The organism is Anaerotardibacter muris (genome assembly GCF_943192915.1).
In the GTDB taxonomy this organism is placed as follows: Bacteria; Actinomycetota; Coriobacteriia; order Coriobacteriales; family Eggerthellaceae; genus Anaerotardibacter; species Anaerotardibacter muris.
The window spans coordinates 1-114,028 of record NZ_CALPCD010000001.1; the positions used below are offsets into that span (position 1 = coordinate 1).

The 114,028-nt window shown below is 55.7% G+C and carries 116 protein-coding genes, 4 tRNA genes, 1 pseudogene, 1 riboswitch and 1 other annotated feature (1 of these 123 cut by a window edge); of the genes and pseudogenes, 41 read left to right on the top strand and 80 right to left on the bottom strand.

All coding sequences use genetic code 11. The annotated features are described in order from the left end of the window. Positions 1-420 precede the first annotated feature (420 nt). The 4 genes from NFR25_RS00005 to NFR25_RS00020 all read left to right on the top strand — a co-directional run bounded on the left by NFR25_RS00005 (position 421) and on the right by NFR25_RS00020 (position 4,560). Positions 421-1,359: a nitronate monooxygenase gene (locus NFR25_RS00005; protein ID WP_251197203.1), complete on the top strand. Its 939-nt coding sequence runs from the start codon at positions 421-423 to the stop codon at positions 1,357-1,359. A gap of 120 nt (positions 1,360-1,479) precedes the next feature. Next, positions 1,480-2,040 (top strand): beta-class carbonic anhydrase, encoded by a 561-nt coding sequence (locus NFR25_RS00010; protein ID WP_251197204.1) that lies wholly within the window; start codon positions 1,480-1,482, stop codon positions 2,038-2,040. Between the two features lie 390 nt (positions 2,041-2,430). Next, positions 2,431-3,711 carry an ArsB/NhaD family transporter gene (locus tag NFR25_RS00015; RefSeq protein WP_251197554.1) on the top strand — a complete coding sequence of 427 codons (1,281 nt, stop codon included), beginning with the start codon at positions 2,431-2,433 and terminating at the stop codon, positions 3,709-3,711. Positions 3,712-3,747: 36 nt separating this feature from the next. Beyond that, positions 3,748-4,560 carry a Rossmann-like and DUF2520 domain-containing protein gene (locus NFR25_RS00020; protein ID WP_251197205.1) on the top strand — a complete coding sequence of 271 codons (813 nt, stop codon included), beginning with the start codon at positions 3,748-3,750 and terminating at the stop codon, positions 4,558-4,560. A 343-nt stretch (positions 4,561-4,903) separates the two neighbouring features. Here NFR25_RS00020 and rplL read toward each other — a convergent pair whose 3' ends face one another. From rplL to putP, 19 genes are all read right to left on the bottom strand, one after another. Continuing rightward, positions 4,904-5,287: a 50S ribosomal protein L7/L12 gene (rplL, locus tag NFR25_RS00025; protein WP_251197206.1), complete on the bottom strand. Its 384-nt coding sequence runs from the start codon at positions 5,285-5,287 to the stop codon at positions 4,904-4,906. A 98-nt stretch (positions 5,288-5,385) separates the two neighbouring features. Further along, positions 5,386-5,907: a 50S ribosomal protein L10 gene (gene rplJ / locus NFR25_RS00030; protein WP_251197207.1), complete on the bottom strand. Its 522-nt coding sequence runs from the start codon at positions 5,905-5,907 to the stop codon at positions 5,386-5,388. Between the two features lie 57 nt (positions 5,908-5,964). Next, positions 5,965-6,107: a sequence feature (ribosomal protein L10 leader region), on the bottom strand. A 269-nt stretch (positions 6,108-6,376) separates the two neighbouring features. Continuing rightward, positions 6,377-8,140 carry a Tat pathway signal sequence gene (locus NFR25_RS00035; protein WP_251197208.1) on the bottom strand — a complete coding sequence of 588 codons (1,764 nt, stop codon included), beginning with the start codon at positions 8,138-8,140 and terminating at the stop codon, positions 6,377-6,379. Between the two features lie 9 nt (positions 8,141-8,149). Continuing rightward, on the bottom strand, positions 8,150-9,808 hold the full coding sequence (locus NFR25_RS00040) for an acyl-CoA dehydratase activase (protein WP_251197209.1): 1,659 nt from the start codon (positions 9,806-9,808) through the stop codon (positions 8,150-8,152). Continuing rightward, positions 9,805-11,088, bottom strand: a complete 1,284-nt coding sequence (locus NFR25_RS00045) for a 2-hydroxyacyl-CoA dehydratase subunit D (protein ID WP_251197210.1) — start codon at positions 11,086-11,088, stop codon at positions 9,805-9,807. Before NFR25_RS00045 ends, NFR25_RS00040 begins: the two co-directional genes overlap by 4 nt. A 107-nt stretch (positions 11,089-11,195) precedes the next feature. Next, positions 11,196-13,841 carry an aconitate hydratase AcnA gene (gene acnA / locus NFR25_RS00050; protein ID WP_251197211.1) on the bottom strand — a complete coding sequence of 882 codons (2,646 nt, stop codon included), beginning with the start codon at positions 13,839-13,841 and terminating at the stop codon, positions 11,196-11,198. A gap of 51 nt (positions 13,842-13,892) precedes the next feature. Continuing rightward, positions 13,893-14,975: an isocitrate/isopropylmalate dehydrogenase family protein gene (locus NFR25_RS00055; RefSeq protein ID WP_251197212.1), complete on the bottom strand. Its 1,083-nt coding sequence runs from the start codon at positions 14,973-14,975 to the stop codon at positions 13,893-13,895. 85 nt (positions 14,976-15,060) lie between these two features. Then, positions 15,061-15,669 carry a HEAT repeat domain-containing protein gene (locus NFR25_RS00060; RefSeq protein ID WP_338024364.1) on the bottom strand — a complete coding sequence of 203 codons (609 nt, stop codon included), beginning with the start codon at positions 15,667-15,669 and terminating at the stop codon, positions 15,061-15,063. A gap of 138 nt (positions 15,670-15,807) precedes the next feature. Then, the gene (gene rplA / locus NFR25_RS00065) at positions 15,808-16,512 is read right to left on the bottom strand and encodes a 50S ribosomal protein L1 (protein WP_251197214.1); all 705 of its coding nucleotides are present in this window, start codon (positions 16,510-16,512) and stop codon (positions 15,808-15,810) included. An 88-nt stretch (positions 16,513-16,600) separates the two neighbouring features. Continuing rightward, positions 16,601-17,107: a 50S ribosomal protein L11 gene (rplK, locus tag NFR25_RS00070; protein ID WP_251197215.1), complete on the bottom strand. Its 507-nt coding sequence runs from the start codon at positions 17,105-17,107 to the stop codon at positions 16,601-16,603. Positions 17,108-17,223: 116 nt separating this feature from the next. Further along, entirely contained in the window at positions 17,224-17,754 is a 531-nt protein-coding gene (gene nusG / locus NFR25_RS00075; RefSeq protein WP_251197216.1) for a transcription termination/antitermination protein NusG, read from the bottom strand. Positions 17,755-17,759: 5 nt separating this feature from the next. Continuing rightward, positions 17,760-18,167, bottom strand: a complete 408-nt coding sequence (gene secE / locus NFR25_RS00080; protein WP_251197217.1) for a preprotein translocase subunit SecE — start codon at positions 18,165-18,167, stop codon at positions 17,760-17,762. A 76-nt stretch (positions 18,168-18,243) separates the two neighbouring features. Continuing rightward, positions 18,244-18,320, bottom strand: a tRNA-Trp gene (locus NFR25_RS00085). 28 nt (positions 18,321-18,348) lie between these two features. Then, positions 18,349-18,498 (bottom strand): 50S ribosomal protein L33, encoded by a 150-nt coding sequence (gene rpmG / locus NFR25_RS00090; protein ID WP_022363057.1) that lies wholly within the window; start codon positions 18,496-18,498, stop codon positions 18,349-18,351. Positions 18,499-18,600: 102 nt separating this feature from the next. After that, positions 18,601-19,803: an elongation factor Tu gene (gene tuf / locus NFR25_RS00095; protein WP_251197218.1), complete on the bottom strand. Its 1,203-nt coding sequence runs from the start codon at positions 19,801-19,803 to the stop codon at positions 18,601-18,603. A 65-nt stretch (positions 19,804-19,868) separates the two neighbouring features. Next, positions 19,869-19,945, bottom strand: a tRNA-Met gene (locus NFR25_RS00100). A gap of 5 nt (positions 19,946-19,950) precedes the next feature. Continuing rightward, positions 19,951-20,026 (bottom strand) — tRNA-Thr (locus NFR25_RS00105). Between the two features lie 4 nt (positions 20,027-20,030). Next, a tRNA-Tyr gene (locus NFR25_RS00110) sits at positions 20,031-20,115 on the bottom strand. 417 nt (positions 20,116-20,532) lie between these two features. Next, entirely contained in the window at positions 20,533-22,095 is a 1,563-nt protein-coding gene (putP, locus tag NFR25_RS00115; RefSeq protein WP_251197219.1) for a sodium/proline symporter PutP, read from the bottom strand. A gap of 128 nt (positions 22,096-22,223) precedes the next feature. Between putP and NFR25_RS00120 the strand changes: the two genes are divergently transcribed. After that, the gene (locus NFR25_RS00120) at positions 22,224-23,513 is read left to right on the top strand and encodes an aspartate aminotransferase type Ic (RefSeq protein ID WP_251197220.1); all 1,290 of its coding nucleotides are present in this window, start codon (positions 22,224-22,226) and stop codon (positions 23,511-23,513) included. Positions 23,514-23,578: 65 nt separating this feature from the next. Next, on the top strand, positions 23,579-24,157 hold the full coding sequence (locus tag NFR25_RS00125; RefSeq protein WP_251197221.1) for a gamma carbonic anhydrase family protein: 579 nt from the start codon (positions 23,579-23,581) through the stop codon (positions 24,155-24,157). 78 nt (positions 24,158-24,235) lie between these two features. Here NFR25_RS00125 and NFR25_RS00130 read toward each other — a convergent pair whose 3' ends face one another. The 6 genes from NFR25_RS00130 to ribD form a co-directional block, all read right to left on the bottom strand. After that, on the bottom strand, positions 24,236-25,435 hold the full coding sequence (locus tag NFR25_RS00130) for an aldo/keto reductase (RefSeq protein WP_251197222.1): 1,200 nt from the start codon (positions 25,433-25,435) through the stop codon (positions 24,236-24,238). Positions 25,436-25,449: 14 nt separating this feature from the next. After that, a complete protein-coding gene (locus NFR25_RS00135) occupies positions 25,450-26,127 on the bottom strand; it encodes an HAD family hydrolase (RefSeq protein WP_251197223.1) in 678 nt (225 codons plus the stop codon). A 24-nt stretch (positions 26,128-26,151) separates the two neighbouring features. Then, complete coding sequence (ribH, locus tag NFR25_RS00140; RefSeq protein WP_251197224.1) at positions 26,152-26,613, bottom strand: 6,7-dimethyl-8-ribityllumazine synthase; 462 nt, start codon at positions 26,611-26,613, stop codon at positions 26,152-26,154. Positions 26,614-26,700: 87 nt separating this feature from the next. Then, positions 26,701-27,900 carry a bifunctional 3,4-dihydroxy-2-butanone-4-phosphate synthase/GTP cyclohydrolase II gene (locus tag NFR25_RS00145; RefSeq protein WP_251197225.1) on the bottom strand — a complete coding sequence of 400 codons (1,200 nt, stop codon included), beginning with the start codon at positions 27,898-27,900 and terminating at the stop codon, positions 26,701-26,703. A gap of 68 nt (positions 27,901-27,968) precedes the next feature. Next, on the bottom strand, positions 27,969-28,631 hold the full coding sequence (locus tag NFR25_RS00150) for a riboflavin synthase (protein ID WP_251197226.1): 663 nt from the start codon (positions 28,629-28,631) through the stop codon (positions 27,969-27,971). Then, complete coding sequence (ribD, locus tag NFR25_RS00155) at positions 28,616-29,752, bottom strand: bifunctional diaminohydroxyphosphoribosylaminopyrimidine deaminase/5-amino-6-(5-phosphoribosylamino)uracil reductase RibD (protein ID WP_251197227.1); 1,137 nt, start codon at positions 29,750-29,752, stop codon at positions 28,616-28,618. The genes NFR25_RS00150 and ribD overlap by 16 nt, the downstream gene beginning before the upstream one ends. Before the next feature lie 174 nt (positions 29,753-29,926). Further along, positions 29,927-30,058: riboswitch (FMN riboswitch) on the bottom strand. Between the two features lie 168 nt (positions 30,059-30,226). On the opposite strand from ribD, the gene NFR25_RS00160 reads away from it, so the two are divergent. Next, entirely contained in the window at positions 30,227-30,643 is a 417-nt protein-coding gene (locus NFR25_RS00160) for a pyridoxamine 5'-phosphate oxidase family protein (RefSeq protein ID WP_251197228.1), read from the top strand. A gap of 263 nt (positions 30,644-30,906) precedes the next feature. Here NFR25_RS00160 and NFR25_RS00165 read toward each other — a convergent pair whose 3' ends face one another. The 26 genes and pseudogenes from NFR25_RS00165 to NFR25_RS00290 all read right to left on the bottom strand — a co-directional run bounded on the left by NFR25_RS00165 (position 30,907) and on the right by NFR25_RS00290 (position 47,770). After that, positions 30,907-31,866, bottom strand: a complete 960-nt coding sequence (locus tag NFR25_RS00165; RefSeq protein WP_251197229.1) for a thiamine pyrophosphate-dependent enzyme — start codon at positions 31,864-31,866, stop codon at positions 30,907-30,909. Positions 31,867-31,878: 12 nt separating this feature from the next. After that, the gene (gene porA / locus NFR25_RS00170) at positions 31,879-33,048 is read right to left on the bottom strand and encodes a pyruvate ferredoxin oxidoreductase (RefSeq protein WP_251197230.1); all 1,170 of its coding nucleotides are present in this window, start codon (positions 33,046-33,048) and stop codon (positions 31,879-31,881) included. A 3-nt stretch (positions 33,049-33,051) separates the two neighbouring features. Continuing rightward, positions 33,052-33,411 (bottom strand): 4Fe-4S binding protein, encoded by a 360-nt coding sequence (locus tag NFR25_RS00175; protein ID WP_251197231.1) that lies wholly within the window; start codon positions 33,409-33,411, stop codon positions 33,052-33,054. Further along, positions 33,411-33,983, bottom strand: a complete 573-nt coding sequence (locus NFR25_RS00180; RefSeq protein ID WP_251197232.1) for a 2-oxoacid:acceptor oxidoreductase family protein — start codon at positions 33,981-33,983, stop codon at positions 33,411-33,413. Before NFR25_RS00180 ends, NFR25_RS00175 begins: the two co-directional genes overlap by 1 nt. 232 nt (positions 33,984-34,215) lie before the next feature. Next, entirely contained in the window at positions 34,216-36,375 is a 2,160-nt protein-coding gene (locus NFR25_RS00185) for a glycosyltransferase family protein (RefSeq protein ID WP_251197233.1), read from the bottom strand. Between the two features lie 350 nt (positions 36,376-36,725). Beyond that, entirely contained in the window at positions 36,726-37,352 is a 627-nt protein-coding gene (locus NFR25_RS00190; protein ID WP_251197234.1) for an adenylate kinase, read from the bottom strand. Positions 37,353-37,486: 134 nt separating this feature from the next. Then, a complete protein-coding gene (secY, locus tag NFR25_RS00195; RefSeq protein WP_251197235.1) occupies positions 37,487-38,767 on the bottom strand; it encodes a preprotein translocase subunit SecY in 1,281 nt (426 codons plus the stop codon). Further along, positions 38,761-39,210: a 50S ribosomal protein L15 gene (gene rplO, locus NFR25_RS00200; RefSeq protein ID WP_251197236.1), complete on the bottom strand. Its 450-nt coding sequence runs from the start codon at positions 39,208-39,210 to the stop codon at positions 38,761-38,763. Before rplO ends, secY begins: the two co-directional genes overlap by 7 nt. A 276-nt stretch (positions 39,211-39,486) precedes the next feature. Then, positions 39,487-39,675 (bottom strand): annotated as a pseudogene (gene rpmD / locus NFR25_RS00205) (50S ribosomal protein L30); the annotation flags it as partial. Continuing rightward, positions 39,675-40,202 (bottom strand): 30S ribosomal protein S5, encoded by a 528-nt coding sequence (rpsE, locus tag NFR25_RS00210; protein WP_251197237.1) that lies wholly within the window; start codon positions 40,200-40,202, stop codon positions 39,675-39,677. The gene rpsE and the pseudogene rpmD, both read right to left, overlap by 1 nt. A gap of 15 nt (positions 40,203-40,217) precedes the next feature. Continuing rightward, positions 40,218-40,586, bottom strand: coding sequence for a 50S ribosomal protein L18 (gene rplR, locus NFR25_RS00215; RefSeq protein WP_251197238.1), 369 nt, complete (start codon positions 40,584-40,586; stop codon positions 40,218-40,220). A 30-nt stretch (positions 40,587-40,616) separates the two neighbouring features. Beyond that, a complete protein-coding gene (gene rplF / locus NFR25_RS00220; protein WP_251197239.1) occupies positions 40,617-41,159 on the bottom strand; it encodes a 50S ribosomal protein L6 in 543 nt (180 codons plus the stop codon). Between the two features lie 15 nt (positions 41,160-41,174). Next, on the bottom strand, positions 41,175-41,573 hold the full coding sequence (gene rpsH, locus NFR25_RS00225; protein ID WP_251197240.1) for a 30S ribosomal protein S8: 399 nt from the start codon (positions 41,571-41,573) through the stop codon (positions 41,175-41,177). Positions 41,574-41,685: 112 nt separating this feature from the next. Next, a complete protein-coding gene (locus tag NFR25_RS00230; protein ID WP_251197241.1) occupies positions 41,686-41,871 on the bottom strand; it encodes a type Z 30S ribosomal protein S14 in 186 nt (61 codons plus the stop codon). Positions 41,872-41,908: 37 nt separating this feature from the next. Continuing rightward, complete coding sequence (gene rplE, locus NFR25_RS00235) at positions 41,909-42,460, bottom strand: 50S ribosomal protein L5 (RefSeq protein ID WP_251197242.1); 552 nt, start codon at positions 42,458-42,460, stop codon at positions 41,909-41,911. A gap of 258 nt (positions 42,461-42,718) precedes the next feature. After that, entirely contained in the window at positions 42,719-43,036 is a 318-nt protein-coding gene (gene rplX / locus NFR25_RS00240) for a 50S ribosomal protein L24 (protein ID WP_476726946.1), read from the bottom strand. A gap of 13 nt (positions 43,037-43,049) precedes the next feature. Further along, the gene (rplN, locus tag NFR25_RS00245; protein ID WP_251197243.1) at positions 43,050-43,418 is read right to left on the bottom strand and encodes a 50S ribosomal protein L14; all 369 of its coding nucleotides are present in this window, start codon (positions 43,416-43,418) and stop codon (positions 43,050-43,052) included. 44 nt (positions 43,419-43,462) lie between these two features. Beyond that, positions 43,463-43,723: a 30S ribosomal protein S17 gene (rpsQ, locus tag NFR25_RS00250; RefSeq protein WP_251197244.1), complete on the bottom strand. Its 261-nt coding sequence runs from the start codon at positions 43,721-43,723 to the stop codon at positions 43,463-43,465. Between the two features lie 32 nt (positions 43,724-43,755). After that, positions 43,756-43,950, bottom strand: coding sequence for a 50S ribosomal protein L29 (gene rpmC / locus NFR25_RS00255; protein WP_251197245.1), 195 nt, complete (start codon positions 43,948-43,950; stop codon positions 43,756-43,758). Beyond that, a complete protein-coding gene (gene rplP / locus NFR25_RS00260; RefSeq protein WP_251197246.1) occupies positions 43,950-44,369 on the bottom strand; it encodes a 50S ribosomal protein L16 in 420 nt (139 codons plus the stop codon). Before rplP ends, rpmC begins: the two co-directional genes overlap by 1 nt. Beyond that, positions 44,369-45,079 carry a 30S ribosomal protein S3 gene (rpsC, locus tag NFR25_RS00265; RefSeq protein WP_251197247.1) on the bottom strand — a complete coding sequence of 237 codons (711 nt, stop codon included), beginning with the start codon at positions 45,077-45,079 and terminating at the stop codon, positions 44,369-44,371. Before rpsC ends, rplP begins: the two co-directional genes overlap by 1 nt. Before the next feature lies 1 nt (position 45,080). Then, positions 45,081-45,422 carry a 50S ribosomal protein L22 gene (gene rplV, locus NFR25_RS00270; RefSeq protein ID WP_251197248.1) on the bottom strand — a complete coding sequence of 114 codons (342 nt, stop codon included), beginning with the start codon at positions 45,420-45,422 and terminating at the stop codon, positions 45,081-45,083. 13 nt (positions 45,423-45,435) lie between these two features. Next, a complete protein-coding gene (rpsS, locus tag NFR25_RS00275; RefSeq protein WP_251197249.1) occupies positions 45,436-45,693 on the bottom strand; it encodes a 30S ribosomal protein S19 in 258 nt (85 codons plus the stop codon). Positions 45,694-45,715: 22 nt separating this feature from the next. Beyond that, a complete protein-coding gene (gene rplB / locus NFR25_RS00280) occupies positions 45,716-46,546 on the bottom strand; it encodes a 50S ribosomal protein L2 (RefSeq protein ID WP_251197250.1) in 831 nt (276 codons plus the stop codon). A 291-nt stretch (positions 46,547-46,837) separates the two neighbouring features. Beyond that, the gene (locus tag NFR25_RS00285; protein ID WP_251197251.1) at positions 46,838-47,008 is read right to left on the bottom strand and encodes a hypothetical protein; all 171 of its coding nucleotides are present in this window, start codon (positions 47,006-47,008) and stop codon (positions 46,838-46,840) included. Positions 47,009-47,011: 3 nt separating this feature from the next. Then, entirely contained in the window at positions 47,012-47,770 is a 759-nt protein-coding gene (locus NFR25_RS00290; protein WP_251197252.1) for a class I SAM-dependent methyltransferase, read from the bottom strand. A 70-nt stretch (positions 47,771-47,840) separates the two neighbouring features. Here NFR25_RS00290 and atpG point away from each other — a divergent pair, with 70 nt between their 5' ends. Further along, complete coding sequence (gene atpG / locus NFR25_RS00295; RefSeq protein ID WP_251197253.1) at positions 47,841-48,830, top strand: ATP synthase F1 subunit gamma; 990 nt, start codon at positions 47,841-47,843, stop codon at positions 48,828-48,830. Positions 48,831-48,915: 85 nt separating this feature from the next. Here atpG and nudC read toward each other — a convergent pair whose 3' ends face one another. The 8 genes from nudC to rpsL form a co-directional block, all read right to left on the bottom strand. Then, positions 48,916-49,902: an NAD(+) diphosphatase gene (gene nudC / locus NFR25_RS00300; protein WP_251197254.1), complete on the bottom strand. Its 987-nt coding sequence runs from the start codon at positions 49,900-49,902 to the stop codon at positions 48,916-48,918. A 247-nt stretch (positions 49,903-50,149) separates the two neighbouring features. Next, positions 50,150-50,434, bottom strand: coding sequence for a 50S ribosomal protein L23 (gene rplW / locus NFR25_RS00305; protein WP_251197255.1), 285 nt, complete (start codon positions 50,432-50,434; stop codon positions 50,150-50,152). After that, a complete protein-coding gene (gene rplD, locus NFR25_RS00310; RefSeq protein ID WP_251197256.1) occupies positions 50,434-51,060 on the bottom strand; it encodes a 50S ribosomal protein L4 in 627 nt (208 codons plus the stop codon). Before rplD ends, rplW begins: the two co-directional genes overlap by 1 nt. 26 nt (positions 51,061-51,086) lie before the next feature. Further along, the gene (rplC, locus tag NFR25_RS00315) at positions 51,087-51,707 is read right to left on the bottom strand and encodes a 50S ribosomal protein L3 (RefSeq protein ID WP_251197257.1); all 621 of its coding nucleotides are present in this window, start codon (positions 51,705-51,707) and stop codon (positions 51,087-51,089) included. 13 nt (positions 51,708-51,720) lie between these two features. Further along, entirely contained in the window at positions 51,721-52,029 is a 309-nt protein-coding gene (rpsJ, locus tag NFR25_RS00320; RefSeq protein WP_251197258.1) for a 30S ribosomal protein S10, read from the bottom strand. A gap of 44 nt (positions 52,030-52,073) precedes the next feature. After that, on the bottom strand, positions 52,074-54,191 hold the full coding sequence (gene fusA, locus NFR25_RS00325) for an elongation factor G (protein WP_251197259.1): 2,118 nt from the start codon (positions 54,189-54,191) through the stop codon (positions 52,074-52,076). Between the two features lie 15 nt (positions 54,192-54,206). Further along, entirely contained in the window at positions 54,207-54,677 is a 471-nt protein-coding gene (gene rpsG / locus NFR25_RS00330) for a 30S ribosomal protein S7 (protein ID WP_251197260.1), read from the bottom strand. Positions 54,678-54,745: 68 nt separating this feature from the next. Next, positions 54,746-55,120 (bottom strand): 30S ribosomal protein S12, encoded by a 375-nt coding sequence (gene rpsL, locus NFR25_RS00335; protein WP_178207577.1) that lies wholly within the window; start codon positions 55,118-55,120, stop codon positions 54,746-54,748. A gap of 478 nt (positions 55,121-55,598) precedes the next feature. Here rpsL and panB point away from each other — a divergent pair, with 478 nt between their 5' ends. From panB to panD, 3 genes are all read left to right on the top strand, one after another. After that, complete coding sequence (gene panB / locus NFR25_RS00340) at positions 55,599-56,429, top strand: 3-methyl-2-oxobutanoate hydroxymethyltransferase (RefSeq protein WP_251197261.1); 831 nt, start codon at positions 55,599-55,601, stop codon at positions 56,427-56,429. Positions 56,430-56,527: 98 nt separating this feature from the next. Then, entirely contained in the window at positions 56,528-57,376 is an 849-nt protein-coding gene (gene panC / locus NFR25_RS00345) for a pantoate--beta-alanine ligase (RefSeq protein WP_251197262.1), read from the top strand. Between the two features lie 26 nt (positions 57,377-57,402). Further along, positions 57,403-57,801, top strand: a complete 399-nt coding sequence (gene panD, locus NFR25_RS00350) for an aspartate 1-decarboxylase (RefSeq protein ID WP_251197263.1) — start codon at positions 57,403-57,405, stop codon at positions 57,799-57,801. A 590-nt stretch (positions 57,802-58,391) separates the two neighbouring features. Here panD and NFR25_RS00355 read toward each other — a convergent pair. The 7 genes from NFR25_RS00355 to NFR25_RS00385 form a co-directional block, all read right to left on the bottom strand. After that, positions 58,392-59,762, bottom strand: a complete 1,371-nt coding sequence (locus NFR25_RS00355; protein ID WP_251197264.1) for a putative manganese-dependent inorganic diphosphatase — start codon at positions 59,760-59,762, stop codon at positions 58,392-58,394. Positions 59,763-60,077: 315 nt separating this feature from the next. After that, positions 60,078-62,399 (bottom strand): ATP-dependent helicase, encoded by a 2,322-nt coding sequence (locus tag NFR25_RS00360; protein ID WP_251197265.1) that lies wholly within the window; start codon positions 62,397-62,399, stop codon positions 60,078-60,080. A gap of 7 nt (positions 62,400-62,406) precedes the next feature. Then, on the bottom strand, positions 62,407-63,204 hold the full coding sequence (gene aroF, locus NFR25_RS00365; RefSeq protein WP_251197266.1) for a 3-deoxy-7-phosphoheptulonate synthase: 798 nt from the start codon (positions 63,202-63,204) through the stop codon (positions 62,407-62,409). Continuing rightward, the gene (locus NFR25_RS00370; RefSeq protein ID WP_251197267.1) at positions 63,197-63,478 is read right to left on the bottom strand and encodes a chorismate mutase; all 282 of its coding nucleotides are present in this window, start codon (positions 63,476-63,478) and stop codon (positions 63,197-63,199) included. The genes aroF and NFR25_RS00370 overlap by 8 nt, the downstream gene beginning before the upstream one ends. Before the next feature lie 162 nt (positions 63,479-63,640). Beyond that, positions 63,641-63,883: a PACE efflux transporter gene (locus NFR25_RS00375; RefSeq protein ID WP_251197268.1), complete on the bottom strand. Its 243-nt coding sequence runs from the start codon at positions 63,881-63,883 to the stop codon at positions 63,641-63,643. Between the two features lie 142 nt (positions 63,884-64,025). Continuing rightward, a complete protein-coding gene (locus tag NFR25_RS00380; protein ID WP_251197269.1) occupies positions 64,026-65,159 on the bottom strand; it encodes a hypothetical protein in 1,134 nt (377 codons plus the stop codon). A 138-nt stretch (positions 65,160-65,297) separates the two neighbouring features. Beyond that, a complete protein-coding gene (locus NFR25_RS00385) occupies positions 65,298-66,266 on the bottom strand; it encodes an undecaprenyl-diphosphate phosphatase (RefSeq protein WP_251197270.1) in 969 nt (322 codons plus the stop codon). Positions 66,267-66,449: 183 nt separating this feature from the next. Here NFR25_RS00385 and NFR25_RS00390 point away from each other — a divergent pair, with 183 nt between their 5' ends. The 6 genes from NFR25_RS00390 (at position 66,450) to NFR25_RS00415 (ending at position 73,309) form a co-directional block, all read left to right on the top strand. Next, positions 66,450-67,460 (top strand): AEC family transporter, encoded by a 1,011-nt coding sequence (locus tag NFR25_RS00390; protein ID WP_251197271.1) that lies wholly within the window; start codon positions 66,450-66,452, stop codon positions 67,458-67,460. Positions 67,461-67,671: 211 nt separating this feature from the next. Next, positions 67,672-69,336 carry a glutamine-hydrolyzing GMP synthase gene (guaA, locus tag NFR25_RS00395; protein WP_251197272.1) on the top strand — a complete coding sequence of 555 codons (1,665 nt, stop codon included), beginning with the start codon at positions 67,672-67,674 and terminating at the stop codon, positions 69,334-69,336. Positions 69,337-69,771: 435 nt separating this feature from the next. Then, positions 69,772-70,620 carry an aldo/keto reductase gene (locus NFR25_RS00400; protein ID WP_251197273.1) on the top strand — a complete coding sequence of 283 codons (849 nt, stop codon included), beginning with the start codon at positions 69,772-69,774 and terminating at the stop codon, positions 70,618-70,620. Positions 70,621-70,646: 26 nt separating this feature from the next. Beyond that, on the top strand, positions 70,647-71,282 hold the full coding sequence (locus NFR25_RS00405) for a flavodoxin (protein WP_251197556.1): 636 nt from the start codon (positions 70,647-70,649) through the stop codon (positions 71,280-71,282). 12 nt (positions 71,283-71,294) lie between these two features. After that, positions 71,295-72,164 (top strand): alpha/beta hydrolase, encoded by an 870-nt coding sequence (locus tag NFR25_RS00410; RefSeq protein ID WP_251197274.1) that lies wholly within the window; start codon positions 71,295-71,297, stop codon positions 72,162-72,164. A gap of 2 nt (positions 72,165-72,166) precedes the next feature. Then, positions 72,167-73,309, top strand: coding sequence for an iron-containing alcohol dehydrogenase (locus NFR25_RS00415; RefSeq protein WP_251197275.1), 1,143 nt, complete (start codon positions 72,167-72,169; stop codon positions 73,307-73,309). A gap of 85 nt (positions 73,310-73,394) precedes the next feature. Here NFR25_RS00415 and NFR25_RS00420 read toward each other — a convergent pair whose 3' ends face one another. Next, a complete protein-coding gene (locus tag NFR25_RS00420) occupies positions 73,395-74,294 on the bottom strand; it encodes a LysR family transcriptional regulator (RefSeq protein WP_251197276.1) in 900 nt (299 codons plus the stop codon). Positions 74,295-74,442: 148 nt separating this feature from the next. Between NFR25_RS00420 and NFR25_RS00425 the strand changes: the two genes are divergently transcribed. The 3 genes from NFR25_RS00425 (at position 74,443) to NFR25_RS00435 (ending at position 76,879) form a co-directional block, all read left to right on the top strand. Then, positions 74,443-75,294, top strand: a complete 852-nt coding sequence (locus tag NFR25_RS00425; RefSeq protein WP_251197277.1) for an aldo/keto reductase — start codon at positions 74,443-74,445, stop codon at positions 75,292-75,294. Positions 75,295-75,399: 105 nt separating this feature from the next. Then, complete coding sequence (locus NFR25_RS00430; protein WP_251197278.1) at positions 75,400-76,422, top strand: alpha/beta hydrolase; 1,023 nt, start codon at positions 75,400-75,402, stop codon at positions 76,420-76,422. 10 nt (positions 76,423-76,432) lie between these two features. Then, complete coding sequence (locus NFR25_RS00435) at positions 76,433-76,879, top strand: flavodoxin family protein (RefSeq protein ID WP_251197279.1); 447 nt, start codon at positions 76,433-76,435, stop codon at positions 76,877-76,879. A 217-nt stretch (positions 76,880-77,096) separates the two neighbouring features. Here the strand turns inward: NFR25_RS00435 and NFR25_RS00440 are convergent, their stop codons facing one another. After that, positions 77,097-77,834: an HXXEE domain-containing protein gene (locus NFR25_RS00440; protein ID WP_251197280.1), complete on the bottom strand. Its 738-nt coding sequence runs from the start codon at positions 77,832-77,834 to the stop codon at positions 77,097-77,099. 67 nt (positions 77,835-77,901) lie between these two features. Between NFR25_RS00440 and NFR25_RS00445 the strand changes: the two genes are divergently transcribed. Then, on the top strand, positions 77,902-78,492 hold the full coding sequence (locus NFR25_RS00445) for a TetR/AcrR family transcriptional regulator (RefSeq protein ID WP_251197281.1): 591 nt from the start codon (positions 77,902-77,904) through the stop codon (positions 78,490-78,492). Between the two features lie 269 nt (positions 78,493-78,761). After that, positions 78,762-79,352: an NAD(P)H-dependent oxidoreductase gene (locus NFR25_RS00450; protein WP_251197282.1), complete on the top strand. Its 591-nt coding sequence runs from the start codon at positions 78,762-78,764 to the stop codon at positions 79,350-79,352. 87 nt (positions 79,353-79,439) lie between these two features. On the opposite strand, the gene NFR25_RS00455 is transcribed toward NFR25_RS00450, so the two are convergent. Continuing rightward, the gene (locus tag NFR25_RS00455; RefSeq protein WP_251197283.1) at positions 79,440-80,336 is read right to left on the bottom strand and encodes a LysR family transcriptional regulator; all 897 of its coding nucleotides are present in this window, start codon (positions 80,334-80,336) and stop codon (positions 79,440-79,442) included. A 125-nt stretch (positions 80,337-80,461) separates the two neighbouring features. Between NFR25_RS00455 and NFR25_RS00460 the strand changes: the two genes are divergently transcribed. The 7 genes from NFR25_RS00460 to NFR25_RS00490 all read left to right on the top strand — a co-directional run bounded on the left by NFR25_RS00460 (position 80,462) and on the right by NFR25_RS00490 (position 86,663). Further along, positions 80,462-81,301, top strand: a complete 840-nt coding sequence (locus NFR25_RS00460; RefSeq protein ID WP_251197284.1) for an SDR family oxidoreductase — start codon at positions 80,462-80,464, stop codon at positions 81,299-81,301. Positions 81,302-81,303: 2 nt separating this feature from the next. Next, positions 81,304-82,074: a carboxymuconolactone decarboxylase family protein gene (locus NFR25_RS00465; protein WP_251197285.1), complete on the top strand. Its 771-nt coding sequence runs from the start codon at positions 81,304-81,306 to the stop codon at positions 82,072-82,074. A gap of 38 nt (positions 82,075-82,112) precedes the next feature. Then, positions 82,113-82,721, top strand: coding sequence for an NAD(P)H-binding protein (locus NFR25_RS00470; protein ID WP_251197286.1), 609 nt, complete (start codon positions 82,113-82,115; stop codon positions 82,719-82,721). An 8-nt stretch (positions 82,722-82,729) separates the two neighbouring features. Continuing rightward, positions 82,730-83,140 (top strand): nuclear transport factor 2 family protein, encoded by a 411-nt coding sequence (locus NFR25_RS00475; RefSeq protein WP_251197287.1) that lies wholly within the window; start codon positions 82,730-82,732, stop codon positions 83,138-83,140. 24 nt (positions 83,141-83,164) lie between these two features. Next, the gene (locus NFR25_RS00480) at positions 83,165-84,163 is read left to right on the top strand and encodes an aldo/keto reductase (protein WP_251197288.1); all 999 of its coding nucleotides are present in this window, start codon (positions 83,165-83,167) and stop codon (positions 84,161-84,163) included. Positions 84,164-84,476: 313 nt separating this feature from the next. Further along, on the top strand, positions 84,477-85,439 hold the full coding sequence (locus NFR25_RS00485; RefSeq protein ID WP_251197289.1) for a magnesium transporter CorA family protein: 963 nt from the start codon (positions 84,477-84,479) through the stop codon (positions 85,437-85,439). 66 nt (positions 85,440-85,505) lie between these two features. Continuing rightward, complete coding sequence (locus tag NFR25_RS00490; protein WP_251197290.1) at positions 85,506-86,663, top strand: hypothetical protein; 1,158 nt, start codon at positions 85,506-85,508, stop codon at positions 86,661-86,663. A gap of 49 nt (positions 86,664-86,712) precedes the next feature. On the opposite strand, the gene NFR25_RS00495 is transcribed toward NFR25_RS00490, so the two are convergent. The 4 genes from NFR25_RS00495 to NFR25_RS00510 all read right to left on the bottom strand — a co-directional run bounded on the left by NFR25_RS00495 (position 86,713) and on the right by NFR25_RS00510 (position 93,127). After that, entirely contained in the window at positions 86,713-88,005 is a 1,293-nt protein-coding gene (locus tag NFR25_RS00495) for a glycoside hydrolase family 3 protein (RefSeq protein WP_251197291.1), read from the bottom strand. A 5-nt stretch (positions 88,006-88,010) separates the two neighbouring features. Further along, complete coding sequence (locus NFR25_RS00500; RefSeq protein ID WP_420840593.1) at positions 88,011-88,448, bottom strand: MGMT family protein; 438 nt, start codon at positions 88,446-88,448, stop codon at positions 88,011-88,013. Positions 88,449-88,497: 49 nt separating this feature from the next. Beyond that, on the bottom strand, positions 88,498-90,957 hold the full coding sequence (locus NFR25_RS00505; protein ID WP_251197293.1) for an MBL fold metallo-hydrolase: 2,460 nt from the start codon (positions 90,955-90,957) through the stop codon (positions 88,498-88,500). Between the two features lie 274 nt (positions 90,958-91,231). Then, entirely contained in the window at positions 91,232-93,127 is a 1,896-nt protein-coding gene (locus NFR25_RS00510) for an InlB B-repeat-containing protein (RefSeq protein ID WP_251197294.1), read from the bottom strand. A gap of 238 nt (positions 93,128-93,365) precedes the next feature. Here NFR25_RS00510 and NFR25_RS00515 point away from each other — a divergent pair, with 238 nt between their 5' ends. The 3 genes from NFR25_RS00515 to NFR25_RS00525 all read left to right on the top strand — a co-directional run bounded on the left by NFR25_RS00515 (position 93,366) and on the right by NFR25_RS00525 (position 95,937). Next, on the top strand, positions 93,366-93,629 hold the full coding sequence (locus NFR25_RS00515) for a hypothetical protein (protein ID WP_251197295.1): 264 nt from the start codon (positions 93,366-93,368) through the stop codon (positions 93,627-93,629). A gap of 219 nt (positions 93,630-93,848) precedes the next feature. After that, positions 93,849-94,868 carry a DNA (cytosine-5-)-methyltransferase gene (gene dcm / locus NFR25_RS00520; protein ID WP_251197296.1) on the top strand — a complete coding sequence of 340 codons (1,020 nt, stop codon included), beginning with the start codon at positions 93,849-93,851 and terminating at the stop codon, positions 94,866-94,868. Further along, complete coding sequence (locus NFR25_RS00525; protein WP_251197297.1) at positions 94,858-95,937, top strand: HpaII family restriction endonuclease; 1,080 nt, start codon at positions 94,858-94,860, stop codon at positions 95,935-95,937. The genes dcm and NFR25_RS00525 overlap by 11 nt, the downstream gene beginning before the upstream one ends. 31 nt (positions 95,938-95,968) lie before the next feature. Here the strand turns inward: NFR25_RS00525 and NFR25_RS00530 are convergent, their stop codons facing one another. Next, positions 95,969-96,682: an NAD(P)H-hydrate epimerase gene (locus NFR25_RS00530; protein ID WP_251197298.1), complete on the bottom strand. Its 714-nt coding sequence runs from the start codon at positions 96,680-96,682 to the stop codon at positions 95,969-95,971. Further along, positions 96,679-97,665: a helix-turn-helix transcriptional regulator gene (locus NFR25_RS00535; protein WP_251197299.1), complete on the bottom strand. Its 987-nt coding sequence runs from the start codon at positions 97,663-97,665 to the stop codon at positions 96,679-96,681. Before NFR25_RS00535 ends, NFR25_RS00530 begins: the two co-directional genes overlap by 4 nt. 250 nt (positions 97,666-97,915) lie before the next feature. Here NFR25_RS00535 and NFR25_RS00540 point away from each other — a divergent pair, with 250 nt between their 5' ends. Continuing rightward, entirely contained in the window at positions 97,916-98,458 is a 543-nt protein-coding gene (locus NFR25_RS00540) for a hypothetical protein (protein ID WP_251197300.1), read from the top strand. Positions 98,459-98,671: 213 nt separating this feature from the next. Next, on the top strand, positions 98,672-99,649 hold the full coding sequence (locus NFR25_RS00545) for a Fic family protein (RefSeq protein ID WP_251197301.1): 978 nt from the start codon (positions 98,672-98,674) through the stop codon (positions 99,647-99,649). Positions 99,650-99,725: 76 nt separating this feature from the next. Here the strand turns inward: NFR25_RS00545 and NFR25_RS00550 are convergent, their stop codons facing one another. Continuing rightward, the gene (locus NFR25_RS00550) at positions 99,726-101,081 is read right to left on the bottom strand and encodes an FtsX-like permease family protein (RefSeq protein WP_251197302.1); all 1,356 of its coding nucleotides are present in this window, start codon (positions 101,079-101,081) and stop codon (positions 99,726-99,728) included. 390 nt (positions 101,082-101,471) lie between these two features. Between NFR25_RS00550 and NFR25_RS00555 the strand changes: the two genes are divergently transcribed. Further along, complete coding sequence (locus NFR25_RS00555) at positions 101,472-102,665, top strand: MFS transporter (protein ID WP_251197303.1); 1,194 nt, start codon at positions 101,472-101,474, stop codon at positions 102,663-102,665. Positions 102,666-102,921: 256 nt separating this feature from the next. Then, positions 102,922-104,133 carry an acetate/propionate family kinase gene (locus NFR25_RS00560; RefSeq protein WP_251197304.1) on the top strand — a complete coding sequence of 404 codons (1,212 nt, stop codon included), beginning with the start codon at positions 102,922-102,924 and terminating at the stop codon, positions 104,131-104,133. Between the two features lie 102 nt (positions 104,134-104,235). Here NFR25_RS00560 and NFR25_RS00565 read toward each other — a convergent pair whose 3' ends face one another. Further along, positions 104,236-105,345 carry a beta-ketoacyl-ACP synthase 3 gene (locus NFR25_RS00565; RefSeq protein ID WP_251197305.1) on the bottom strand — a complete coding sequence of 370 codons (1,110 nt, stop codon included), beginning with the start codon at positions 105,343-105,345 and terminating at the stop codon, positions 104,236-104,238. 298 nt (positions 105,346-105,643) lie between these two features. Here NFR25_RS00565 and NFR25_RS00570 point away from each other — a divergent pair, with 298 nt between their 5' ends. The 4 genes from NFR25_RS00570 to NFR25_RS00585 are packed head-to-tail and all read left to right on the top strand — an operon-like array spanning position 105,644 to position 109,471. Next, a complete protein-coding gene (locus tag NFR25_RS00570) occupies positions 105,644-106,516 on the top strand; it encodes a shikimate dehydrogenase family protein (protein WP_251197306.1) in 873 nt (290 codons plus the stop codon). Beyond that, a complete protein-coding gene (locus tag NFR25_RS00575; RefSeq protein WP_251197307.1) occupies positions 106,513-107,523 on the top strand; it encodes an alpha/beta hydrolase in 1,011 nt (336 codons plus the stop codon). The genes NFR25_RS00570 and NFR25_RS00575 overlap by 4 nt, the downstream gene beginning before the upstream one ends. After that, positions 107,496-108,818 carry a phthiocerol/phthiodiolone dimycocerosyl transferase family protein gene (locus NFR25_RS00580; protein ID WP_251197308.1) on the top strand — a complete coding sequence of 441 codons (1,323 nt, stop codon included), beginning with the start codon at positions 107,496-107,498 and terminating at the stop codon, positions 108,816-108,818. Before NFR25_RS00575 ends, NFR25_RS00580 begins: the two co-directional genes overlap by 28 nt. Continuing rightward, a complete protein-coding gene (locus NFR25_RS00585) occupies positions 108,815-109,471 on the top strand; it encodes a DUF6320 domain-containing protein (protein ID WP_251197309.1) in 657 nt (218 codons plus the stop codon). The genes NFR25_RS00580 and NFR25_RS00585 overlap by 4 nt, the downstream gene beginning before the upstream one ends. Before the next feature lie 140 nt (positions 109,472-109,611). Here the strand turns inward: NFR25_RS00585 and NFR25_RS00590 are convergent, their stop codons facing one another. Beyond that, positions 109,612-110,679, bottom strand: a complete 1,068-nt coding sequence (locus NFR25_RS00590) for a glycoside hydrolase family 5 protein (RefSeq protein ID WP_251197310.1) — start codon at positions 110,677-110,679, stop codon at positions 109,612-109,614. Between the two features lie 183 nt (positions 110,680-110,862). Here NFR25_RS00590 and NFR25_RS00595 point away from each other — a divergent pair, with 183 nt between their 5' ends. After that, a complete protein-coding gene (locus tag NFR25_RS00595) occupies positions 110,863-111,123 on the top strand; it encodes a hypothetical protein (protein ID WP_251197311.1) in 261 nt (86 codons plus the stop codon). Between the two features lie 289 nt (positions 111,124-111,412). Here NFR25_RS00595 and trpA read toward each other — a convergent pair whose 3' ends face one another. Together trpA and trpB are read right to left on the bottom strand one after the other, a co-directional pair. Further along, positions 111,413-112,210 carry a tryptophan synthase subunit alpha gene (gene trpA, locus NFR25_RS00600; RefSeq protein WP_251197312.1) on the bottom strand — a complete coding sequence of 266 codons (798 nt, stop codon included), beginning with the start codon at positions 112,208-112,210 and terminating at the stop codon, positions 111,413-111,415. Next, positions 112,203-114,028: the 3' portion of a tryptophan synthase subunit beta gene (gene trpB, locus NFR25_RS07485; protein WP_251197313.1), read on the bottom strand. The gene runs 979 nt beyond the window's last position; only the last 1,826 of its 2,805 coding nucleotides appear in the window; its start codon lies beyond the right edge, outside the window; the stop codon is at positions 112,203-112,205. The genes trpA and trpB overlap by 8 nt, the downstream gene beginning before the upstream one ends.

Sequence of the window (114,028 nt, forward strand, 5' to 3'; positions counted from 1 at the left end):
CGATGACGCCACGCGTCTCGTGAGTCGCGCAAGGCAGTATTATCCTCGCCCACGATAGCGGCGTCAAGGATTATTTTTTACCATTCACATTTCGTCCACAAGCGGTCAGGTTCGTACAAGATTCGCTATGCAGGAATCCGACCAGTGAACGCTGCCGAAGGGCAGCCCTCGCGAAAAGACGCGACGTTCATTCTGCCACGAGAGGCCACGCGAGTCGAGCAAAGATCCGCCCAACGGACCGAACGAGCTCCTTCTGTCGGCGGTCGGTATGAATAGGTGAAAACGAATCAGTATCGCGTGCATTACCTATGAGTTTGAAGACGTTTGCGTGTCCAAGTACCTCTATAATTAGTTGCATGATCAGTTGAGAATATCGACCGACGGACCAGCAGACCCCACAAGACCTATTAAGGAGCTTCCATGAGAACAGAACTTTGCGATGTACTAGGCATCGAATACCCCGTCATCCAAGGTGCGATGGCGCATATTTCAGATGGCAAATTCGCCGCGACCGTGAGCGAGGCTGGCGGACTGGGCGTTATCGCCTCGACCCTGCACGATGGCCAGTGGGTGAAAGAACAGGTCGAGATCGCACGTTCGATCACCGACAAGCCCTTTGCGGTGAATCTGATCATGGAAAGCGACATCGTCGAGGAATGCGCACGCATGTGCGTAGAGCTTAAGGTACCGATCTGCACGATCAGTGCAGGCAACCCTGAAAAGATCGTTCCGATCCTGGTCGAGGGTGGCATCAAGGTGATCTGCTTGATCCCGCATGCGCGAGCTGCGAAGAAGATGCAAGATCTGGGTGCTACCGCAGTGGTAGCTGAAGGCATGGAAGGCGGCGGTCACATTGGCAAGATGTGCACCTTCCCCATGGTTCGCCAGGTTGCTGAAGCAGTTGACATCCCTGTGATCGCAGCGGGTGGCATTGCTGATGGCAAAGGTTTCATGGCAGCGCTGATGTTGGGCGCGGTGGGCGTTCAGATGGGCACCGCATTCCTTGTTGCGGAAGAATGCCCGATCAGCGACGTTTACAAGCAGATGGTCATCGATGCTGCTGATGCGGACACCGTATTGACTGGCGAATATGGCAAGAAGCAGGTTCGCTGCATCAAGAGCCCGTTCACGCAGGAATATTGGGAGAAGTTCGATGCAGGCGCTTCGAGCGAGGAGCTGGATCAGTTCTGCCGCGGTACCGTTGCGGCAGCACGTGACGGCATCATCGAACGTGGTGCATTCTCTGCGGGTATGATCTCGGGGCTTATCAAGAAGATGAAGCCGACCAAAAAGATCATCACCGACCTGATGGCTGAAGCTGACCAGGCCTATGCTGATTTCAAGAAGATCTATGGGTAGGGCTTGTTCGACACGAACCGATAGTTGCGAAAAGGCTGGCGCGTGCTAGCCTTTTCTTATAGGAACATCATGCTGCACGTTCCCCACCACGCACATGCGCAGGAAAAGAAGGAGGCTTCCATGAATACGATCGATGAGGTGTTGGCTTATAACGACGAATTCGTCGAGGAGAAACGCTACGAACAATTCCAGACCGACAAGTATCCCGAGAAGAAGCTTGCGGTGCTGAGCTGCATGGACACGCGCTTGACGGAGCTCTTGCCTGCTGCGCTGGGCCTGAAGAATGGCGATGCGAAGATCATCAAGAATGCTGGTGGCGTTATCTCGCACCCCTTTGGCAGCGTGATCCGTTCATTGCTGGTAGCCATCTTCGAGCTGGGCGTGGAGAACGTGATGGTGGTAGGACACAGCAATTGCGGTGCGCAGCACATGAACGCACCTGAGATGATCAAGCATATGCTAGCAGCAGGCGTTCCTCAGGACCACATCGAGCTGATGCATTATTGCGGCATCGATTTCGAAAGCTGGCTGGCGGGATTCGGAGATGGTGAAGAGAGCGTGCGCGAGACCGTGAGTCTGATCCGCCATCATCCGCTGATCCCTGAGTCGATCGTTGTACGTGGGTTCATCATCGATTCCGTTACGGGCAAGCTGACTGAAGTTGATTGCGATACGGAGTAACACTCGGCGTTCTCTGCGGCTGCAAGGTAATGTCACCGAAGTTACCCGTTCCGCTAGCAGCGAAGTTGCAGGGTGGGATCTCGGATTCACCCGTTGCGCTGTTCGCCCTTCGGACTCATGCGCTGCACTGCCTCATGCATTTTACGGAACCCAGCATAGCTGGGTTCTTTTATTAGATGGCGTTCAGAGTGAGTTCGGTGCCCTCACCTTACATCCGCAGAGAACGACAACTTTTGGGGGGGCGCGGTGCCGTTTGCGGCTTAAGGGGGTCTGTGTACGAGTTGCGTGCACTCAATTGGGGTAAAGTACTACTGATATATCCTTGAACAATCGCGCATATGAGCCTTATGGATATTACTGTGCGCTCGGACAGAGGGAACCTTCCTCATGATGACAACTGCTCAGATCATTTCAGTCGTTATCTTCGTTGTGGTAATGACGTTGATCGTATCGGAGAAGATCCACCGTACGACCGCTGCACTGTGCGGTGCAGTAGCGCTGATCCTTTTCGGTATCCTCGATTTCGATACGGGCGTTGAGCATATCGACTTCAACACGCTGGGTGTTCTAGTGGGTATGATGCTCTTCGTTGGCGTGGTGAAAGGCTCGGGTATCTTCGAATACCTAGCTATCAAGTCGGCGAAGTTGGTGCGTGGCAATCCGTGGCTCATCATGCTGTCCTTCACGCTCATCACAGCAGTGCTCTCGGCGCTGCTCGATAATGTGACCACGATCCTGCTGATCGGCCCGGTCACCTATACGGTGTGCAAGCTGTTGCTGGACATCAACCCTATCCCCTTCTTCGTCACCGAGATCCTGGCTTCCAACATCGGTGGCACAGCAACGCTCATCGGCGACCCACCCAACATCATGATCGGTTCGGCAGCAGATCTTTCGTTCTTCGACTTCATCATCTACGATGCGCCTGCGGTGGTCATCATCATGGCTGCAGTGTGCGTGCTGTTCTATTTCATGTACGGACGCAAGCTGGGCGTGAGCGATGACAAGCGTGAAGCTGTCATGCATCTGGTCGAAGCTGATGCGATCCATGACAAGAGCCTGTTCCGCAAGAGCGTGGTCATGATCATCATCGTGGCCGCTGCGTTCGTAACACACGGATTCTTCCACATCGAGCCGAGCGTTATCGCACTGGCTGCAGCGGGCATCATGCTGGTTATCAGCGGTGCCGACATGGAGAAGACCATCCGTGAGGTCGAATGGACCACCATCGGGTTCTTCGCGGGCTTGTTCGTTGTTGTAGGCGGCATGGCTGAAACGGGCGTCATCCAGATGATGGCCGAAGGCATGATGGACCTGACGGGCGGCGACCTGCTACTTTCGCTCATCATCCTGGTGTGGGCCAGCGCGATCATCTCGTCCATCCTGGACAACATCCCGCTGGTAGCAACGCTCATTCCCATCATCACCACCATGGGCGCTTCGGGCGTTGATATCGCTCCTTTGTGGTGGGCGATCTCGCTGGGCGCATGCCTGGGTGGTTGCGGTACGCTCATCGGTGCTTCGGCCAACGTTGTCATGGCCTCGATCTCTGAACGACATGGCTTCCCGCTTTCCTTCATGGAGTATACGAAGGTGGGCTTCCCTATCATGATCTTCTGTACCGCGATCGCGTGCGTATACCTGGTCGTGCGCTTCGTGGTCCTGGCTTAGCGCATTTGCATTACGCGACCAAAGCGAGGTTGTCTTATGAGGATCGGGTTCATCGGCGCTGGTAAGGTTGGTTGCTCGCTGGGCAAGTATCTTTCTGATCACAACGAAATCGTTGGGTATGTGAGCCGCTCGATGGCTTCGGCTGAAGCAGCGGCAAGATTCACTGGTTCTCGAGCGTTCGATTCAATGGGTGAATTGATAGACGCCTGTGAAACCATCTTCCTTACCGTTCCTGACGGGCAAATTGCCGCAACGTGGCAAGAGGTGCTCTTCTGCGGAGCAGACCTTTCGGGCAAGAACGTGGCTCATTGTAGCGGTGCGCTCTCTTCTGAGGTGTTCGCTGGTCGTGAAGCAGTAGGTGCGCTTGGCTATTCTGTTCATCCGCTCTTTGCAGTAGCTTCGAAGTTCGATACCTATCAAGAGCTTGCCAAAGCGTTCTTCGCGATCGAAGGCGATGATGCTCATTTGACCGAGATGGTCGCGCTCATTCGCGATGAAGGCAATCTGGTCCAGGTGATCGACCCTGCTGAGAAGGTGCGCTACCACGCTGCTGCCGTGCTGGCTTCGAACCAGGTGGTGGCACTCTATCAGTTGGCTTGCAATGAATTGGAGCGCTGTGGTTTTTCATCAGAGAATGCTGAACAAGCGCTCGCTCCCCTTTTTCTTGGCAACGCCGAACATATCGCGCACGATGGTGTGATCGCTTCTCTTACGGGTCCTGCAGAGCGTGGTGATATGCAGACCATCGAGAAGCACCTTTCTTGCCTTGACGGGCAAACACGTGAAGTTTACGAGCTGCTGAACGAAACCCTTCTTGACATAGCTGGTCGCAAACACGGTCGTAAATAAGTGGGCACTACACTTTGTCTTTGCGCAAAGTACGCGTGCTGCGGATGCAGGGCAAGGGCGCAGAATTTACTTCGCATAGCCATCTTAAAAAGAAAGAACCCGCTAAAAGCGGGTTCGCGTAACAATACTGGAGAGCGACCGCATGAGCCCAAAGGGCGAACAGCGCAAGCGGGTAAGTTATGCATCCTTACCTTGCAGCCACAGCACCCCAACGGATCCCCAATCTGAACCTGTCCCCTTTTTGTCCGGGACAGAAATGAACCCGTCCCCAATCAAAAAGAGCTCGCGAGGCGAGCTCTTTTTGATGCTGTGAGTTGATCACAGGAAACGGTGTACCGTGAATTTACTTCAAGGTAACAGCTGCACCAGCCTCTTCGAGGGATGCCTTCATTTCCTCAGCCTTGTCCTTAGCAACACCTTCCTGGATGGTTGCAGGTGCGCCCTCGACGAGCTCCTTAGCTTCCTTCAGGCCCTGACCGGTGATCTCACGGACAGCCTTGATAACAGCGATCTTGTTGTCGCCGAAGCCTTCGAGAACAACGTCGAACTCGGACTTCTCTTCGCCGCCAGCTTCGCCGCCAGCAGCAGCGCCTGCAGCGCCAGCAACCATAACAGGTGCAGCAGCAGAAACGCCGAAGACCTCTTCGAGTTCCTTAACGAGTTCGGAAAGCTCCAGAGCAGGCATTTCCTTCAGTGCTTCTACGATTTCTTCGCGAGATACAGCCATTGTATGACTCCTTCTTAACTTTTGCGCCTTATCGGCAGTTCTAACAATTTCCAAGAGCAACTTGCGCTGCCCGATTCAGCCCGTAGGCTAGGCAGCAACTAGGCTGCATTCTTCTGATCGGCGATGGCACCGAGCGTGCGTGCAAACGACTCCATAGGGCCATTGAGCACACGGACGATCTGAGACATCGGATTCTGAAGCGAACCAAGAAGCTTCGCGATGAGCTCTTCGCGCGAGGGAAGAGAAGCGATCTTCTGGACTGCTGCAGCGTCCACGAACGAACCGTCCATGATACCGCCCTTGATAACGAGCTTTTCGTTATCCTTGGCGAAGTCGCGGATGGTCTTCGCAGAAGCCACGGGGTCACCATCAGCAAAGATGAATGCGGAAGGACCTGAGAGGATCTCACCCATTTCGGGCATGTCCATTTCCTTGAGCGCGATCTCCATGAGGGTGTTCTTGTAGACCTTCATGATCGCACCAGATTCACGGATGCTGCGACGCAGACCCTGAGACTCCTTAACAGTAAGGCCGCGATAGTCGACGACCCAGACTGCTTGAACATCAGTGAGATCGTTCTTGATCTCCTGCAGAGCTTCAGTGTTCTTTACGCTTGGCATTCAGTTGCACCTCCTTCTTTTCAAAACTCGGGTTCCGCTCCTCTTCAAAGTGGATCGAATTCTGAAAAGAAACGACCCCTGTGTCCATGACAGCAGGGGTCGACAAAGCCATAAAGAACTTTCATCATAACCACCTCGGCGGGCTGCTTACGCAATTAAACATACGTACCTGCTGTCTTGGGTAGCGGAACAGTTATTCCTATGCTTAAGAAAGCTTATCTATTATTTCAGTACGCACCATACCCGTCAAGGGAAGTTGTGAATGCGGAACGCGAACGGTATGGAAGCCTTCTGGGGTGCTGTGACTGCAAGGTGATCGTGCATAACTTATCCGCTCCGTTGTTCGTGTAGACAAAAAGGGCTACGCCCCCAATTTGTCTACACTCATGCGCTGCACTGCCTCAAAAGTACCCCGGACAAAACGGGACCTGTCCCCAAAGCGTCCCGGACAGATTTGAACCCGTCCCCGTTATTCGCCGATGGCATCTACCACTACGACGTTTCCTTCTAGGGCGCCGTGATGAAGGACTATTACGTCGCCTACTTTGTAGCGGACTACGTCAACCACACTGGCTACTGGGCAGTCGAAGATGGCTTGCTGACCATCAAGGATGAGGTAATAGTGCGAATTGCCATCGATGACCACTGGCGATATCGAGGCGATGGTGCCGCTGGTCGTACCCTCCCCTGGGTTCGCCGTGGCAGGAGTGCCACCCGTATTGATTCCTTGGTTCACCAGCAGTAACTCATATGATTTCTCGGTCGCTGCAAGCGTATCGCCTACTGCGACGTTCTGATACCGCTGGATGTCGACCATGGCATACATCTTCACCAGGCCAGCATCGTCCTTCAATGCCATGAAGTAGGTGGGTTGACCATCCACATTGAGCAACAACGGGAAGGTGGCATCATATTTCAGGTGCTGCACCTGACCTTCAGCCGAGTGCATCGCCGACTCTTCGGTAGCACCCGCCACTGCATAGAACTTCGATTCAGCCGTGCGCTGATTGATCATGACGCAGCCGATGATGGAGTTATCGGCCGTAGCCGAGGTAACGCCGCTATAGACCCACACGTCGTCATCCTGCGCGATGTAATTGAATCCATTCTTGCCATCAGTACCAGGTGTGGTCTGCTTCACGCCATTTTGACCGAGCCACGAATTGATCCAGCCACCAGAAAGAGCGCCTGACCAGTTGTATTGCTGGATGAGCAGCTCAGCAGGATAGACGCGATCGACCCACTGGGGCACTTCGTCAACTGCCAGATCCTGGCATTCGCCAGTAGAAGCATTGCAGAGCACCACACGCTGGATGGTAGTGCCGCCGAATAGACCGATGGTGCGCTTCTGCACGGGATAGACCCAATACGGCTCGCCATCTTCGTTGATCTCGAAGGACTTCTCGTCGAACATGTAGAACGGATAGCTAAGCTGCACGTAGCGATCTACGTTGTAGAAGAATGGGTCGGAATCGGAGTAACGAATAGGATTTTCCAGACGCACGATCTCGGTATCCTGCGTGGTCATATTCACGATCACATAGGCAGGAATACCACCGTCGCGATTGGCCCACCATTTGAAGAAGTCAGCATAGTTCAGCGGACTTACGCGCACAGGCTGGCCCTTGTAATTGATCTGCGAATAGAGCGGCGAGATCTCGAACTGAGAAACGTAGTCGGCCATGGTGCCCATGGTGCGGTTACCCAACAGTTCTGCTGATGCCTTGTCGATGAAGGGGATCTCGTTGTAATTCACTTCAGGAACATCCGTAGCGAAATCGCCATCAGTGGTTTCAAGGATGGTAGAGAATTTCTCGGCATTACCAGGGAAGAAAGACTGGGAAGCAACCCAACCACCTGCACCGATGATAACGATAGCGATAGGGATGATCATCAGGCGCGTGAAGAGCTTCTCCTTCTTAGGGCTGGCTTCTCGTTTACCCATGCCAGTCTTGTAGATCTGCCTAAAGACATACAAGACGAAGGTGATCACCACCAGCACCAGGATAAGGAAGCCCCACAGATCGATACTGTGGATGTTGATAGGAGGATGGAACCACCAATAAGCAAGTGCGATGATAGCGAGCAAGACCACGACACCGATGATGATCGTGCGCTTCTTCATATGCGAGAATCGAGCTTTCACGCGCTCGAAATCGGCGCTCGCGCCCGAGCCCTTCGCTTGTTTGATGAAATCGGACCAGTTGATCGGTCCTTGCTGCTGAGAATCCACGCAGGCTCCTTACTGTTGTTCTTCCCATGCATAACGTGCCGCACCCAAAGCGCCGCACAGATCAGGTGATTCGGTGATGAAGAGCGAATCACCCAAACGCGATTCAAGTTCCTGGACAACGCCCACATTGCGCGCGACGCCACCCGTCATCATGAAGGGAGCTTCGCCGCGAGCACGCTTGACCATCGAGGCGGTCTTCGACGCGATGGATTTGTTCAAGCCGTGCACGATATCATTATCGGAGTGATTGTCCGCGATGAGCGAAATTACCTCTGATTCTGCAAAAACAGAACACATGCTGGAAATGGTAAGATCCTTCTTCCAGTCAAGGCCACGGGTGGACATCTGATCCATATCCAGCTCGAGCGAACGCGCCATCATCTCCAAAAAGCGACCTGTACCAGCGGCACACTTATCGTTCATGATGAAATTCGACACTTCCCCATCAGCATCAAGGCAGATGACCTTACTGTCCTGACCACCAATATCCACGATGGTGCGGATGGCAGGATTTAGGTGATGGGCACCGTGAGCATGGCAGCTGATCTCGGTCTTGGTGTCGGTAGCGAACGGGATGTTGTCGCGGCCATAGCCCGTTGCCATGATGGCCACGAAGTCGTCCGGGGTGGCACCGAGCTGCTGGCATACCGCTTCGAGCGCTTCACGCGCTCCACGTTCAGCCTTAGGACCAGTGCGCACGATGGCACTGGCGACCACTTCTCCCGACCCATCGAGCACGACCATGTTCGTGGTGGTCGAGCCACTGTCGATCCCTGCGAAATACTTTCCTTGCATGTTGTGCACTTTCTCGCTTCGTTGCTTCGCGGGCAGGCCCAAGCTTTCCGAGAACGCTTCCAAACGGGTGGAGAGCTGGCCGGATGCCATGGGCATGTAATCAGATTCTATCTTGAGCATCGGCAAGGCGGTCATGTCTTTGAGTGCCGCATAGTCGAAGCTGTAGAAATCACAGAACTTCACGGTATTGTAGATGATGCCCTTCAGGCGTGGGTCCTCGAGCAGCACACGACGGCCAGTCACGTCGGTCATGCGCATACAAGGGACCATGCGAAGCAGCGCATAGGCATACCAAGCCATGAGCGAATCGAGGTCCATATCGGCGGCATCTTCAGGCAATGGCTCAAGCCCGCGGCTACCACAACACGTAAGATTCACCACCGCCAAGCTCATCTCGTTTTCGATGGAGCGCTGCAGTTCGGGGCTCACGCGGCCGCCAAGCAACGCGATGAAATCTTCTTGGGGGAATTCCCAAGACGCTTGCGCACAAGCTTCGAAGAATCGCTGCTTGTCGAAGGGCTTACCCGTTTGGGATTCCAGTTCACGCGCAAGCTTCACGAGCGAACCTGCGAACAATTCACGTGAACAGCCATTGTTCTCGTGGGGCAAGTCCAAGAAATAGAGGTGTTCCTGCCTTCCTTCGAAATCGAGCACATCATGGACGCGGCGAAGGGAATCGCAACAATCCATGATGATCACATCGCTCTTGTCCAAGCTTTGCTGGATGAGCGATTTGGCATGGCAACACAGATTCGCATGGGTCAGGCTCTCAGCGCGTTCGAAGTTCTCTTCTTCTTGATCGAGCAAACAGGCATCGATACCAAAAGCAGCGAAGAGCTCGATAGGAGCGTATTTGCAACTGTAGTGGATCATGCGCGTACCGCTTTCAGCTGTTCGATGAAGGCATTCATGCGGGTGACCATCTGCCCATCAGCCACATTGCGCGAATCGCATCCGTCGCCATCGAGCACGAGCGTAGGCAAACCTGCTTGCTCGAAGAAATGCTTGGCCATCTGGGAGATTCCCAGCGTTTGCTTGCATCCCCAGTGGCAGAACACCACTACCCCATCAGCATTGGCGTCTTTAGCCTGTTCAAGAGCGAGCTCAAGACGATGCTTCGCGGGACCATTCATGGAGCCATAGACCAGGCGACGAGCCATGGTCTCGAAAGGATGATCGGGGTCGGGCAGTGCGATGGATTCGGAGGCGATATCGGTACCTACCAGTTCGCACTGTGGCGCAGCGTCAAGGATAGCGCGCATGGAATCCTGCCAGTTCGGCAGCGTATGGATCCAGAAAAGGCGCACTTTATCTTCTTTGCCACGTGGCAGAGCCGCTTCTGATGCCTTGAGCAGGTCTTCCATGAAGCGCAAAGCTTCAGGACGGCCGAGCATGATATGGGTCGAGATCATGGCGCACAGTTCGCTTGTCATGGTGGTATCGAGGCTCACCTTGCCACGCAGAGCCAACGCGCGTTGGTACGTCTCGATGGTCTTGCGCGAGCGTACCATCACTTCACGAAGCGACTCAGGATCGAGACGACGCCCACTCAAGTCTTCGAGCATGGCTGCAAGCTCATAGAATTGATCAGCAACGTACCTGACCGAATCTTCGCTCTGTTCGCTTGGTACATCGATAACGTAATGAGGAACATCGTAATAGTTCGCTAGGCGTGGGAATGAAAGCTGATTCGCATCGCAGATGAGCGTGGTGTTGGCTATCATGAGCGGCCGCGGCATCACGCCCGTTTCTGCAACGCCCATCATGAGCTTGTGATACGAACAAAAGGTCTCAGCGATATCGTTGGCTTCGGATGCTTCGACGAACACTTCTTCGCACGCCGTATTAGCGATGTAGGCCGAAAGCCCCTCAGGGAACATCGGCACCAGACCCATAGCATGGATGAGCTCGCAGGGCATGAAGATGTTCACCATCACCGCATTCTGCGGACGGCGAAACGAATCGACGATAGTGCCAGCAATGCCACCGTTCACACGCTCGGTAGCCGCGCGCACATCACCTCTCATCTGGAACTTTCCCGCAAGATTCACCCAGGAATAGGCCGCCATCAAGAGCGCACGAGCCCTATCGGGCGATGTGACCGTTTGCCTTTGGATGACCTGCCCCAGTCTTTTGATGAAAGGAGATGGCATGACCCTTCTTTCTTGATAGGTCCAGAATGGCAACAAGGGCTTCTCTACCCACGTCTCACTGCAGGCTTGGGTGAGAAAGCCCCCGTAACCAAGGTTTCAGTGCTGATCTAAGCGAGCGAACGCAATACGTATTGCAGGATGCCGCCGTTGTAGTAATAATCGCCTTCGGTTGGCGTATCGATGCGCACAACAGCGTTGAAGTCGATGGTCTCGCCCGATGGCTTGACCGCCTTGACTCCTACCACAGCTGGATTCGACAGCCCTTGCGAGAAATCGATCGGCGCGATAGTGATGGTCTCCGAACCATCAAGGCCGAGCGTTTCAACGCTCTGACCTTCTTCGAATTGCAGCGGCAGGATGCCCATACCGATAAGGTTAGAACGATGAATGCGCTCGAAGCTTTCCGCGAATGCTGCACGTACGCCTTGGAGCATCGGTCCCTTAGCTGCCCAGTCACGCGATGAGCCGCTACCATACATCTTGCCTGCAAGCACCACGAGCGGGATATCGTTTTCCATGTAATCTTCCGCAGCGTCCCAAACAGCCTTGATCTGGTCGTCGAGGAAATCTTTGGTCCAACCGCCCTTCTTGCCTTCAGCGAGCTTGTTCATCAGCTTCACGTTGGCGAAGGTACCGCGCATCATGACCTCATGGTTACCGCGACGAGCGCCATAGGTGTTGAAGTCTTGAGGAAGCACGTCGTGGTCTTCAAGATAACGCGCCGCAGGTGAATCGAGCGCGATGGCACCAGCTGGCGAGATGTGGTCGGTGGTGATGAAATCGCCCACATTCAGCAACGCGCGCGCATCCTTGATCTGTTCGGGTGCCACAGGGGTCTTGGACATGCCGTTGAAATACGGTGCACGGCGCACATAGGTGGATTCAGGATCCCAGGCGAAAGTATCGCTGGCTTCCTTGCTGAGCGCCTGCCACTTCTCATCGCCAGTGAACAGGTCTGCCGCGGAAGCATCGAAGGTCTCTTTGGTGCAGCACTGCGCTAAGAGCTTGGCAACTTCTTCATCGTTTGGCCAGATATCACGCAAGAACACTTCCTTGCCTTCTGCATTGGTACCGATGGGCATGGTTTCGAAATCGAAGTCCATGGTGCCAACGAGCGAATAGGCGATGACCAGCGCAGGAGCACAAAGATAATTCTGGGACACATCAGGCGAGATGCGTCCATCGAAGTTGCGATTGCCTGAAAGGATGCTGGCAAGTTCGATGGTGTCGGCGATGCCGTGCATCTGCGGATAGACAGGGCCCGAGTTACCAATGCAACTCATGCAACCGAAACCGCAGGTGTAGAAACCAAGATCTTGCAGGCCAGGGATGAGCCCTGCCTTGTTCAAGATATCTTCGGTAGCACGGCTGCCAGGCGCAAGGATGCACTTGACCCAAGGTTTGGGCTTCAGACCATTAGCAGCTGCATTGCGTGCAAGGAGTCCTGCCGCCAGCATCATCGATGCGTCAGTTGCGGTGGTGCAGCTGGTAACAGCGGCAATGGCCAGAGCGCCATGGGTGAGGTCATATTTCTTACCAAGGAAGTCGACCTCGACCTTATCATTCAGATCCAAGCCGCGATCAGAGCAGATGGACTGGAAGTTGCTGTAAGCCTTGTCCAGATCGAAGCGGTCATGCGGACGCGAAGGACCAGCAAGGCTGCGCTTCACCGTAGAAAGATCGAGGGTGAGCACCTTCGCATACGTGCGCGGAGCCGCATCGGCATATCCCCAGAAACCTTGAGCCTTCGCATAAGCTTCCACGAGCGCTATCTGTTCGGGGCTGCGGCCCGTAAGAGCCAGATAGTCGAGCGTTTGCTGATCGACCGGGAACAAGGTGCACGTAGAGCCGTATTCGGGGGTCATGTTCGAAACGCACGCGCGCTGAGTAGCAGACAAGCTCTGAACACCTTCACCGAAGACTTCGACGAAGCAGCCGACCACACCTTCAGCACGGAGCATCTGCGCGAAGGTGAGCGAAAGGTCCATAGCGCTGACATGTTCAGGCAGCGAACCTACCAGGTTCACACCGATAACACGCGGGACGAGCGTGGTGATGGGTTGGCCGAGCGCAGCAGCCTCTGCCTCGATGCCGCCCACTCCCCAACCAAGCACGCCGATGCCGTTAGCAGTTGGCGTGTGGGAGTCGGTGCCAACGAGCGTATCGAAATAAGCGATGGTCTCTTGTGCTTCTTCGCGGGTCATGACCACGCTAGCGAAGCGTTCGATGTTCAACTGGTGGCAAATACCCGATCCAGGAGGCACGATACGCACGTTCTGGAAAGACTCCTGCGACCACTTCAGGAAGTCGTAGCGTTCTTTGTTGCGTTCGAATTCCAGCTCCATATTGGTCTCGAGCGCACTGGGGCATCCCGATTCATCAGCGATGACCGAGTGATCGATCACCAGGTCACACGGAACCTGCGGGTTGATGTTCTTCGGATCACCACCCAGTTCCTTGCATGCCTCACGCATGACCGCGAAGTCCACGAAGACGGGTACGCCCGTGAAATCCTGGAAGAGCACGCGGGCGGGGCTGAATTCGATCTCTTCACCTGTTACGCCCTTGGTGCCCGCTTCGACCAAGCGCTGCGAGAGCATCTTGGCCTCTTCGTCGCTGCGAGCGTTGCGCAAGATATTCTCGAGCAGGACCGTGAGCGAATAGGGCAAGGCTGCATGGCCTTCGACCTGGGAAACAGGATAATAGGTGTAGCTCTTATCGCCCACCTTGAGAACATCAGCTCGGTTGTTCATGCATGCTCCTTTTGAATAGATCGGATGATGGTCATTGCGAAAGACGATCGATCACAGCGCCTGGATGACAGCGTCCGTGAATTCGGTACAGCTTGCTGGCGCGGTGTTCGAACCCGTTGCCTTGCGAATATCAGCAGTGAGCACACTGCCATCGGCATAGACCTTGCGCACAGCAGCGCGGATCTTCGCGGCGATGTCCTGCTCACCCAGATGGTCGAGCATCATCGCAGCAGAGAGGATCTCTGCGGTGGGGTTGCAAACATCCTTGCCCGCAATGTCAGGGGCAGACCCATGGACCGCCTCGAAGATGGCGTACTCAGGACCGATGTTCGCACCTGGCGCAATACCAAGGCCACCCACCAGACCAGCGCACAGATCGCTGGCGATGTCGCCATAGAGGTTCGGGAATACGATGACGTCGAACTGCGAAGGATCCATGACGATATTCATGCAAAACGCATCGATGATGTTGTCATTGAACTCGATGGAGGGATGCTCTTCAGCCACTTCTCGCGCCGTGCGCAGGAACAGACCGTCAGAGTGCTTCATGATGTTCGCCTTGTGAGCAGCAGTGACCTTCTTATAACCCTGCCTCTCGGCATAGTCGAAAGCATATTCGACGATGTTGCGCGACGCGGTCTTGGAGATGGGCTTGATGGAGATGCCCGAATCCTTACGGATGGTACCCGCGCCCTTTTCTTCGATGAAGTCGATCAGATCGAGTGCGTCAGGGGTACCTTCTTCGAATTCGATCCCTGCATAGAGGTCTTCGGAATTCTCGCGAACGATGACTAGGTCAACGTCTTCATAGCGACCACCTGCACCAGGGATGGAGAGCACGGGACGCAAGCATACGTTCAGGTCGAGCGCTTGGCGAAGCGCCACGTTCACGCTTCGAAAGCCCGTGCCGACGGGCGTGGTAACAGGGCCCTTGATGGCCACCTTGTTCTTGCGGACCGCATCGATGGTGGCTGGTGGCAGTGGTGTGCCGAATTCCTCCATCAGATGAGCGCCTGCTTCGGCAACCTCCCACTCGATGTCTGCGCCTGCAGCCTCGACCACGCGCTGCATCGCTGCGGTAGTCTCAGGGCCGATGCCATCGCCAGGGATGAGCGTAACGGTATGCTTTGCCATATTCCTGTCTCCTTGGAAGTAGAAATGAACGGTTCAATACGCAACATGCTCACCATGAAGCGAGCATGCGCGAGCGCGAATGCGCTTAGCCAAGATTGTCGATGATCTGCTGACTACGACGCTTGAGCGCGCCCTTGGACTTTTCAGCGTCGAAGGCCATGCGATCCTTAAGACCTGCTTTCACGTCCTTCGAGATCTTGCCTTCAGAGAATCCGATGAGCGCGATGAGCATGTCCTGATATTCGTAGTCGCCGTGGTAGCACTGAATAGCCTCATCGAGCAGCGGCCATACCTTTTCGGAGCGCAGTTCCGTGGTGGAACCGAGCTTGCACAAGAAGCGCACAGCAGCCAAGCGTACGAAGCCGCTCTCTTCATCGAAGAGCGCTGTTTCCGCATCGGGCAAAGCCTTTTCGCAGCTCTTGGAAACAGAAGGTACGAGCGTGGTGAGCACTTCAAGACTTTCCCAGCGGGTCTGAGCTTCAGGACGCTTCAGGGCATCGATGAAATCATCGTGATAAGGGACGAGCACCTCTGGATCGATCTTCGCGATCTGAGCGAACACCGCAGCAGCATTCTGACGTGCTCTGCGCGAAGAGCCAGAGAGGTCTTCGATGAGCGCATCCATGGTCTCTTTGGATTCGATAGCCTTTTGGGCGGTCTCTTTGATGGTCTCTGATTTTTCGCTCACGCACATCTCCTACTCGATCGGTCCATTACACAGCTATCCCAAGGATAGCAAGATTGCTGAACTTCAATTATACCCCTGCTTGTCCCCATAATGAAAAAGCCTCCAGGCAATGGAGGCTTTTCAAAGTCATTGTGGTAATGATGCTTATTCAGCAGCAGGTGTGGTGTAAGCGCGATTCACAGAACCATCGACAGGAACACCCGGGCCCATGGAGGAAGTGACCGTAACGGACTTCACATACTTGCCCTTTGCTGCAGCAGGCTTCATGCGCAGGATCTCGTCGAAGACCACGCCGTAGTTCTCTGCAAGCTGTTCGGGGGTGAAGCTCTTCTTACCGATGATGACGTGGCAGATGCCATAGCGGTCTGCACGATATTCCACGCGGCCGCCCTTGAGTTCCTTGACAGCCTTGGCGACATCAGGAGTAACGGTGCCGAGCTTAGGATTCGGCATCAGGCCGCGCGTACCGAGGATACGACCAAGACGACCGACCTTGGCCATCATCTCGGGAGTTGCAACGGTAGCGTCGAAGTCGATCTTGCCCGCCTGGATATCAGCGATCAGATCGTCAGAGCCAACGATGTCCGCACCTGCTTCTTCTGCAGCACGAGCAGCATCGCCCTCTGCGAAGACTGCCACGCGAACTGTCTTGCCAGAGCCATTCGGCAGGCTTACGGTGCCGCGGAGCTGCTGGTCCGCCTGACGCGTATCGATGCCCAAACGAACGTGCATCTCAACGGTCTCGTCGAAGTCGGCGAAGGCGATATCCTTCACCAGTGCGAGTGCCTCGAGCGGAGCATAGAGCTCTTCAGTGACCTTCGCTTGAGCTTCATCAAATTTCTTACCCATGGATCAAATTCCTTTCGTGGTCATGACGAGAAGATTCTCTGCCACATATTCACGCACCTTAGCCTTAACCAGTGCGCTTGATCAACGATTATTCTGCGGCGCCAGCACCTTCGCCATCGAGGATAGCCTTGAGGCGACGAGTGATGACGTATTCCTTCTTAGGCTCACGGCCTTCGATGTTAACGCCCATAGAGCGAGCGGTACCAGCGATGATCTCCATTGCAGCCTCGATGGTGTTCGCATTGAGGTCGGGCATCTTGATCTCTGCGATCTCGCGGAGCTGATCAAGAGAAAGTTCGCCTACCTTGCGGATCTGAGGAATGCCAGAGCCGCTCTTCAGGCCAAGCTTCTCCTTGATGAGGAAGGCTGCGGGAGGGGTCTTCAGGACGAAGTCGAAGGTCTTGTCTTCATAGACCGTGATCTCGACCGGGATGATAGTGCCCGCCTTGTCCTGCGTAGCAGCGTTGAACGCCTGGCAGAACTGCATGATGTTAACACCCTGGGCACCCAATGCAGGACCTACAGGAGGAGCAGGATTTGCGCCACCGGCAGGAATCTGGAGCTTAACAAAGCCCGTTACATTCTTTTCAGCCACTTCAGTGTTCCTTTCAACTGAATAGTTTCATTACCTTATGACAAAGCGTTTCTACGAGAAGCCCTGTCCACACACAGGCATATCAACGCGTTGTTTACGAGATTACATTGTAGAGACTAGATTCGCGCCACCTGATCGAAGGACAGCTCAACGGGGGTTTCGCGTCCGAAGATGGTAACGAGAACTTTGATCTTGCCCGATTCGGGCGATACCTCTGCAACGACTCCATCGAATTCCGCAAGTGCGCCAGAGACGACCTTGACCGCTTGGCCCACTTCATAGGTGGTGGAGGTTTTCTTCGGTGCTTCACGGCTGGTGCGCTTCATGATCTTGTTGTATTCCTCGCGTGTGAGCGGTTCAGGGTTGCCTTGGCTTCCCACGAAACCAGTGACGCCAGGAGTATTGCGCACAGCTGCCCAGCTGCGATCATCCAAGTCCATGCGGACCAGAACGTATCCAGGGAGCACCTTCTTCTCAGTTTCGACCCTACGGCCACCTTCTTTGATCTCGGTGACGGATTCCGTAGGGATCTCGATCGCAAAGACGCGATCTTCAAGACCCATGGTCTCGATACGGGTCTCGAGGCTTTTCTTCACCTTGTTCTCATAGCCGGAATAGGTGTGTAAGACATACCATTTTTTGCTCATAGGACCTAGACTCCCAAACTAGAGATGGCGAACAGAAGCGGAGTGACGATCCAGTCGTCCAAAATGAGGGTGAACACACCGAAGAAGAGCAATGCAACGATGACAACGCCCGTCCACTGCATGACATCCTGACGGCTTGGCCAGGTAACGCGACGCATCTCAGCACGAACATCAGAGAAGAACTGGAAGCGGCGCTTCTTCGGCTTCGCTTCTTCAGCCTTGATCTGATAGTCTTGCAGGTTCTCCTGCTTCTGCTTCTCTTCTTTACGGGTCTCCTTCTTGCTGAAGACACCCTTCTTCTTAGGCTCTTCGACAGCGACAACCTCTTGGTTGTCGAGCTCCTGTGAGGCCGCCTTCTTAGCTGCCTTCTTTGCAGAAGCTTTAGCCTTTTGAGTTTTCGACTTCTTTGCCATACAACTTCCTGATCTGGAAATCCAACAGTCTATAACGCCAAACAAGCAGCTTATTAAGCTGCTTATTAGAACAAGCTGGCAGGCCAGGAGGGACTCGAACCCCCAACATGCGGTTTTGGAGACCGCCGCTCTACCAATTGGAGCTACTGGCCTATTTTGCGCCTACTTCAAAATACCCAATCTAGCGAGTTTCCTTATGCATCGTGTGATGACCACACCACTTGCAATACTTCTTGAACTCGATACGATCAGGATTATTCTGCTTGTTTTTCTTGGTCGTATAGTTACGGCGTTTGCATTCAGTGCACGCCAAAGTGACCAAAGTACGCATGAATTCTCCTTTAATTACTATTCGTGCGCTTGTTTACACATGAACTAACGGATAGCTAGACCCGCCGAAGCGGGTCTAGCCAAGCATTCCAAATGGTCGATGTTATTTGATGATCTTGGTAACACGACCGGAACCGACGGTGCGGCCACCTTCGCGGATAGCGAAGCGGAGGCCTTCCTCCATAGCGATCGGGTGGATGAGTTCGCCGCGGAGCTCAACGTTATCGCCAGGCATGACCATTTCGGTGCCCTCGGGGAGGTGTGCAACACCAGTAACGTCGGTGGTGCGGAAGTAGAACTGAGGACGATAGCCATCGAAGAATGGGGTGTGACGGCCGCCTTCTTCCTTGGTAAGGATGTAAACCTGACCCTCGAACTCGGTGTGAGGAGTAACAGAGCCGGGCTTGCAGAGGACCTGGCCACGAACGATGTCTTCGCGCTTAACGCCACGGAGCAGACAACCGATGTTGTCGCCAGCCTGAGCCTCGTCGAGGAGCTTGCGGAACATCTCGATACCAGTGCAGACGGTCTTCTCGGTGTCCTTGATACCAACGATCTCGAGTTCGTCGTTGACATGGAGAACGCCACGCTCAACACGACCAGTAGCAACGGTGCCACGACCAGTGATGGTCATGGTGTCTTCGACAGCCATCAAGAAGGGCTTGTCAACGTCACGCTCGGGGGTGGGGATGTAAGAGTCGACAGCTTCCATGAGCTCCCAGATCTTGTCCTGGTATGCTGCGTCGCCCTCAAGAGCCTTAAGAGCAGAACCGCGGATGATCGGGGTGTCGTCTCCAGGGAACTCGTAGGAGGAGAGAAGTTCGCGAACTTCCATCTCAACGAGCTCGAGGAGCTCTTCGTCGTCAACCATGTCGCACTTGTTCAGGAATACGACGATGTAAGGAACGCCAACCTGACGAGCGAGCAGGATGTGCTCACGAGTCTGAGCCATAGGACCGTCGGTAGCAGCGATAACGAGGATCGCGCCGTCCATCTGAGCTGCACCGGTGATCATGTTCTTGACGTAGTCAGCATGGCCAGGGCAGTCGACGTGTGCATAGTGACGGGTGTCGGTTTCGTACTCGATGTGAGCGATGGAGATGGTAATACCACGTTCACGCTCTTCAGGAGCCTTATCGATGTCCTCGAATGCGGTGAAGTCTGCGGTTGCAGAACCATGAGAACCGTCGTTCGAAGAAAGGGTCTTAGAAATTGCTGCAGTCAGCGTGGTCTTGCCGTGGTCAACGTGACCGATGGTACCGATGTTGACATGTGGCTTAGTACGCTCGAACTTTTCTTTAGCCATTCCGTCCTCCTTAATAGGTGTTAAAAGGAATTTACAAAAAGCTTACGTATGTAAGCGAATGAATTTGGTAGCGGTGACTGGATTCGAACCAGTGACGCCACGGGTATGAACCGTGTGCTCTGACCACCTGAGCTACACCGCCAAAACTGGTGCCCACAAGCAGACTCGAACTGCTGACCTCTTCGTTACCAACGAAGTGCTCTACCGGCTGAGCTATGTGGGCAAAATGGTGGAAGTGCAAGGATTCGAACCTTGGAAGGCTGAGCCAACGGGTTTACAGCCCGTCCCATTTGACCGCTTTGGTACACTTCCGTGATTTCGCTTGTCTCATGTGTAATTTTCAAGCTGCCTGCCCAAATGGACCTGGTCGGTTCATTCGAGCAAATGAATAATATGTTAGTCAGTTGGTTCTGTCAACACTCCACACGCCCCCGTGCGTGTCTATGGTTCTCTGTGCGCGAGCGCTTGCCTTTTAGCAGAGTTTTCGCAGGTCATTGAAGATAAGCCGGCCCGAACTGGAAGACACGGACTTTTTACAAGGGCGCCCTACTTCCCCATTTTGCACGCAATTCCCTCAAAAATAATGCACGATTTTTCGACAGACGGTTTCACCAGTAGAAATACGGCGAAATGACAACAAAAAGGCCCGCGGAAGAAGCGGGCCTGGAAGGATCGGACGTACGTCGGACGGACGGAGTCCGACCCCAAATGTCTGCAAGACCAAGACTGTTAGCAGTCGGCCTTCATATAGTTGTCGAATTCGTTCTCGATCTCTTGAGAAGGCTTCTTCGTCAAGAGCGAGACCACCACGATCACGATAAGGCTGATGAAGAAGCACGGGAGCAATTCATAGACACCGAAGATGCCGCCAAGGGGCTTGATGAGCTCGTGCCAGACCACAACGCCAATTGCACCTGAGAGCATGCCTGCCACTGCGCCAGGTAGGTTCGTGCGCTTCCAATAGAGCGAGAGCAGCATGAGCGGACCGAACGCCGCACCGAAACCAGCCCACGCGTAGGAAACGACCTGGAAGATGATGGAGTTCTCATCGATAGCGATGACGATACCGAACAGCAGGATGACCACCAGCGTGATGCGCGCCACGATCATGACCTGCGCATCGGTGGCATCCTTCTTGATAAGACCGCGGAAGATGTTCTCGGCAACCGCTGAACCTGAGATGAGCAAGTAGGACGAAGAGGACGACATCGCCGCTGCGAAGATGCCCGAGACAACTAAACCGCACATGAAGGAAGGCAGCAACATCTGCGAGAGCACGATGAAGATGTTCTCAGCAGCGGAATTCGTGAGGAACTCTGTAGGGATGACCGCGCGACCGATAAGGCCGATGGACACCGCACAGAACAGCGAGATGACGACCCACACCACCGCGATGACACGGGACTTCTTGATCTCATCGGAGTTCTTCACGGACATGAAGCGCACGAGCACCTGCGGCATACCGAAGTAACCCAGGCCCCAAGCCAAGCAGGAGATGATAGCGATGATGCCGTATTCACTCGGTGCGCCGAAAGCGGGCAGACCATCGACGATGAGCTGGTTGCCATTGGTGTCGACGATGGGCACAGTAAGCTGGGTACCATCCAAGAAGCCCGGCAGTGCTTGCAGGAATGCCACGGTATTCTCGATACCGCCCGCCTGAGCGACCGAGCCCACGAACACGATGACCAAGGCAGAGATCATGATGGTGCCCTGGATGAGGTCGGTGGTGGAGACTGCCAGATAGCCACCCACGAAGGTGTAGAGGAACACGACCAGCGCGCCCAAGACCATCATGGTGGCGTAGTCAAGCCCGAACAGCGTTGCGAAGAGCTTGCCGCAGGTAACGAAGCACGAGCCAACATAGATGCTGAAGAACAGCAGGATGATGACCGCCGCGATGGTCATGAGGATGTTCTTCTTGTCATGGAAGCGATTAGAGAAGAAATCAGGGATGGTGATAGCATTGCCTGCTACTTCGGAATACTTGCGCAGGCGCTTGGCCACGAACTTCCAATTCAGGTAGGTGCCGATAGCCAGACCGACAGCGGTCCACATTGCCTCAGAAGCGCCATAGAAATAGGCAAGGCCTGGAAGACCCATGAGCAGATAGCCTGACATGTCAGAAGCTTCAGCCGAAAGTGCCGTGAGCCAGGGGCCCAAGCTGCGGCCACCCAGGAAGTATTCTTCGGTCGAGCTGTTCGATTTCTTCGCGTAGACGAAACCGATGATCACAACCACCATGAAGTAGATGAGCATCGCGAGCAATACCCAAAAGTCACCACTAATCATGAAACTCCCTTTTCAATTCCTTGTTGTTCTTTAGAAAATTACCGCAGCGGATTATACTCTAAGCATCGTTTACAAAACGCGTTCGTGCGGCGAAATCCGTTCAGGGGCGCAATACGAAAGGAAAAGGTATGTCCACCTACGAAGAAATGACGCGAGACGAGCTCTTGACCTTGAAAGAGGCCCTGCAGAAAGAATACGACGAATACTGCGCACTGGACCTTTCATTGAACATGGCACGCGGCAAGCCCGGCGCCGATCAGCTCGACCTGAGCATGCCCATGCTCGATGTCATCTCTTCTGATTCCGTGGTGGAAGACGCTGATGGCACCGACCTGCGCAATTATGGCATCTTGGATGGCATCGAGAGTGCGAAGGTGCTGATGGCATCCATGCTCGACGATGAGCCCGAGAACGTTATCGTGTTCGGCAATTCCAGCCTGAACATCATGTACGACACCGTGATGCGCTGCTGGGTGTTCGGTCCTAATGGTGCTACCCCTTGGAGCCAGCTTGATGAAGTGAAGTTCCTCTGCCCGGTGCCAGGTTACGACCGTCACTTCGGCGTGACCGAGGCCTTCGGCATCAAGATGATCCCCGTTCCCATGACCGAAGATGGCCCAGACATGGATGTGGTGAAAGAACTGGTAGCCAACGATGCTTCCATCAAGGGCATCTGGTGCGTGCCGAAGTATTCCAATCCTGGTGGCGTTACCTATTCTGATGAAGTGGTGCGCGAACTGGCTTCGATGCCCACTGCAGCGGATGACTTCCGCATCTTCTGGGACAACGCCTATGCGGTCCACCATCTCTATGACGACGCGGCCGAGCAAGACCAGCTGCTCGACATTGCCAAGGCATGCGCTGAAGCGGGCAACCCCGATCGCTATTACAAGTTTGGTTCCACTTCGAAGGTGACCTTGCCTGGCTCCGGTGTTGCCGCCATGGCTGCCAGCCCCGCTAATGTGGCTGACGTGAAGAAGCACATGGGCGTGCAGACCATCGGTCATGACAAGATCAATCAACTGCGTCACGTGGAATTCCTGAAGGATGCCGATGGTATCGCGAAGCACATGTCAAAGCATGCAGCCATCATCCGTCCGAAGTTCGAACTGGTGCTCGAAACGCTGAACAATGGCCTTGAAAGCACAGGGTGTGGTGAATGGAGCACGCCGCGTGGTGGCTACTTCATCTCCTTCGATGCTCCTGAAGGCACGGCCAAACGCGTGGTGGAGCTGGCAAAGAATGCTGGTGTTACCATGACCGGCGCTGGTGCGACCTATCCCTATAAGGACGATCCGGCGGACTCCAACATCCGCATCGCCCCTACCCTTCCCCCGCTGGATGAGCTCGATCAAGCCATGAAGGTGTTCGTCACCTGCGTGAAGCTGGCTGCGGTCGAGAAGCTGCTGGAGGATTAATCTCGAACCTCACTAGCACTGAGGCCTTCTCCACTTTGCTGGGTGATTATGCGAAAGGACTCCTTATGAATCTGCATGGCGTGAAACTTGATCCAACCTGCTACCTAGCTCCAAACTGCACGCTATTGGGGGATGTGACGATCGGGGCGAAGTCGTCGGTGTTTCCAGGCGTAGTGATCCGTGCCGATCGTGCGCCAGTGACCATTGGCGTGAATAGCAACATCCAAGACAATGCCACTATCCATGTAGATTACGATGCGCCGTGCATCATCGGAGACAACGTGAGCATCGGACATAATGCTGTTATTCATGCGGCCACTATCGGAGACAACTGCATCATCGGCATGAATTCCGCGATCCTTGATGGCACAGTGGTAGGCCGTGAATGCACCGTTGGTGCAGGTGCGGTAGTGCCAAAGGGCATGATCATTCCTGATGGGTCTTTGGTGTTGGGCGTACCCGCAAAGATCAAAGGTCCTGCAAGCGAAGCTCAGCGTGCTCACGGGCAAGTTTCTGCTGATGGATATACGGAACATGCCCAGGACCTGGCGAAGCAGGGGTTCTTCTACACTGGTGCCACCGTGCCCGAAGACAGCCCGACCATCTTCATCGAGCCTCGCTACAACTATCAGTGCGTCCGCTAGAAAACGAGCGTCCGCAGCGTTCGCTACAGAATGTGGGACGCTTCTGCCTCCGTCCCTAAAGCGCCCCAAGGGGTTGCGCTAGAGACGGGTCTTGGAGACGATCTCCATGATCTTCTTGGTCGCAGGAGGCTGAAGACGGCGGCGGACCTTCTTCAGCTCGTCGGGGATCTGAATATGCTGAGGACATTTCTTCATGCACGCACCGCATTCGATGCAATCGCTCGCGTAATGAGGATCGGTCCCAAGCGACCCAACGGACATGAAGTAGTTCATCACACCGGTGAACCAGTTGACCGAATATGAGGTGTTGTATGCGCTGAATAGCGAAGGGATATTGATGCCAACAGGACACGGCAGGCAGTAGTTGCAACCCGTGCACGGCACGCGAAAGCTTTCGTTGAACAATCTGAGTACTTCATCAAGCGTCTTCTGCTCTTGCACAGTGAAACAGCCTGGTTTGGCGCTATCCGCTATCTGGATATTGTCCTTGAGCTGCTGTTCGGTACTCATACCTGAGAGGACCACGGTAACTTCGGGCTGATCCCAAAGCCAGCGAAGCGCAAGCTCGACCGCCGCTTGGGTCTCGCTGGTTCCTGCGGGCGCACTTTCCGCAATGACCTTCTTCGCCTTTTCGGGCAAGCGGTCCACCAGGCGGCCGCCCAGCAACGGCTCCATGATGATGATGGGCAAACCCTTGCTTGCTGCATAGTCCAAGCCCGCGCGCCCTGCCTGGTAGTGCTCGTTGGCGTAGTTGTACTGGATCTGGCAGAAATCCCACTGGTAAGCATCGATCAGCTTCACGAATTCGGGATTCGAGCCATGGAATGAGAAGCCGATCTGCTTGATAGCGCCCGACCGCTTCTTTTCAGCGATCCAGTCTTCGATACCGAATTCGAGCAAACGCTTCCACTGCTCGTGCGTGGCCACGTTATGGATAAGGAAATAGTCGATGTAGTCGGTCTTCAGGCGTTCGCACGACTTCTGGAAGCAGCGCTCCACGTCTTCGATCGAGCGACAGTTCGTATGCGGCAGCTTCGTGGCGATGAAGACATGCTCGCGCAAGCTGTTCTTCTGTAAGATAGTACCGAGCGCTTCTTCACTACCAGCGTATAGGTATGCGGTGTCGAAATAATTGATGCCCGAAGCAATGGCTTCAAGGATGAGCAATTCCGTGCGCAACATGTCGATCTTGCCCGGCCGCGAAGTGGGGAAACGCATGCAGCCAAAGCCCAGGATCGAAAGCTCATTGCCAGATTTAGGATCGATGCGATATTCCATTTCCTTCACTTCCTTTATCGGTCTTGATCCAAGCGGACCAACTCATTGACAAGCAGGGGTATATCGGACGGCGCCGCAGCAAGACGAGTAGCAACTTCGAGCTCGGCCGGTTCGCCATAGCCATAACTGCAGCCGATCGAAGGGATACCCGCTTGGGTCGCCACTTCCATGTCGTGGAAGCGATCCCCTACCATGATGTGTGGCTGCGGATGCTTGTCAGCCACCTGCTGATAGATCTGCCATTTCGGGATGAAATCGAATTCGGCCGCGCAATAGGTCGCGTGAAAAAGATGATCGATGCCGAATGCGGCAAGGTATTCGTCGCAGTATGGTCGTCCGCAATTCGAAAGGAACACGATGCTGAACCCTTCGGCTTTAAGCTGCGCCAGCACGTCTGGGATGCCTTCGAACAACGCGCCCTTCCCTGCTCGCAATAGATCGTTCATTTCGTCTGCAACGATCTTCGATGCCACGCGCCACATATCCTCTTGGATCCCTGGAACGAACGTGGTCCACATATCTTCGACCGCCCAGCCAAGCCAGCCGCAGATCTCTTCGTCAGCGAATTCACGTGGCTCGACCACGCCCTGCTCCACTAACCAGGCATAAGCCGAGCGCAGCGCAGGGGCATAGAGCTTCATGCTGTTGTGAAGCGTGCCGTCGAAGTCGAAGAATATCGTTCCCTTGCTCATAGACCTATTATAGGCTGAGGGCTGCTAAATAGCCTTCAGCAGATTCACCATTTCAATAGCGCCCGTTGCGCAGTCGAAGCCCTTGTTGCCCGCTTTGGTGCCAGCGCGCTCGATAGCTTGCTCGATGGTGTCGGTGGTAACGATGCCGAACATCACTGGCACACCCGTTTCCAGCGACACGTGCGCGATACCCTTAGCAGCTTCGTTGCAGACCAGGTCATAATGCGAGGTTGCACCGCGAATGACCGCACCCAGGCAGATGACGGCATCGTATTTGCCGCTGGTTGCCATCTTCTTGGCCACAAGTGGGATCTCGAATGCGCCTGGTACCCAGGCGACATCAACATCTTCTTCCTTCACGTTGTGGCGCACGAGCGCATCCATGGCACCCGAGATGAGCTTTGACGTGATGAATTCGTTGAAGCGAGCTCCAACGATGCCGATCTTCAAATCCTGTGAGATAAGGTTTCCTTCAAGCGTGTTCATGTTGTTTCCTTTCTTTGAGGTTTATCGTTCGTTCAAAAATCCGGTGGGACGGTTCGGGACGGGGTTGAAGTGTCTCAGATGGCCGTCTTACACGTTTAACAGGTGTCCCATCTTCTCCTGCTTGGTTTGCAGATAGAAGCGGTCATGATCGGTGGCTTCGATCTGAATGGGTACGCGGTCGATTATCTCAAGGCCGAAGTCTTTGAGCTGATAGACCTTGTCGGGATTATTCGTGAGCAAGCGCATGGTCTTCACACCCAGGTTGCGCAAGATCTGCGCGCCGATGTAGTATTCGCGCATGTCGCCTTCGAAGCCCAAGGCAAGGTTCGCTTCGAGCGTATCCATACCTTCGTCCTGAAGCTCGTAGGCACGCAGTTTGTTCACCAGACCGACGCCGCGCCCTTCTTGGCGCATGTACAGCACGATGCCACGGCCTTCGGCTTCCACCTGGCGCATGGCCTGGGCCAGCTGCTCGCCGCAGTCGCAACGCATTGAGCCGAACGCATCGCCAGTAAGGCATTCGGAATGCACGCGCACCAGCACGTCTTCCCCATCGCCGATATCGCCCTTCACCAGCGCCACGTGATGTTCGCCATTCAGCGTGTTCACGAACACGCGCGCACGGAAATCGCCATAGCGCGTGGGCATCTTGGTGTTGGCTATCTCTGTCACGTGATTCTCGTTCTTCTTGCGATATTCCTGCAGTGCTTTGATACTGATGAACTTCAGGCCATGCTCGCGCGCTAACTCGATAAGCTCGGGCGTGCGCATCATGGTGCCGTCATCGCGCATGATCTCGCAGCACAGGCCGCATTCCTTCAAGCCTGCCAGGCGCATGAGGTCGACCGTGGCTTCGGTGTGACCGTTGCGCTCCAGTACACCATTCGGCTTTGCCATGAGCGGGAACATGTGTCCTGGCCTGCGGAAATCAGTGGGCTTCGCATCATCGGCCACCACCATGCGCGCGGTGAAGCCGCGTTCAGCCGCCGAAATGCCCGTGGTGGTGTCCACGTGGTCGATAGAGACCGTGAAGGCGGTTTCGTGGTTGTCGGTGTTCTCGATGACCATCTGCGGGAACTGGAGCTTCTTACATAGATCGATGCTCATAGGCATGCAGATAAGGCCCTTGCCATGGACCGCCATGAAATTCACGTTTTCTGTGGTAGCGAATTCGGCGGCGCAGATGAAGTCGCCTTCGTTTTCGCGGTCGGGGTCGTCGGTCACCAGGATTATCTTTCCTTGGCGCAGGTCTTCGAGCGCTTCATCGATGGTATTGAATTCGAACATGTACTCTCCTTTTCTTGGTTCGAAGCGCAGCCTTGGTTTCGGGGCTGCTTGCTGGGGTTGCCTGTTTATCAAAAGCCGTTCATCAACAGGAATTCTTTGGTGATCTCGCCGCTTGGTTGCGGTGGTGAGGACCGATCTGCGCCTTCGAACGAAAGCAAGCGCTCCACGTATTTACCGATCACGTCAGTCTCAAGGTTCACTTCGTCCCCCACGTGTTTGGTTACCAGGTTCGTTTCGGCTCGCGTATGAGGAATGACCGAAACGCTGAAGGTGGAATCGGTCAGGCGCGCTACCGTAAGGCTGATGCCGTCGATGGCGATGGAGCCTTTCAAGATGATCTGGCGCAGGATGTGTTGCGGCGCGGCGATGGTGAACCACACCGCGTTGTCGTCAGTTTCGATGCGCGCGATCTTGCCCACGCCATCGATGTGTCCCGAAACGATATGGCCGCCGAATCGTCCGTTGACTGCCATGGCGCGCTCCACGTTCACTTTGCTTCCTGCGCGCAAGCTGCCCAGATCGGATCGGTCAAGCGTTTCATGCATGATGTCGGCATCGAAAGTCTTGTTCGTGAAAGAAGTGACCGTTAGGCACACGCCATTCACGGCGATACTGTCGCCCATGTGGGCATCGCCCAGGATCTGCGGTGCCTCGATGGTGATGATGGCGCTGTTCGCGCCGCGCTTGAGCATCTTCACCGTGCCAACCGCCTCGACTATTCCAGTGAACATGGCTTCACCTCGCATTCGATCAAGATATCTTCTCCTAGTTGGGTTACGTGCGGTGTTGAGCACTGGAAGGCATCGCTCGGTAGCGCTACCCCACTGCCCTGCACAGGGCTGGGTGCAGCTGAACCGCCGAAGATCTTGGGCGCGATATAAGCCTGGATGCGATTGGCAAGCCCCTGGGAAAGCACCGACCAAAGCAAGGTGGCACCGCCTTCCACCAGCACCGAGTCGATGTTTCGCTCGGCACCTAAATAGGTAAGGACCGCCTGAAGATCCACCGTGCTTCCTTGGGTAACGAAGACCTCGCAGCCAGCAGCTTCAAGAGAGGCGACCTTTTGGTCAGGGGCATCCTGGGTCACTGCGATAACAGTGGGCACATCCTTCGCGCTTGCCACGATCCTGGAATCGAGCGGGATGCGGGCTTTTGAGTCGATCACCGCGCGCAAGGGGTTCTTGGTCTTACGACCAGGAATGCGACAGGTAAGTTCGGGATCGTCAGCCAACACCGTGCCGATGCCTACCATGATGGCCGCAAAACGATGGCGGTCTTCATGCACCTTGGCGCGGGCTGCATCTGAAGTGATCCACCGCGACGCACCTGTTTTCGTGGCGATCTTACCATCAAGGGTCATAGCATATTTCACCACCATGAAGGGAAGCTTGGTGCGTATATAGTGGAAGAACACTTCATTGAGCGCGTAGCATTCATCAAGCAGCACGCCTTCAGTAACTTCGATACCCGCCTGGCGCAACAACTCGAAGCCTTGGCCCGCGACCAAAGGATTCGGGTCGGGCGCACCCACTACTACACGCGCGAGCTTCGCTTCGATGATCGCTTCCGTGCAAGGCGGGGTCTTGCCCCAGTGACAGCACGGCTCGAGCGTTACATAGATCGTGGCTCCAGTGGGGTCTTCCGTGCAAGCCGCCAGAGCCTCGCGTTCAGCATGGAGCCTGCCGAAAGCCGTATGCCAGCCTTCGCCGATGATGCGACCATCCTTCACCACCACGGCACCCACCATGGGGTTCGGATTCGTCCAACCCGCTCCGCGCTTGGCCAGCTCGAGCGCGCGAGCCATGAATCGCTCGTCAGTAAGCTGCGTATCTGTTATTGGTTCGCCTATCAAAAACACCTCCCTGTTCTACGATGACTCCCTAGAGCTTGGCTGTGCGCCATTCGCACCAGCCAAACACTCTTCAGAGCTCGCGAAACAAGAAGGTGTTGCCTTCTACGCAATATCAAAGCAAACAAAAAACCCTGAAACATAACGTTCCAGGGCATCGCTGCACAGTATTGCAGTACTGATCTTCTTCCATCCAGACTTTACTGTCGGTTTCGGAATTGCACCGAATCTGCGATGTGGGCTTCAAGCCGAACAACGCTCGCGGACTTTACCGCCGGTCGGGAATTTCACCCTGCCCTGAAGATTGTATTGAATTGTTATAGGTCAACTATAGCGCAACTCGCACGTGCGTCAATGCGCTCATCCATGACCGTATCGAACGCGGCTGCGTTCGTGGATGGGCTAATACAATACAGGCCTTGTATCTGATATATGCTACTATTCAAGTATCAATTAACTTCGATGATAGGAGAATCAATGGAACCCAAAGAGCAGCTTGCTGAAGTTATGAAGAACACCTCGCTCATTGCGCTGGCAACTTCGGTCGAAGACACCCCGAACGTGCGTATCATGGACATCTTCTTCGACGAGAAGCGCAACGTGGTGGTCTTCCCCACCTCTTCCCTTTCACGCAAGATCAAGGAATTCGAAGCCAACGACACTGTTGCCTTCACCACCATTCCGCAAGGCCCTGGCCCCGTTGTGCGTGTTGCGAATGCCACCGTTGCTAAGAGCGACTGGTCCATCGACGAGATCAAGGATACGCTCCTTGCTCATCGCCCGGGCTTTGAGATGATGCTCAAGGGCTTCGGCGAAAATGTTGCGGTTTATGAGATCGCCTTCAACATGGCAGTTATTGCCGAAAAAGGTCAGAAGACCATCGTCGAGCTCTAAGGGCCCTCTATCTGCGCTATCCCGATGAAAGCTAGCATGTCATTCAACTTCAAGCCCTGGCATTATTGCTGGGGCTTCTTTACGGGCACAAACATGAAGCTCGTCCTAGAGGCTCGAACTAACGCATAAAGCTGACCTGCCCCCAATCTGTCTCGGCACTTTGGGACCTGTCCCCAATCTGTCCCGGACAGAATTGAACCCGTCCCCAATAAAAAGACCCGCTGGGAAGGCGGGTCTTTTTATTGGTTGTTGTCGAGTGGAATTTACTCGATGGGGCTGGTGAGGTCCTTGGAACCTTCGACGCGGCCTTCGAGATACTTCCAGTAGTTGTCGACGTCTGCCTGGATCTCTTCCAGAATGTGCTCGTTGCCGGGCTTGAAGAGATGCTTGAAGCGACCCTGGGGCTTGAGGAATTCCGTGACCGGAATCTGGTTCTTCTCACGAACCGGGGTAAGCTTCCACACGCCATTCTCAACCTCGAACAGCGGCCAGAACTTGGAGTTCACGGCCAGGCGGCAGATCTCGGCGGTGTCGCCAGAATCGATACGCCAGCCACGCGGGCACGGAGCAAGGATGTTCAGGAATGCCGGACCGTCAACAGCGATAGCCTTTTCAGCCTTGTTGACCAGGTCGCGCCAGTTACCAACGGTAGCCTGCGCAACGTAAGGCACGCCATGAGCAGCGATGATGGAGGTGAGGTCCTTACGAACCTGGGCCTTGCCTTGTTCGACCTTACCAACTTCAGAGGTGGTTGCCCATGCACCCTTCGGGGTTGCAGAAGAACGCTGGATACCGGTGTTCATGTATGCGCCGTTGTCGTAGCAGACATAGACGATGTCGTGACCGCGCTCCATCGCGCCAGAGAGCGACTGAAGACCGATGTCATAGGTGCCACCGTCGCCGCCGAATGCGACGAACTTGATCTTGCGATCGGCAGGGATCTTGCCTGCGCGCTGAAGACCACGATATGCTGCTTCGACACCAGAGATGGTGGCGCCAGCATTAGCGAACGCATTGTGGATGAACGGAACATTCCATGCATTGTCAGGATAGATGGTGGTGGAAACTTCCAAGCAACCGGTAGCGCTTGCGCATACTACGTCGTAGTCGTTGGAGCCCATGAGCACCTGGCGAACTGCCATGGATGCACCGCAGCCGCCGCACAGACGATGGCCAGGAGCCAGTTCATCAGGGCGAGCAGAAAGTTCTTTAATATTAGCCATTTCGTGCCCCCTTTAACCTTCGATACCCATGTAGGTGATCTGGTCGGTGCCGCCATTTTCAAGGTCGGTGAAGACCTGCTTGATCTGCTCGAGCGTGATGTCTGCACCACCGAGACCAGCAACGTAGTCAGAAACCGGAGCGGTAACGCCATTACGCACGAGTGCGCTGCGCACTTCGAGTGCAAGCGGTGCGGAAGGCGAACCGAAGGAATCGCTGCGATCGATGACTGCAACAGCCTTGGCATTCTTGCATGCTTCGGCAACCTGCTTAGCCGGGAACGGACGGAAGACGCGCGGACGAACAACGCCCACCTTCTTGCCTTCTTCACGAAGCTTGCGAGCCTCGAAGCGAACGTTACCTGCGTTGGAACCCAGGCATACAACGATATAGTCAGCATCTTCGCAGCCCCAGGTATCGACGATGTCGAACGGACGACCCGTGATCTTCTCCCATTCCTTACCATGCTTCTCGATCGCTTCCATAGCGTTGTCGAGAGCACGACGCTCGATGAGCTTCTGCTTCATGTAGTCAGGACCGAGCGTTGCGAACATGCCCTGACCGACCGGATTGTCCGTGTCGAGCAGCGGATAGAGCGGCTTGTAGTCGCCCACGAACTTCTCGACCGTTTCGTCCTCTTCGAGCACGCACACGTCCATAGCGTGAGTGGTAACGAAGCCATCAAGGGTGGTGAGGACGGGCAGCAGCACGTTGGGATCTTCAGCAACGCGGAACGAAACAACAGTGTTGTCGTAAGCTTCCTGAGCGGTCTCTGCGAAGAACATGACCCAACCGCAGTCGCGAGCAGCCATGATGTCGGAATGATCGCCGTGGATGTTGATCGGAGAAGACAGAGCGCGGTTCGCGTTAGCCATGACGATGGGGCAACGCATGCCAGCTGCGATGTGGAGTTCTTCCCACATGTAGGCCAGACCCTGGGAGCTGGTTGCGGTTGCGACGCGAGCGCCTGCAGCAGAAGCACCGATGCACGCAGAAAGTGCGGAGTGCTCGGATTCTACGGGAACATATTCAGTGTGAACGCGGCCGTCAGCTACGAACTTGTCGTAGGTTTCGACGATCGTGGTCTGAGGAGTGATAGGATAGGCAGCCATGACGTCGGGCTTAGCCTGACGGATAGCCTCTGCAACCATCTGGTTGCCAGTAGCGGAAAACTTCTCTGCCATGGTTTACTCCCCTTCCTTTTCTTCGGCCAAAGCTTCAGCTTCGGAGATGAGCTTCAATGCATCGAACTTGCATTCTTGCACGCACACACCGCAGCCCTTGCAGTGGTACAGGTCGATACCGGTCATTTCGCCATCCTTGACTTCGATGGATGAGTCGGGGCAATAGACCCAGCAGAGCATGCAGTTGGTGCATGCTTCAGCGTCCCAGATGGGGCGCATGGAGCGCCAGCCGCCAGTGAAGCACTTCACGGACGTGCCGGGCTTGGGGCAAACGTAACCGGTAGGGAAATCGGAAAGATCCCAGTTATCGTAGCCATCATAGTCGAATCCAGCGGTGCCGCTGTAAGAGATCTGTTCTGCCATTACTCGTGCACCTCCTGATAAGCGCGATCGGCGGACTCGAGGTTCGCATCGATCATTTCCTGGCTGAACTTCTTGCCGAACGTGAGGATGAGGCGTTCCTTGACCAGGTCGATCGGGAACAGGCCTGCAACCTTAGCAAGCGCGCCAACGATAGGAGTGTTTGGCATATCTTTCTTGATGGTAGCCAAAGCGATGCCGGTAGCATCGACGGTCGCGACCTTCATGGAAGCAGGTGCGTTCACTGCTGCACGTGCCTCTTCGGGGGTCATGGTGGTGTTAAAGATGATGATGCCGTCTTCAGGCATACCTTCAGTAACATCAGTAGAATCGAGCAACGTGTCGTCCAAGACGATTACGATGTCGGGATTCAGAATGTTGTTGTGAACTTCGATGGGGTCGCTGGAAATACGGGTGTACGCTTTCAGGGGCGCACCAGTACGCTCGGGACCATATTCGGGCATAGCCTGAATGTAGTTACCCTGGAGCATTGCCGTATCTGCAACGAGCTTCGCTGCCGTAACCGCGCCCTGACCAGCGCGTGCATGCCAGCGAATTTCGGTCAGCTGTGACATACCTCTCCTCTCAACTTAGGCCGCGTTAGAATACGCCTGTCCATTGTACCAACCATCCCTGTGCAAACCGAGGTGGTTCTGGGCTTTAATGCACTAATTCGGTAAAAGGGGCGGGCGTTTCTTGGAGCCGCGGAGGGGATCGGAGACGTGCGAAAGAGAGCTTAGGGCGATGTGAATGGATACAGCGCTCTTCCATTGAAAATGAATGGAGAATGCCGAAAGAGGATTGCCGCTATTTCCAGAAGACGACCATCTCGACAAGATTCTGATAAGCCCAAGGATACGCTTCAGAGAGCCAACCTGTTTCGGGGACGAAGCAGATGAGCAGCGAATATAACAGGCTTATGGCGACCAAAGCCATCAGGCCATGCTGACAAACCTTGTACATGCGGGAGGGATGATCGATGGCTTCGTTAGCGATGAAGCACAAGAGCACCACTGCTGCCAAGAACAGGAAGCTGAAGTCTGCATAGTAGCGCTGAAGGATGCCGGCCATCTGCGCATCTAAGAGCGCTACCACGAAGCCAGCGATGATCATGATGAGGATCACTCCCGCGACCGTACGCGTAGAGCGCTGCTGGACACGGAAGCTGAGCAGGCGCTTGGCGAAGAAGAGCACCCACAGCACGGGCAGGCACAGGAAGATGCCGCCAAAGGTCACTTCTTTCACGGTCTGACCAATATAAGTGGTAGCGAATGGCGCAGGTAGCAGCCACGGGAATACGCCGTCAGTAGAGGGCGTTTGCAAGAAGTAAGCGAAGAGCGCTGGGAAGAAGCGGCCGAATACCGTACCGCGCTGGGTCATGTCGTTGAGCGTGAGGTTATAGTTCGCTCCGAAGTTCGTGAATGAACCGAATCGTGCGTAGTTGTAGAGCATGATGCCTGCAGCCACCACGATGTAAGGCACGATAAGGCAGGCGAATTCGCGAATGCCCTTGGGGGTGGTGATGTAGCGTGTAGTGATGAACTTGCGCCAGAACAGCGGGAAAGCCAAGAGCGAGAACACTAGGAACTGCGGACGGCAGGCTACCACCAACGCCATGCACAGCGAGCCTGCCAGGTACCACTTCCCCGCCCGTTCGCTGGTGCGACCGCGCATCCAGAAGTAGAGGCCCCAAACCACCAGCGCCAGCGCCATGATGATAGGCAACGAATAGAACGTAGGGAACTTCGCCAGATAGAGCATGCCCGAGCAGAAGACGAGCGGTATCTGGAGCAACAGGAATAAGCCAAGGCTGACCCGTTTGAAATGGTAGCGCGCGAACCGATGGAGCAATGCCGTACAGCCCATGATGAAGAGGATGCAACAGATGAGCACGCCGATAGCCGTGGGGAAGTTCGCCCCTGTGAGCAGATAGAACGGCAGATAGAACACTAACACGGGCAACACGCCGAAATAAACGTAATAGTGACCGTCGTAATAGGCAACATCGAAGAGCACCTCTTCGCCCGTTGCTTTCTGGAATTCATCTCGGGCAGATTTGTCGTAGGGGTTATCCATCTGCACGAGCCATTCAGGTGGCTCCTCTTCAAGATAGAGCTCGCCGCGGGTCATGGCTTTGGCAAGTTCAGCATATTGCTGAGCATTATCGCCACCAACCTCGAAGACCGTGACAGGCGACTTGCCATCCCATGAACCTGAGTTGTAGCTCGATGTGGCAACACCCACCAGATTGGAACCCATCAGCAAGAAGCTCGAGACCAGCATGATCTCGACCACCATGGCACCGATGATCCCCGCCTTGGCCTTGCGTTGGTCGTTCACGATGAAGATGCGATAGATGGCAGAGCGAGGCCTGAAGCAATACACCAGCAATAGCAGCCCTAGCACGATGGCGAAGCGGATCGGATTGAAGAAGAATGGTTCAGGCGCATTGATGGTGAGTGACTTCAATACCAGCGGATAGGTCGTTTCGTTGTCGCCAAAGTCGATCCGCAGATCATCGACATAGCCAGTGGTCTCCAGGTAGATATATTGGCTTTGCCAATTGTTGGTCGCCACATCCACAAGGGGGATACCGGCAGTGAATTCAGTGTCGTAGAAATAGGATTGATGGGCCGAGTCGGTGAAGTTGATCTGGATGGGCACCGTTTGCGCTGGTTGCGACTGGTCGAACTCAATATGGATGTTGCGCACTTCCTTATTCAGGTCATGCACTTCGAACACATGATTCGCCGCAGTGATGCGATAGGATTCGCCTTTGGTCTCAGTGAATTCCAGCTGATCATCGAGTGAGAAGGTCTCGTATCCGCTCGAACGGAAATGATTGATGTTGAACAGGAAGGTTTCCAGACAGAACGCAACGAGCACGATGATGAGGATGTTTCGCAAGAGCTTCAAACCCTTATCGAACGCATCGCGGTGCTTGTTTATGTGATAGTTCAGATCCATGTGACCCTATTTTAGAAGAACTCCCATACAAACAAAAGCAATGATGAGGATGTAGGAACTCTGCGGCTGCAAGGTAATCGTGCATAACTTACCCGTTTCGCTGTTCGCCTTCGGCTCATGCGCTCCACTGCCTCATGCACTGGTACGCGAATTCAGCTTTGCTGAATTCTAATTTGCAGTGCAGTGATCAGAGTAAGTTCTGCGCGCTCACCTTACACCCGCAGCGCCGCGCATCTTTTAAGAGTCGAAGATGCGAACCAAACCAGCAAAAAGCCCTCAGCGCTTCATGCTGAGGGCTTTCGGGATTCAAGTTCGACAGCCTTACCTTGTGTCCGCAGCACGCTAACCGCTTAAAGATTCAGTGCCTTCTGTACGTCTGCGAAGACCACTTCAGGATCTTGGTCGCCGTTGATCTCGACGAGCAGATCGCAACCACGATAATAGTCGATCAGCGGAGCAGTGGAGCTTTCATACACATCAAGGCGATTGCGCACCGTAGCTTCATTGTCGTCGTCACGCTGATACATCTCGCCACCGCACTTGGGGCATACTTTGTCCGCTTCAGTGCCGATGTAACCACAGTCGCGGCAAACACGACGAGAGGTAAGACGACCGATGATGACTTCCTTGTCCACATCAACGAGCAACGCTGCATCGAGCGGGCGATTCAGCTCAGTAAGCTCAGAGCTGAGCGCTACAGCCTGAGTGGAAGTACGGGGGAATCCGTCAAGGATGAAGCCCTCCTTGGTGTCGTCGTCCTGAAGACGCTCCTTCACCAGACCGATGACCAGTTCGTCAGGAACAAGGTCGCCAGCATCCATGTACTTCTTGGCTTCAATGCCCAATGGCGTCTGGTTCTTGACCGCCGCGCGAAGAATGTCGCCAGTGGAGATGTGAGCGAAACCATACTTGTCGACCAGCTTCGCGGCCTGAGTGCCTTTGCCTGCGCCAGGAGCACCCAACAATACGATATTCATTACGTAGTCCTTTCGATCGCTAATTCATATTCTAGCGAAAACCTTATACGAACAACCCTTCTCCACACATTCGTAAGGAAGTATGAAGAAGGGCTTGAAGTTCGATGGTCCCCTGCTTTGGGGATGAGCTGCTCTTACTTGAAGAAGCCGTCGTAGTTGTACATCTTCAGCTGAGATTCGATCTTGCTCATGGTGTCGAGCGCAACACCGATCATGATGAGGATCGACGTACCGCCGAATGCCTGGATCAGGGTGTTGTTCGTGAAATAGAAGAAGATCGAAGGAACGACCGCGATGATAGCGATGAAGATCGCACCTGGCAGCGTGACGCGACGGAGCACGTTCTTGATGTACTGCACGGTATTCGCACCAGGACGAATGCCAGGGATGAAGCCGCCTTGCTTCTGCAAGTTCTCTGCGGTGTCGTTCGGATTGAACACGATAGACGTGTAGAAATATGCGAAGAACACGATGAGCAGCGCGGTCATGATCCAGTTGACCGGGCCAGCAGAGATGGCATTCGCAACGGTGTTCAGCCAATCGATGTTGAACAGCGCAGCGATCTGAGCCGGGAAGTAGATCAAGCAGCTTGCGAAGATGATAGGGATAACACCAGCAGCGTTGATCTTCAGCGGCAGATAAGAGCTCTGGCCACCCATGATCTTGCGGCCCTGAACACGCTTAGCATAGCTGACCGGGATACGGCGCTGAGCACGTTCCACGAAGATGATCGCCGGGATACATGCCAGAACAATAAGGAGGATGATCGCGGTGGTTGCGATACCCATGCCCAGATCAGACTGGAGGTTGACCGACGAGAAGATCGCGGAAGGAACCGATACGACGATGGAGGTGAAGATGATCAGCGACATGCCGTTGCCCACACCGCGCTGGGTGATGAGCTCGCCCATCCACATGATGATGGCCGTGCCGACCACCAACGTGAAGACCACGAGGAAGTCGCTCAAGAAGCCAGGGACTTCAGGATTGAACACGATGCCATAGGAGGAGGACTTGAACAGCAGCAAGTAACCAATAGCATTGATAAGACCCAGGCCGAGCGTGAGATAACGCGTGACCTGCGTGATGCGCCTTTTGCCTGTTTCGCCTTCTCGTGCCCAACGACCAACAGCCGGGATGACACCCTGCATCAACTGCATGATGATCGATGCGGTGATGTAGGGCATGATGCCGAGTGCGAACACTGAGAAGTTCGACAGAGCACCACCCGTGAAGAGGTCGAGCATCGCCATACCAACGCCTTGTTCGGAGAACGCGTCAGCGAACGCATGGAACGGAATACCCGGAACAGGGATATATGCGCCTAATCGATAGAGCGCCAGGATGCCGAGCGTAAAGAAGATCTTGTTCCTAAGCTCGGGAACCTTGAACGCTTGAACCAGCGAGTTTAGCAAGCCGTCTCTACCTTTCCTCCAACTGCTTCGATCTTAGCGCGTGCAGAAGCAGAAACCTTATCGACACGGACGGTGAGCGCCTTGGTGATCTCGCCATCGCCGAGCACCTTGATAGGAGCATCGGGATCCTTGACGATGCCAGCTGCATAGAGCGTATCGCCATCGACCAGGTCGCCCGCCTTGAACTTCGCATCGAGACGAGAAACATTCACCGGAACATACTCAACACGGTTGAAGTTGCGGAAACCAGGGAGCTTCGGCAAACGACGTGCGAGCGGGGTCTGACCACCCTCGAAGCCTGCACCCTTGCCGCCACCAGCACGAGATTTCTGACCATTCATACCGCGACCAGCGGTCTTACCATTACCAGAGGCAGGGCCACGGCCAACACGCTTGCGGCTACGCTTGGAGCCTTCAGCAGGTTTGAGATCTTTGAGTTCCATTCTTTCTCCTTTTCGCTATCTCTGCCCCTTAGTGAAGCAGAGGCCGACAGCTCGCAGTCGGCAGACTAATAATAGAGGTTCGGCCCGCGGGATTGCGGGCCGGGATATGAGCTATTCAGCTTTTGCGTCAGCCTTGGGCTTCGCTGCCTTTGGCTTGGCAGCTGCCTTAGGCTTTGCGGGAGCCTTCTCCTTAGCTTCAGCCTTGGGCTTTGCTTCGGCTTTAGGCTTCGCTGCTGCTTTAGCCTTAGGCTTTGCAGCGGCCTTCTTCTCGCCCTTGATCTCTTCGACCTCGACGAGATGCTTGATCTTGAAGATCATGCCACGGACGCAGGGGTTGTCGACCTGGTCCACGCTGCGGCCAATCTTGCCCAGACCCAGAGCCTTCAGGGTGCGACCCTGATCGTACTTCTTGCCGATCGCGCTCTTGACCTGAGTGATACGGAGAGTCTTCTTAGCTTCTGCCATTAGTTCTTCTCCTTCCAGCCGTAGATGTCGGACACGGACATGCCACGACGCTTCGCAACTTCCTCGGGATCCTGCATTTCCTGAAGACCTGCAGCGACCGCCTTGACGATATTCATCGCATTATCGGTACCCAAGGACTTGGTGAGAACGTCGGAAACACCAGCGAGCTCGAGGACCGCACGAACGGGGCCACCAGCGATAACGCCAGTACCAGGAGCAGCGGGCTTAAGAAGGACCTTACCAGCACCATAGATGCCCAGGACCTCATGGGGAAGGGTCTTTTCCGGCGTCAGAGGAACAGTAAACATGTTCTTCTTAGCGTCTTCGATACCCTTGCGGATCGCGATGGGCACTTCCTGGGACTTGCCCATACCGATGCCAACACGACCGTTGCCGTCACCGACAACGACCAAAGCGGTAAGAGCGAAACGACGACCGCCCTTGACTACCTTGGAAACACGATTGATGTAGACAACACGTTCTTCGAGTTCAGGAACGTTTGCCTGGTTTTCTTGCTTACGAGCCATTTACGTTACCCTCTCTTAGAACTTCAGGCCTGCTTCACGGGCACCGTCGGCAACTGCCTGGATGCGGCCGTGATAGAGGTTACCGCCACGGTCGAAAACAACTTCCGTGACTCCCTTTTTCTGTGCCATCTTACCGATCAACTTACCAAGCTCAGAAGCGCCCTCAACGGTAGCGCCACCCTTGCCGGTCTTCTTGAAATCGGGACCCAGGGTCGAGATAGCACAGATGGTCTTACCTGCGACATCGTCGATGACCTGAGCGTACATGTTCGAATTCGAACGAGTAATGCAAAGACGTGGACGTTCAGCCGTGCCAGAGATCTTGCCGCGAACACGCGTGTGGCGGCGACGCAAGCCGGCTTGTTTCTTTTGAAGTTTCTTCATGCGTAATTCCTTCTATCCTAGCTTATGCGTCTACTCAGACTTAGCAGCCTTACCAAGCTTGCGGCGTACGTATTCGCCTTCATAGCGGATACCCTTGCCCTTATAAGGTTCGGGCTTGCGCCACTTGCGAATGTCAGCTGCAACCTGGCCAACCTGCTCTTTGCTGATGCCGTTGACGATGATCTCGGTCTGGCTGGGAACCTCGAAGGAGATGTTCTCAGGTGCGGCAACGATGACCGGGTGGGAGAAGCCAAGCTGGATCTCCAGGTCCTTGCCCTTGAGCGCAGCACGATAGCCAACGCCGACCAGTTCGAGTTTCTTGGAATAGCCTTCGGAAACACCCTGCACCATGTTAGCGATGAGGGTACGGGTAAGACCATGGAAGCTCTTCGCTTCACGGGTGTCGTCAGGACGCTCGACGATGACCTCGTTATCAACGACCTTGATGTCCATCATGTCGTTGAAGGTACGGGTGAGCTCGCCCTTGGGGCCCTTGACGGTGACGGTGTGACCATCGACCTTGACCTCGACACCGGAAGGAATAGCGATGGGCATTTTACCAATACGTGACATTGTATTCCTCCCTTCTTACCAGATATAAGCAATGACTTCGCCGCCAACGCCATTCTTGCGAGCGTCGCGGTCTGCCATTACGCCTTTACTTGTGGAAATGATCGCAGTGCCCAAGCCACCGAGAACACGAGGAAGCTCGTCCTTGCCTGCATAGATACGCAGACCAGGCTTGGAGATGCGCTTGATGCCACGGATGGTGCGCGCCTTCTTCTCGCCGTACTTGAGGGTGATCTCAAGGATGTCGCGAGGAGCAGCTTCGACCACGTCGTAGCCAGTGATGTAGCCCTCTTCTTGCATGATACGGGCAATTTCGACAAGCTTTTTGCTCGACGGCATGGAGACCGTCAGCTTGCCTGCAGAATTCGCATTACGCACACGCGTAAGCATATCTGCAATAGGATCATTCATGCTCATTGTTTTGTTTCTCCTTTGTTCGTGATGAGACGAAAAGCCGGTTCGTGGACACCCTTAGTGCTCACGCCTTGACTCTCGACACTCAGCACGTGACGTCGTCTTAACTGATTTCTTACCAGGAAGCCTTGGTCACGCCGGGAAGTTCGCCCCTGTTAGCGAGCTGACGAAGACAGATTCGGCACAGACCGAACTTGCGGTAGTAGCCGTGAGGACGGCCACAGCGGCTGCAGCGGTTGTGGTGCCTGGTCGAAAACTTCGGCTCACGCTTTGACTTGGCGATCATCGATTTTTTAGCCATTCAAACCCTTCTTTCTTATTTACCAACTCTTGTGAGTTTAGGCATTCTTCTTGAACGGGAAGCCCAGGGCATCGAGAAGTGCCTTGGCGCCTTCGTTATTGTCTGCGGTGGTAACGAACGTGATGTCCATACCGCGGGTGTGATCCACCTTATCGTACTCGATTTCGGGGAAGATCAGCTGCTCGTTGAGACCCATGGTGTAATTTCCACGGCCATCGAAGCTGTTGGGGTTCAGACCACGGAAGTCGCGCACGCGCGGCAGCGCGGTGGACATGAGTCGATCGAAGAACTCCCACATGCGGTCGCCACGAAGGGTGACCTTGCAACCGATCGCCTGACCTTCGCGCAGATGGAAGCCTGCGATAGACTTCTTAGCGCGCGTGATCATGGGTTCCTGACCCGTGATGACACGCATGTCTGCCAGCGCGCCGTCGAGCAACTTGGAGTCGCCAGCAGCACGACCGACGCCCATGTTCACGACGATCTTATCGAGACGAGGGATCTGGTTGACATTGGAGAGTTCGAGCTGCTTATAGAGCTGGTCACGAACCTCTTTGTTGTACTTTTCCTTCAAACGAGGAGTAGCCATTGTATGCTTACCTTTCTTCGATGAATTAAACGCAGGATTTCCGACCCTGCGTCCCTCGGGATCTTCCCAAGGGTCATAGCCCTTCCCTTCTCGGCAGGTCCAGGAAGAGCGTCGTTGTTGATAGGCTCAACAACGAAAACCACAAGATTTAAGAGTAAAAGTTCTGAGGTGCTTCTTATAGGCGCGTCATTGAACCGAGTTGGCTAAGGCCAACGAAGTGTTCGATGAAAGCGCCTAGAAGAAGTGCATCCAGCGCTTTTAGTCCAGATCTTTGCCGCATTTATTGCAGACTCGAACCTTCTTGCCATCCTCACGACGCACGTTGATGCGCGTAGGAGCCTTGCAAGAGGGGCAGATGACCGAGACATTGGAAACGTGAATGGGTGCTTCCATCTCGGAGATGCCACCTGAAGGGTTGGCCTGAGTTGGGCGAAGGTGCTTCTTGACGACGTTGACCTTCTCGACGGTGACGCGCTGCTTCTGAGGATAGGCTGCGAGAACCACACCTTCAGCGCCCTTGTCCTTACCAGCGAGAACCTTTACGCGGTCGCCCTTCTTGACGTTCATCTTAGTCATGTCTTTAACCCCCTTACAGCGTTTCCGGTGCCAAAGACACGATCTTCATGTACTTCTTATCGCGAAGCTCGCGGGCCACAGGGCCAAAGATACGAGTGCCGCGAGGAGCGCCATTAGCGTCGATGACCACAGCAGCGTTCTGATCGAACTTGATGTAGCTACCGTCTGCGCGACGAACTTCCTTCTTCACGCGAACAACAACGCAGCGTACGACCTCGCCCTTTTTGATGTTGCCGTTCGGCATTGCCTCTTTGACGCTGCAAACGATGACATCACCAAGACCAGCATAGCGGCGCTTCGAGCCACCAAGGACCTTGATGCACTGCACTTTGCGAGCGCCGGAGTTATCGGCAACGGCAAGCATGCTCTGCATTTGAATCATTGCTTATCCCTTTCGATGATCTAAGCGGTTTCCGCAGTACGGAACTACTTAGCCTTCTCTACGATCTCGAGGAGACGCCAGCGCTTCATCTTGGACAGAGGACGGGTCTCCATGACGGTTACGATGTCGCCCACGCCCGCTTCGTTGTTCTCGTCGTGTGCGTGGAGCTTCTTGCTGCTGTTCACCATCTTGCCGTAGACCGGATGAGGCTTACGCTCGGTGATCTCTACAACGCAAGTTTTGTCGCCAGATGCGCTTACAACGGTGCCCTGGCGAACTTTGCGAGAATTGCGTTCTTCAGCCATTATTCTCTACCTTTCTTACAGTTCGCGCAGGTCTATGCGCTCATCTCACGGGCGCGCATCTCGGTTTGGATGCGAGCAATGTCTTTCTTGACTTCCTTGACACGAGCCGTGTTGTCGAGCTGGCCCGTTGCCATCTGGAAACGCAGATTGAAAAGCTCTGCGCGTGCTTCTTGGAGCTTCGACTGCAGATCGTCAGCCGAGAGCGCGCGGATTTCTGCTGCTTTCATTATTCCTGCCCTTCTTCACGCTGGACGATCTTGCACTTGATGGGCAATTTGTTGATAGCGAGGCGCAGTGCTTCACGTGCGGTCTCTTCATCAACGCCGTCGATCTCGAACATGATACGGCCAGGCTTCACCACAGCTACCCAGCCTTCTGGGTTACCTTTACCCTTACCCATGCGGGTCTCAGCGGGTTTCTTGGTGATGGGCTTGTCGGGGAAGATGGTGATCCAAACATTACCAGTACGGTTCATGCGACGGGTCATAGCGATACGAGCAGCCTCGATCTGACGGTTGGTGATCCAATGACGATCGAGCGCCTGGATGCCCCACTTGCCAAAGTTCAGCTGGGTGCCGCCCTTGGCGTTACCCTTCATGGAACCGCGCTGTACCTTACGATGCTTGACGCGCTTTGGTACTAACATTATTTATCACCCCTGTCGTTGTTGCGACGACGGCCGCGATTAGGACGAGATGAACCTTCCAGTGCAGGCTGAGGAGCCTTCTGACCAGGAAGGACATCACCGTGGTAGACCCATACCTGGATGCCGATCGAACCCATGGTGGTTGCTGCGGTAGCGAAACCATAGTCGATCTTGGCACGCAGGGTGTGCAGCGGCACGCGACCTTCGCGGTACCACTCACGACGGCTCATCTCAGCGCCACCGAGACGACCGGAGCACTGGATACGGATACCCTTTGCGCCGCTCTTCATGGCGGACTGGACTGCCTTGCGCATAGCGCGACGGAATGCAACACGATTCTCGAGCTGCTCTGCGACGGACTGAGCGATGAGCACAGCGTCGAGTTCCGGACGCTTCACCTCGACGACCTCAACGGAAACGGTGCCATTAGCGATGGTGTTGAGCTTCTTGCGCAGTGCGTCGACCTCTGCACCCTTCTTACCGATGACAACGCCCGGACGGGACGTGGTGATGATGATCTTGATCTTGTCGCCAGCGCGCTCGATCTCTACACGAGACACGCCTGCGTGGGCGAGCTGCTTGTCCAGGAACTTGCGGATAGCCAAGTCGTTCTCAAGGTTCTTCGCATAGTCCTTGTCTGAATACCAGCGGCTGCGCCAATCTTCCGTGATACCGAGGCGGAAGCCGGTAGGGCTAACTTTCTGACCCATACTATGCCTCCTCTCCGTTAGATACGATGATGGTGATGTGGCTGGTGCGCTTGCGGATGCGGGATGCGGAGCCCTTTGCGCGCGGACGAATGCGCTTCATGGTGGGGCCTTCGTCTGCATAGCATGCGCTCACGACGAGCCTATCGGGATTGGTGAGACCCTTCTGAGCTGCATTAGCAACAGCAGAATTGAGGGTCTTCTCGATGATCTCTGCTACAGCACGATTGGTGAAGCGCAGGGTCTCCTGAGCCTTCACCACGTTCTTGCCGCGAATCTGATCGAGCACGATACGTGCCTTACGAGGTGAAACGCGTACGTAGCGAGTTACTGCTTTAGCTTCCATGTTTCACCCTTTCTTATTTGTCGTGTCCGCGGAAGGTGCGGGAAGGAGCGAATTCGCCCAACTTGTGACCAACCATAGACTCGGTTACATAAACTGGTACGTGCTTGCGACCATCATGAACAGCGATGGTGTGACCAACCATTTCAGGGAAGATGGTGGACGAACGAGACCAGGTCTTGATGACGTGCTTTTCGCCCGCTTCGTTCATCGCCACAATGCGATCAAGCAGACGCGGCTCAACATAAGGGCCCTTTTTCAAACTTCTACTCAATGTTTCTCCTAAAACCTAAGCGCTACTTCTTGCGACGACGGATGATGAGACGGCTCGAAGCCTTCTTGGGGTTACGCGTACGGTGACCCTTGGTAGGAACGCCCCAAGGAGTAACAGGATGACGACCTGAGGACTTGTTCTTACCTTCACCACCACCGTGGGGATGGTCGACCGGGTTCATAACAGTACCGCGAACGCTCGGGCGGATGCCCTTCCAGCGATTACGGCCAGCTTTACCGATCTTGATGTTGCCATGTTCAGCGTTGCCAACTTCGCCGATAGTAGCGCGGCAGGTAACGAGAACGCGACGCATCTCAGAAGAGGGCATGCGCAGGATGGCATAGTCGCCTTCCTTACCCATGAGCTGGATGCTGGTGCCAGCGGAACGAGCGAGCGCTGCACCGCGGCCAGGCTGAAGCTCGACTGCATGGACGAGCGTACCAACAGGGATAGCAGACAGCGGCAGAGCGTTGCCGGGCTTGATGTCTGCTTCAGTGCCGGAGATGATAGTGTCTCCGACCTTCAAGCCACGAGGATGAAGGATGTAGCGCTTCTCGCCGTCTGCATAGTGGAGCAGAGCGATGCGAGCAGAGCGATTCGGATCGTATTCGATCGTGGCGACCTTAGCAGGAATGTTGTCCTTGTTGCGCTTGAAGTCGATCACGCGATAACGGCGCTTGACGCCGCCACCCTGATGACGAGTGGTGATGCGGCCGTTGTTGTTGCGGCCAGCCTTCTTGGGCAGAGGACGCAGCAAAGACTTTTCCGGAGTGGTGCTGGTGATATCAGCAAAATCCGAAACAGTCTGGAAGCGCCTGCCGGGGCTCGTGGGCTTGTACTGTTTAACTCCCATTTTTTTCCTTTCTGCGGGGTAAGCCGAATTGCTCAACCCTTTTCCTGTGTGTGGACTCCATCACCGCCTGGGATCTTTTGGGAGAAAGAACCGACGATTCCGAGTTTCCACGCGTCCGGGTGTATCCATACAGAGTCAGACGCAAATGAAAAGTATAAAAGTGTTGCGGGTCGGTTTCAAGAATTAATTTCGCCTGTGCACCGTACGCGGTGAGCGGCATCATCCTGGGCTGCGGCTGCAGGGTAAGGGTGCATGATTTACCCGCTACCCTGCTCATGATTGGGGACGGGTTTATCGCCAGGGGTCTTCTTCGAAGATGGGGCGAGTGTCGGGGACATCAGCATAGGGATGATAGCCGTCATCATCCTCCGTGATGTCGCGAAAAGTGGAAGGTGTTTCGCTCTTCTTGGAATCGAGCGGCTTGGTGACTGGTTTTAGTTTGTAGGGTTTTTCTTCGGTCATGGGCTACTCGGGTTTGATAGCTTTCATGCGGAGGCGGACGTAGTCGGCGTGCCAGGTTCCGTCTACGTAGAGTTCGGATCGGATGGCTTCTACGGCTTCTTGGATGAGGGTGCCTTTTTCTTGCTCGTTCATTTCTTCGAACGAGTTGGACTGGAAGAGGGTGATCCAGTCGGCGAGGCCGTTCTCCCCTGCCAAGGGCGTGAAGCGGTCGAAGAGCGTTGCGAAGACCACCTTGAAACCGGCATCTTCGAGCATGGCAGCGTAATCACCGATGCTCGGGAAATATTTGTCAACGGTGTATGCCCTGTTGCGCTCTTTGAAGGCTTCTTCGAGAGCACTATGGATGAGCTGCGCGTTTCCGACACCGCCGCATTCGAAGACGAATTCGCCACCAGGCTTGAGCGCACGGAAGACCGAAGCAAGCAGGGCTGGCTGGTTCTTCTTATCGATCCAGTGGAGCACGGCGTTGGAGAAGATGGCATCGACAGGCGTATCGAGCGTGAAGTCGATGGCATTCGCGTGGATGAGATCAAGACCTGGATGTGCCTTACGTGCTGCAGCGAGCATCTCGGCAGAATCGTCAAGGCCGATAGCCTGATATCCCGCCTCTGCGAGCGCCTGGGTGAGCGCACCGTTGCCGCAGCCCAGATCGAGCACCGTTGAACCCTGAGGTACATCAAGGAGCCCTAGAACATCCTGACCGTACTGGTGCACGAAGGAGAAGTTCTTCTCGTATTCGTTCTCATCCCATGTGATATTCATCGCGATCCCTTCTTCACTATCTTTAGTATACGTGGACACTTCAGGGTCTCGCCTTCGAAGGAAGAATTTTTTGGTAGGCTTGTACTATCCTATCGAACGCTGGGAGCTCAAGATCGCCACGCTGCACGACATAGCTCGCCGTATCAACTCCGTCGATTCGACGCGGAAGATCACGGCCACCATGGAGATGGTCGCGAAGACGAAGATCTATCGGAGCGCGCGCAGGGTCGCTCGTGCGAAACCTTATGCGCGATTCATGCGCGAGATGCTCACCAATATGGCTGACCGTTACGACGAACCAGTGCCGCTCGCAACGCCTCATGACGAAACTAAGCGAGCGATGATCATCGTGATAACTTCCGACCGTGGACTATGCGGCCACTTCAACAATGACGCGATCCGTCTTGCTGAGATGCGTATTCGCCATTGCCAAGAAGCGAGCATCGAATGCGATCTGATCCTGTGCGGAAAAGTGGCGGTCAACTATTTCAAATATCGTGGGTTCGAGCCCATCCAATCATTCACGGACCTTTCGGCATCCCCTACTGTCGAACAGGCTGACGGCATTGCAGATTACCTGGTTAGAAGCTATCTTGCCAACACGATCGATGAAGTGTATGCGATCTACAATCATCATCGCGGAGCGCTTGTTCAGATCCCTGTGGAATGGAAGCTGATGCCCATCGATATGGCGGCGTTCGACCCACATCATGTCGATTTCGGCCTGGGCGGCATCAGTGACCGCGACCCGCGCCTTAAGCACATGATGGGTCGCATCAACTATGAACCGAGCAGAGAATATGTGCTCGAGCGATTGTTGCCTGAATACCTTGCGGGCTATATCTATTACATGCTCATCAATTCTGCAGCCGGCGAACAGGTCGCGCGCCAAGTAGCTATGCGTAGCGCCACCGACAACGCTGATGATATCCTTCGTGAACTGCGATTGGTCTACAACCATGTAAGACAGGATTCGATCACCACCGAACTGAATGAGATCGTAGGCGGTGAAGAGGCCCTGGCTGAAACGCTGTTGCAGAAAAAGGGCAAACAGAGGTAGGAGCGTTGCGCCCTTGGCCTGCCTGAACGTCTACTGGGACAAAGGAATATCGGTCTCGCGTCCTTCGCGCAAGACTCCCATCATCTCACATAGACAAATTGGGGGCGTAGCCCTTTTTGTCCACTCGCCTATTCGCATACTGGGTTATGGGGAAATCGGTTTCGCGGTGGTCGCGCAAGACTCCCATCATCTCGCGGGTGAGCGAATGGTCGTTGTCAGTGAGCAGCATGTCACGATCGATCCATTCAGCCATGGAGAGCTCGTGTTCATCAAGGATGATCTCGGGGGAGCCATCGAGTTCGCAGAAGAATCCGAAGAGCAGCGAATTCGAATCGGGCCAAGGCTGGCTCTTGTAGTAGCGCAGGTTCTTCACACGCAAGCCAACCTCTTCCATCACTTCGCGATGCACAGTCTGTTCGACCGTCTCGCCCATCTCGCAAAAGCCTGCTACCAGGGCATAATTCGCATAAGGTCGACCAGCGTAGCGGGTGGCCAGCACCTTGCCATCGGAGCGTGTGATGCCCACAATAACCGCTGGATAGAGCTTCGGGAAGGTCATGTTGTTGCATACAGGGCAACGCATCATGCGCTCGGTATGGTCGTGTTCGTTCTTGGTACCGCAGCGCCCGCAATACTGCGCCGTGCTGTACCAGACCCAGTACTCGAATCCCACCGTGAGCGCGAACCGCACCGGCTTCGGCTGATAGTCAACAAGCTTAGGAAGTACGATGAATTCCCAGCCTTCTTGGTCTGCAAGCTGGTCGATCACGGCTTCGGAAAGGCGCGCAAAGAAGTAGGCATCATCACCTACCGAGAACGCATAGAGATAGCGCGTCTTCTCTTCAGCGGCCGAATCCTTCGCGGTAGGTTCTTCAGTCGCAGGATCATCGAGCGTTGCGCCTTCGGTCGCTGGATCGATACCAAGATCAGCGAAGGTGGGTGCGAAGATGGCGTCGCCCTCGATGCGGGCAAGTACTTTGCGCTCTCGATACACCAAGACCTTGTCTTGCGCAGTAGCCTTACGGATGGTGAAATCGTTATTGTAAGTTGCCGGTGAAATATCGTGCAGCACGTGCTCTCCTACCTTCAAGTTCCTTCATCTTCATTATAGAACCCTTGTCGAGAGCTAAGATGCGGCCTGGCACGCTTGCCCAACTCTGGCACTTTTCTGTCTGACACCAGGTGTGGACAAAAAGGGGGCTGCCCCCTTTTTGTCCCGAAGTGTCCGGGACACTTCGGGACCTGTCCCCTCTCTATATTTGAAAACCCCCTGGAGGAAGCCTCGCAGGGGGTTTGGTTCAAGCTTTGAAACGCTGTTATTACTGAGCGAAGATCTCGATGGTGTCGCCTTCAGCAAGCGTGACCATTGCCTTCTTCCAGGTACGCGTATTGCCAACCTGATAGCGAACGCGCTTGGGCTTGGACTTGACGTTCAGGGTGTTCACCTTGAGCACCTTCACGTCGAAGATCGCTTCGATAGCCTGGCCGATCTCGACCTTGTTAGCGTCCTTAGCAACCTCGAACGTATAGACGTTCTCGTCCATCATGTCGTAGGAGTGTTCCGTAATGATAGGACGGATGATTACCTCGCGGGGATCCTTCATTATGCAAGCACCTCCTCGATGTGGTTAAGAACAGCGCTCGTCACAACGAGAGCCTTGTTGTCGATGAAGTCGTAGGTGTTCAGCTCGGAAGAAGCGAGCACGCGAACTCCAGGGATGTTACGGAAAGAAAGATAACCGTTCACGTTGTCATCTTCCAGGATGAGCGTGATGCGCTTGCCATCGAGACCAAGCTTCTTGAGCATCGCTGCTGCTTCCTTGGTGGATGGCTTGTCGAACTTCACCTGGTCGAGCACGACGAATTCGCCGTCAGCGAGCTTAGCGGAGAGCGCAGAGCGCATAGCCAGCTTGATGACCTTCGCCGGCACCTTGAACGCATAGGAACGAGGATGCGGACCGAAGACCGTACCGCCGCCTGCCCATTGAGGAGCGCGGATGGTACCCTGACGAGCACGACCAGTGCCCTTCTGGCGCCAAGGCTTCTTGCCGCCGCCGCGGACCTGACCGCGGGTAAGGGTGTTGTGGGTGCCAGCACGACGTGCAGCACGCTGGGAACGAACCACTTCATGCATCGCGTGCATGTTCGGCTCGATCTCAAAAACCGTAGCGACGAGTTCGGCGTCTCCCGCCTTCTTGCCGCTCGTGTTTTTAACTTCAATAGTAGCCATAATGTATAAACTCCTTCGCAGTGTATTTAAGCCATACGAATGCGAACTACACCATTCTTGCCACCAGGGACAGCACCCTTGAGCAAGATGAGGTTCATATCTTCGTCAACACGAACAACTTCAAGATTCTTAGTGGTGATGGTGTCGCAACCCATGTGACCAGGAAGGCGAACGCCTTTGAACACGCGAGAGGGGCTTGCGCACTGACCGATCGAACCGGGAGCGCGGTGGAAATGAGCACCGTGTCCACCCGGGCCGCCACCAAAGTTGTAACGACGCATGACGCCTGCGAAGCCTTTACCCTTCGAAGTGCCTGTGACGTCGACCTTCTTTACTTCTGCGAAGTTGGCAACGGTGACCTTTTCGCCCAGTTCATGCTCGGAAGCAGAATCGACGCGAACCTCGCGCAGATGGCGAGTAGGCTCAACGCCATGCTTAGCGAAGTGACCGCCCATGGGCTTGTTCACGTGCTTTTCCGAGACCTCGCCGAAACCGAGCTGAACTGCTTCGTAGCCATCGGTGTCGGTGGTCTTGATCTGGCAGATCGTGTTAGGAGCTGCCTCGATGACGGTGACCGGAATGACCGTGCCGTCTTCGTCGAAGAGCTGGGTCATGCCGACCTTGGTTCCGTAGATAGCATTAATCATCAAATATCACTCCCTACAGCTTGATCTCGATATCGACGCCAGCAGGAAGATCGAGACGCATCAGGGAATCGACCGTGGAAGGGGTCGGATCGAGGATGTCGATCAGACGCTTGTGCGTGCGCATTTCGAACTGCTCACGAGAGTCCTTGTTCACGTGCGGGCCTTTGATGACGCAATAGAGATTGCGCTCGGTCGGCAGCGGGATAGGACCGGAAACCTTGGCACCCGTCTTCTGTGCGGTATCGACGATGAGGCGCGTGGACTGGTCCACGATCTCATGGTCGTAACCCTTCAAGCGGATGCGAATATTTTCTTTAGCCACTTAACTTACCTCCATCAAGGGGGACGCAGCGCAAGCCCGAAGGCTTACGCATTGCCACCTGCTTTACTAATGATCTCGTCTGCAACGTTCTTGGGAACGGGCTCGTAAGAGTCGAACTGCATGGTGTACATTGCACGACCCTGAGTGCCACTGCGCAGGTCGGTCGCATAACCGAACATCTCGGAGAGCGGAACCTTAGCGGTAACGACCAGTGCGTTGCCGCGCTTTTCCTGGCCCTGGATCAGGCCACGGCGAGACGGGATGTCACCCATGACGAAGCCGGTGTACTCTTCAGGAGTTTCGACTTCAACGCTCATGACCGGCTCGAGGATGACCGGGTTGGACTTCTTGAGCGCGTCCTTGATAGCCATAGAACCAGCAACCTTGAACGCAGCTTCCGAAGAGTCAACTTCGTGGTAAGAACCATCGATGAGCTCGACGCGAACGTCTTCGACCGGATAGCCAGCCAGAACACCGGAGTTCAGTGCCTCCTGGATGCCCTTGTCAACAGAGGGGATGTATTCCTTCGGAACAACACCGCCAACGATCTTGTTCTCGAATTCGTAGCCCTTGCCCGGCTCCTGCGGATACATGTTGATGACGGCATGGCCATACTGACCACGACCACCAGACTGGCGGACGAACTTGCCTTCAGCGTCCATGACTTCCTTGCCCGGGCGTTCACGATACGCAACCTGGGGCTTACCAACGTTCGCTTCGACCTTGAATTCGCGAAGCAGACGATCGACGATGATCTCGAGGTGAAGCTCACCCATGCCAGCGATGATGGTCTGGCCGGTCTCGTGATTGGTAGAGACGCGGAAGGTGGGGTCTTCTTCAGCGAGCTTCTGCAGTGCCATGGACATCTTGTCCTGCTCTGCCTTGGTCTTCGGCTCGACCGCGATGTCGATGACCGGATCTGCGAATTCCATGGACTCGAGGATGATAGGAGCATCTTCAGCGCAGAGGGTGTCGCCCGTGGAGGTGTCCTTCAAGCCAACGACTGCCACGATGTCGCCTGCGGAGCAGGAATCGACGTCGGTACGCTGGTTGGAGTGCATCTGCAGCAGACGGCCAACGCGTTCCTTCTTGTCCTTGACCGCGTTGAGCGCATAAGAACCAGAATCGAGCGAGCCAGAATAGACGCGCAGATACGTGAGCTTACCGACGTAGGGGTCGGTCATGATCTTGAATGCCAGCGAAGCGAAGGGAGCCTTCGGATCTGCGGGGCGCTCTTCTTCCTCATCGGTTTCGGGGTTGATGCCCTTGATGGGAGGAATGTCGATCGGGCTAGGCAGGTAGTCGACAACCGCGTCGAGCAGTTCCTGAACACCCTTGTTCTTGTAAGCGGAGCCTACGAAGACGGGGTTGACCTGGCAAGCGATAACGCCCTTGCGCAGAGCAGCCTTCAATTCCTCGACGGAAACTTCTTCCTCCATGAGGACCTTTTCCATCAGGTCGTCGTCGCAGTCAGCTGCAGCCTCGAGGAGGATCTGGCGATACTCTTCAGCCTGAGCAGCGAATTCATCGGGGATGGCATCCATCTTCTCGGGATAGGTCATGCCCTTGTCGTCTGCCTTGAAGTCCCATGCGGTCATGGTGACCAGGTCGATGACACCCCAGAAGTTCTCTTCAGCGCCCATGGGCAGCTGTGCAGCAACAGCGTTAGCACCCAGACGATCCTTCATGGTCTCGATAGCGTGAAGGAAGTCCGCACCAACGCGGTCGTACTTATTGATGAAAGCGATACGGGGAACACCGTAGCGCTCTGCCTGACGCCAAACGGTCTCAGACTGAGGCTGAACGCCAGCAACTGCGTCGAAGACAGCAACGGTGCCGTCAAGAACGCGCAGGGAGCGCTCGACCTCTGCGGTGAAGTCGACGTGGCCCGGGGTGTCGATGATCTGGAAGCGATAAGGAGTACCGCCTTCTTTACCTTCTGGATAATTCCAGAAGCAGGTGGTAGCAGCAGAGGTGATGGTCACGCCACGTTCCTGTTCCTGCTCCATCCAGTCCATCGTAGCTGCGCCATCATGAACTTCGCCGATCTTATGGCTCTTGCCCGTGTAATACAGGATGCGCTCGGTAGTAGTGGTCTTACCAGCGTCGATATGAGCCATGATGCCAAAATTACGGGTATGTACGAGATCAGTTTTTGCCATTGTTCAAACCCCCTCTTACCAACGGTAGTGTGCGAATGCACGGTTTGCTTCGGCCATCTTGTAGGTGTCTTCGCGCTTCTTCACCGCTGCACCAGTGTTCTCAGATGCATCGATGATCTCTGCTGCGAGACGCTCTGCCATGGTGTTCTCCTTGCGCTTGCGAGCGAAGTCGACCAGCCAACGGATGGCGAGCGTGGTGGAACGACGAGAGTTAACCTCCATCGGAACCTGATAGTTTGCACCACCAACACGCTTGGACTTGGTCTCGAGCGTGGGGCGGATGTTGTCCATTGCCTTCTTGAAGACGGTCAGCGGATCCTGATCGGTCTTAGCGGCAACGATGTCGAAAGCACCATAGACGATGCCTTCTGCGACGGACTTCTTGCCGTCGAGTAGAACCTTATTGATCAACTGAGTGACCAAACGGTTGTTATATTTTGCATCCGGCTGCACTTCGCGGCGGACTGCTGCTGCACGACGCGGCATATAACTTCCTTTCAGTGAGCAACCATGCTTCCAGATGGTTGCGGTTTACGTACGGTTAAGAGCGAAGCCTACTTCTTGGGCTTCTTTGCGCCATAGCGGCTACGTGCCTGAGCGCGGTTATCGACAGCTGCACAGTCGAGCGCAGCGCGAATGACCTTATAACGAACACCAGGGAGGTCCTTAACACGACCACCACGGATGAGCACCATAGAGTGCTCCTGGAGGTTGTGACCGATGCCTGGGATGTAGGCGGTTACTTCCATGCCGTTGACCAAGCGAACACGGCAGACCTTACGAAGTGCTGAATTCGGCTTCTTAGGGGTAGTGGTGTAAACACGGGTGCAAACGCCACGCTTCTGCGGGTTACCTTTGAGTGCCGGGGTCTTCTTCTTCTCCACCGACTTCTGGCGGCCCTTGCGGACCAACTGATTAATAGTAGGCAAGACTCAACTCCTTTTCGTCTCTTCTCATGCCAACAGTGTTGTTTTGTGTGCGTTCTGCAGTTACGCACGCAAAAACTGCGCCTCTTTAGAGACGCGAAGGAGAACTTTATCACCGCCCTGTATGGTTGTCAAACGCCACGCTGCCGGGTGTATCCATACCCCAGCGGTCGGTTTACGGGCGTGGACGGCAACAGGGTTTTCAAAGCTCAGAAGCAGTCTAGGAGCAGGTCGCCCGCAGTGTGGTGTAGAGGTGAACGGAGATGAGGGTTCAGTGATGTTCCTCTTTCCGAGTTTTTCTTCACGAAATTGTAGATATTCCTGGAAAATACTTGCGCGCTCTAGGCTGTTGCCTGTTACAATGAGCGCAAAGCCCAACGGGCAAATAAATAGGCTGTGAATGCACGTAGTATCCCTTTCGAATATGCGTGCATTTTTTTATAGGGCGCACATCGTGCGAAAGAGAAGGGAAAAGGTAGGGATGAAGAACACGGTCGCGACCTTCCAGGAGATGAAGGCCAAGGGCGAGAAGATCTCGATGTTGACCTGTTACGACTATTCCACAGCCAAGCTGATGGACGAAGCGGGCGTTAATTCGCTGTTGATCGGCGATTCGCTGGGCAACGTGGTACTGGGCTACGAGGACACGCTTTCCGTGACCATGGAGGACATGATCCATCACACGCGTCCTGTTGCGCGCGGCGCGAAGAATGCGCTCGTGATCGCGGACATGCCGTTCATGTCGTATCAGGCTTCTGTTTACGATGCCGTGATGAATGCTGGCCGCTTGCTGAAGGAAGGACGCGCTCATGCAGTGAAGCTCGAAGGCGGTGCTGCAGTATGCGAGCAGATTCGCGCTATCGTTGATGCTGGCATTCCCGTGTGTGCGCACTTGGGGTTGACGCCGCAGTCCATCAACGCGTTCGGTGGCCACAAGGTACAGGGCAAATCGGCTGAGGCAGCGCAGACCATCCTGGAAGATGCCAAGCGCATCGAAGAGGCTGGTGCGTTCGCTGTGGTGATCGAGTGCATCCCTGCAGACCTAGCACGCAAGATCTCCGAGACCATCTCCATTCCCACGATCGGTATCGGTGCTGGTCCTGGCTGCGATGGGCAGGTGCTGGTGTACCAAGACATGCTGGGGCTGTTCTCTGACTTCAAGCCGAAGTTCGTCAAAGGCTTCGCGAACCTGGGCGAACAGATGACCCAGGCATTCAAGGATTACGATGCCGAAGTGAAGGCTGGCTCCTTCCCCGCCGCTGAACATTGCTTCAAGGATGTGGGCGAGGAAGTGCTCGACAAGCTCTACTAATTGGCATTCGAATGACGTTCGAAGTGCTATTCGAAATGACGTTCGAAACGTTCTTTCTTACTAAGTTCTTACTCAGATTATTTGGAAGGTAGCAAACCATGGAGATCATCACCACTGTTGCCGAAATGAAGGATCGCGTGCGCGCGTGGAAGGAAGAGGGCTTGACCATCGGTCTGACGCCGACCATGGGTGCGCTCCATGAAGGTCATATGTCCTTGATGGAAGCCGCTCGCAAGGAATGCGACAAGGTCGTAGCGAGCGTGTTCGTGAATCCGCTGCAATTCGGCCCTGATGAAGATTACGACAATTATCCGCGCGATCTAGAGCGCGATGCGGCCATCGCTGAGTCGAAGGGCGTTGACGTGGTATTTCACCCCAGCGTCGAAGAGATGTACCCCGAGAACTACAACACCTACGTGGTGATGGAGACGCTCACCGACACCCTGTGTGGTGCGAGCCGCCCAGGCCATTTCCGCGGCGTGTGCACCGTGGTGAACAAGCTCTTCAATATCGTGCAGCCCAACAAAGCATTCTTCGGCCAGAAGGACGCTCAGCAGCTGGCCATCATCATGCGCATGGTCTCCGATCTGAACATGAACCTTGAAGTGATCGGCTGCCCTATCGTGCGTGAAGATGACGGCCTGGCCAAGAGCAGCCGCAACACCTACCTTTCCGATGAGGAGCGTACGGCGGCTTTGTGCTTGTCACGCGCCATCTTCAAAGCGCAGGAAATGATCGAGGGTGGCGAACGCGATTCCGCTACCATCGCCAAGGCGGTCACGAACACTATCGAAGAAGAACCGCTTGCCAAAATCGATTACGTAGAGGTCGTGAACCTTGGTAATATGCAGCCCGTTGAGACATTGCCCGAAAGTGGCTTGGTTGCCATCGCGGTCTATATTGGCTCGACCCGATTAATCGATAACTATTTGTACAATTTCGAATAGGGATCAAACGAAAGGTATCGCAAGAAATGCTGCTCAATGTTTTGAAAGGCAAGATCCATCGCGCGACGGTGACCCAGGCTGAGCTTGATTATGTGGGCTCGATCACCATCGATTCTGAGCTGATGGAAGCCGCTGGCATCATGGAGTATGAGCTGGTCACCATTTCTGACTGCAATAATGGCAATCGTCTGGAAACCTATGTTATCGCGGGCGAACCTGGTAGTGGCGTGATCTGCTTGAATGGCGCCGCCGCGCACCTTGTTAACGTTGGCGACAAGGTGATCATCATGAACTATTGCCAGATGACCCCTGAAGAATTCAAGGACCCCGCGAATGCTCCGCACGTTGTGTTCGTAGACGACAACAACAAGATCAGCCGTCTGACGCGCTACGAGAAGCACGGTCGACTTGAGGATATGAAGTAGACCAAATCACCTACGCTCTTGATAAGGCCGGCACTCGCTGGCCTTTCTTTTTTTTGCTGAACAAGAAACGACTAAAATTACCATGTGCGGCCGCAAAGTGATCGTGCATAACTTACCCGTTTCGCTGTTCGCCTTCGGCTCATGCACTGCACTGCCTCATGCATTCATACACGAAGGAGCCTTTTAGGCTCCTTCTGTCTTATCAATATGGTGTTCAGAGTAAGTTCTGCGCGCTCACCTTACACCCGCACTATAAAGCTCATAATCGGAAAAACCACCTGGGACACTCTTGCCTCCGCCCCTGATCATTCGTGCGGTCGCTCGATGTTCTATTTATTTCATATTTCTGCATCGAGAGAATCTGATACCTCGCTGGCGTCTAGTTCTTCTTGTTGTGGAGACAAACGTAACTACTGCGGGTGTAAGGTAGGGGCGCAGAATTTACTTCGCAAAGCACGCTAAAAAACAGAACCCAGCCTAGGCTGGGTTCGTGTGAACAAAACTGGAGAGCGACCGCATGAGCCCGAAGGGCGAACAGGGTAGCGGGTAAATTATGCGCCCTTACCTTGCAGTCGCAGCCTGGATATTCTCTAAGACTCAAGCAGCGGGGCGGCTACCTGCTTCTTGCGAGAAAGGATGCCCGGGACCCAGGTGCTCTTGGAGGAATCGATACCGAAGACGCGATCGACCTGGCCATGGAGACCTTCGACGATGAACATACTACCCTCTTCGAAGATGTCGGTGACCAGCAGCAGCACGTAGGCATAATCGTGCTTTTCGCGCAGCTCTTTCAGGAATGCACGGATCTCTTCTTCGCGCTGCATGACCACGTCGAGCGTGACGGTCTCGTGCTGAGCGATGAGGATCGTGTCGTCTCCGACGACGAATTCCTTGGAGTCTGCCGTGACCAGCTTCTCGATGGGCAGATCAGCGTCTCCTCCGCGATACGAGAGCACCTTCATGCCGAAATCTTTCACTGGCTCGCCTACGATAGCTGCGAGCATCTCGGCGACTTCTTCATCGATAGGCGTTGCCGTGGGCGACTTCAGGATGACCGTATCGGTCATGATGGCGGAAAGCAGAACCGCCGCAATACCCTTAGGGATCTCAACGTCATGTTCCATGAACTGGAGCGCAACGATGGTGGCCGAGGAACCCACGGGGAGGTTCAAGAAGTGAATAGGGTTCGAGGTGGACACATCGCCAATGCGGTGATGGTCGATGATCTCGACCACTTCTGCTTCGTCGATACCATTAGCAGCCTGGCTGCGCTCATTATGGTCGACCAAGATCACCTTGCGCTTGGGATGCTTAGCCACATCAGTACGCGTAACGATACCAATGCAATGACCATCTTCATCGAGCACTACGCCTTCGCGCAATTCGCTCATGAGGATAGGCTCAGCAGCGTCCTTGAGCAGATCACCCTTGTTCAAGAAGACCACTTCATCTTCGAGCAGCTCTGAAACGGACTGAGAAAGTGAGCTTGCCAGGTCGTTCGCAGCATTCTCAAGATCTTGCGCGCTGTCGCTTTCGCAATGATCCATGGCCGAGATATAACGATTCGCAATGGTGCGCAGCGAGACAAGACCAGCGTACTTATCGTCCTTGTCCTTCACCACCACGGCACGCTTATTATGCTTGCGCAGCAGACGGCCCGCATCGACCAATGTCGAGTCTTCAGAGAGCCAGATGGGGTCAGGCGTCATGACATCCTGGATGCGAGCATGCACATGATTGATGGCTTCAGGAGCTTCGACCGAATACTCGTTGAGGATCGCCTCGCTTTCCTGGGGCAACGGACCCAAGCGAGCGGGGATATAGGTGAATTTCTCAGCACTCGGATCGTTCTCGAGCGTCTGTTTCATGAGCTCATTCTTCAAATATGCATAGCCGACGGCAGCTGCGATGGAGTCGTTGTCAGGGTTCTTGTGACCCACGATAAGTACGGGAGTTGGCATATCGCTCCTTCGTTCTTGACTAGATACAACGCGCCAAAATCATGCGCCAGATTATTGTACCGCGTAACCCTTCAAGCCATGCAGAAAAATGAGCACATCTTACCGTGAAACGTCTAGGATGCTGCGGCTGCAAGGTAATCGTGCATAACTTACCCGTTTCGCTGTTCGCCTTTGGCTCATGCGCTGCACTGCCTCATGCATTCATGCACGAAGGAGCCTTTTAGGCTCCTTCTGTCTTATCAAATTAGTGTTCAGAGTAAGTTCTGCGCGCTCACCTTACACCCGCAGCATCATCCATGATCGTCAAAGAACGCCTTACGAGATCTTCACGATGGGAGCGTAATCCTTGAGGAGCTTCTTGGTCTGACCGTTGCGCTTGAACTTCACGTGGAGCGTGTCGCCATCCACCTTCACCACGGTACCGCGACCAAAGACCTTGTGATCGACCACATCGTTCTTAGCGAAGGACATGGCAGCTGCAGGCTTCTTGCCCACGTTCTTCTGATTGCGCGGACGCGATTGCGAGCTGCTGGACGTGCCGAATACGCGCCCCTCCCCCGCTTCAGTACCTGAACCAGCAATGCCACGACGGCTGCCGCGCTTTTCCCAACCCGACCCTGAGAAGCCAGATGAACCAAGTCCGATAGCTTTGCGCAGTTCATTGGGGATCTCGCCCACGAAGCGCGAAGTGGGATTCGCATTGGATTGACCGAAGATCTGACGCGTGAGCGCACTGGTAAGATACAGACGCTTGCGCGCACGCGTAATGGCTACATAAGCCAGGCGGCGTTCCTCTTCGAGCCCTTGCGGGTCGAATGCAGAATTGCTATGCGGGAAGAGCGTCTCTTCCATGCCAGCCACGAAGACGCAATCGAATTCAAGGCCCTTGGCAGAATGGATGGTCATGAGCGTGACCGCTGCACCGTCGTCGGTCATGGTGTCCATGTCAGTACGCAGCGTTACCCATTCGGTAAAATCGGGCAGCGAATTTGCTTGGAACACCTTCACGGGTGGAGTGGTCTGGTCGGAAGGATCTTCGCCAGGCTGAGGCGCTTCGAAGAGCGCGTCCGCATCTTCATGGGTTTGCGTATACTCATCGACAACGCCGAAGAATTCCTGGATGTTCTCGATGCGGCTTTGCGAATCTTCACCAGGATTGTTGCGATACGCCTCGATAAGACCAGCCTTATCGACGATCATCTCCACCACTTTACGCAGGTCGCCCGAATATTGCTGGGCTTCATGGATGATGCCAACGAATTCCGCGATAGCCTTTCGCGTGTTCGGGCGGATGGTCTCATCGATCATGCACAGTTCTGCCGCCTGCAGGAAGGTGCAGCCGTTCACTTCTGATACCTGACGAATGAAATCGACGGTGGTGTTGCCGATGCCACGCTTGGGCACGTTGATGATGCGCTGTGCAGCAACATCGTTTGCAGGATTCACCACCAGATTCAAATACGCCATCACGTCGCGGATCTCGGCGCGATCGAAGAAGCGTGTACCTCCGACCAGGCGGTAAGGCACACCAGCGCGCAGGAGCATATCTTCGAGCATGCGGCTTTGCGCATTCGTGCGATAGAAGACCGCCATCTGGTTGTAGGAGGTGCCATTGCCGTGCTGATGTTCGATCTCAGCTGCGATCCAGCGACCTTCATCGCGTTCGTCACTGGCGGTGAACACCATGATCAGCTCGCCTTCCCCCTGGGAAGTGAACAAGGTCTTGCGCTTGCGCGTAAGGTTGTTCTCGATCACGGCATTAGCTGCAGCAAGGATGTTGCCCGTGGAGCGATAGTTCTCTTCGAGCTTCACCACGTGAGCTTCAGGGTAGTCCTTCTCGAAATCGAGGATGTTGGTAAGGTCGGCACCGCGCCAAGAATAAATGGACTGGTCGTCGTCGCCCACCACCATGATGTTGCGGCTCTTCGCCGCGAGCAGCTGCGTGAGCACATATTGAGCATGGTTCGTATCCTGATACTCGTCTACCAGCAGGTAGCGGAAGCGATCCTGATAGGCATTCAGCACTTCGGGATAGTTCTTCAACAGCAACCATGTATAGAGCAGCAGATCATCGAAGTCGAAAGCGTTGAGCGCGCGAAGGCGTTCTTGCAGGCGCTTGTATACTTTAGCGACCACCTTTGCCACGGGGTCCTGGTAGCGTTCCTCGAACACTTCGGGCACCACCAATTCATTCTTCGCCTTGGAGATGCGGTTGCGGATCATGTTCTCTTGAAAGCGCTTGGGGTCGATGTTGAGCTCAGCCATGATCTGCTTGACCAAGCTCTTCGAATCGCGATCATCGTAGATGGTGAAGCCCTTAGCGAATCCGATACGCTCGCAGTCGGCGCGGAGGATGCGTACGCACATGCTGTGGAACGTGGATACCCACATGCCACGCACGTAACCGCCGATGAGGGTGCCGAGACGTTCGCGCATCTCAGCCGCAGCCTTGTTCGTGAAGGTGATGGCCATGATCTGCCACGGAGCAACGCCTAGGTCTTCCACCAAATGAGCGATACGATGCGTGAGCACGCGCGTCTTGCCACTGCCGGCACCCGCCAACACCAAAAGCGGACCTTCGGTGCATTCGACCGCCTCGCGCTGGGCAGGATTCAAAGTATCAAGATCGATGGGCATAGGATCCTTAAACGATCTTCTTGCCAAAGACCGCAGCGATCTCGCGAAGCTGTTCGACCAGTTCAGCGAACTGGGCAGGGGTAAGCTGCTGCGGACCGTCGGAGAGTGCTTCGGAAGGATTCGGGTGAACCTCGATCATGATGGAGTCGGCACCTGCCGCGATGGCTGCGTATGAAAGCGAAGGTACGAGGTCGCGTACGCCTGCCGGGTGCGAAACGTCGATGCAGATCGGGAACAGCGACTGCTTATGGATAACGGGGACCGCAGAGATATCGAGCGTGAAGCGTGTGGTGGTCTCGAAGGTGCGCAGACCGCGTTCGCACAGCACCACGTTGTCGTTGCCATTCATGGTGATGTATTCAGTAGCGGAAAGCCATTCAGAGATGGTACCCGCAAGGCCACGCTTCAGCAGTACCAGCTTGTGAGAATCGGCCGTAACTTCGCCGATCTTCTTCAAAAGCGAGAAGTTCTGCATGTTGCGCGCGCCTACCTGGAGACCATCGACATACTTATGCACAAGTTCGACATGCGCAGAGTCCATAGCTTCAGTAAGGGTCTTCAGGCCATACTTTTCGCTCGCAGCCTTCATGATCTTGAGGCCTTCTTCGCCAAGACCCTGGAACGAATGCGGATTGGTGCGCGGCTTGAAAGCGCCACCGCGGATCCAGCTGAGCCCCAGATCAGAGATGCATTCAGCAACCTCGAAGAACTGCTCTTCAGATTCGACCGAACACGGGCCAGCGTAAAGGGTTATCTCGTCAGTTTTAGTGCCGTAATCTGGCAGACTGGTCAATGGTTTAATCACGAGCGGGAACCTCTTTCATTACCTTCAGGATGCTGACATAGATCTCTTTGAGGTTCTCGTTATAGAGCGGACCCTCGTTGTATGAGCAGACTTTCGCGAAGATCTCCTCTTCGCGCTTCGGATCGAACAGGCCCATGTTCGCGCCTGGTTTGAGCGCGCGAATGGCAAGGGATTGCTCGGCACGCTCGTTCAAGAGCTTGACGAGCTGCTTGTCGATGGCATCGATCTTTTCGCGATGTTCGTCGATCTGTGCACGTTCTTCGTTCTGAGACATCGTTTATCCTTCCTGTGCGGAACGCTGGCAGTCGCGCCTTGGATGCGGCGGTGCTTTGCACGACGCAAGGCATGACAACCAGTTCATAACTTGATTGCCTAATGATAGCAAACGCACGTGCTTTTTACTGGAGAGAACGCGGGCGAAACCGCTTCACGGGCGCTATTTTTTCGAGGCGGAATTCGTGGGGTTGTTGAGCGCGGCAATGGCGAGCAGCGCGATGGATATCATGATGCCAAGCTGAGTGAAGAAGGGGTCGGCCTTACCGATGACGAATGCGGCGAAATCGATGAGGATTATGATGAGCGCAGCAAAGCTGCACCAATGCGCGATGCGCGCGTTCGTGCGGCGGCGCACTTGGCTCTTCTTCTCTTCAGAAAGCTTGTTCGAATCGTTCGTGTTCATAGTTGTATTATACCCAGAATGCTCAGACATCTTCAGCGCGCCCAGAACAGGTTCAGTTTCGCGTTAGACCGTTAGAGGCGGGCCACTTACGAACCGTGCGCTGCCTGACTTCACGCAGGAAACGAACCTATCATCTTATGGACTATTTCATCGAGCCGTCAGCGTTGAAGGAATAGTACGTGCCGTTGATGAAGAGCGTCTCGCTCCTGGCCATGGTGCCGTTCTTGTTCTTGTTCAGGTAATACCACTTGCCGCCCGACTTCACCCAGCCATAGGTCTTGGTGCCTGACTTGCTCAGATAGTACCACTCCTGGTCTGGCTTCACCCAGCCCGTAGCCATAGCGCCCGAAGCATTCAGATAGTAGTCGTACTTGCCATCGTTGATCCACGTGCTCTTAGCCATGGGGCCGCTGTTGGGCTGCAGGTAATACCACTTGCCGCCCGACTTCTGCCAACCGATCTTCAGCGCACCAGACTTAGTGGCGTAGTACCAATCCTTGTCGTAGGTGATCCACTTGCTGGAATACATAGCGCCGCTGGAATTCGTGATATACCAGGAATTATTCACGGAGAACATGCCCGACTTCATCGCGCCGTCCTTCGCGGGGTCAAGATAATACCACTTGCCGCCACGCTTCTGCCAACCCGTGGCCTTCTTGCCTGAAGCGCTGAAGAGATACCAGTTATCAAGTTCCTTGACCCAGCCGGTTGCCATCGCGCCAGAGACGGTCAATCGATAGCCATCGTCTGTCCAGGTGTCGGTTGCCATAAGGCCATACTTCGGCTCAAGGTAATACCACTTTCCGCTGGACTTGAACCAACCAGTCTTCAGTGCGCCAGACTTGGTAGCGTAGAACCATTCGTCCATGGAGGTGCCCATGACGTTACCTTTGAAATGCACCCAGCGATTCGTGTAGAGCGCACCGCTTCCGTTAGCGATGTACTTCGCATTACCGACCGTGTAGTAGCCCGTCTTCAGCGCGCCATTGGCCGCAGGATCGAGGTAGTACCACTTGCCACCAGTCTTGAGCCAACCTGTCTTAGGATTTGCGTTCACGCTGGTGAAGTAATACCAGGTGCCGTCGGCGTCCTTCATCCAACCTGCTTTGGTAGGTTTATTGACTGGCTTCGTTGCACGCGCTTGTGCAGTTGCAGCGTCCTGGTTGGCGGACGTTTCGGCGTAGGCGGTAGTAGCCAAGCCGCAGAATGCGAGTGCAGCTGCAAGGACGAAAGCTATCAGGCTGATCTTCGTGATCTTGATGGTACGTGTGGTCATGGATCGATCTCCTTGAATGAGAGGAAGTCGGTTTGATGCGCGAACTATGGTACCTGCTTCACAAGCGGGATGCTAGAGCCTCGCCAAAACAACATATCGAATACCCAGTGGGGACAGGTCCCGAACTGTCCCCTTCGCCTATTGGATGACGAATCCTGCGCCTTGGACGGTGAAGAAAGCCAGCACCACGATGCCGACGATGATGCGGTAGACACCGAAAGCGGTGAAGTCGTTCTTCTTGATGTAGCCCATCAAGAAGCGGATGGCTACGACCGACATGATGAATGCGCTGATGATGCCCACCACCAGCACCATGATCTCGGTCTGGGTCATGACCAGGCCTTCCATCAGGAACTTCGCAGCCTTCACCACACCCCAACCGAACATGATAGGAATAGCCAAGAAGAATGTGTATTCCGCAGCAGCCGTACGCGAGCAACCGCACAGCATGCCGCCGATGATGGTAGCGCCCGAGCGGCTGGTACCAGGGATGATGGCCAGCACCTGAAAGCAGCCGATCTTCAGCGCCGTCTTCCAGTTGATGTCGTCCACGTCGCGGATCTTGAAGAGCGCTTCTTCTGCCTCGACTTCAGTATGCTCACGCTCCACACGCGCATGTCGGCCATGAACTGGTGCTTCCAGCGCCAGGCGCTCCTCGAGGTTCTCTCCCGCCTCCATCAAACGCAACGCGCGCTTGCGGTTGCGACATTCCATCACAATGAAGATGACACCGTAGAGCACCAACATGATGGCCACGGTGTAGGCGTTGTAGAAATGCTCGTTCACCCAGTCGTCGAGCAGCAAGCCCACGATGGCCGCTGGGATGCAGCCGATAGCCACCATTCCCCACAAACGCCAGGTGCCGCGCTTTTCAGCTGCGGTCTTCTTCGGCGAAAAGGGGTTGAGCTTATGGAAATAGAGTAGGATCACCGCCATGATGGCACCCAGCTGGATGACCACCAAGAACAGCGCCAGGAATTGATCGCTCACATCGAGCTTCACGAATTCATCGACCAAGATCATGTGGCCGGTCGATGAGATGGGGAGCCATTCGGTCACGCCTTCGACGATGCCGATGAACAGAGCTTTGAGTGCTTCGAGGATCATGCTGCTTTCCTTGTGCGTTGATGGGTCGGTCTCAGCGCATCCAATTGTAGAAGAAGGTGCCGCTCGTGCCGCAGAAATGCCGAACGGTTTTCGGAGAAGGAACAGAATTGCAGCATGAAATTGCAGTACTATTGATACCCTACGATCAATACCTCAAGGATCGAACGTGCGAAAGGAGGGTTCATGGACGGCGCACTCGGCGGCTTGATGCAGATGACCGAGCTGATCATCATCGCTGCGGTAGGCTTCGTGGCTGCGAAGCTCAATTATCTGGACAAATACACTAACCAGAAGATGACGAAGCTGCTGCTGAACATCACGCTTCCCTGCATGATCGTGGCTTCGGTCCATGGGCTTTCTGCAGAAGATGCGGGCGCTATCGTGGTGCCTGCATTCCTGATGGCAGGCGCGCAATTCTTCTTGCTGCTGCTCACTGGTGCGCTGATCGCTATCGTGCTGCGCGTGCCGAAGAAGGACCGTGCTATCTGGCAGTTCATGACCGTGGGCACTAACACGGGTTTCATCGGACTGCCGGTGATCGCTGCGATCCTGGGGCAGGAATCGATCATCATCTCGAGCATCTACATCATGATCATCGCGTTGTTCTTGTATAGCGTGGGCTTCGCGATCTTGGAGAACAATCGCGAACGCGCCAAGCGCCAGGCGCGCATCGAAGAAGGCAAGGCGCTCCCCGTCGATACCGAGAGCGCTCAGATGCGCAAACGTAAGGTTTCCGTGCCGTGGCGTTCCATGGTGAATCCGTCGATGGTTGCCTGCGTTATCGCGCTGGTGCTGTTCTTCACCGGCTTGCAGGTGCCCGACTTGCTGCAGGACACCATGTCGCTGCTCGGCGGCATCACCGCACCGATCGCGATGCTGGTTATCGGCGTGATAATGGCTGGGACGAACATCCGCGCTGTCCTCACCGAAGTTCGCCTCTACCCTTACATCGTAGTGCGCCAGCTCGTGTTGCCTGCGCTATTCTTCTGGGGTTTCACCGCGGCAGGCATCTCGCCGCTCTTGGCGGGCGTATTCGCGCTGATGTTCGCCATGCCAGTTGGCTCGATGACGCCCACCTTCGTGGAAGAATTCGATGGCAATGCCACGCTGGCGGCTGAAGCCACCGTCCTTACCACGCTCGGTGCGTTCGCGGCTATTCCGCTGCTGGTCATCTTCATGGGCATGGTGGCCTAGGTCAAGACGGACACTTCGGGGACAGGTCAATTTTTGTCCGGGACACTTTGGGGACAGGTCGAAGATCCCATTTGGTAATTCTGGCCTGTCCCCAATCTGTCCGGGACAGTTTGGGACCTGTCCCCTTTTTGTTCGGGCATATCAGGTAAGATGAAATCTGATCGATGTCGATCCTTCGACCTTGCAAGCGGCCTTACAGAACGGAGCAACCATGGCGAATCCTTTTCCCCTCTCAACGGTACTGGTCCTCGATTTCGGCGCACAATATGGCCAGCTCATCGCTCGCCGTGTACGCGACCTGAACGTATATTCCGAGATCGTTCCTTGCGACATTTCCGCTGATGAGGTCCGTGAGAAGAACCCTGGCGCTATCATCTTGAGCGGCGGTCCGGCAAGCGTGTACGCCGAAGACGCGCCATCCATGGATCCTGCCATCTTCGAGCTCGGTATTCCCGTGCTTGGTTTTTGTTACGGCCAGCAGATCATGGCTGCTACGCTGGGCGGCACGGTGAGCCACACGGATAAAGGCGAATATGGCCCAGCTCCGCTTACACGCGTTGACGGCGTTGATTGCGCGGGATGCGGTGGTACGTCGAAACTCTATGGCGACACGCCGCATGAGCAGACTGTTTGGATGAGCCATCGCGATGCAGTGACCGAGGTGCCCGAAGGCTTCGAGATCACCGCCGTGACCGATGTGTGCCCCGTGGCTTCTATGGAAGATGCCGAACGCAAGCTTTACGCAACGCAGTTTCACCCTGAGGTGCGCCACACGCCCTACGGCCAGGAGATGCTGGCGAACTTCCTGTTCAACATCGCTGGCCTTGAGCCTAATTGGACCATGGATTCGATCATCGACGATTCAGTTGCAGCCATCCAGGAGCAAGTTGGCAACGACCGTGTGATCCTGGGTCTTTCGGGCGGCGTGGACTCGAGCGTGGTTGCGGCGCTGTGCGCGAAGGCCATTGGCAAGCAGCTGGTGTGCGTGTTTGTGAATCATGGCCTGCTGCGCAAGAACGAGCCCGAAGAGGTCGAAGAGGTATTCACCAACCAGTTCGACGTGGATTTCATCCATGTGCACGCGGAAGATCGCTACGCTGAGCTACTGGCAGGTGTGACCGACCCAGAGCAGAAGCGCCGTATCATCGGCGAGCAGTTCTGGAAGGAATTCTTTGCCGTTGCTGAAGAGGTGGCCGACGATGGCGAACCTGTGAAGTTCCTGGCGCAGGGCACGATCTATCCCGACATCATCGAAAGTGGTGCACGCAAGACGGGCGGCAAAGCGTCGACCATCAAGAGTCATCACAATCTGATCCCCTTCCCTGATGGGGTGCACTTCGACCTGATCGAGCCGCTCGACCACTTCTTCAAGGACGAAGTTCGAGCGCTGGGTTCGGCGCTGGGCCTTCCTGATCATATCGTGCACCGTCAGCCCTTCCCCGGCCCAGGTCTTGCGATCCGCATCATCGGTGAGGTAACGCCCGAGAAGCTTGACATCTTGAAGAATGCCGATGCCATCGTGCGCGAAGAACTGGATGCCTACAACGAGTTGCTGTTCGAAAAGAGCGGCGAACGCAATGGCGAAGTAGCGCGCGCGGAAGCGGGTGGTCCTGAAGTAGAGCGCAGCGTGTGGCAATATTTCGCCGTGCTGCCCGATGTGAAGAGCGTTGGTGTTATGGGCGACGAAAGGACCTACCAGCGTCCGATCATCCTGCGAGCAGTTGAGTCCAGCGATGCTATGACCGCCGACTGGGCGAAACTGCCTTATGACGTGCTGGCCAAGATCTCCAGCCGTATCGTTGCTGAGGTGCCTGGCATCAACCGCGTGGCATATGACATCACGAGCAAGCCACCCGCAACGATCGAGTGGGAATAGCGGAAAGCGGCAAGCCACTCCCAAAACCCTGAGATCAGAGACCTGAAGCACCAACCGAAGCCTTTGAATAGCAACTTCAAGGGCGATTTCAAGGCGTCATCACCATGCCCTGAAATCCATAGCTGCTCGAACCAGCTTCCAGTGGCATTGATATGTCGATCAGGATCTATCGAATAAGCATCGCTCCTTCCCTTCGCGATTAAGGCAAGGCAATGGTATTGAAGGCCTGACATTCCGCATCCGAAAATGTCGAGCTAAGTCCCTGTAAGTCCCTCTAAATCCCACCTCCAAATCTTCTGCATATTCCTGATGTCTGTCACGGCAATCGAAACAGCTTATAACCATTGGTTCAAATCAGGTCACCAATCGAGACTTCCGCTCATGTGAGCATCCGACTAGATTGTTATTAGCTACTAGAAGATTGGAGACCAAACCATGGAAACAATAAAGCTGAACAACGGAATCGAGATGCCCGCCGAGGGCCTCGGTACCTTCCTCATGGAGCCTGACGACGCGCAGGCGGCGGTCGAGAGCGCCCTTGAGCAGGGCTACCGTCACATCGACACCGCCAACTACTACATGAACGAGAAAGCGGTCGGACGTGGGATGCGCGCTTCGGGCGTGCCCCGCGAGGAGATCTTCCTCTCGACCAAGCTTTGGCCCACCGAATACGACGACGCCGACGCCGCCATTGACGCCACGCTCGCGCGCCTTGGCACTGACTACGTGGACATGCTCATCCTGCACCAGCCCATCTGCGACTACATCGCCGCCTGGAAGTCCATGGAGCGCGCGTATCAGGCAGGCAAGGTTCGTTCGCTCGGCCTGTCGAACTTCCCGCAGGAGAAGATCCAGGAGGTGATCGACGCCGCCGAGATAAAGCCGCAGCTCGTTACTGTGGAGTGTCACCCGTACTTCCAGGAGCGCGAGCTTCGCGAGTACCTCGCACCCTACGGCATCGTCATTGAGGCATGGTACCCGCTGGGACACGGCGACAAGGGTCTTCTGGAAGAGTCGGTGTTCCAGGAGCTTGCCAAGAAGTACGGCAAGACGCCTGCCCAGGTCATCCTGCGCTGGCACGTGCAGATGGGCAACAGCATCATACCTGGCTCCACCAACCCCGCTCATATCGCCGACAACGCGGACATCTTCGACTTCGAGCTCACCGACGAGGAGATGGGCCGCATCGCAGAACTCGACGGCACGAAGCGCTATTACCAACCGTCCCAGGAGAAGCTCGAGGCCTATGCGGCCATGACGGCCGACTACGACGCCCAGAAGTAGGTGAACCAGGAGGAGAAAGATTGATCATGAGAGCAAGGATAAAAAGCACGACCATATGGATAGCAGCGATCGCCATGGCAGCAGCGCTGATGCTGTGCCTGACCGCCTGCGCATCCTCGTCTAACAGCACTGCGGCAGCGGAGCCCGATCCTCAGGAAGATGCCACGCAGCCGAACGGGGAATTCGGCAACGCCGTGGTGGTGTACTTCACTGGTACCGGCAACACCGAGAAGGTAGCTGCATACATCGCTGAGGACACGGGGGCCTCGACGTTTCAGATTACCCCGGAAGACCCCTACACCATGGAGGATCTTGATTGGACGACGGACGGCAGCCGGGTCAACCGGGAGCATGATGATGAGAGCTTGCGCAATGTGCCCCTGACCACCACGGAAGTACCGGGCTGGGATAGCTACGACACCGTGTTCATCGGATATCCCATTTGGTGGAGCATCGCCGCATGGCCTGTCGACAGTTTCGTGAGTGCCAACGACTTCACTGGCAAGACAGTGATCCCCTTCTGTACTTCTACCTCTTCTTCCATCGGCGAGAGCGGTGAGCTGCTTGCTGAACTTACAGGCACCGGCGATTGGCTGGAGGGCCATCGCTTTTCCCAGATCGCCACTGCCGAAGACGTGAGTCAGTGGCTTGAGAGCCTCTGAAGACGGTCCGGCGTGTACACGGTCGACACTGCGATATCGGAGGTTAAGAACGATCCCGCCTTCAAGGGGAAGGGCCGATTGCTCTTCCCCGTCGACCAAGGCTATATGGGCGGCAACACCTTGGGCAACATTAGTCTTGCCTGGTACAGCTACATCGATCCCAACGAGACCGTGGCGGTGATGAATACCCTGCGCGACGAGGCGCAGGAGGGCGTTCCCGTCATCTTGGACATTTACACGGAAGAGGCGATAGCTCGCGATCCGAGCAAGGCGGATACGGGGCTCATCTTCTTCCGCGGAAAAGAAGGCGCAAGGACGGCCATCTGCAACGCCGGAGGAGGCTTCGCCTATGTGGGCGCCATCCATGACAGCTTCCCGGTTTCCTATGAACTCTCGAAGATGGGATATAACGCGTTCGCCCTCATCTACCGCCCTGGTGCGCAGACCGCCTGCGAGGACCTGTCCCGAGCAATTGCCTACCTTTTCGAGCACGCCGACGGGCTGCAGATCGACATGAACGGCTACTCGCTCTGGGGCGGCTCTGCCGGGGCGCGCATGGCGGCATGGGTGGGTACCTACGGCACTCAAGCGTTCGGTGAGCGCGGCTATCCCAAGCCCGCCGCCGTCATCATGGAGTACACGGGATTCTCAGGGGTCGCAGGCGTGGAGCCTCCCACCTACAACGTGGTGGGCACCTCCGACAGCATCGCTGATTGGCGCGTCATGAGCAACCGCATCAAGCGCATCAAGGCCAACGGCACAGACGCTGAGATCGAGGTGTTCGAGGGGCTGCCGCACGGTTTCGGGCTGGGCACGGGCACCGTCGCCGAGGGATGGCTCGATCGCGCTGTCAGGTTCTGGCAGCGCCATTATAAGGAGTAATTTTGAAGGACTTCACTTTCTACAATCCCGTCACCGCCGTCTTCGGCGATGAGGCCCTCGCGACCTTGCGATGCGCGATAGAGGAAGCTAAGGCGATGATCGTCTACGGCTCCGCTTCTGCACAGAGGAACGGATCCCTGGGGAAGGTGCGCGAGATCGTCACTGAGGCAGGAGCTACCCTAGTCGAGTACGGCGGAGTCTCGCAATGTACCTACGACGCCATCGCTGAGGGCACTGCGCTTGCCCGCAAGGAGCAGGTGCAGGTCGTCATCGGGCTCGGCGGCGCGTCTGCCATGGACACCGCTAAGGCCATCGCCTTCTGCGCGGTGCACGACGACTTCGACAGATACCTGACAGGCGAGCTTGCCCAGCGAAACGACGAGAAGCTGCGCTTGATCCTCGTTCCCACCTATCCCTCCACCGGGTCAGAGGCCAACGGGGTGAGTGACATAATGGGCTATGCGGGAGGCATACACGGGGTGTTCGCCGACTACGCGCTGCTCTACCCGCCTTTCACCTACTCGCTCGACAAGCGCAACACCGCCTACGGGGCAATGGTGATGCTCGCACAGACAGGATACCGCTATTTCACGGACGCGAATCCCATTTCGAGAGGCTGCACCGGCGCTTCGCTTCGCGCCATGCTCGGGGCGTTCGACATCCTTGTCGACAGCCCCGAGGACTACGATGCCCGCGGCACGATGCTCTGGGCGAGCTTCATGGAGACGAGCGGCATGCTCGGCCTTGGCATGGAAGGTAACTGGACTTACAGCATCTTCTCGGCAGCGGGGCTTCTGCGCTTCACGCGGGGCACCGTGTACCGGGAGAACCTCGCCATGGTCTACCCGCGCTGGCTCGTGTTCGCTGCGCGCCACCACCCTGAAGATGTCAGACGTTTCTGCATCGACGTGCTCGGGGCCTCCCCCGACTCAGGCGTTCGCGAGGCGGTCGAGCACGGATACGATCGTTCCATGGGCATCCTCCGGCGAGGCTGCCTTCCGACCACCCTTTCGGACATCCCGACCTTCGACGAGGTCGCTGATGCGACCCATAAGGTGAGCAGCCGGGAGTTCACGGTGGAGGAATACTACGAGATGGTCAGAGCCTGCGGAACGGAAGCGTTTCCCGGGCTAGTCGACGACTAGGCAAAGAAAGCGAGTACGGCAATCGGGATTCTTGGCAAAAGCGGCGTCGGACATATAACTGGGCTCTTCGCAAAGAAGGCCTAACTCAGTCGCCTTGTGCTGTTAGAACAGAGACAGCATCGAGCAGTGTCTGCACCTTGGCCGACGGCTCGGGCGCATGCATGATCCCGAAGGGTACCTCGTAGCCCCACGCGACCGGCTTGCAGGAAAGAAGCGGATGCACATCCTTCCACGGGTCGATGGCGACCAGCAGCGCACCCTCCTCTTCGCAGCGGTTGAACATGTCCACATTGATGAACTCGTACTCCTCCACCTCGACGGGGATCCCGCTCGCGCGCAGGTCGTCTGCAACGGCGTCGGTCACATGGTTCCAGCCGCGCTGGTTCACCAGGACCTTCTGGTCCGCGAGATCCTTGAGCTCCAGAACTTCTTTCGAGGCAAGCGGATGACTCGAGGAGAGCATGAGGCGCAAGGGCTGGCGAGAGAGTTCCAGAGCCGCGCACCTGCGGCTGGCGAGGAAGTCGTCATCGAAGACACCAGCCACTATGTCGATATCTTCGCCGAGGTTCGCCAGGATGCGCCGAGCGTTTTCTGGAGTGTTCTCGAAGATGACGAGCTTGAGGGTGGAGTTCGGAAGCTCCCGCGAGATCATAGGCCACATGTCACTGAAGAACCCGCTCGGCGTCATGGGGGAAGAGCCTATGCGGATCACGTTGCGCTCGGCATCGTTTGCCTTGCGGGCGCGCTCTGCAGCTTCATCGCACGCTCGGATGATGTGGCGGGCATCGGAGAGCAGCGACTTGCCCGCGGAGGTGAGCGTGAGACCCTGGTGAGTCCGGTTGAAGAGCGTGGCCCCCAGGTTCGACTCCAGGATGTTCATCTGCTTGATGACGGCGGTCGGCGATATGTAGAGGGCGCTCGCGGCCTTCGAGAAGCTGCCGAGCTCCGCTACCTGTATGAACGTGTCGAGCTGATGGTTGTACATGCGTGACCTTGCGAGTGGGATTTCCTGACAGCACAATTATACCGCTATAACCCTTGGGTTCTAAGACCATCACATCTTTAGACTTCCGATGAAGCAGTACTCGGTGCATCATTGGGGTTGTGAAGGAATCTATCCAGAAAGGCATGACATGGAATACGTGGAACTCAATAACGGGGTCAAGATGCCCCAGCTCGGCTTCGGGGTGTTCCAGATCCCCGACGCAGCGGAGTGCGAGCAGGCGGTACGCGACGCGGTGGAGGTCGGCTACCGATCGTTCGACACGGCTGCCTCCTACGGCAACGAGGAGGCGCTCGGTCGCGCCCTTCTCACCTGCGGAGTGCCAAGAGATGAGCTCTTCGTTACCACGAAGCTCTGGATCAGCGACGCGAGCTACGAGGGCGCAAAGGCGGGATTCGCCCGTTCCCTCGAAAGGCTCGGTATGGATTACATCGACCTGCACCTCATCCACCAGCCGCTCTCAGACTACTACGGGGCATGGCGGGCCATGGAGGAGCTCTATGAGGAGGGCGTAGTGCGCGCCATCGGCGTGGCGAACTTCTACCCGGACCGCTTAGCGGACCTCATCGCCTTCAACAAGATCGAACCCGCGGTGAACCAGGTGGAGTGCAACGTTTTCTTCCAGCAGTGGCAAGCCCAGGACTATATGACCTCCAAGGGCGTGCAGATGGAGGGATGGGCTCCCTTCGCCGAGGGGCACAACGACCTGTTCCACAACGAGACCCTGAGCGCCATCGGCGAGGAGCACGGCAAGAGCGTTGCTCAGGTGGTGCTCCGTTGGCAGCTACAGCGTGGCATAGTATGCATACCCAAGTCGGTTTCCAAGGAACGCATGGCCCAGAACTTCGACGTGTTCGACTTCGAGTTGACCGATGAGGACATGGCTAAGATACGCTCGCTCGACGAGGGAGAGAGCTCCTTCTTCGATCATCGCGACCCCCATGTGGTGGAGAATCTCGCCGGTCTGGTGAGGAACGTCTAGCTGGCTTCAACCCTAGGGTTGGGTCAAGAGAACCCATCGAGACTTCCGCCAAGGCGTTTTTCCGCGCACCATATACCTGTACCAACAGAATCGAAAGGACGAACCATGTCAGATACACCATACGAAGAGCGCGAGTTCGTTTCCGTGGAGGGTAACCCCTTCGGGCTCGTCTACAAAGGAGCCATCACCGAGAACGTCGATGGCGCAGTGAACATCCACGCCATCAAGTATCCCTACCGAGACTTCTACGCCGTGGCCAACGTCTACACCCCTGCAGGCTACGATCCCGCCGGAAGCTACCCGGCAGTGGTCGTGGCGCACCCCAACGGCGGCATGAAGGACCAGGTTGCGGGCAACTACGCCCAGAAGCTCGCCGAGAACGGCTACATAGCGCTCGCCTTCGACGCGGCCTACCAGGGCGAGAGCGGCGGCGAGCCTCGCTGCCTCGATCGACCCGCTAACCGCGTGGAGGACATCCACCGCGCATGCGACATCATCATGCAGTACCCTGGCGTTGATCGCAATCGTGTGGCGGCGCTCGGCATCTGCGGAGGCGGCGGTTACACCTTCAAGGCGGCCCAGACTGACAAGCGCTTCAAGGCAGTGGCGACGCTGTCGCTGTTCAACTCCGGCGAGGTGCGCCGCGAGGGATTCCGCGGAAGCCAGGTTGACTCCATCCAGGATCGCCTCGCCGCCGCGTGCCGGGCACGTCAGGACGCGGCCGAGGGGCAGGCTCCTGCGCTCACGCCCAACATGTGCGAGACCGCTACGCCCGAGCAGGCCGACGCCATGCCCTACGACCTCTATCGCGAGGGCTACTATTATTATGGCCGCGACGCCGCGAAGGCCGGCAGTACCTTCAGCTACACGGTGTCGAGCCTCATGGAGCTTGCGGCTTGGGACGCCCGCCAGGGAGCCGAGCTTATCAACGTGCCGCTGCTCATGATGATGGGAAGCCACGCCGACACCGGCTACATGACCATTGACTGCTATGAGGCAGCCGTGAACGCCCCCGTGCGAGAGATCTTCGAGATCCCTGGCGCGACCCACATCCAGACCTACTGGAAGCCGGAGTACGTCAAACAGGCTACTGACAAGCTTGTCGAGTTCTTCGGCAACAACTTGTAAGGAGACATCAATGAGCATCCTATTCATATGCGGCGGCGAGAAGGACGGCAATACCTCCGCGCTCGGTCGCGAACTTTTGGCGGGTCACGATTTCGATCAGATCGACTTGGTGGACTACAAGGTCTACGACTACGGTCAGCACTTCGACGACGATCAGTTCGACGAGGTGCTAGCGCGCTTCAAGCAGGCCGACACCATCGTGCTGGGGTCTCCCGTGTACTGGCACGACCTCTCGGGCATGGTGCGCAACCTGCTCGACCGCTTCTATGGACCTGTTCCCGAGGGGAGCATGGCGGGCAAGCGCCTATTCTTCGTCTTCCAGGGAGCAGCCCCCACACCTGCGATGCTGGAGCGCGCTGAGTATACTGTGAACCGCTTTGCCGGGCTCTACGGCATGGAGTACATGGGCATGGCCACGAACGCGCGCGAGGCGTCGGAGTTGGCGAAGGAGCTATAGGCCCTTTATCGCTTTTTTCACAGAGAACCCTAGTTCAGACCTACTGCGCCAATTTGGCGCAGTAGGGTTTCGCATCCTTCGCTCATGGTTAATTCGCGGTAGCCCAGGCTGCTATTTTGATAAGCGCTCGCCGCAGCTACAACAGTCTGCTGAACGCAGCGTCCCTTCTGTGGATTGCCGAGGCCGTAGGTATAGATGAGCTCACAGTGCGTCGCGCCTACGAGGCAGCCGTTGCCGCCGGTGACTCGTACCACACCTTGAAGAGCTTGCAACCGAGCCATGCGAACAGAATGGAGGACACCCCTGCGAACGCCCCCAAGATCAAGCAGGCGGCAGGTCCTCCGACAGCGCTTGCGGCATAGCCTGCTCCTAGTAGCGCATGGGCGATCGCGCCTGAGACGAGGGCGACTGCGAGCGCGCCGCCGCTCATGAACTTGACCCTGACCGTTGCGTAAATAACGAGCGCAACCAGAGGCAAGAACAAGAACGTGCCAGTCCAGAAGCCCGGATTCAGACTCAAGGGCATCATGCCGCTCAGCGTGCCCAGGCAATGCATGAGGCCGTTCACCAAGATGAACCCGTAGGGCGCAAGGCCGATAACGGGATTGCGACGGCATATCCACGCCGAGAGAGGCACCCCAATCCACACCAGCGCGATGTTCACGAGCGGAAAGTAGGCCAAGGGCAGGTTCGATAGGTCCATGACGCTCCCCGCGTTCGCGAACACCTGGTCGATGATGAGGAAGGACCCATCGACCATGTTGAGGGCGTACTCCTCGAACTGGTGGACCAGGTACGCGGGCATCGCGCACCAGGCGAGCCAAACTGGGTCGAGCCAGCGCTTGCCACTGTTGCTGCGAAGCAGGTCGGTGCCGAAGAGGAGCACGAGCATGATCGCCGCCATGCCGAGTCCCATCCATGGCCAAGCGTAGAAGAACTGCCCTGCGAGATCCATAGTCGTCCTTTCAGATTTTTGCTATAGCTAAAGTATAATGTCGTTACTGTTATGGAAAAATCGAAGGATGGGGCGATTCGTTACCGTTATGGGCAGGCCGCGGAAAGATAGCACGGAGCCGAGCGCTCGCGAAAGGATCATCTCGGCATTCTGGGAGCTGCTTGACGAGATGCCCTACCCTGAGATAAAGGTGTCTGCGCTGCTGCGCCGATCGGGAGTGTCGCCCAACACCCTCTACCGCCATTTCGACGGCTACGATGCGCTCGTGGAGACCGCGCTGAACGAGGCTCTGGATGCGCGCCTCGCGAGCGCCATGGTCTCTGGGGAGGCCTGGGCCAGCGCTCTCGCGCCGGATGCTGCCGCGCGCTTCAGGCGCGTCGCGCTCTTCGCCTCCGATAGGTCGGGTATCCTGCCGAGCATCCTAAAGCGCTCGCTCAAGGAATTGTGGATGAAGGAGATGGGCTTGCGCCAGGAATCGCTGGATGCCCTGACGGCCCTGGAGCTCGACTTCATGTTCGCTGGGGTGGTTGAGATGCTGGGGCGTATCGGGCGCGGCGACCTCCATGCCGATCAAAGCGTAGCACAGCGTTTCTTCGAGCGCCCCTTGGGTACCGGCATCTTAGAGACGATGAGGTCGATCTCTTCCTCAAGTGAATAGCTCGCGGCTTGTATTTCAGCAAACCCAGTTCAGATCCACTGCGCCCCGTCGCTTAGTTTCATGAGTGTCTCAATGCAGATATCTCTTGGCGATGGTATATGGTCGTATGCGCCAACCTCTACCATCGAGACCATCATCTCGTCGCTCAGCTCCGTCAGCTGAAAAAGGGTGTTGGCAGTACGTTTATTCATATTACTGACATTCAGTCAACTATAATGATCGCATGAAACTCCGCTGGATCGACATCCGCTACAACGAAAGGAACCGCCATGAAGGTTTATCTGATCAACGCGCATCTGCCCTACCCGAACTGGTCAGAGGGAGAGCTGAACGCATCCTGCCAGAGCGTTGCTAAGGAATTCTTCCTCTCTCGCGGAGACGAAGTGGTGGAGATCCATATCGCAGACGGCTACGACCCCGAGGTAGAGGCGCAGAAGTGGCTCGATGCCGACGCCGTAGTACTCCAGACCCCCATCAACTGGTTCTCCGCTCCCTGGATCTGGAAGAAGTACGAAGACGAGGTCTTCAACGTGGGGCTTCACCGCGAGACGTTCCTAACTGGCGATGGCCGCACGCGCCATGACCCCTCCAAGCAGTATGGCTCGGGCGGCCTGATGGCCCCGCGCAAGGTCATGGTCTGCACTACGATGAACGCTCCCCGTGAGGCTTTCGACAATCCTACGAACCCCACATTCCAGGGCCGTTCCTGCGAGGACATGCTCTCCGACATCACCGACACCTTCCGCTTCTGCGGCATGGAGGTACTACCCAGCTTCGCCATCTACGACATCTTCAAGAACCCCGAGATAGAAAAGGGGCTTGATGACTACCGCAAGCACCTTGAGAAGCATTTCGCTTAGGGAGTGCGTGCGTCGAGAGCATCCGCCTCGAGGCAACTTCCCTCAGACTCGGTGCGGCTTAGCTCCTAAAAGAGCGGCTGCTACTGGCTAACTTTCCTTTGAAAAGAGGCCCGCAAGGATGTTCGCGAATTCCTCTACCAGAGGGCTTGTCCTATTCTTCAGCCAGAACGCGTAATAGCTTTGGGATGTTTGGCATCCCTTGGCATCAACGAGCGGGATGCGCTTGACGATGGTACCAGATGCCCCAGTTTTCTGGCGAGCTTCTATGGGCATGAAGCCATGGTTGCCCGCTACCAGCATCCGTCCTTCCTCGCGAGATCCGACGAACCGAAACTCGCAATCGAAGTTAAGATGGTCGCGGTAATAAGCGCGCTCCACTTCCGCCATTTCGGGCGCGGCTATGAGGATGGCACACTTACCCTTGAGATCCTTGACCGAAACGGCATCGAGCTTCGAGAGCGGGTCGACCTCTGATATCTCCACGTACCCGTATCCCGTCATGAGGTGCAGGTTCACGAAGTCCTCGGAAAGCTCGCGGCGTTGGTCGTTGAACACGAGGTCCGCTTCTCCGCTCATAACCATGTTGTAGAGCTCGTCATGGCTGCCGCCGCAAACGTTGATCTCTATGTGGGGATGGCGCGCAGCGAAAGCCGCCACAGCTGCCTGCACCTCCCAGCCGTCGTAGCGGTTGAGATATCCGACGGTGAGGCTCGTGGCATAGCCGTTAGCGATGCTCTCGACCTCGAAGCGCAGATCGTCGAGCTGCGACAGGATATCCGAGCCTTTGCGATACAAGGTCTGACCCGCAGGTGTGATGGTGAAACTGCGGCCTTTGCGCTCCAGCAGCTCGACTCCCAGTTCCGCTTCCAACGCCTTGACTTGCTGAGAGATAGCGGACTGGGACACGAACTGTTCTTCGGCGGCTTGCGTGAAGCTGCCATGGTGGCATACCGCACAAAAGTATTCGAGCTGCCTTATGATCATGAAGGCCTTCCTGTTCATAAGCTACGCTAATGATTATCAGTAGCAATTGGAATTGTTCATTAGCATCACCAATTCTACTATAGACCCATAAAACAACGACAGGTCTTCTTTTGAGAGGAGTCAGAATGGAAAACGCCAACACTTGGCTCATCACTGGCGTGAGCTCCGGATTCGGCAACGAAATGACTCGCCAACTGCTCGAGGCGGGCAAGACGGTCATCGGCACCGTGCGCAGTAAGGACAAGGTGGAAGAGCTCATCGAAAAATACCCCGACACCTTCGACTGCGTAATCTTAGACGTGACCGACGTTCCTGCCGTCCACTCCGTCATCAATGAGGCCTTCGAGCGTCACGGGCGCATCGACGTCATCGTGAGCAACGCAGGCTACGGCCTCTTCGGGGCCGCCGAGGAGCTTTCCGATGCCGACATCGACAAGATCATCGCCACCGACCTCACGGGCTCTATCCAGGTGATCCGCACGGCGCTCCCCCATTTGCGCGCGCAAGGCGGCGGACGCATCATCCAGGTGTCCAGCTATGGCGGGCAGGTGGCATTCGCATCCAACAGCCTCTACCACGCCTGCAAGTTCGGCATCGAGGGCTTCTGCGAGTCAGTGGCCCAAGAAGTCGCCAAGTTCAACATCGGCGTTACCATCGTGGAGCCAGGCGGCGCTCGCACCGAGTTCCGCTACGGCAGTGCTCATGTGGCGAACCTCATGCCCGAGTACGACCACGTGCACGGCTTTTTGAACATGCTCGACCCGTCCAAGGGCTTGGCTGCAGGCGATCCTGCGAAGATGGCTGCACGCATGATCGAGTCAGTGACCATCGAACCTGCCCCGCTTCGCCAGGTGTACGGAAGCCAAGCTTTGCGCGATACTATCAATCGCCTGGAAGAGCGCGTCGCTGATTACAAGACGCAAACCAAATTAGCCGCTTCCACCGATTTCCCTGAAGGAGAGTAACCATGACCTATCAAGCTCGCATCACGCCCGAGGCGCAAGATTTTCACGAGAAGATGTTCCCGGGTTATAAGAGCGATTTTCTTCGCACTGACCCCGAGTTCATCGAACGCTTCGACAACTTCGCCTTCGATGAAGTTGTAGCCCAGGTGGAGCTTGATGACGAGACGCGCTACCTTGGGTGGCTCTCGACTCTTTTAGGCTGTCAGGGCATCGACGAATACCGCGCCATCCTGCCCGCAGCCCTGCGCAACGGTATCTCCCCCGTGCAGGCCAAGGAGATCGTCTACCAGGCAGTGGCATACCTTGGCATCGGGCGCGTGCTCCCATTCCTGAAGGCAACCAACGAGATCCTGGAGGCCGAAGGAGTGGAGCTTCCGCTTCCCGAACAGGCGCACTCCGAGCCCACGCGAGATAGCCGCATGGCCGCAGGTGAGCAAGCACAGATCGACATATTCGGTGAAGGCATGCGCGGCTATAAGGACAAGGGCGATCCCGACTATCCGTGGATCAACGAGTGGCTTGTAGACAACTGCTTTGGCGATTGGTACACCCGCGGCGGCCTTGACCTGAAGCAGCGCGAGATCGTTACCTTCTGCTACATCGCCGCCCAAGGCGGTTGCGATGCTCAAGCGAAGGCTCATGCGGCAGCGAACATCTCGGTGGGCAACACCAAGGAACTGCTCATCCGCGTGGTGTCGAGCAACCTGCCCTTCATCGGCTACCCGCGCACGCTGAATGCGCTCGCGGCCATCGAGGAAGCCACGAAGGCGTAAAGGTTTCGACAGACTTGATCATCAAGAAAGGAACAACTATGACTAAGAAAGTGACCATAATCGGTGCGACCGGCTCGATCGGGCGCACGGTGACCGAATACCTGCTTGAGAACTCCAACGATGAGATGGTACTGTTTGCGCGCTCCGCGAATCACATCAAGATCGAAGACCCGTCGCGTGAGACAGCTATGGCGGGAGACGTCCGCAATGTCGCCGAGCTCGACGCGGCGATCGCTGGAAGCGATGCGGTCTTCGCTGCACTCTCGGGCGATCTTGCCAGCATGGCGCGCGACATCGTGGCATCCATGGACCGCACGGGCGTGAAACGCCTCATCTTCATCTCGTCTATGGGTATCTACAACGAGATCCCCGCATGGGGCGCGGACGGAAACCTGGAGTACAACCCAATGCTCTCCACCTACCGCGAGGCTGCTGACATGATCGAAGCATCTGACCTCGACTACACCGTCATCCGACCCGGCTGGTTCACGAGCGGCCCCGTTGACTACGAGGTCACGCGCAAGGGCGAACCCTTCGGCGGTCACGACGTATCCCGTAAGAGCATCGCCGACCTGGTCATGAAGTTGATCGCCGACCCAGCCCTCTACGCACACGACAGCGTTGGCATCAATACCCCGAATTCATAGGACGGCGGATGATGTCCCAAGATGCGCTCGCCCGCTATAAGAAGGGAACAGACGAATACGAGTGCGCGCGGCTCTACGACGAGCTATGCGCATACTCCATGGATAAGGATGGAGAGGGTATCCGACGCCTCTGCGCCGGGGACTACGCTCTCATCCACATGACCGGGATGGTGCAGACGAGGGACGAGTACATCGCGGCCGTGCTGGACGGCACGCTGAACTACTACTCAACGGAGCATGATTCCATCGACGTGGAAGTCGCGCCCGATGCCGCAACGGCGAGGATTCGCGGACGCTCACGCATCAATGCAGCGGTCTTCGGGGGCGGCCGCAACACCTGGCGACTCCAGCAGGACCTGCGCGCCGAGAAGCGGGACGGTCGCTGGGTGCTGGTCGAATCCCGCGCCTCGACCTATTGAGATGCAAACGGAAGGAGACATGATATGAAGAAGCAAGAGCTCGGACAGGGGTTGGCGGTCTCCGCGGTCGGAATGGGGTGCATGGGGCTCTCCCACGCCTACGGCAAGCCGACCGATGAGAAGGAGGCAATCGACCTCATAAGGCTCGCCGTGGAGGAGGGCTGTACGTTCTTCGACACGGCGGAGTGCTACGGAACACCCGAAGACCCGCACCATAACGAGCGCATCGTCGGAGAGGCGCTCGCGCCGTACCGCGACCAGGTGATCATCGGCACGAAGTTCGGACTCGGTTTCGACCTGAACGACGGGCGTGTGAACCATGCGCTCGTGCCCGACGCGCGCCCCGAAGTGATACGCTCCTCCGTCGAGGGCTCGCTCAAGCGCCTCAAGACGGACCACATCGACCTGTACTACCAGCACCGCCAGGATCCGAACGTGCCTGTGGAGGAGGTTGCCCAGGTGATGAGCGACCTCATTCGAGAAGGCAAGGTGCTTCATTGGGGGCTTTCCGAGGTCGATGAGGACGTTATCCGACGTGCGCATACGGTGTGTCCGCTTGCGGCGGTGCAGAACCGCTACTCCATGATGGCGCGCCACTACGAGACCATCTTCCCGATCCTTGAAGAGCTCGGCATCGGCCTTGTTGCGTTCAGCCCCATGGCAAACGGGCTGCTCACGGGAGCCTATGGCAAGGGAAGCAGCTTCGAGAAGGACGGCACTGACTATCGTGCGGTCATGCCGCAGTTCACTGATGAGGCCATGGAGCAGAACGCGGGCCTGTTCGCGCTCCTAAATGATCTCGCGAGCGAGCACGATGCGACACCGGCACAGATATCCCTCGCATGGATGATCTGCAAGAAGCCATGGATCGTGCCCATCCCTGGAACCAGAAAGCCCGAGAGGCTCCGAGAGAACCTAGGGGCTGCGAGCATAGACCTGAGCCCGGACGAAGTGGCCGCCATCGACGAGGCGCTCGATTCGATGGAGATGTCCGAGGTCTTCGGCGGTTCCCCGACGAACTAACCTTGAACAAGGATCTCGCTTGAGAACGCTTTCCCTTGTTGGAGAAGCTGAAAGCGCATTCCGGCACGAACATCCTCATCGAAGCCACCTCTCTCGGATCGCAGCATCTTGTACTCACATACCGCGAAAATGCCTTCCGTATGCCACGCGCAACATCGGGGCCACCCAAAACCAGGCGCAAAGCCGATTCTCGGGCGGCCCTTACAGATTTCAGCCTAACGTAGGGCTGTTGCCATGGGACAAGGTGTATTCTTTGTACGTACTTGCATAGAGTGCGCCTTGCTGATATCGGTCGGCGCCCATCAGGAACGGAGTGCCCGTGATTTCTTTCTACAAGTCTCGCAACGGAGTGGTTGAGCAGGTTGAAGGCCTGGAGAAGGGTTGCTGGGTGAATGTGCTGGAGCCCACCTCCGAAGATCGCCAGTGGCTTTTGGATACTTTGGGTATTGTGCCCGAATTCATCAAGGATGCCCTCGACGACGAAGAGACATCCCATGTGGACGTGGATGAAGACACAGGCCAGACCCTCGTCATCGTCGACTGCCCCTTCCCTGAGGACGAAAACGAGGCAGTGGACTCATCCGTGAAGCAGTACGACACCCATCCCCTTGCGTTCATCTTCCTGCAGGAGAAGGATTGCTTGGTGACGCTGTCCCTGCGCCCGAACGACATCCTGGACGATTTTGCGGAAGGGAAACACCGAGACGTACACACGGGCCGCTACACGCAGTTCCTGCTGAAGGTTCTCCTGCGCATCGTGCAGCGCTACGTGTCATGCCTGCGCTCCATCAACCGTCAGATCCGTGAATACGAAAGCACACTACGCCGCACCATGCAGAACTCCGAGCTCATGAAGATGCTCGGTTTGGAGAAATCACTCGTTTATTTCTCCACGTCGCTGCAGGGCCTGGAGGACACGGGTGCCCGAGTGCGCCACGGTCGCGCCATCCCGCTATACGACGACGACCGCGACCTCATCGATGACGTGCGCATCGAGATAGCACAAGCAAGCGAAATGTGCTCCATCTACACGTCCATCTTGGAGGGGGTCATGGACACCTTCTCCAGCGTCATCAGCAACAATCTGAACCACACCATGAAGACGCTCACCATTATCACACTGATCCTGTCCATCCCCACCATCATCTTCAGCTTCTACGGCATGAACGTGGAAGGGCTGCCGCTCGTCCAATGGGCATGGGTCCCCGTGGCAGTGGCCGCCGTCCTCTGCGCCGTGGCCACGCTGATCCTGCACTTCGGGAAGTTCTTGAAGTAAGCTACCATGGTCTCGTAAGATCGATCGCGAACAAGGGTTAGTGTAAGCTCGTAAAGGCAACAGGTCGTGGCAACTACTGCGAACATATCCACAAAGATCCGTCTGAAACCAGCAGTTTCTGCACACGAGATGCACGGGCACGCGCCCAAGTCCGCACCCGACACCTGGATCTTCAACGCAGAAGCTGTTTCCACGCTCCTGATCGCCGCATGGTATATCTTCGGCGTATTCATCGCTTTAGGAATTGTTCCGGCAAATTCGTTCCATGCCTGGGGCAGCACCTGGATCATCCCGCTGCTTCTCGGCGTGTTCTATTTCGGCGCTGGACTGCTCTTTCAGCGCTACCAAAAGGTGACGGATATTTGCAGCTGGGCGAACTACATGAAGCGCGAAGTGATCGTGCTGCTCGTGCCGTTCTTCGCGTTCACTATCCTTACGCTGGCCACAGGAAGCCTGATGGCATTGCAGCCTGAACTGATGCGCTCAGGGCTCATCGAGGCGGCTCCAGGGCTCACTGCAGAGAACTTCATCCATGCAGCGTTCATACAGCCAGTCGGACCAGTGGGATATTTCATCGTGCTGCTGGGATTCTTCGTGGTCACACGCACACCGCAGACTACGCGCGGCATGGGCGTACTGATCGCCTTGGGGCTTATGGTGAAAACCGTGGCGGTCGTGCTGGCCGACACGAACGAAAGCCTCTTCATCCCCTACTACATCATGCAGATGATGGACAACTGGATCTGGTTCATCTTAGGTATAGCACTGCAATTCTTCAAGCTGGACCAAAAGCTTACGAAAGGGGTGGCAGCATGCGCAGTAGTGGCTTTCTTCGCAGTTGGTGCAGCACTTTTCGTATTCAATATCACCGAAGCCGCCTGCCTGAGCGTTCTAACGGCGCTTGGTCTTTTGAGCTTTTACGCGCTCTCGGCTACGCGATTCGAAAACGGAGCTCAGAACAAGTTCTTCGGCTTCGTCACGCAATACACCATGGCAATCTGGCTGATGCATGAAATATTGGCGGAGCTCGTATTCTTCGCCCTGTTCGCCTGCGGATTCTCACCCATTGGGGCGTTTGCTTGCGATGGCGGGTGGGGCATCGTCTGCGCCGCCGCCTGCATACTGGCTTGCTACCCTCTTGCGGTGTTGGTCATGGCCGCCCTCTCCCGTATTTGGAAGCTGGGCTTCATCGTCTACCCCGCACGATACCTTCCCGCGAAATAGCCTCACCCTACCGCGCTATGCAACGCTGACCTGGCGAAAGACCTCGGCGCTACTGATCAAGATAGGCTAACTTGATGCGGAGGATTCGTCTTAAAGCCGTGTGCACCTGATCCCAGGTCACTGTTCCATCTTCAAGCGCCGCCTCAAGAGCCGCCAGCGCAGCTGAAAGACTATCGGGCATAAGGAGCAGATCGCAACCTGCTTGCAGTGCCATCACGCAGGCTTCATCCGTGGAATAGAAGTCAGCGATGGCATCCATCTGGAGCGAGTCAGAAATAGCAATACCTTTGAAGTTAAGCTGGTTACGCAGAAGGTCGGTGACTATCGCGCTCGAAAGGCACGCAGGCGTTTCATCCCCCACCACTTCAGGCAGCGAAAGATGACCCACCATCACTAACGGAACGCCCGCCTCGATCGCGGCCTTGAACGGCACCAGCTCGGTCTCTTCCAGCTGCTCAAGGGTACCGTTGTAGAAGATGCGTTCATCATGACTATCCCCCACTGCAGCACCGATGCCCGGGAAATGCTTCGCACTGCACAGCACGCCCGTATCGGTAAAGCCCATCACCTGTGCAGCCACCATCTTGGCAACCTGTTCTGGATCGCTACCGAACGAACGCTTGCGCATCGTATTGCTTTCGGGATTGTTAGCAACATCGCACACAGGGGCGAAATCGGTATTGAAGCCAAGATCCCTCAAATAACCACCAATATATTCAGCAGCCTCTTGCGCTTGAGCCGGATCGCCCGTAGCGCCGATGTCTGCCATGTTGCCCACATTCTCTGCAGAGAATCCGCTCTTGCCCGCGATGCGCACCACCGTGCCGCCTTCTTCATCAACGCACAAGAAAGGCGGGATCCCACTAGCGGCGATGCTGGAGTCGAACGTGCCGTTCAGCATGGCAGATGCTTGCGCTTCGTTGGCAAGATTCTTCGCGAAATAGACCACCCCGCCAACAGGAAAGGTCTCTAGTGCTTGTTGGGTAGCCTCGCCTGCTTGAGTGACCGCGCCCTTCACGTCCATGAGCGTTTCAGGAGTGACCACGAACAGCTGACAGAGCTTCTCGCGGTCAGACAAGCTCTCGATCAATTCATCGACCTGACGGTCCAGATCGCTCAAGCTTCGATCCTTCGTTGCAAGGCCCAGATAGTCTTCTTCAGCGGCTGCCTCATCACGTGATGAACAACCGAACAACGAAAGGCCTACAACACCCAATGCCGCGCCACCCGCAAGTCCCAAAAAACTACGGCGAGACACCGCACTAGACGAAGCCGTCAGATTCAAATCTACGTTACATTCGCTCGAACGCCAGGCACCTGTCTTGTTTCCCGAAAACCCCACGACACCTACCTTGCCCGCTGCTTGCAGTTAGGGCAGTCTTTGCCGCACGTTGCAGGATCGTGTTCGATAGGATATTCAGCCAGTTCGCGCTCCCAATCGAAATCGGGCGGTGGACCCATGGGTAATCCTTCGTCTGAAAGCTCCTGTTCAGGAATGCCATTCCAGAGGAATTCGTCCATCACAACGCGGCCTTCATCGTCGAAGGCAACGCCCTCGTCTTCGAGCAACTTGCGTTGGACCTCTTCCCCGCCAAAAGCAAAACCAGTTGCCATGCGGCCGTCTTTGAACACCACACGATGACAAGGAATGGAATGGGGATCAGTGCCAGGTTCAGGATTCGCACGAAGAGCATAGCCCACATAGCGGGCTGAACGCGGCGCACCGATCAGGCGCGCGACCTGACCATAGGTTGAGACCTTCCCGCGTGGGATATGCTTCACCACGCCGAAGACCCTGTTCGCAAAATCTCCCATTGGAACGTGAAACGCAGGCTTATAGCAGAGCGCCCGAGGAATTGAAGCGATACGTAGTTCCGTCAACGGTATAGGTGCCCGTAGCCATCGCGCCGGAATCCTTCAGGTAATACCACTTGCCGCCAGACTTCAGCCAGCCTGTGGTCATAGCGCCTGAGCTCTGCAGGTGATACCAGGTACCACCGATCTTCTGCCAGCCCGTCTTCATGGCACCTGAACCATTCAGGTAGTACCAGGTATCGTCCACCTGGACCCAGCCAGTCTTCATGGCCCCCGACTCTTCAAGCCAGTACCACTTGCCACCGACCTTCTGCCAGCCGGTCTTCATAGCACCCGAGCCATTTAGGTAATACCAAGTTCCCTTGACCTTCTGCCAGCCAGTCTTCATGGCTCCCGAGCTGTTCAGGTAATACCAAGTGTCGTCAACTTCAGCCCAGCCAGTGGCCATCTTGCCCGTATCGCGCAGGTAATACCATTTGCCTGCGTCCTTGAGCCATTGGGTCTTGAGTGCACCAGAAGGAGTGACGTAGCCCCAGATGCCTTCGAGCTTCTTCCAGCCCTTGCCCGAGACCATCGCGCCGCTCGGCTGCGAATAATACGGCACACCATCGACCACGTACCAGCCAGTCTTCATGTCGCCATTGACCTCATCCAGGTAATACCATGTGGAGCCAAGCTTCTTCCAGCCCGTTGCCATGCTGCCGTCGTCTTCAAGGTAATACCACTTGTTCTTGACCTTCTGCCAGCCATGGAGCATGTTGCCCTCAGCATCGAACAGGTACCACTTCGAATCGATCTTGCCCCATTCGGAGGTCATGCGACCGTTACTGCTCACATACACGCGCTTGCCGTTATAGGTTGCCCAACAGTCCGTAAGCGCAACGCTCGAGCCAGCACTACCTGCTTCGCCGAAGTAGTAGAGCTCACCGTCACTGCCCTCGTGCCAACCCGTGCCCGCATAGGGCAGGCCGTCACGATAGAGGCACGCGTAAGGTGCATGGTTGGTAACTTGAGTGATGATGGTCTGGTCGCCATCAGCATTGGTGCGCACACCATTGGTGGCCAGGTCGACCACGAACGCATCCTGCCCACGCGTGAGCGCAGATGCTGCCTGGAAGTGCTTCACGCCCAGTTCGTTGAGCGCTTTGATGGTCTCTTCGGGCATATTAGCGAAGACACCCGTTTGGACCACCACTGCACGGTCGCTGCCCTGCGACGCCTTCAAGATGGCGCGCAGATAGGCAGGGGTGTTCGAACCCGAATGACCATGATGGCCCATCTTCAGGAAATCGATCTTACCCAGCACCTGAGCCAAGCGATCTTCGTCGCCTACACCGTTGCTATCGCCGTCGGTGTAGTTATTGATATCGCCCGCAAGGAACGCGGTACGACCATTGGGCGCCGTAACCTTGACGCCATAGCAGAAGTAGTTCGCGTCGCGCACCTTGGTGGTCTGATAGGTTTCGTCATAGTTGAAGATCTCGATGGTTGCGCTGCCCAATTTGAATACGGGCGAACCAGTATTCGGATCGGCTGGATCGACCGGGTCAGGGTCAACGGGATCTGGGTCGGGTTCAGGATCGGGATCGATGGGGTCGACTGGGTCTACAGGGTCCACAGGATCAACGGGGTCGGTAGGATCGGTAGGATCGACTGGGTCGGTGCTACCATCACCGTCTTCACCGCCGTTGCCCTCAGTAGTTGCGTTGCCATCACCGTCATCTTTGCCCGTGGAATCGCCTGAGTCTTCGCCGTTACCCTTCTTGTCGTCTCCATCGTCGCCGTCATCGCCGCCAGAAGGTTTGTTGGCATCTTCTCCCTCGTCAGGATCGGTCGGCTTTGCAGGCTTCGTGACCTCACCAGGTTCGATGTAGTTAGGATCAAGGTGCTGGATGAAACGCGCACCATAGGCTTCCTGCGCCCAAGTAGCAGCCGCTACCAGACGGTCGTACACGAACTGGTTATCCCACAGATTCGATGCGCTGGTGATGAAGCTATCGTCGTAAACCGGGGTGTAGATGGTCTTCGGATGGAATTCATGAATGATCTGAGTAGCAGTGCCGATGTGATCGCTATGAGGGTGGGTGCCGATATAGAAATCAAGATTATCCTGGGTCACGCCGATCTTCTTCATGTAAGCGATGACCTGGTCTTCGCGGCCCCAACCTTCAGTGGTGCCAGGACGATGCGGATAGCGGAAATCGGAACCATCAGGGGAAAGCGAGTCTTCGGCGGAGTCCACCATGCCGAAGCGGCCATCGCATTCGATGATGATCGCATCCGTGCTGTCGAGAGGAAGCACGTGAATGCGCACCTGGCCCTTTTCCAGCGTAGGAAGATCTGCCGCTTGCGCCGACTGCGCACCCACTGGGAAGCAGAATGCCAGCGCGAAAGCCATGATGAAAGCGACTGCCGCGATGCAGCCGCGCTTGAAAGTTCGTTGAAGCGTTACCAGGTAACCCAAAACACGTCCTATCATGCCGTCGAGACTTGTAAGAGCGCCTACAAGATCGGCCCACCACCACTTCTGCGCAATGGATCAAACGGGTGAAAAGACAAAACAACCCAAGCGGTCGATCTTCGAGCGTTCATTTCGTTGTTATTCAGCTTTAGTGGTGCGTTTGAATGATGAATTAAACAGCTGGTCTTACCTAGTTTACTCACGGAAAATATCATTTCAAGCGCCACACTGATTTTGCAAAATTGGCGGTCGAATTTCTGGAGAAAAGGCACGTGAAAGTACCGCTTTGAAACTACACCGAAGCAGTTGCTGGCGCGCCTGGAGCACTACCCTCTTCCCCCGACGCATCGCCGCTATTCTTGCGCTTGTGACGAACCGCGCGATAGATCAACACCACCACTCCATAGAGCAGCGTGATGACGATGCCCGCCTTCAGATAACCACAAACCCAACAGCCGCGATTCGCGTTCGAAAGACCATAGGAGAGCGCCACTGGGTCATCCGTGATCGAATCTTCAGCGGCATAGATGCCGTCGCGCAAGGTCTTCACCGCAGAATCGATTCCTGCTGCAAAGGGAATATCGGCAGGGATCGCACCCACGGTAGCCTGGTTCTTCACCAGCGTCTTGCCGTGCTCAGTATCGCCCGACATGGCATTTGAGGTGGCAGATCCGGCAGCAGCAGGCGTGGTGCTGGGCGTGGTTGCACTGCCCGCTGGCGCAGTACCTACAGAACTGCCGCCCGCTGACCCACTCGCATCGCTCGAGGCAGCGTTGCTCGAACCCGCATTGTTCGAACCCGCGCTGTTCGATGAGCCATTTGCACTAGAGCCACCTGGGGTCGTGTTCGTGGGGTCGTTAGGTTTAGCGGGGCTAGAGTTTGCGTTATCCGAGCTAGCATCTCCCGCACTGGCAGAATCATCGGGGCTGCCCGAACCAGTTGAGTCCCCTGAGCCATTTACGCCTTCGTTGTTGGAGCCTTCATCGTTAGAGCTATCACCAGAACTATCGCCATCTGAGCCATCACCGTTGGAGCCAGCTCCCTCAGAATCGCCGCCATCAACGGATCCGTTGCCCTCATCATCGCTCGGTTCATCGGGTGCGGGCGCTTCGACCGCTTCCTCTTTCCACTGTGCAACGATCGGCAGCGAAGCTCCTTCGCTGGTGGAATGATCATAAAGGTAGCGCCAATGATCTTCGATGTTCACCTGAGACCCGGCAGGCAACAGATCAGCCTGCTCGCCTACCATCCACCCTGCGAAAACATAGCCTTCACGCTGCGGCTCTTCAGTTGGTAGCGCGATAAGATATTGGTCAGCATGCCCCTCGACCTGCGATCCATAATAGATGTTGGCGTCATCGTACGTAGCGCTTCCGTCCAGCGTGCCGCCGTCAAGATTGAACTGGGCGGTGACCCCAAAAGGCTTGACCGTGATCTGGAATTCGCGATAGATGTAATAGCGCCAAGGGGCGCCCTCAACGAAGGAATAGTGGAACTCCTTTGTGCAGCCCATCTCGAGCGCTTCCTTCACCGCGTCGTCGAAACCAGGAAGCTCGTTCGTGCCAACAGGAGAATAGATCCCGTTCGAATTCGGAGCCACGAAGCCATACTCGTTACCGCTATGCTTGAAGGTCGAATCGACCAGGTAACCAGCCTTCGGACGAACAAAGAACTCAACGGGGATCTGGTGAGATTCCTCAAGAACCTCCCCAGGCTGAAGCTGAACGAGCGGAGCTCCCGCGACACTGTAGAACAGGTCGATGCCGTCGGAATCGGACGAGAGCTTGTAGAACCACGGGTCGTTATGGTCGGAGGTGGTACGGGTCGCTGAGGATGGTTCGTCAGCAGAAGCAAAGCTCGTAACCGAGAACGTACTGAATGCGAGCGTAGGTACCAAGATCGCCACGATAACAGCCGTACCCACCGAGCCTTTTTCCGCCCTTGCAGAGCGCTTGCTCGTGGTTGATCCTTCAGCTTGCGCTCGGCCATTTTCGTCCTGTTTGTCGAAGTGCCGTTTCTGAAGATGGATGGCAACGCCAACCGCGATTATCGCGATCCACCAAATTACTGCGAGCACCATGCCATCAGGCCAGTCGATGGTGTTGAAACCCAGCAAGAAATAGAGCGCGATGAATGCGATCGAACATACGGTAAGTATTGCGAGCACTACCCAATTCAGTAGCTTCATGGCACGCCTTTCGTTTATCTAGCAAGCTGCTTGAGATGTAGGAATTTGTTTGTTGAGAGCTCCTGGCATCGCGTCAAACAGCAACACGATCATTAGAGTTCACTGTACAGAGGTCATATATAAGACGCAACGAAAAACGAGCTTCTCCATCAAATCTAGGGGTCAGGGTCACAAACAGGACAGCGGCCAGACCCCTATTGCTTTAATCTGGTAAGCGTCTTCTAACAGAGGGAGTTTTATGGCCTTGCCGATTAATATTGCTCGCGGAACGTATGGCGGAGAAGAAGCAGTTTTCCTTTCGTTTTCGCTTTACGGAGCCAAAGGAATTATGAGCACGACGAAAGAATACAACTTGGTTTATATCCCTAAGTCAAACACTTGGGCTGGCGACGTAATTTCCTGTGGGGAATGGATCGATCTTGGCGAAGAAGAGATTGAGGCGCTACGACAAGAATTCACGCTCGATGAATTGATATCAATCTTATCCCACACCAGTTCTTAGGATCTCTGGAAAGACTCAAAGTTACTGCGTGTTTCTACGCATATTCAAATCAAAAGGATGTCCCTATTTCGGTCACAACTCAAACACAAATATACTTATAATAGAAAGCCAGAGTACGCAGCTAGTCTTGTCTCAAGCTAATTCATAAAAGCTGTTATTGTTTCAGAACTCTTCGCGACACCCTTCGAATGTTCAGACCCGAAAGGAACCAACAAACTCATGGGCAAAAGCAAGTATAAAGCAATTGACCTTTTTGCTGGTATTGGCGGAATTAGAATGGGTTTTGATCAGGCATTTGGAAAGGATATTGAAACCATATTCGTCAGCGAAATCGACACTCCTGCTCGCAAGACATATCAGGCAAACTATGCCGATACATTCGAAATAGCTGGTGATATCACCTCAATAACAGCTTCGGAAGTTCCTGATTTTGATATTTGCCTTGCAGGATTTCCGTGCCAGGCTTTTAGCCTCGCTGGTAATCGAAAAGGCTTTGAAGACAGCTACAAAGGCCGCGCTCGAGGCACGTTGTTTTTCGACACGCTTCGAATTTGTACCGAACGGGAAAACAAACCTAAAGTAATCTTTTGCGAAAACGTTAAAGGTTTACCGATTCACGATAAAGGACGGACTCTATCTATCATCCTGAACTCCCTTCGTGAAGATGGATATGTACCTTTTTATAAGATCTTAAACTCTAAGAATTTTGGTGTGCCACAGAATAGAGAGCGCATATATATTGTCGCTTTTCGTGAAGACATCGCACCCAGTAGCTTCAATTTCCCAACGCATGCTGGGGAAAAAAAGACGATCGCCGACATTCTCGATCCAGCACCTATTAGTGCTAAATATTATCTTTCCGATGTTTACGTAGAAACCTTGCGTAGGCATCGAGCAAGACATGAATCTCTGGGTAATGGGTTTGGCTACGAGATTCGTCCCTTAGACAGCATTGCTGGGGCGATTGTCTGCGGGGGCATGGGGCGCGAACGAAATCTGATAATTGACCATCGCGAGCATTCCATGACTCCTGTCACAAACATCAAAGGTGAAATCAATAAAGAAGATATCAGGAAAATGACACCGCGAGAATGGGCAAGGTTGCAAGGCTTTCCAGAAAGTTTCGTGCTCCCTTTAAGCGACACTCAACACTATAAGCAATTTGGAAACTCGGTAACTATCCCCGTAATAAAAGCAATTGCGGAACAAATTAAGGCGGTACTTGATAATGCCCAATAAGATGAGCGGCAACAAAGGTGAATGGTCGGAACTTTATGCACTGTTTAAAATTCTCGCAGATGGGCGAATTTATGCAGCAAACGATAAAGCTGAGCGCATTGCAGAGGTCTACTATCCCGTTGTAAAGGCGACCAGGGATGAGAGACAAGGTTCAACGGTCGAATATTATATTAATCGTGACGAAGGTACCATAGACCTAGTTGTAAACGGAATTAAAGAAGGGGTTATCCCTAAAACAACGCTCGAGGAAAAGGCAGAAGAGCTTCTGTTTGAAATCAATATGAACTCAAACAGTTTTGAAATTACTCAGATCGAAGACTTCGCAAACAGTATCCTTATCCATAAAATCAAAGCTCCGTCTACCGACAAAACAGATATTAGTCTGAGGATTGAGGATCTCTACACAAATTCACAGCAGGATGTCGGCTTTTCTATCAAATCGGAGCTGGGACATTCTCCAACTCTTCTTAATGCAAGCAAAGCCACAAATTTTATTTTTACTGTTAGAGGATTATCTGAAGAAGACATTTCGCGAATTAATGCAATCGATTCTCGCTCAAAAATCAAAGACCGCATTGGCGAAATCTACTCTTCAAGGGGTTCTTTTTCGTATGCTGGCATGGTAAGTGAAGTCTTTGAAGAAAACCTGATTTTAATCGACAGCCTTCTTCCTGACATCGTTGCTAATATGCTCTTAATTGCCTATAGCCGTGACATATCTTCTGTTAAAGATTTGGTTGAAATATTAGCCTGCGAAAACCCCTGCGGATTCAAGCGAGCTGATGTCTACGCATACAAAATTAGAAAGATGCTCTGCGCATGCGCACTAGGAATGAAACCTTCTACCCTATGGGACGGCAGCGAAGAAGCAAACGGCGGATATATTCTTGTCAAAAAAGACGGAGAAGTGCTTGCTTACCATATTTATAATCGAGAAGCATTTGAACTATACCTGCTTGAACATACATGCCTTGAACGTCCTTCGACATCTAGACACGATTATATGAGCCTCTACGAAAACAACGGCGAGGTTCAAATTAAACTCAACCTACAAATTCGATTTAAATAGTTGAAAACTTCGAGTAGCTAATTGCTCGAGATTACCCACTGTGTTCCGTTAGAGTTGCGAGCCTTAAAACTCCAGTATTTTGGCTTGCTTCCAAATGCAAAAGTCCTGGCTTCACTGCCAGCATGGTTATGGTTGCATCAGCTTTGATGCAGGTTGTGGCTGTGGATCCCGTTTGCGCGATGAGGCCGCTGGGGCAGTCTACGGCTAGGATCTTAGTGCTGTTTGCTTCGCGGGCTTGATTCGCGAGGGCGATCCAATTGTTGTAGGGTTCGCGGACGGTGTCGTGAGTGAACCCTGTTCCTAAGATAGCGTCGATCATCAAGGTGGATGAATCGAGCAATGCGGCCAGGTCCTGGGTGTTGGGATCGATCATAATATCGAAGCCGCCAGCCTCACAGGCAAGCAACGCGTTCGTGCGGGCCGGTTCAGCTTTCAAGTCCTTCGCCACATCGCGAGAGGCCAACATAACAGGATAGCCCTGAGCAGCAAGTAATTCGGCAGCTACCCAGCCGTCTCCCCCGTTATTGCCTGAGCCGCATAGAATCACAATGCGCTGTTCGCCTATCGGGGTTTCATGTTCGCTGAGCATTTCTACCGCAACTTCAGCAACTGCGGCACCTGCATGACGCATCAGCTCGGCTAACGGAGTGCCAGACGCGGCGATCTCTTGTTCCCAAGCCACCACATCAGCAACGTCCATCACACGCTTCTCCAGCTCCTGGCGATCGGTTATTAGCCTGCTCATTTCGCTCCCTCTGCCAAATCCAACAGGTATTCGCGGTACTCATTCTTCAAACTCTTCGGCGCGTGAATGCGCACGGTGCCGCCAAGACCCGCGACCCACCCGAAGAACGGCTCGGACTTGCGGATCTTCACCACTGCCTTCGCGGTGGTGCTGTCGTGTTTGAACCATTCAGCAGCTTCGCCAAAGCGGTCCATGATGATCTCGACTTTACTTCCGTCGACCAAAAGCTCTGCCGTAACTGGCTCGCCACTGAAGCGGCCGAAGCTTTCGTATTCATCGCCGCCAAAAGAATAGCCTGCGATGATGTCATTTCGTATCGCGCGCTGATCGGAAACGCGAAGCTTATCCATGCGGTCGATGCGGAATTCCGAAAGGCCATCGCGCTCTTCATTCCACGCGGTCAAATAGTAGAAACCTTCTGCGTAGGTGATGCCCACGGGCGTGACCACGTGAGGTTTGCCTTCGTGCGTGGCCTCACGCATGCCGCTCATAGCATAGCGATAGTACATGAATTCCACCTGTTTGTTCTGCCTCATGGCATCATGCAGGATGTCGATGTATTCGAACACGCTTTCGCTCTTGGAGGTGATACGGCCTGCCACGTGAATGCGGCGGTCGAGCTGCTCGCGCTCATGGTCGCTGGCCAGCAGCTTCAGATTCGTGATGAGCGTGCGCGACTGACGGTTCGTAAGGAATTTGCACGACTCAACCGCATCGACTAAAAGCATGAGCTGGGATAGCGTGAAGTCGCGGCGCACGATTGCGTACTCGACCGGGTTGCGCTGATACGTTTGGATGTCCAAGCCGAACTCGCGCAAAGTTTGCAGATCGCGATAGATTCCTTTGCGCTCCGCAGGGATGTCGTAGCTATCCAGCCGATCGATGATCTGCGCCATGGTCAGGCCGTGTTCAGCATCGGTCTCTTCTTCAAGTATCTGCTTCAGGTAGAGCAGCTTCAATTTCGATTTGCTGTTGTTCGGCATATTCACCTCGTTTTGTATCGGGCTTTGCTCCCAGGAATCCCATGCATTGTTCTAGTTGATGATACTTCATATTACGCATGAATGCACTAAAAGGTGTCCCTGGATTGGGACAGGGGGAAATTTGCGCTTGTCCCGAAAGTGGGACAGATTCATAGTTCCCAAGAGCCGATACTGAAGCCATGCGAAGCGGGTGAAGCCAACAGGCAGCCTCGGCCCGCTTCGCATCGATCGTTGGAAGGAGGAGCAAAAAATGAACACTGAAACGAACCACCGATTCGAATGCTGGAACTGCCACACGAGCATTGCCGCAAAACACGCCAGATCGACTTGCCCTCAATGTGGGGCCAGCTTGGTCTTGGAAGACTTCGATGTTGTTGCCAGCGAATGCGCCGAGCGTTATCGCCGCGCCGTTGCACAATCGAGGGTCTTGAAGGATCGGCTCGATAAACTCGAGCGCCCGCAGAAACGTTTCAGCCTCTTCGGAGCGCTCCTCTTTCTTACGGCTCATCCCTGGATCAAGAAACTACACAAGGAGCTGCGTGGGTGCGAACGCGAATTGCATGCAGCCAAGAGCGAGCTCTATGAACTGTCGAAGGGGCGTTGGTTCACAGACCCACGTTATGCGGCTTCGGGTCAAGCGCCTGGACGTGGGTGTGAGGTGCGCAGGGCGCGCTACAACCCTTCAGGATGCTTCATCGTAACGCCTGGGGAAAGCGATTGGCGCAATGCACGCACCCTGCAGGAAGACGAAGACACCCAGCCCTTCCCCTGCACGCAACATCACGCGGCCTAGCTGGGGGACGGGTTCATTTTTGTCTGGGACAGTTTGGGGACAGGTTAAAGTGCGTTTGATTTGAAGTTTGAGCCTGTCCCTAAACCGTCCCGGACAGGATTGAACCCGTCCCCAATTGGTAGAATAGGGAGTCCATCGAGATAGTGCGCGGGACACTTTTGCCTCCGTCCCAAAGTGTCCGGCGTGGTATGGTTTTGAACGAAGGAGGGCGCGATGGAAGAGATTCGTGAATCGAGATCAGGACGGACGCGACGGAACCTTGCAGGTGAGGCGTCGTTCGTTTCGTTCGCGCCTACCGCGCTGCAAGATATCTCGATCGAATGGTCAGACGATCTGGTGCGCAATGTTGCTGAAGCTGAGTTTGCGCTCGGGCAGTTAACGGGTTCGTTTAGTGCGCTTTCAGCTGAACAGCAGGCAGAGATGGTCGAGGTTGCGATCGCAAGCGAGGCGGAATCTTCTTGGAAGCTTGCCGAAGGACGCGAGATCGGCATGCCTGCAGGACTGGTGCTCGACTCGCCTTCGATCACCGCACCCGCGATCGAATCGCCGTTCACGTTCTTCGGCGGGTCACCCTTTGGCGCGCCAGCACCACTTGACGATATCGATCTGCGCGAGATAGACGATCTGGCTGCAGCGTTTCGCTATGCGCTCAAGCCCTTCGACGATCTTCCGCTGAGCAGGCGCTTACTTGAGAACACCCATTACCTGATGACTCAAAGTCCGCGCTACGAAAAGCGCTACCCGGGCGAATTTCGCCGCTCCCCCAACTGGATATCAGGCCCAGACAGCACGCTCGCAACGGCACGCTTCGTCCCTCCCGTAGAAGAAGACATGATCGAGGCATTCAGCCAACTCGAACATTTCATTCATAAAGACTCGGATCTGCCCGTGCTGGCGCGCATTGCGCTGACGCACTACCAGTTCGAGGTCGTCCACCCCTTCATCGATGGCAACGGCCGCATCGGACGCATCCTCACCGTGTTAATGCTGCTCGAGGCAAGGCAGATCCCTGCGCCCATCCTGCCCCTTTCGGATGTACTGCGAGAACGCGCTATGGGTTATTACGGCGCTATCGAAGCCGTAGAGCTTGATGGCGACTTTGAAGGCTGGATCCGCTTCTTCGTCAACGTGATTCGCGAAGCCGCTACGCGCGCCCAGGCGAAGATAGAGAGCGAGACGGGCGAGGTCTAACCCCTCAGCGCTCCATGGGGACACTTTTGCCTCCATCCTTTTTTGTCCTGCTAAGAGCCTGAGCCTGTGTGCGCCGCTATTTCACGAGCATGCGAGCACACTGTCGGCAGGTAAGAGCGTAATAAGCCAACATCAGCACGAAGGTGACGCCAATGGTTCCACCAACGATCAGCGGGAATTGACCAGAACCGAGCGAGAAGGCTAGGAACGCGATCAACGCCAGGCCGAAGATGCAGTGCACCAAAGCGCCAACAAAGGGAGCTGCGAAATATATGGCAGCCTGTTTGCGCACCGCTCCCTTCAGCATCTTCTCTGAAGTCCCTAATTTCGCGAGCGTCTTGTAGCGCTCGATGGACTCGACCCCTTCCGAAAGCTGCTGCAGCGCCAGCACAGCAGAAGCCGTGACCAAGAACGTAAGTCCATAGAAGATACCGATGTAGCCAATGGGCGAAAGCGCATCGATCAGTATTTCGTTTGAGCCCAGACGCATCCCGACACTGAACGCCATGCCTGACACCATCATGCAGATGGACACCGCTACAAGCACACAAGTGCAGGCCATCGCGGTCGACGACGCGCCCACCTTCCACTCGATCTGACGTGTAACGAAGCTGTTCAACCCACGCCAATACCAATCAGGATGACGGCGCGCGCGGCGCTCTGGAATACGCCCAGCAAAATAACGGAAGATCAAGCCCGTGCCGAAAGTGGCAGCCACACCAAGCGGCACGATGAAACCAAGGAACAGCGGCAAATTGAACAGGCACGCATACCAAACCACCAGATTCAGCGCGAATCCAACAATGGGTTGCAGGGCGCGCGGAATGCGCGAGGTCTTCACGCTCTCTTGAGGCGTACGGTCTTCGCTCAGAAGCTCGAGCAGGCTCTTTTTCCGCATGGACCGCATGCCCAACAACGTTGCGAACAGCATCAGAGCACAAAAGCAGCCGCTCGTCCACATGATCGCTTGAGGGAACACTTCGAGCACCAGGCTCCAGGGCGCGTTGAAGACGAAAGCTGCTACCACACCGAACAGCGGTGAAGCGAGGATGCCCAGCACTATCCCGCAGACGAGAGCGATCACGCCCACGATCGCACCTTCGAGCAGAAGGATCATCGAGACGCGCGCACCACCCATACCTAAGATGCCGTAGAGCGCGAACTCGCGGGAACGGCGGCGCAGGATGAAGCGGTTAGCATAGAGCACCAGGAATGCGAACACGATGACCATGAAGATCGAGAATGCTTCTGTTATGTTCGCCGATGAAGCGCATAGATCGCGCTGTTGGTCGGTCAGGTCGAGTGCGAGCAGATAGTCCATCGATGAAGTGAACGCGTAGAGCAAACACGCAGCTAGCATGAGCGTAAGGAAGTAGACGGAATAATCCGAAAGAGCACGGCGAATATTGCCGAATGCGATCTTAAGATACATGGAGCTCCTATCGTGTGAGCGTGTTGATCATGCAGCAGCTTGCAGGGTCATTGCCAAACGGCGACTGTTGAACGATGCCGCTTGCATGTCGATGAAGCCGAGCGGGAGGCACGCCTATGGCTGACGCGCCTCTGTCGACACAAGCCCTGTGGGCCGTGCTTCTAACCTACGCTGTCCCGTTGCCCGAAGCCATCGATTTGTCTTACACCTCCCTTTCAATTCCGTAAGAGTGATCGTGGGGGTATCTTGGGGGGACGGAGGCGAAACCGTCCCGGACAAAATGGGGGCAGGTCCCAAAGTGTCCCCGACAGATTTAGACCCGTCCCCAAAGTGTCCGGCGTGTCCTAGAATAGGAAGGCGTATCGAGGCGTTCGCAAGGAAGGAGGCGGCATGCCAAGGCGTCGGATGTTTTGCTATAGCTTGTTCGTGCTGCTGGGCTTTTCGCTCGGTTGTTCCGAGTTCGTGGTCATCGGCATCGAGCCCGAACTTGCCGAGAACTACGGCCGTAGTGTCGCGCAGATCGGCGACCTTATCAGCCTGTTCGCGCTTTCTTACGCTATCGCCACGCCGCTGCTCTCCGTGTTGACCGGCTCGATCAGGCGGTCGACCATTCTTACGGTCTACCTGGTAATATTCGTGGCGAGCAACATCGCTTCAGCCTTCGCTCCCACCTTCGAGGTGCTGCTCGTATCCCGTATCGTCATGGGCGCGGTCTCGGGTGCACTCCTGGCTGTTGCCACCACGTACGTGCCCGACTTGCTGGGCGCCGAACATTCATCCATGGGCATTTCGGTCATCTATGCGGCATTCTCTATCGCGTTGGTGCTGGCCACCAGTGCCGGGCGCTTCATCGTCGAATACCTGAACTGGCATATCGCCCTTGATGGCGCTTTCGTATTCGCTCTGATCGCAGCTGTTCTACTCGTGCTGTTCACGCCGCGCGAACCTGCACCAAGACCTGGCGGCCAGAACAGCGCACCCTCTCATTCTCTTCGTGAACAGATCGGGCTGCTGAAGGAGCCGACCATCGTCTTCGGCGTGCTCATCTTCACCTTCGGCGTTGGCGCAGTCTACACTTTTTACGGCTACGTGGCGCCTTATCTGGAGACCTATCTTGGGTTCGCGCCCACGCAATCGGGCATCATCCTGTTGGTGTTCGGTGTGATCTGCATCGTATCCGACCTGATCTCGGGCGTGGTCGACCTGCGTTTCGGGATGAAGCCGATCCCGGGAATGCTGTTTGCTCTTGGGTTGGCGCTCGTTGCGCTATGGGCCTGCGGGGCCGATGGCATGCTGGCGCTGGCACCCATCTTCCTTATCGCGCTGCTCATGTATAGCTTTTCGATCTCATGCATTACCATGTTCATGGACGTGGCCCGCACAAGGCATCCGCGCGCGCTGGTGCTGGCGGCTTCGATCGAGCCGACTTCGTTCAACATCGGCATCGCTTTTGGCACCATGATCGGCGGCCTTGTGGTAACGAACCTCGGTCTTGGAAACGTTGGTCTTGTCGGCGGTATCTTGGCCGTGCTCTCTTGCGGCTGCGCCGCCCTCGCTCGCCATTTTTGGACGCGCACCAAGTAGACAAATTGGGGGCAGCCCCCTTTTTGTCCACTTTCTTGAGGGACGGAGGCAAAACTGTCCGGGACAGTTTTGCCTCCGTCCCTTTTTTGTCATTGCGTCCATTCTGAACCTGTCCCCCTTTTGTCCCGGACAGAAATGAACCCGTCCCCAGAGCGGACGCGGGATGAAGCCGAAGCTGGCGGGGCGGTTGATATAATGGAGGAGGTAATTCTTGGCTGCGCAGATGCGGCAGCCAACGCACGAAAAGGAGACGCTCATGCGTGTACTTGTGGTGAACGCAGGAAGTTCCTCGCTCAAAAGCCAGCTCATCGAAACTGACGGCAAGGTTGCGCTCATGAAGTGCCTCGCGGAAAAGGTCGGCACGCCAGACGCGTACATGAACGTGTCCTTCGCGCCCGACTTCCAAAAGACCACCTACAACGTGGCCGACCTGAGTGTTTCCGAATGCCTGGCCAAGCTGCTCGATGTGCTGGTGGATGACCCCGAATCGCCTATCAGCGCGCTGAGCCAGATCGATGCCATTGGCAACCGCATCGTAGCGGGTGGCGAATACTTCACGAAGTCGGTCATCGTTGACGATGATGTGCGCGAAAAGCTTGCCATCTGCGAAGAGCTTGCGCCCCTGCACAACCCACCAGCTGATGCCTGCATCGACCTGATGCGCGAACTGATGCCCAACACCCCACAGGTGGCCGTTTTCGACACGGCCTTCCATGCCACTATGCCTCCGAAAGCCTACATGTATCCGCTGCCGAGCGAATACTACGAGAAGTACCGCATCCGTCGCTATGGCGCACACGGCACCAGTCACCGCTATGCCGCACAGCAGGCCGCGAACCTGCTCGGTCGACCGCTGCGTGACCTAGGTCTGATCACGTGCCACCTGGGCAACGGCGGCTCGATCACGGCGGTGAATCATGGCAAATCGATCGACACCTCTATGGGCTTCACTCCGCTCGAGGGCTTGATGATGGGTACGCGTTCAGGTTCCATCGACCCCGCTATCGTCACGTATCTGATGCGTCGCGAGCACAAATCCTTCGACGAAATGGACGAGATCCTGAATAAGAAGAGCGGCATCTTGGGCGTTTCAGGCGTTTCAGCTGATATGCGCGATGTGCTGGCCGCGGCTGATGCGGGCGATCAGATGGCTGACCTGGCCATCGAGATGTATGTCTATCGTATCCAAAAAGCTATCGGCGGCTATTACGCTGCCATGACGCGCACCGATGCGGTGGTCATGACCGCGGGTATCGGCGAAAATTCTGCCGAGTTGCGCGAGCGCATCTTCAAGGGCCTGGCCCATATGGGAATGATCCTTGACCACGAACGCAACGATGTTACGGGTCAGATCGGCGTGAATCGCATCATCTCCATCGACGACAGCCCCATCAAGATCTGCGTGGTGACTACCGATGAAGAGATGCGAATCGCCCGCGAGACCGACAGCCTGGTAAGCCAAGCGTAAAAGTTAACCGAGCTGAACCTGTCCCCATTTTGTCCGGGACAGATTTGAACCCGTCCCCCTAAGAGGTGGGGACAGGTTCAAGGCAGGCGCCTTGAAGTTAAATTAGGCTTCGAAGAGGAGCGCACCGTAGGTAAGACCGGCGCCGAAGGCCACCGCGATGATCTTATCGCCCTTCTTGATCTTGCCGCTCGCATAGGCTTCAGCAAGCGCGATGGGCACGCTGGCCGCACTGGTGTTGCCCGTATGCGCAAGGCTCACCAGGAAGCGATCCATATCCAGATCCAGGCGTTTGGCCGCGTAACGGATGATGCGCTCGTTGGCCTGATGAGGCACGATCAACGCAATATCGTCAATGGTAAGCCCAGACTGCTCGAGCACTGCCTCGATACCGCTGCACAGCGCACGCGAAGCGAATCGGAACACTGACTGGCCCGCCATATGCACCGTAGACTTCATCAGCTCGGGTTCGACCTCGAGAGATTCGCACAAGGTAGCATAGGAGGGATCTTCCGCATCACCGAGCAGTTTGCCCTGTTCGTCAAAGGGCGTATTGGACGCGAAGATCGAAGCGCACGTGAGCGTATTCTTCGTGTCATCGATGGTCTTCAAGCATGTTGCGATGATACCAGGAGCTTCCGCATCCCATTCCACCACTGCTGCACCCGCGCCATCGCCGAAGAGCACGCACGTGCTGCGATCCTGCCAATCAAGGATGCGCGAAAGGCGATCGACGCCCACCACTAACGCACGGCGCATAGTCTGCTTGGCAGCACCTTCGGGCAGCGCGCAACTTGCCGCCAGCATGGAATCGGCTACCGAAAGTCCGTAGATGAAACCAGAGCATGCAGCGTTCAGATCGAATGCGACAGCATTTTCCAGTCCCAGAACACGCTTTATACTGGCCGCCGCAGAGGGAATGAGCGTATCAGCCGAAAGCGTGGCGCAGATTACCAGGTCGATGCTGGCTGGATCGATAGGTTCTTCGCACCAAGCGCTTTCCCCATCGCTTGCCGAGGCGGCCGATCCAAGGGCGAGAGCGGCAGCATCGCAAGCCAGCTCGAGCGTAGATTCGCTCACGGCCACATGGCGCGAACGAATGCCAGTGCGTTGGAAGATCCATTCATCGTTCGTGTCGACGAGCGCCTGAAGCGCATCGTTTTCAATTTCGAGTTTTGGCAACGCCTTGCCCAGGCCCACGAGCCTCGTTCCCATGCTTCCTCCTGCCAGCGCCGAGCGCTGCGAATCGAATTGTTCTGAATAGTGGTGAAAACGCTTTTCCTACGTTTGTTTTTCGAAACCATAATAGCAAGAATCGGGCGCGCATTTTATGGCAAGATGGAATCAGGCACTTTGCGCCCGATGATGCGTCAAAGGGCCTGCCGCCTGGCACGACCGAACGCAGGCTGGGCGCGACCGAACGGATGAGCCGAATGAACGTGTCAAACGAATGGGTCAAACGAATAGGCCAAAAGAGCGAGCCGAACGAATGGACTAAATGAACGGAGAATGCATGCAGATCGATATCGACACCAGATTCATCATGCTGGTCGGCACGCCGCTGGGTCAGTCGTTCGCTGCGCGCATGCAAAACGCTGCCTACGATGCGGCTGGCATGAACCTGCGTTATTTCTACAACGAAGCTGGCAGCGAGAACCTGCAGCAGATCATCGAAGGGCTGCGTCACAGCCCGGCATTCATCGGCGCGGCCATCACTCACCCGAACAAGGTTAAGGTGCTGGAATACCTGGACGAAGTCGATCCGCTGTGCGCGAAGATGGGGTCGTGCAACACCATCGTGAAGCGCGCCGACGGAGGGCTGGTAGGCTACAACACGGACAGCACGGGATTCTATACCGCTTTTCTCGAAGACGGCGGCCTCCCTGCAGAAGGGCGTTCGTTCTTCTGCATCGGCGCAGGTGGAGCGGGTCGCGCTATCTGCTCGGCGCTTGCGCATAACGGAGCTGCGGCCATCTACATAAGCGATGTGAACAGCAAGAGCGCCACGCGCATGACTGAAGATCTGAATCGAAATTTCGCACCCGTCGCCACTGCGGTGCCTGCGGGCGATCTTTCGCGCGTGAGCGAATGCGATTGCGTGATCAACGCCACTGGTATTGGCATGGGCGATTCGGTGGACATGAGCCCGTTGCCTGAAGAACACATCGTACCTGGTCAGATTCACTTCGATGCCTGCTACAATCCAGCGAAGACCCAGTTCTTGATGAATGCCGAAGCCGCGGGCTGCACGGTGATCAACGGCTTGAGCATGTCGCTGCATCAGGGAGCTGCCCAGATCCGCCTCTGGACTGGCCAAGAACCCCCGCTTGATGCCATGCGCGCTGAACTGGAAACCATCTTGAAAGAGAAAGCAGACAACCGATGAACCGCGTCGCGCTCGCCGCTGTAAAAGCCATCACGAAGCTGCGCCCTAACATCAAAGATGGGTACAAGCGCCAGCGTGCCGTTGAGGACGCGAGCGGAGCGCTCACCATCGCAAGCCCACGCTGCCGGATCGACGACACCACCGTGAAGGCTCCCGACGGGCACAAGATCCCTATCCGTATCTTCACCCCGCTCGATGTTGATTTCTCGCTGCGCACTGGTCTTCATGTGAGCGAAGAGAGCAAGGGCACCATCCTGCTGTTCCATGGCGGCGGCTGGGCCAATGGCGATGTGAGCTTCTATTCCGATGTGTGCATGAAGATGGCCATCAAGCTGCAGCGTCGCGTGATCGGCGTGGATTATCGGCGCTCGCCCGAACACCGCTTCCCTTCCGCGCCCAACGACTGCTACGAAGTGGCGCGTCAGCTCTTCGCCAAAGAGATCGTGCCTGATGTTGACCCCGATAACATCGTATTGTTCGGAGACTCCGCAGGTGGCAATCTGGCAGCCGTGGTCTCCTTGATGGCGCGCGATCGAGGCGAATTCATGCCCCGCACGCAGATCCTGCTCTATCCGCTGGTCTACGACGACCATAGCGAGACCACTATCTTCGATTCCGTGCGCGACAACGGCGAAGACTACCTGCTCACGCGCGAGGATATCGTCAGCTATATTGGCATGTACCTGAACGAACCCGAAGATTACGAAGACCCCTACTTCGCGCCTTTGCTCGAGACCGATCTGTCGAACCAGCCACGCACGCTGGTGATAACCGCCGAATACTGCCCGCTACGCGATGAGGGCGAAACCTATGCCGCACGTCTGGAGGCTGAAGGTAACGAGGTGGAATGCGTGCGCATCCTTGATGCGGTGCATGGCTACTTCCTCTATCCATCCGTGTTCGGTTTCGTACGTGACACCTACCGGATCATCGAAAGCTTCCTTGACCACGAACCCCTTCCCCACGATGAGGACGCCAAATGGCTCGCGCTGATTGGTACAGACTAGATAACGTCGGCAAGTTCTATGCGTCGCAGGCTGGGCGTGGCGGACAGACCGTCTTTCGCTTTTCGGCCACGATGAACGATGCCATCGACCCCAAGGCACTCCAGGCAGCGCTCATCCGTTTGGTGGAGCGCTTTCCTGGCTTCAACGTGAAGCTGCGCAACGGCATATTCTGGCATTACCTTGAACCATCAGGGGAGATTCCTGCGGTGCAGCCAGAAGCCGTGCCCGTGTGCACAGGGCTGCATACTGGGCTCGATAGCGTGTTGTTCCGCGTGAACTATTTTCGCGATCGTATCAACCTGGAAGTCTCGCACATGATCTCGGACGGTCGTGGCACCCTGGAATTCTTCCGCGCACTGCTGGCTGCTTATGTCGAGCGACGCTACGGCGTGCCAGCTAACTTACCCGAAGACCCCGTGCCACTGAGCCGCCGCACCGAAGACAGCTACACGGCGAACTTCGAGCGCGAGAAGGCTGGCTCGAGCGAAACGCCGAAGGTCTACCATCTGAGCGGCTGGAAGAATACTGCCGAACCCACCTTCATGGAATACCACCTGCCCGCTGGCGAAGTGCACCAGAGGGCGAAAGCGATGGGCGTGAGCGTGACCATGCTGATGATCGCAGCGGTCATCGTAGCGATCCGCAACACCATGCCGCCTTCCAAGCGCGACCGCGCCATCCGCATGGATGTGCCCGTTGACCTGCGCGATATGTTCGAATCGGAAACGCTTCGCAACTTCTTCGGGCTGGCATTCGTCAGCTACACGCCTGGCAAGGTGGACGAATCGCTCGAGACCATCGCGCACAAGGTGCAAGAACAGCTCACTGGCGGTACCGACCCTGAGGCGCTGAAGCGTCGCATGAACAGCATGCTGAAGATCGAGAAGAATCCGCTCATTCGCGCCGCGCCGCTGTTCTTGAAGGACGGCGGCCTGATGATCGGCAATTGGATGGCGGCACAGGAAGTGACCACCACCGTTTCGAGCATCGGGCGCATTCGGCTAGACGACACCACAGAGCCATTCGTGCGCGAGATCAACATCTCCACCTCGACGCGCGGACTGAATTTCTTGTTCTGCACGTTCAAAGACGTGCTGAGCATGTCCATATCCAGCGCCTACATCACTCACGATGTGGTGCGAGCCTTCGTTGGCGTGTTCACTGAATTGGGGGTTCATGGGACCATGAGCGTGAACAAGAGCGCAGAGCAGGTGGATGAGGACTTGCGCCAAGCGCGTTTCGAGCATGCCTCGAAGCAGATCGCGGCCGCCAGGAGAAAGGGGTCGAGCCGATGATGCATTGCGATCGATGCCAGCTTGACTTCACTGGGCAGCTCGACCACTGTCCGTTGTGCGGCAGCGCGCTCAAGGGCACGCCCGTGCCAGCGGTATTTCCTGAAAACGAATGGGCTCGGCCCAAGAAGCTCGCGCGCCGTTCGCTCATCGCGCTGACGCTCGTTGGTCTGGCGCTGGTGATCTTCGCGGGTGTGCTGGGAGGCGCTTCGATCGTGACCATCGTGGCAGGATGTGCTGCTGTGCTGATCAGCTATGTGTTCGTGCGCAATGTAGTGGTACACTCCCCCAGTTTCTTGCGCATGGTGCAGCGTTATTTCTTGGTGCTGATCGCACTTGCGTTGCTGTTCTTGCTGGCCACGGGCGACCGAAGCGTGGCAACGTATGTAGTGCCTGCGATCAGCGCGATCGCGCTCTTGGTGAACGGGGTGCTGGTGGTGCTGTTCCGCAACACCTTCGTGCAAGGATACGCGAAGTATCTGCTCTATGAATTGGTGTTGGGCCTGGTGCCACTCGCGTTGGTTGCTGCCGGGATGACCACCTGGGCCGTGCCGTCGATTATCACCGCCATCGGTGCGCTGCTGTTGCTGGTGTTGATGCTCACCCTCACCCGACGCCAACTAGCCGACGAGCTCCGCAAGCTCTTCCACGCCTAAATGGGGACGGGTTCATTTTTGTGGACAAATTGGGGGCGTAGCCCTTTTTGTCCACAATGGTGGGAGCTTCAGGTTTACCTGCTAAGACCCTCATTTGTGGACAAAAAGGGCTACGCCCCCAATTTGTCCACGTCCCCCGATCAGATGCCGGGGGAATCTAGGGTGTCGACCAACCATTTGCCTTCATCGCTCAGGTCATCAGAGGTGAAGCCAGAGGTCTTGTCGCACGTATCCAGGAACATCGCGGATGCTTCGTCCTTGTTCGACAGATTCCAGCAGATGTAGCTCACATCCAGTTCGTCCATCAGCTTGATCCAAGCAGCAGCAGAATCGTAGTCGATCTTGCCATCACCACTGGCTTCGGTGATGCCGAATTCCGTCACGAACACGGGCACGCCAGCCTTCACGGTAGCCTCAAGGCGTTCGCGCAGATCCTGCTTGTGTTCAGCCGCATAGAAATGCAGCGTGTACATGATGTTCTCGAAAGGCAGCGGATCGAGCGCCGCTTCGTCGATGCGCTGAGACCACGTAGGCGTGCCCACGATGATCACCGCATCAGGGTCATTCGCTCGAATGATCGGAATGATGGTCTCGGCATAAGCAGTGATCTGGCCCCAGGTGGTCGCGCCGTTGGGTTCGTTGCAGATCTCGTAGATCACATTATCCTTGTCGGCGAATTCGGCAGATATCTTCTCGAAGAACTGCTTTGCTTCGGTGATGTGGATGTTGGGATCGGCATCGCTCAAGATATGCCAGTCGACCACAGCGTACAGATCAGCGTTCTGAGCATAATTCACACCATCGATGACCAGCTGCTCGAGCGCTGCCTTGTCGCCGCCTGTGCAATAGCCGCCATATTCAGCGGTATACATTGCCAGGCGCACCACATTCACACCCCAATCCTCGCGCAGCTCGGTGAAGAATTCCTGGTTCACATACTGCGGGAACCAGGACAACCCGTGCGTGCTCACACCGCGCAGCTGAACTGGATCGCCCGCCTGTGAAGAAAGTTGCGCGCCGATGACCTGCAGCTTACCTGTGGTTGAAGGCGCAACCACACCAGTTGCGTCTTCGGTTGCCTGCGGCGAATCCTGCGCTGGCTGGCTCTGCTCCTCCTTGGCCGCACACCCTGCCAGCACCAACGCAAAAGCGCAGATCAGCGCCACCAATACCAGTCGAAGTCTTTTCGTAGCCTTCACCATGCTCATCTTCACCAGCCTAACTATCCGCACCGCCTCGCTCGACCTTGTTGATCGGGCAGCCGTGCAAACTATCCAAGAAATTTCATTCTGCTTTCAGAATGATAACGAAAACGGGCAGCGCGCTGCAATCAGCGAATTCGGGAGTAGTCTATGAGCTGTGAAAGCAATCCCTTGTTGAAGGAGCTAGAAATGAGTCTCGATATCCCTGAAACCTCACGTGAAGAAGCAGCACGTCGTGAGCATGAAAAAGAGCAAGCCAAGCATGAATATGATGTGATCGAGAAAGAGACGCATCATGTGAGCGAGCAGGCTCATAAGGATGCGAACGAGGACGGTTATCATCCCGATCCTCACCGTGTGAGCTTCGCAGAGAAAGCGGCTCGTGACGAGAACAACATCAAAGACCACGAGATCGCTGAAACCGTGAATACTACGTTGCGCGACGAATAAGCGCGCATGCCGCCGCCTTCGGGTGGCTGGCAAACCTCTCTCACGATACGCGCCCGTGCTGGTTAGAGCATACTCCTTACCACGCAATTCGAGGAACCTCCTGATCGCCGGTGCGAGCGCGCCTCGTTGAACCTGATGCAGAGGCGGCCGAACCCCCGGCCGCCTCACCTTTTATGGGGACGGGTTCATTTTTGTCCCGGACAGTTTGGGGACAGGTTCAGCATGCCGAATGACGGTTGCTAAACCTGTCCCCTTTTTTGTCCCGGACAGAATTGAACCCGTCCCTTTTTTACGCGTGAACCGCGGTGGCTAGGTCCGAAACGAACGCGGAAACAGGGGCGGCGGCTTGGGTGCCATGTTCGGCAACCAGCTTCACAATAGCCGAACCCACGATCGCACCATCGGCTTTCTGCGCCATCGCGACAGCCTGCTGCGCATTCGATATGCCAAACCCGATAGCGATAGGAGCATCGCTCACTTCGCGAATACGCTCCACGATCGAATCCAGATCGGTGGTGAATTCACTGCGCGTACCCGTCACGCCCATAGAGCTGACCAGGTAGATGAAGCCTTCGGCCTCTCGCGCGATCATCTGGATGCGGTCGTCAGAAGTGGGTGCGATCAGAGATATGAACGCCAGGTCAGCCGCCTGGCAAGCACGCGCGAACTCTTCCTTTTCTTCGAAAGGCGTGTCCGGCAAGATGAGCCCATCCATCCCCACCTCGGCCGCGCGTTCGCAAAAACGCTCGGTACCATAATGGAATACCACGTTGGCATAGGTCATGAACACCAGCGGCACGCTCACGGGTTCACCACCGTCCGAACCACTTCGCAGCTCAGAGACCATCTCGAAGATCTTGTCGGTGTCAGTACCACCCGCCAGCGAGCGAACGTTCGCTTCCTGGATCACGGGACCTTCCGCAGTGGGGTCTGAGAACGGTATGCCCAGCTCGATGATATCCGCACCCGCCTGAGCCATACCGCGCACGATGGCCTTCGTGGTGGCAAGATCAGGGTCTCCGCAGGTGACGAATGGAATGAATGCCTTGGTGCCAGCGAATGCGGCACGGATCGATGCGTTACTCATGGATGTCCTCCCCACGATAGCGAGCGATGGCCGCGCAGTCTTTGTCGCCGCGGCCCGAAATGGTTACCACTATGATCTGATCCTTGTCCATCTGTGGCGCGATCTTCATCGCATGCGCCAGTGCATGCGAGCTCTCGATCGCCGCGATGATGCCTTCGGTGCGCGCGATATATTCGAACGCCTCCACCGCTTCATCGTCGGTGATGGGCACGTATTCCGCACGCCCGATATCATGCAGATGCGCGTGTTCAGGGCCGACGCCCGGGTAATCAAGACCAGCGCTGATGGAATAGACCGGCGCGATCTGGCCATATTCGTCCTGGCAGAAATAGCTCTTCATGCCGTGGAAGATGCCTAGGCTTCCCGTTGCGAACGTGGCCGCTGTTTCGAAGGTGTCCACGCCCCTACCTGCAGCTTCGCAGCCGATCAGGCGCACTTCAGGGTGGTCGATGAAGTGGTAGAACGACCCGATCGCGTTCGAACCGCCGCCCACACAAGCCAGCACCGCATCAGGCAGGCGACCTTCCTTTTCCATGCACTGATCCATGATCTCGCGCGAGATGACCGCCTGGAAATCGCGAACGATCTCGGGGAATGGGTGCGGTCCCATGACCGAACCCAGACAATAGTGCGTATCAGCCACGCGGTTGGTCCATTCGCGCATGGTCTCAGAAACCGCATCCTTCAGCGTTCCCGTGCCCGAATCGACGGGATGGACCTGCGCGCCCAGCAAACGCATCTTGTAGACGTTGAGTGCCTGACGTTCGGTGTCTTCACGACCCATGAACACCTCGCACTCCATACCGAGCAGCGCCGCTGCGGTGGCTGTAGCCACGCCGTGCTGCCCCGCGCCTGTTTCGGCGATAAGACGCGTCTTGCCCATCTTCTTGGCCAAGAGCGCCTGACCGAGCACGTTGTTGATCTTGTGCGAACCCGTATGGTTCAGGTCCTCGCGCTTCAGATAGATCTTCGCGCCGCCCAAGTCTTCGGTCATGCGTTCGGCGAAATACAGGCGCGAAGGGCGACCCGCATATTCGTTGAACAGCTCGGTCAGTTCCGCCTGAAATTCTGGATCATTCTTGTAGTGCTCGTAAGCTTCTTCAAGTTCGTTGACCGCATTCATCAGCGTCTCAGGCACATATTGCCCGCCGTGGATGCCGTACCTTCCCTTTGACATGGTATTCCTTTCCAAATTCGCCTTGAACTGTTGCATCTTTAACGGGTCCTTCGAAGGGCGACCCGCGCTGTCTGTTGTAGTGCCCTCGATCCCCGTGGAAACGTCCACGATGTGTGGAAGAATGCCCGCTGGTAGCGCCGCCAGTGCTGTTGCCACGGTTTCTGCCGCGAGCCCACCCGCCAGCGCGAAGGGACGTTTCAGAGCTTTCAGCAACGACCAGTCGAAGGTGTTGCCCTCACCCTTGCCTGCATCGAGTAGTACCAGGTCGGCACTCGATTCGTTAGCCGCCTGAACATGAGCTGGCCCGCGCACCTCGAAGGCGTTCCAGATCTGAAGGCCGGGCGCAAGTTCGCGAAGCTGCTGGATAAAAGCGTCGTCTTCGCTGCCGTGAAGCTGCGCGACCGAGATGATGCTGCGCTTGGCCAGGTCCGCGATGGCTTGGGCGGTCTCGTCCACGAACACGCCCACCGTTTGGATGTCTTCATGGAGCGCCGCACGCAGGGCTTCGGCTTCTGCAGCGTCCACCGCGCGCTTGCTCTGCGGCCAGAACACAAATCCCACGTAGTCGGGACGCGCAGCATTGACCGCTTCTACATCAGCCAACTGCGACACCCCGCAAAACTTCACCTTGGGGACGGGTC

Excerpts from the sequence above, each read along its gene's own strand:
- NFR25_RS00005 (WP_251197203.1), top strand. The coding sequence starts at position 421 with ATGAGAACAGAACTTTGCGATGTACTAGGCATCGAATACCCCGTCATC.
- NFR25_RS00010 (WP_251197204.1), top strand. The coding sequence starts at position 1,480 with ATGAATACGATCGATGAGGTGTTGGCTTATAACGACGAATTCGTCGAG.
- NFR25_RS00015 (WP_251197554.1), top strand. The coding sequence starts at position 2,431 with ATGACAACTGCTCAGATCATTTCAGTCGTTATCTTCGTTGTGGTAATG.
- NFR25_RS00020 (WP_251197205.1), top strand. The coding sequence starts at position 3,748 with ATGAGGATCGGGTTCATCGGCGCTGGTAAGGTTGGTTGCTCGCTGGGC.
- rplL (WP_251197206.1), bottom strand. The coding sequence starts at position 5,287 with ATGGCTGTATCTCGCGAAGAAATCGTAGAAGCACTGAAGGAAATGCCT.
- rplJ (WP_251197207.1), bottom strand. The coding sequence starts at position 5,907 with ATGCCAAGCGTAAAGAACACTGAAGCTCTGCAGGAGATCAAGAACGAT.
- NFR25_RS00040 (WP_251197209.1), bottom strand. The coding sequence starts at position 9,808 with ATGATCCACTACAGTTGCAAATACGCTCCTATCGAGCTCTTCGCTGCT.
- NFR25_RS00045 (WP_251197210.1), bottom strand. The coding sequence starts at position 11,088 with ATGCCATCTCCTTTCATCAAAAGACTGGGGCAGGTCATCCAAAGGCAA.
- acnA (WP_251197211.1), bottom strand. The coding sequence starts at position 13,841 with ATGAACAACCGAGCTGATGTTCTCAAGGTGGGCGATAAGAGCTACACC.
- NFR25_RS00055 (WP_251197212.1), bottom strand. The coding sequence starts at position 14,975 with ATGGCAAAGCATACCGTTACGCTCATCCCTGGCGATGGCATCGGCCCT.
- NFR25_RS00060 (WP_338024364.1), bottom strand. The coding sequence starts at position 15,669 with ATGTGCGTGAGCGAAAAATCAGAGACCATCAAAGAGACCGCCCAAAAG.
- rplA (WP_251197214.1), bottom strand. The coding sequence starts at position 16,512 with ATGGGTAAGAAATTTGATGAAGCTCAAGCGAAGGTCACTGAAGAGCTC.
- nusG (WP_251197216.1), bottom strand. The coding sequence starts at position 17,754 with ATGAGCAAAAAATGGTATGTCTTACACACCTATTCCGGCTATGAGAAC.
- secE (WP_251197217.1), bottom strand. The coding sequence starts at position 18,167 with ATGGCAAAGAAGTCGAAAACTCAAAAGGCTAAAGCTTCTGCAAAGAAG.
- rpmG (WP_022363057.1), bottom strand. The coding sequence starts at position 18,498 with ATGCGTACTTTGGTCACTTTGGCGTGCACTGAATGCAAACGCCGTAAC.
- tuf (WP_251197218.1), bottom strand. The coding sequence starts at position 19,803 with ATGGCTAAAGAAAAGTTCGAGCGTACTAAGCCACATGTCAACATCGGT.
- putP (WP_251197219.1), bottom strand. The coding sequence starts at position 22,095 with ATGATTAGTGGTGACTTTTGGGTATTGCTCGCGATGCTCATCTACTTC.
- NFR25_RS00120 (WP_251197220.1), top strand. The coding sequence starts at position 22,224 with ATGTCCACCTACGAAGAAATGACGCGAGACGAGCTCTTGACCTTGAAA.
- NFR25_RS00125 (WP_251197221.1), top strand. The coding sequence starts at position 23,579 with ATGAATCTGCATGGCGTGAAACTTGATCCAACCTGCTACCTAGCTCCA.
- NFR25_RS00130 (WP_251197222.1), bottom strand. The coding sequence starts at position 25,435 with ATGGAATATCGCATCGATCCTAAATCTGGCAATGAGCTTTCGATCCTG.
- NFR25_RS00135 (WP_251197223.1), bottom strand. The coding sequence starts at position 26,127 with ATGAGCAAGGGAACGATATTCTTCGACTTCGACGGCACGCTTCACAAC.
- ribH (WP_251197224.1), bottom strand. The coding sequence starts at position 26,613 with ATGAACACGCTTGAAGGAAACCTTATCTCACAGGATTTGAAGATCGGC.
- NFR25_RS00145 (WP_251197225.1), bottom strand. The coding sequence starts at position 27,900 with ATGTTCGAATTCAATACCATCGATGAAGCGCTCGAAGACCTGCGCCAA.
- NFR25_RS00150 (WP_251197226.1), bottom strand. The coding sequence starts at position 28,631 with ATGTTCACTGGAATAGTCGAGGCGGTTGGCACGGTGAAGATGCTCAAG.
- NFR25_RS00160 (WP_251197228.1), top strand. The coding sequence starts at position 30,227 with ATGGAACCCAAAGAGCAGCTTGCTGAAGTTATGAAGAACACCTCGCTC.
- NFR25_RS00165 (WP_251197229.1), bottom strand. The coding sequence starts at position 31,866 with ATGGCTAATATTAAAGAACTTTCTGCTCGCCCTGATGAACTGGCTCCT.
- porA (WP_251197230.1), bottom strand. The coding sequence starts at position 33,048 with ATGGCAGAGAAGTTTTCCGCTACTGGCAACCAGATGGTTGCAGAGGCT.
- NFR25_RS00175 (WP_251197231.1), bottom strand. The coding sequence starts at position 33,411 with ATGGCAGAACAGATCTCTTACAGCGGCACCGCTGGATTCGACTATGAT.
- NFR25_RS00180 (WP_251197232.1), bottom strand. The coding sequence starts at position 33,983 with ATGTCACAGCTGACCGAAATTCGCTGGCATGCACGCGCTGGTCAGGGC.
- NFR25_RS00185 (WP_251197233.1), bottom strand. The coding sequence starts at position 36,375 with ATGGATCTGAACTATCACATAAACAAGCACCGCGATGCGTTCGATAAG.
- NFR25_RS00190 (WP_251197234.1), bottom strand. The coding sequence starts at position 37,352 with ATGAATATCGTATTGTTGGGTGCTCCTGGCGCAGGCAAAGGCACTCAG.
- rplO (WP_251197236.1), bottom strand. The coding sequence starts at position 39,210 with ATGGAACTCAAAGATCTCAAACCTGCTGAAGGCTCCAAGCGTAGCCGC.
- rpsE (WP_251197237.1), bottom strand. The coding sequence starts at position 40,202 with ATGGCTCGTAAGCAAGAAAACCAGGCAAACGTTCCTGAACTCGAAGAA.
- rplR (WP_251197238.1), bottom strand. The coding sequence starts at position 40,586 with ATGAAGAAACTTCAAAAGAAACAAGCCGGCTTGCGTCGCCGCCACACG.
- rplF (WP_251197239.1), bottom strand. The coding sequence starts at position 41,159 with ATGTCACGTATTGGTAAAATGCCCATCGCTATTCCTTCCGGTGTCGAG.
- rpsH (WP_251197240.1), bottom strand. The coding sequence starts at position 41,573 with ATGAGCATGAATGATCCTATTGCAGATATGCTTACGCGTGTGCGTAAT.
- NFR25_RS00230 (WP_251197241.1), bottom strand. The coding sequence starts at position 41,871 with ATGGCTAAAAAATCGATGATCGCCAAGTCAAAGCGTGAGCCGAAGTTT.
- rplE (WP_251197242.1), bottom strand. The coding sequence starts at position 42,460 with ATGGCTACTCCTCGTTTGAAGGAAAAGTACAACAAAGAGGTTCGTGAC.
- rplX (WP_476726946.1), bottom strand. The coding sequence starts at position 43,036 with ATGACTAAGATGAACGTCAAGAAGGGCGACCGCGTAAAGGTTCTCGCT.
- rplN (WP_251197243.1), bottom strand. The coding sequence starts at position 43,418 with ATGATTCAAATGCAGAGCATGCTTGCCGTTGCCGATAACTCCGGCGCT.
- rpsQ (WP_251197244.1), bottom strand. The coding sequence starts at position 43,723 with ATGGCTGAAGAACGCAATTCTCGCAAAGTTCGCCAGGGCACCGTTGTA.
- rpmC (WP_251197245.1), bottom strand. The coding sequence starts at position 43,950 with ATGAAAGCAGCAGAAATCCGCGCGCTCTCGGCTGACGATCTGCAGTCG.
- rplP (WP_251197246.1), bottom strand. The coding sequence starts at position 44,369 with ATGTTAGTACCAAAGCGCGTCAAGCATCGTAAGGTACAGCGCGGTTCC.
- rpsC (WP_251197247.1), bottom strand. The coding sequence starts at position 45,079 with ATGGGTCAGAAAGTTAGCCCTACCGGCTTCCGCCTCGGTATCACGGAA.
- rplV (WP_251197248.1), bottom strand. The coding sequence starts at position 45,422 with ATGGAAGCTAAAGCAGTAACTCGCTACGTACGCGTTTCACCTCGTAAG.
- rplB (WP_251197250.1), bottom strand. The coding sequence starts at position 46,546 with ATGGGAGTTAAACAGTACAAGCCCACGAGCCCCGGCAGGCGCTTCCAG.
- NFR25_RS00285 (WP_251197251.1), bottom strand. The coding sequence starts at position 47,008 with ATGACCGAAGAAAAACCCTACAAACTAAAACCAGTCACCAAGCCGCTC.
- NFR25_RS00290 (WP_251197252.1), bottom strand. The coding sequence starts at position 47,770 with ATGAATATCACATGGGATGAGAACGAATACGAGAAGAACTTCTCCTTC.
- rplW (WP_251197255.1), bottom strand. The coding sequence starts at position 50,434 with ATGAAGGATCCCCGCGAGGTAATCATCCGTCCTATCATTACGGAACAC.
- rplD (WP_251197256.1), bottom strand. The coding sequence starts at position 51,060 with ATGGCTACTATTGAAGTTAAAAACACGAGCGGCAAGAAGGCGGGAGAC.
- rplC (WP_251197257.1), bottom strand. The coding sequence starts at position 51,707 with ATGATTAATGCTATCTACGGAACCAAGGTCGGCATGACCCAGCTCTTC.
- fusA (WP_251197259.1), bottom strand. The coding sequence starts at position 54,191 with ATGGCAAAAACTGATCTCGTACATACCCGTAATTTTGGCATCATGGCT.
- rpsG (WP_251197260.1), bottom strand. The coding sequence starts at position 54,677 with ATGCCGCGTCGTGCAGCAGCAGTCCGCCGCGAAGTGCAGCCGGATGCA.
- panB (WP_251197261.1), top strand. The coding sequence starts at position 55,599 with ATGAAGAACACGGTCGCGACCTTCCAGGAGATGAAGGCCAAGGGCGAG.
- panC (WP_251197262.1), top strand. The coding sequence starts at position 56,528 with ATGGAGATCATCACCACTGTTGCCGAAATGAAGGATCGCGTGCGCGCG.
- panD (WP_251197263.1), top strand. The coding sequence starts at position 57,403 with ATGCTGCTCAATGTTTTGAAAGGCAAGATCCATCGCGCGACGGTGACC.
- NFR25_RS00355 (WP_251197264.1), bottom strand. The coding sequence starts at position 59,762 with ATGCCAACTCCCGTACTTATCGTGGGTCACAAGAACCCTGACAACGAC.
- NFR25_RS00360 (WP_251197265.1), bottom strand. The coding sequence starts at position 62,399 with ATGCCCATCGATCTTGATACTTTGAATCCTGCCCAGCGCGAGGCGGTC.
- NFR25_RS00370 (WP_251197267.1), bottom strand. The coding sequence starts at position 63,478 with ATGTCTCAGAACGAAGAACGTGCACAGATCGACGAACATCGCGAAAAG.
- NFR25_RS00375 (WP_251197268.1), bottom strand. The coding sequence starts at position 63,883 with ATGAACACGAACGATTCGAACAAGCTTTCTGAAGAGAAGAAGAGCCAA.
- NFR25_RS00380 (WP_251197269.1), bottom strand. The coding sequence starts at position 65,159 with ATGACCACACGTACCATCAAGATCACGAAGATCAGCCTGATAGCTTTC.
- NFR25_RS00385 (WP_251197270.1), bottom strand. The coding sequence starts at position 66,266 with ATGATCCTCGAAGCACTCAAAGCTCTGTTCATCGGCATCGTCGAAGGC.
- NFR25_RS00390 (WP_251197271.1), top strand. The coding sequence starts at position 66,450 with ATGGACGGCGCACTCGGCGGCTTGATGCAGATGACCGAGCTGATCATC.
- guaA (WP_251197272.1), top strand. The coding sequence starts at position 67,672 with ATGGCGAATCCTTTTCCCCTCTCAACGGTACTGGTCCTCGATTTCGGC.
- NFR25_RS00400 (WP_251197273.1), top strand. The coding sequence starts at position 69,772 with ATGGAAACAATAAAGCTGAACAACGGAATCGAGATGCCCGCCGAGGGC.
- NFR25_RS00405 (WP_251197556.1), top strand. The coding sequence starts at position 70,647 with ATGAGAGCAAGGATAAAAAGCACGACCATATGGATAGCAGCGATCGCC.
- NFR25_RS00420 (WP_251197276.1), bottom strand. The coding sequence starts at position 74,294 with ATGTACAACCATCAGCTCGACACGTTCATACAGGTAGCGGAGCTCGGC.
- NFR25_RS00425 (WP_251197277.1), top strand. The coding sequence starts at position 74,443 with ATGGAATACGTGGAACTCAATAACGGGGTCAAGATGCCCCAGCTCGGC.
- NFR25_RS00430 (WP_251197278.1), top strand. The coding sequence starts at position 75,400 with ATGTCAGATACACCATACGAAGAGCGCGAGTTCGTTTCCGTGGAGGGT.
- NFR25_RS00435 (WP_251197279.1), top strand. The coding sequence starts at position 76,433 with ATGAGCATCCTATTCATATGCGGCGGCGAGAAGGACGGCAATACCTCC.
- NFR25_RS00440 (WP_251197280.1), bottom strand. The coding sequence starts at position 77,834 with ATGGATCTCGCAGGGCAGTTCTTCTACGCTTGGCCATGGATGGGACTC.
- NFR25_RS00445 (WP_251197281.1), top strand. The coding sequence starts at position 77,902 with ATGGGGCGATTCGTTACCGTTATGGGCAGGCCGCGGAAAGATAGCACG.
- NFR25_RS00450 (WP_251197282.1), top strand. The coding sequence starts at position 78,762 with ATGAAGGTTTATCTGATCAACGCGCATCTGCCCTACCCGAACTGGTCA.
- NFR25_RS00455 (WP_251197283.1), bottom strand. The coding sequence starts at position 80,336 with ATGATCATAAGGCAGCTCGAATACTTTTGTGCGGTATGCCACCATGGC.
- NFR25_RS00460 (WP_251197284.1), top strand. The coding sequence starts at position 80,462 with ATGGAAAACGCCAACACTTGGCTCATCACTGGCGTGAGCTCCGGATTC.
- NFR25_RS00465 (WP_251197285.1), top strand. The coding sequence starts at position 81,304 with ATGACCTATCAAGCTCGCATCACGCCCGAGGCGCAAGATTTTCACGAG.
- NFR25_RS00470 (WP_251197286.1), top strand. The coding sequence starts at position 82,113 with ATGACTAAGAAAGTGACCATAATCGGTGCGACCGGCTCGATCGGGCGC.
- NFR25_RS00475 (WP_251197287.1), top strand. The coding sequence starts at position 82,730 with ATGATGTCCCAAGATGCGCTCGCCCGCTATAAGAAGGGAACAGACGAA.
- NFR25_RS00480 (WP_251197288.1), top strand. The coding sequence starts at position 83,165 with ATGAAGAAGCAAGAGCTCGGACAGGGGTTGGCGGTCTCCGCGGTCGGA.
- NFR25_RS00505 (WP_251197293.1), bottom strand. The coding sequence starts at position 90,957 with ATGATAGGACGTGTTTTGGGTTACCTGGTAACGCTTCAACGAACTTTC.
- NFR25_RS00510 (WP_251197294.1), bottom strand. The coding sequence starts at position 93,127 with ATGAAGCTACTGAATTGGGTAGTGCTCGCAATACTTACCGTATGTTCG.
- NFR25_RS00515 (WP_251197295.1), top strand. The coding sequence starts at position 93,366 with ATGGCCTTGCCGATTAATATTGCTCGCGGAACGTATGGCGGAGAAGAA.
- dcm (WP_251197296.1), top strand. The coding sequence starts at position 93,849 with ATGGGCAAAAGCAAGTATAAAGCAATTGACCTTTTTGCTGGTATTGGC.
- NFR25_RS00525 (WP_251197297.1), top strand. The coding sequence starts at position 94,858 with ATGCCCAATAAGATGAGCGGCAACAAAGGTGAATGGTCGGAACTTTAT.
- NFR25_RS00530 (WP_251197298.1), bottom strand. The coding sequence starts at position 96,682 with ATGAGCAGGCTAATAACCGATCGCCAGGAGCTGGAGAAGCGTGTGATG.
- NFR25_RS00535 (WP_251197299.1), bottom strand. The coding sequence starts at position 97,665 with ATGCCGAACAACAGCAAATCGAAATTGAAGCTGCTCTACCTGAAGCAG.
- NFR25_RS00540 (WP_251197300.1), top strand. The coding sequence starts at position 97,916 with ATGAACACTGAAACGAACCACCGATTCGAATGCTGGAACTGCCACACG.
- NFR25_RS00545 (WP_251197301.1), top strand. The coding sequence starts at position 98,672 with ATGGAAGAGATTCGTGAATCGAGATCAGGACGGACGCGACGGAACCTT.
- NFR25_RS00550 (WP_251197302.1), bottom strand. The coding sequence starts at position 101,081 with ATGTATCTTAAGATCGCATTCGGCAATATTCGCCGTGCTCTTTCGGAT.
- NFR25_RS00555 (WP_251197303.1), top strand. The coding sequence starts at position 101,472 with ATGCCAAGGCGTCGGATGTTTTGCTATAGCTTGTTCGTGCTGCTGGGC.
- NFR25_RS00560 (WP_251197304.1), top strand. The coding sequence starts at position 102,922 with ATGCGTGTACTTGTGGTGAACGCAGGAAGTTCCTCGCTCAAAAGCCAG.
- NFR25_RS00565 (WP_251197305.1), bottom strand. The coding sequence starts at position 105,345 with ATGGGAACGAGGCTCGTGGGCCTGGGCAAGGCGTTGCCAAAACTCGAA.
- NFR25_RS00570 (WP_251197306.1), top strand. The coding sequence starts at position 105,644 with ATGCAGATCGATATCGACACCAGATTCATCATGCTGGTCGGCACGCCG.
- NFR25_RS00575 (WP_251197307.1), top strand. The coding sequence starts at position 106,513 with ATGAACCGCGTCGCGCTCGCCGCTGTAAAAGCCATCACGAAGCTGCGC.
- NFR25_RS00580 (WP_251197308.1), top strand. The coding sequence starts at position 107,496 with ATGGCTCGCGCTGATTGGTACAGACTAGATAACGTCGGCAAGTTCTAT.
- NFR25_RS00585 (WP_251197309.1), top strand. The coding sequence starts at position 108,815 with ATGATGCATTGCGATCGATGCCAGCTTGACTTCACTGGGCAGCTCGAC.
- NFR25_RS00590 (WP_251197310.1), bottom strand. The coding sequence starts at position 110,679 with ATGAGCATGGTGAAGGCTACGAAAAGACTTCGACTGGTATTGGTGGCG.
- NFR25_RS00595 (WP_251197311.1), top strand. The coding sequence starts at position 110,863 with ATGAGTCTCGATATCCCTGAAACCTCACGTGAAGAAGCAGCACGTCGT.
- trpA (WP_251197312.1), bottom strand. The coding sequence starts at position 112,210 with ATGAGTAACGCATCGATCCGTGCCGCATTCGCTGGCACCAAGGCATTC.